Source organism: Alteromonas antoniana (assembly GCF_019249295.1).
Lineage (GTDB): Bacteria > Pseudomonadota > Gammaproteobacteria > Enterobacterales > Alteromonadaceae > Alteromonas > Alteromonas antoniana.
Genome location: NZ_JAESDH010000005.1, coordinates 173,015 through 259,029 on the forward strand (window position 1 = coordinate 173,015; position 86,015 = coordinate 259,029).

Annotated in this window: 78 protein-coding genes and 1 tRNA gene (1 of these 79 cut by a window edge); 48 read left to right on the forward strand and 31 right to left on the reverse strand. The window is 48.9% G+C overall.

Annotation, left to right across the window (positions count from 1 at the left end):
• The 3 genes in view from JKP77_RS05975 to JKP77_RS05985 are tightly spaced (at most 31 nt apart) and all read left to right on the forward strand, a layout consistent with a single transcriptional unit that may run on beyond the window.
• Positions 1–1,358, forward strand: the 3' portion of a protein-coding gene (locus tag JKP77_RS05975; RefSeq protein ID WP_218310296.1) for a lipase family protein. It extends 22 nt beyond the left edge of the window; the window shows 1,358 of its 1,380 coding nt (coding positions 23–1,380); its start codon lies off the left edge, out of view; the stop codon is at positions 1,356–1,358.
• Positions 1,359–1,385: 27 nt separating this feature from the next.
• Positions 1,386–4,208 (forward strand): hypothetical protein, encoded by a 2,823-nt coding sequence (locus JKP77_RS05980; RefSeq protein ID WP_218310297.1) that lies wholly within the window; start codon positions 1,386–1,388, stop codon positions 4,206–4,208.
• 31 nt (positions 4,209–4,239) lie between these two features.
• Entirely contained in the window at positions 4,240–5,004 is a 765-nt protein-coding gene (locus JKP77_RS05985) for a hypothetical protein (protein WP_218310298.1), read from the forward strand.
• Positions 5,005–5,080: 76 nt separating this feature from the next.
• On the opposite strand, the gene JKP77_RS05990 is transcribed toward JKP77_RS05985, so the two are convergent.
• The gene (locus JKP77_RS05990; protein WP_218310299.1) at positions 5,081–8,203 is read right to left on the reverse strand and encodes an efflux RND transporter permease subunit; all 3,123 of its coding nucleotides are present in this window, start codon (positions 8,201–8,203) and stop codon (positions 5,081–5,083) included.
• On the reverse strand, positions 8,200–9,282 hold the full coding sequence (locus JKP77_RS05995) for an efflux RND transporter periplasmic adaptor subunit (RefSeq protein WP_218310300.1): 1,083 nt from the start codon (positions 9,280–9,282) through the stop codon (positions 8,200–8,202). Before JKP77_RS05995 ends, JKP77_RS05990 begins: the two co-directional genes overlap by 4 nt.
• 138 nt (positions 9,283–9,420) lie before the next feature.
• Between JKP77_RS05995 and JKP77_RS06000 the strand changes: the two genes are divergently transcribed.
• From JKP77_RS06000 to JKP77_RS06055, 12 genes are all read left to right on the forward strand, one after another.
• Positions 9,421–9,720, forward strand: a complete 300-nt coding sequence (locus tag JKP77_RS06000; RefSeq protein WP_218310301.1) for a hypothetical protein — start codon at positions 9,421–9,423, stop codon at positions 9,718–9,720.
• A gap of 210 nt (positions 9,721–9,930) precedes the next feature.
• Positions 9,931–10,296 (forward strand): DUF805 domain-containing protein, encoded by a 366-nt coding sequence (locus JKP77_RS06005; RefSeq protein ID WP_218310302.1) that lies wholly within the window; start codon positions 9,931–9,933, stop codon positions 10,294–10,296.
• Between the two features lie 256 nt (positions 10,297–10,552).
• Entirely contained in the window at positions 10,553–11,101 is a 549-nt protein-coding gene (gene gloA / locus JKP77_RS06010; RefSeq protein ID WP_218310303.1) for a lactoylglutathione lyase, read from the forward strand.
• A gap of 240 nt (positions 11,102–11,341) precedes the next feature.
• Positions 11,342–11,560: a YgaP family membrane protein gene (locus tag JKP77_RS06015; protein ID WP_218310304.1), complete on the forward strand. Its 219-nt coding sequence runs from the start codon at positions 11,342–11,344 to the stop codon at positions 11,558–11,560.
• A 15-nt stretch (positions 11,561–11,575) separates the two neighbouring features.
• On the forward strand, positions 11,576–13,504 hold the full coding sequence (locus JKP77_RS06020) for a putative bifunctional diguanylate cyclase/phosphodiesterase (RefSeq protein WP_218310305.1): 1,929 nt from the start codon (positions 11,576–11,578) through the stop codon (positions 13,502–13,504).
• Positions 13,505–14,104: 600 nt separating this feature from the next.
• Positions 14,105–15,058: a TIR domain-containing protein gene (locus JKP77_RS06025; protein WP_218310306.1), complete on the forward strand. Its 954-nt coding sequence runs from the start codon at positions 14,105–14,107 to the stop codon at positions 15,056–15,058.
• Between the two features lie 50 nt (positions 15,059–15,108).
• Positions 15,109–15,414, forward strand: a complete 306-nt coding sequence (locus JKP77_RS06030) for a hypothetical protein (protein WP_218310307.1) — start codon at positions 15,109–15,111, stop codon at positions 15,412–15,414.
• A 66-nt stretch (positions 15,415–15,480) separates the two neighbouring features.
• Entirely contained in the window at positions 15,481–16,599 is a 1,119-nt protein-coding gene (locus JKP77_RS06035; RefSeq protein ID WP_218310308.1) for a hypothetical protein, read from the forward strand.
• Positions 16,600–16,608: 9 nt separating this feature from the next.
• Positions 16,609–17,538: a hypothetical protein gene (locus tag JKP77_RS06040; protein ID WP_218310309.1), complete on the forward strand. Its 930-nt coding sequence runs from the start codon at positions 16,609–16,611 to the stop codon at positions 17,536–17,538.
• Between the two features lie 262 nt (positions 17,539–17,800).
• Positions 17,801–18,688, forward strand: a complete 888-nt coding sequence (locus tag JKP77_RS06045; RefSeq protein WP_218310310.1) for a sce7726 family protein — start codon at positions 17,801–17,803, stop codon at positions 18,686–18,688.
• Between the two features lie 3 nt (positions 18,689–18,691).
• A complete protein-coding gene (locus tag JKP77_RS06050) occupies positions 18,692–19,642 on the forward strand; it encodes a sce7725 family protein (RefSeq protein WP_246601094.1) in 951 nt (316 codons plus the stop codon).
• 8 nt (positions 19,643–19,650) lie between these two features.
• Positions 19,651–20,673 carry an RES family NAD+ phosphorylase gene (locus tag JKP77_RS06055; protein ID WP_218310311.1) on the forward strand — a complete coding sequence of 341 codons (1,023 nt, stop codon included), beginning with the start codon at positions 19,651–19,653 and terminating at the stop codon, positions 20,671–20,673.
• A gap of 272 nt (positions 20,674–20,945) precedes the next feature.
• Here the strand turns inward: JKP77_RS06055 and JKP77_RS06060 are convergent.
• Positions 20,946–21,022: transfer RNA gene (locus JKP77_RS06060), tRNA-Ile, on the reverse strand.
• Positions 21,023–21,161: 139 nt separating this feature from the next.
• Positions 21,162–23,906, reverse strand: a complete 2,745-nt coding sequence (locus JKP77_RS06065; protein WP_246601095.1) for a choice-of-anchor B family protein — start codon at positions 23,904–23,906, stop codon at positions 21,162–21,164.
• 43 nt (positions 23,907–23,949) lie between these two features.
• Here JKP77_RS06065 and JKP77_RS06070 point away from each other — a divergent pair, with 43 nt between their 5' ends.
• From JKP77_RS06070 to JKP77_RS06080, 3 genes are all read left to right on the forward strand, one after another.
• Entirely contained in the window at positions 23,950–24,759 is an 810-nt protein-coding gene (locus tag JKP77_RS06070; RefSeq protein ID WP_338024841.1) for an MbnP family copper-binding protein, read from the forward strand.
• Entirely contained in the window at positions 24,741–25,850 is a 1,110-nt protein-coding gene (locus JKP77_RS06075) for a methanobactin export MATE transporter MbnM (protein WP_218310375.1), read from the forward strand. The genes JKP77_RS06070 and JKP77_RS06075 overlap by 19 nt, the downstream gene beginning before the upstream one ends.
• Before the next feature lie 123 nt (positions 25,851–25,973).
• The gene (locus tag JKP77_RS06080; protein WP_218310312.1) at positions 25,974–26,303 is read left to right on the forward strand and encodes a hypothetical protein; all 330 of its coding nucleotides are present in this window, start codon (positions 25,974–25,976) and stop codon (positions 26,301–26,303) included.
• Between the two features lie 303 nt (positions 26,304–26,606).
• Here JKP77_RS06080 and JKP77_RS06085 read toward each other — a convergent pair whose 3' ends face one another.
• Positions 26,607–27,266: a hypothetical protein gene (locus tag JKP77_RS06085; RefSeq protein ID WP_218310313.1), complete on the reverse strand. Its 660-nt coding sequence runs from the start codon at positions 27,264–27,266 to the stop codon at positions 26,607–26,609.
• A 230-nt stretch (positions 27,267–27,496) separates the two neighbouring features.
• On the opposite strand from JKP77_RS06085, the gene JKP77_RS06090 reads away from it, so the two are divergent.
• From JKP77_RS06090 to JKP77_RS06130, 9 genes are all read left to right on the forward strand, one after another.
• Positions 27,497–27,823, forward strand: a complete 327-nt coding sequence (locus tag JKP77_RS06090; protein ID WP_218310314.1) for a DUF3718 domain-containing protein — start codon at positions 27,497–27,499, stop codon at positions 27,821–27,823.
• Positions 27,824–27,833: 10 nt separating this feature from the next.
• Positions 27,834–28,739 carry a LytR/AlgR family response regulator transcription factor gene (locus JKP77_RS06095; RefSeq protein ID WP_218310315.1) on the forward strand — a complete coding sequence of 302 codons (906 nt, stop codon included), beginning with the start codon at positions 27,834–27,836 and terminating at the stop codon, positions 28,737–28,739.
• Between the two features lie 82 nt (positions 28,740–28,821).
• Positions 28,822–29,193, forward strand: a complete 372-nt coding sequence (locus JKP77_RS06100) for a CidA/LrgA family protein (protein ID WP_218310316.1) — start codon at positions 28,822–28,824, stop codon at positions 29,191–29,193.
• Positions 29,190–29,930, forward strand: a complete 741-nt coding sequence (locus JKP77_RS06105; RefSeq protein WP_218310317.1) for an LrgB family protein — start codon at positions 29,190–29,192, stop codon at positions 29,928–29,930. The genes JKP77_RS06100 and JKP77_RS06105 overlap by 4 nt, the downstream gene beginning before the upstream one ends.
• A 249-nt stretch (positions 29,931–30,179) precedes the next feature.
• Positions 30,180–31,175 carry a response regulator gene (locus tag JKP77_RS06110; protein ID WP_218310318.1) on the forward strand — a complete coding sequence of 332 codons (996 nt, stop codon included), beginning with the start codon at positions 30,180–30,182 and terminating at the stop codon, positions 31,173–31,175.
• Positions 31,175–31,672: a PAS domain-containing protein gene (locus tag JKP77_RS06115; RefSeq protein ID WP_218310319.1), complete on the forward strand. Its 498-nt coding sequence runs from the start codon at positions 31,175–31,177 to the stop codon at positions 31,670–31,672. Before JKP77_RS06110 ends, JKP77_RS06115 begins: the two co-directional genes overlap by 1 nt.
• A gap of 96 nt (positions 31,673–31,768) precedes the next feature.
• Positions 31,769–33,457 (forward strand): Lcl C-terminal domain-containing protein, encoded by a 1,689-nt coding sequence (locus JKP77_RS06120; protein WP_218310320.1) that lies wholly within the window; start codon positions 31,769–31,771, stop codon positions 33,455–33,457.
• Entirely contained in the window at positions 33,454–33,963 is a 510-nt protein-coding gene (locus tag JKP77_RS06125) for an Lcl C-terminal domain-containing protein (RefSeq protein WP_218310321.1), read from the forward strand. The genes JKP77_RS06120 and JKP77_RS06125 overlap by 4 nt, the downstream gene beginning before the upstream one ends.
• Positions 33,964–34,096: 133 nt before the next feature.
• Positions 34,097–34,891 carry a DUF2884 family protein gene (locus JKP77_RS06130; protein WP_218310322.1) on the forward strand — a complete coding sequence of 265 codons (795 nt, stop codon included), beginning with the start codon at positions 34,097–34,099 and terminating at the stop codon, positions 34,889–34,891.
• Between the two features lie 688 nt (positions 34,892–35,579).
• On the opposite strand, the gene JKP77_RS06135 is transcribed toward JKP77_RS06130, so the two are convergent.
• Positions 35,580–35,792 (reverse strand): hypothetical protein, encoded by a 213-nt coding sequence (locus JKP77_RS06135; RefSeq protein WP_218310323.1) that lies wholly within the window; start codon positions 35,790–35,792, stop codon positions 35,580–35,582.
• 156 nt (positions 35,793–35,948) lie between these two features.
• Here JKP77_RS06135 and JKP77_RS06140 point away from each other — a divergent pair, with 156 nt between their 5' ends.
• Positions 35,949–36,173: a hypothetical protein gene (locus JKP77_RS06140; protein WP_218310324.1), complete on the forward strand. Its 225-nt coding sequence runs from the start codon at positions 35,949–35,951 to the stop codon at positions 36,171–36,173.
• 598 nt (positions 36,174–36,771) lie between these two features.
• Here the strand turns inward: JKP77_RS06140 and hemW are convergent.
• The 4 genes from hemW to JKP77_RS06160 form a co-directional block, all read right to left on the reverse strand.
• Positions 36,772–37,911, reverse strand: coding sequence for a radical SAM family heme chaperone HemW (gene hemW, locus JKP77_RS06145; RefSeq protein ID WP_218310325.1), 1,140 nt, complete (start codon positions 37,909–37,911; stop codon positions 36,772–36,774).
• A complete protein-coding gene (rdgB, locus tag JKP77_RS06150) occupies positions 37,904–38,506 on the reverse strand; it encodes an RdgB/HAM1 family non-canonical purine NTP pyrophosphatase (RefSeq protein ID WP_218310326.1) in 603 nt (200 codons plus the stop codon). The genes hemW and rdgB overlap by 8 nt, the downstream gene beginning before the upstream one ends.
• 8 nt (positions 38,507–38,514) lie before the next feature.
• Entirely contained in the window at positions 38,515–39,723 is a 1,209-nt protein-coding gene (gene srmB / locus JKP77_RS06155; protein WP_218310327.1) for an ATP-dependent RNA helicase SrmB, read from the reverse strand.
• Positions 39,724–39,810: 87 nt separating this feature from the next.
• Entirely contained in the window at positions 39,811–40,935 is a 1,125-nt protein-coding gene (locus JKP77_RS06160; RefSeq protein ID WP_218310328.1) for a tRNA nucleotidyltransferase/poly(A) polymerase-related protein, read from the reverse strand.
• 217 nt (positions 40,936–41,152) lie between these two features.
• Between JKP77_RS06160 and JKP77_RS06165 the strand changes: the two genes are divergently transcribed.
• Together JKP77_RS06165 and JKP77_RS06170 are read left to right on the forward strand one after the other, a co-directional pair.
• Positions 41,153–42,064, forward strand: a complete 912-nt coding sequence (locus tag JKP77_RS06165; protein ID WP_218310329.1) for an ExeA family protein — start codon at positions 41,153–41,155, stop codon at positions 42,062–42,064.
• The gene (locus tag JKP77_RS06170) at positions 42,057–43,202 is read left to right on the forward strand and encodes a general secretion pathway protein GspB (protein WP_218310330.1); all 1,146 of its coding nucleotides are present in this window, start codon (positions 42,057–42,059) and stop codon (positions 43,200–43,202) included. Before JKP77_RS06165 ends, JKP77_RS06170 begins: the two co-directional genes overlap by 8 nt.
• Positions 43,203–43,324: 122 nt before the next feature.
• On the opposite strand, the gene JKP77_RS06175 is transcribed toward JKP77_RS06170, so the two are convergent.
• From JKP77_RS06175 to mutS, 10 genes are all read right to left on the reverse strand, one after another.
• Positions 43,325–44,509: a cyclic di-GMP phosphodiesterase gene (locus JKP77_RS06175; protein ID WP_218310331.1), complete on the reverse strand. Its 1,185-nt coding sequence runs from the start codon at positions 44,507–44,509 to the stop codon at positions 43,325–43,327.
• 448 nt (positions 44,510–44,957) lie between these two features.
• The gene (gene leuD / locus JKP77_RS06180; protein ID WP_218310332.1) at positions 44,958–45,569 is read right to left on the reverse strand and encodes a 3-isopropylmalate dehydratase small subunit; all 612 of its coding nucleotides are present in this window, start codon (positions 45,567–45,569) and stop codon (positions 44,958–44,960) included.
• Between the two features lie 9 nt (positions 45,570–45,578).
• Positions 45,579–46,973, reverse strand: a complete 1,395-nt coding sequence (gene leuC, locus JKP77_RS06185; RefSeq protein ID WP_218310333.1) for a 3-isopropylmalate dehydratase large subunit — start codon at positions 46,971–46,973, stop codon at positions 45,579–45,581.
• A 6-nt stretch (positions 46,974–46,979) separates the two neighbouring features.
• Positions 46,980–48,077 (reverse strand): 3-isopropylmalate dehydrogenase, encoded by a 1,098-nt coding sequence (gene leuB / locus JKP77_RS06190; RefSeq protein ID WP_218310334.1) that lies wholly within the window; start codon positions 48,075–48,077, stop codon positions 46,980–46,982.
• Positions 48,078–49,637 (reverse strand): 2-isopropylmalate synthase, encoded by a 1,560-nt coding sequence (gene leuA, locus JKP77_RS06195; RefSeq protein ID WP_218310335.1) that lies wholly within the window; start codon positions 49,635–49,637, stop codon positions 48,078–48,080.
• A 321-nt stretch (positions 49,638–49,958) separates the two neighbouring features.
• A complete protein-coding gene (locus JKP77_RS06200) occupies positions 49,959–50,687 on the reverse strand; it encodes a 3-keto-alpha-glucoside-1,2-lyase-like domain-containing protein (protein WP_218310336.1) in 729 nt (242 codons plus the stop codon).
• Positions 50,688–50,846: 159 nt separating this feature from the next.
• Positions 50,847–51,521 (reverse strand): hypothetical protein, encoded by a 675-nt coding sequence (locus JKP77_RS06205; RefSeq protein WP_246601096.1) that lies wholly within the window; start codon positions 51,519–51,521, stop codon positions 50,847–50,849.
• 161 nt (positions 51,522–51,682) lie between these two features.
• Complete coding sequence (gene eno / locus JKP77_RS06210; protein ID WP_218310337.1) at positions 51,683–52,975, reverse strand: phosphopyruvate hydratase; 1,293 nt, start codon at positions 52,973–52,975, stop codon at positions 51,683–51,685.
• A gap of 62 nt (positions 52,976–53,037) precedes the next feature.
• Positions 53,038–54,669: a CTP synthase gene (locus tag JKP77_RS06215; RefSeq protein WP_218310338.1), complete on the reverse strand. Its 1,632-nt coding sequence runs from the start codon at positions 54,667–54,669 to the stop codon at positions 53,038–53,040.
• A 417-nt stretch (positions 54,670–55,086) separates the two neighbouring features.
• A complete protein-coding gene (gene mutS / locus JKP77_RS06220; RefSeq protein WP_218310378.1) occupies positions 55,087–57,645 on the reverse strand; it encodes a DNA mismatch repair protein MutS in 2,559 nt (852 codons plus the stop codon).
• Between the two features lie 133 nt (positions 57,646–57,778).
• Here mutS and JKP77_RS06225 point away from each other — a divergent pair, with 133 nt between their 5' ends.
• The gene (locus JKP77_RS06225) at positions 57,779–58,300 is read left to right on the forward strand and encodes a CinA family protein (RefSeq protein ID WP_218310339.1); all 522 of its coding nucleotides are present in this window, start codon (positions 57,779–57,781) and stop codon (positions 58,298–58,300) included.
• Between the two features lie 124 nt (positions 58,301–58,424).
• Positions 58,425–59,465, forward strand: coding sequence for a recombinase RecA (gene recA / locus JKP77_RS06230; RefSeq protein ID WP_218310340.1), 1,041 nt, complete (start codon positions 58,425–58,427; stop codon positions 59,463–59,465).
• Positions 59,466–59,734: 269 nt separating this feature from the next.
• Here recA and JKP77_RS06235 read toward each other — a convergent pair whose 3' ends face one another.
• Entirely contained in the window at positions 59,735–60,298 is a 564-nt protein-coding gene (locus tag JKP77_RS06235) for a hypothetical protein (protein WP_218310341.1), read from the reverse strand.
• Between the two features lie 294 nt (positions 60,299–60,592).
• On the opposite strand from JKP77_RS06235, the gene JKP77_RS06240 reads away from it, so the two are divergent.
• Both JKP77_RS06240 and JKP77_RS06245 read left to right on the forward strand, forming a co-directional pair.
• Positions 60,593–61,399, forward strand: coding sequence for an ATP-binding cassette domain-containing protein (locus JKP77_RS06240; protein WP_218310342.1), 807 nt, complete (start codon positions 60,593–60,595; stop codon positions 61,397–61,399).
• Positions 61,383–62,579, forward strand: a complete 1,197-nt coding sequence (locus JKP77_RS06245) for an ABC transporter permease (RefSeq protein WP_218310343.1) — start codon at positions 61,383–61,385, stop codon at positions 62,577–62,579. Before JKP77_RS06240 ends, JKP77_RS06245 begins: the two co-directional genes overlap by 17 nt.
• Before the next feature lie 41 nt (positions 62,580–62,620).
• On the opposite strand, the gene JKP77_RS06250 is transcribed toward JKP77_RS06245, so the two are convergent.
• Both JKP77_RS06250 and JKP77_RS06255 read right to left on the reverse strand, forming a co-directional pair.
• Positions 62,621–62,932, reverse strand: coding sequence for an EscU/YscU/HrcU family type III secretion system export apparatus switch protein (locus JKP77_RS06250; RefSeq protein ID WP_218310344.1), 312 nt, complete (start codon positions 62,930–62,932; stop codon positions 62,621–62,623).
• Entirely contained in the window at positions 62,929–65,034 is a 2,106-nt protein-coding gene (locus JKP77_RS06255; RefSeq protein WP_218310345.1) for a flagellar hook-length control protein FliK, read from the reverse strand. Before JKP77_RS06255 ends, JKP77_RS06250 begins: the two co-directional genes overlap by 4 nt.
• Positions 65,035–65,213: 179 nt before the next feature.
• On the opposite strand from JKP77_RS06255, the gene ccmA reads away from it, so the two are divergent.
• The 10 genes from ccmA to JKP77_RS06305 are packed head-to-tail and all read left to right on the forward strand — an operon-like array spanning position 65,214 to position 73,102.
• Positions 65,214–65,843: a cytochrome c biogenesis heme-transporting ATPase CcmA gene (ccmA, locus tag JKP77_RS06260; protein WP_218310346.1), complete on the forward strand. Its 630-nt coding sequence runs from the start codon at positions 65,214–65,216 to the stop codon at positions 65,841–65,843.
• The gene (gene ccmB, locus JKP77_RS06265) at positions 65,840–66,508 is read left to right on the forward strand and encodes a heme exporter protein CcmB (protein ID WP_218310347.1); all 669 of its coding nucleotides are present in this window, start codon (positions 65,840–65,842) and stop codon (positions 66,506–66,508) included. The genes ccmA and ccmB overlap by 4 nt, the downstream gene beginning before the upstream one ends.
• Positions 66,508–67,251: a heme ABC transporter permease gene (locus tag JKP77_RS06270; protein ID WP_218310348.1), complete on the forward strand. Its 744-nt coding sequence runs from the start codon at positions 66,508–66,510 to the stop codon at positions 67,249–67,251. Before ccmB ends, JKP77_RS06270 begins: the two co-directional genes overlap by 1 nt.
• Positions 67,252–67,254: 3 nt before the next feature.
• Positions 67,255–67,485, forward strand: coding sequence for a heme exporter protein CcmD (gene ccmD, locus JKP77_RS06275; RefSeq protein WP_218310349.1), 231 nt, complete (start codon positions 67,255–67,257; stop codon positions 67,483–67,485).
• Between the two features lie 21 nt (positions 67,486–67,506).
• Positions 67,507–67,977: a cytochrome c maturation protein CcmE gene (gene ccmE / locus JKP77_RS06280; RefSeq protein ID WP_218310350.1), complete on the forward strand. Its 471-nt coding sequence runs from the start codon at positions 67,507–67,509 to the stop codon at positions 67,975–67,977.
• Positions 67,974–69,977, forward strand: coding sequence for a heme lyase CcmF/NrfE family subunit (locus tag JKP77_RS06285; RefSeq protein ID WP_218310351.1), 2,004 nt, complete (start codon positions 67,974–67,976; stop codon positions 69,975–69,977). Before ccmE ends, JKP77_RS06285 begins: the two co-directional genes overlap by 4 nt.
• Positions 69,974–70,597 carry a redoxin family protein gene (locus tag JKP77_RS06290; protein ID WP_218310352.1) on the forward strand — a complete coding sequence of 208 codons (624 nt, stop codon included), beginning with the start codon at positions 69,974–69,976 and terminating at the stop codon, positions 70,595–70,597. Before JKP77_RS06285 ends, JKP77_RS06290 begins: the two co-directional genes overlap by 4 nt.
• On the forward strand, positions 70,594–71,043 hold the full coding sequence (locus tag JKP77_RS06295; RefSeq protein WP_218310353.1) for a cytochrome c-type biogenesis protein: 450 nt from the start codon (positions 70,594–70,596) through the stop codon (positions 71,041–71,043). Before JKP77_RS06290 ends, JKP77_RS06295 begins: the two co-directional genes overlap by 4 nt.
• Positions 71,040–72,293: a c-type cytochrome biogenesis protein CcmI gene (ccmI, locus tag JKP77_RS06300; RefSeq protein ID WP_218310354.1), complete on the forward strand. Its 1,254-nt coding sequence runs from the start codon at positions 71,040–71,042 to the stop codon at positions 72,291–72,293. Before JKP77_RS06295 ends, ccmI begins: the two co-directional genes overlap by 4 nt.
• Positions 72,293–73,102 (forward strand): MlaA family lipoprotein, encoded by an 810-nt coding sequence (locus tag JKP77_RS06305; RefSeq protein ID WP_218310379.1) that lies wholly within the window; start codon positions 72,293–72,295, stop codon positions 73,100–73,102. Before ccmI ends, JKP77_RS06305 begins: the two co-directional genes overlap by 1 nt.
• 172 nt (positions 73,103–73,274) lie before the next feature.
• Here JKP77_RS06305 and galE read toward each other — a convergent pair whose 3' ends face one another.
• The 8 genes from galE to JKP77_RS06345 form a co-directional block, all read right to left on the reverse strand.
• Entirely contained in the window at positions 73,275–74,294 is a 1,020-nt protein-coding gene (gene galE, locus JKP77_RS06310; protein ID WP_218310355.1) for a UDP-glucose 4-epimerase GalE, read from the reverse strand.
• Entirely contained in the window at positions 74,294–74,590 is a 297-nt protein-coding gene (locus JKP77_RS06315) for a DUF6170 family protein (RefSeq protein ID WP_218310380.1), read from the reverse strand. Before JKP77_RS06315 ends, galE begins: the two co-directional genes overlap by 1 nt.
• A gap of 94 nt (positions 74,591–74,684) precedes the next feature.
• On the reverse strand, positions 74,685–76,211 hold the full coding sequence (locus JKP77_RS06320; protein WP_218310356.1) for a peptide MFS transporter: 1,527 nt from the start codon (positions 76,209–76,211) through the stop codon (positions 74,685–74,687).
• 218 nt (positions 76,212–76,429) lie between these two features.
• A complete protein-coding gene (locus JKP77_RS06325) occupies positions 76,430–77,542 on the reverse strand; it encodes a KpsE/RkpR family capsule polysaccharide export protein (RefSeq protein WP_218310357.1) in 1,113 nt (370 codons plus the stop codon).
• An 18-nt stretch (positions 77,543–77,560) separates the two neighbouring features.
• A complete protein-coding gene (locus JKP77_RS06330; protein WP_218310358.1) occupies positions 77,561–78,220 on the reverse strand; it encodes an ABC transporter ATP-binding protein in 660 nt (219 codons plus the stop codon).
• Positions 78,217–78,996: an ABC transporter permease gene (locus JKP77_RS06335; protein ID WP_218310359.1), complete on the reverse strand. Its 780-nt coding sequence runs from the start codon at positions 78,994–78,996 to the stop codon at positions 78,217–78,219. Before JKP77_RS06335 ends, JKP77_RS06330 begins: the two co-directional genes overlap by 4 nt.
• 7 nt (positions 78,997–79,003) lie before the next feature.
• On the reverse strand, positions 79,004–80,776 hold the full coding sequence (locus JKP77_RS06340) for a polysaccharide biosynthesis/export family protein (RefSeq protein WP_420840054.1): 1,773 nt from the start codon (positions 80,774–80,776) through the stop codon (positions 79,004–79,006).
• A gap of 44 nt (positions 80,777–80,820) precedes the next feature.
• On the reverse strand, positions 80,821–81,183 hold the full coding sequence (locus JKP77_RS06345) for a DVU3141 family protein (RefSeq protein ID WP_218310360.1): 363 nt from the start codon (positions 81,181–81,183) through the stop codon (positions 80,821–80,823).
• Between the two features lie 383 nt (positions 81,184–81,566).
• Here JKP77_RS06345 and wecA point away from each other — a divergent pair, with 383 nt between their 5' ends.
• The 4 genes from wecA (at position 81,567) to galU (ending at position 85,900) form a co-directional block, all read left to right on the forward strand.
• A complete protein-coding gene (gene wecA / locus JKP77_RS06350; protein WP_218310361.1) occupies positions 81,567–82,628 on the forward strand; it encodes a UDP-N-acetylglucosamine--undecaprenyl-phosphate N-acetylglucosaminephosphotransferase in 1,062 nt (353 codons plus the stop codon).
• Between the two features lie 97 nt (positions 82,629–82,725).
• Entirely contained in the window at positions 82,726–83,613 is an 888-nt protein-coding gene (locus JKP77_RS06355) for a glycosyltransferase (RefSeq protein WP_218310362.1), read from the forward strand.
• Complete coding sequence (locus tag JKP77_RS06360; RefSeq protein ID WP_218310363.1) at positions 83,610–84,467, forward strand: glycosyltransferase family 2 protein; 858 nt, start codon at positions 83,610–83,612, stop codon at positions 84,465–84,467. Before JKP77_RS06355 ends, JKP77_RS06360 begins: the two co-directional genes overlap by 4 nt.
• Positions 84,468–85,006: 539 nt before the next feature.
• Positions 85,007–85,900, forward strand: coding sequence for a UTP--glucose-1-phosphate uridylyltransferase GalU (gene galU / locus JKP77_RS06365; protein ID WP_218310364.1), 894 nt, complete (start codon positions 85,007–85,009; stop codon positions 85,898–85,900).
• Positions 85,901–86,015: the final 115 nt, after the last annotated feature.

Genomic DNA, 86,015 nt, shown 5'->3' on the forward strand with positions numbered 1-86,015 from the left:
CTCACCAACAATCAGCAACTGAAACTACAAACTGGGCTCCTGCTTTTTCAGTCGCTGGTGTTATTTTCAATTATGCACTGATAATCGTTTTCTTACTGCTTGCCTGGCACAAGGGGTGGTTGGCAGACCTCTGGCAGTGGTGTGAAGAGTACCCGGTTTACGCAAGTGCCATAGGTACTGCATTAGCTGGCTGGCTGGGTCAGGTGGTTAATCATAAGGTGAAAACTACCGGGCGCGTTAATACCCCGTTCAAGCACACTCACTTGCTTGATATTCCCACAGATCGCATTGGTTGCAGCGACAGAACCGCTTATCTGCTGGCTGAACTTTCGGACCTTGCCTATCTGGATGTCGTGCCTTCTGCACCAATATCCAAAGAGGTAGCCGATTACCTGAAAACGCAATCTCATAGCACCGATGCCTTTGTGGATGAAGTTATTGCCTGGCACAGGTTTTATAAGCAGAACGATAATGTGAGCTCAAAAAAGGCATTCGAACAAGACCTGCAAAAAGCGAATCTATCGCTGGCAGGCACGCCTTTTAACGTAGGATCGACACAAGGGTTTGTTTGCGTCCGTCACGGCAGCGATCCGTTTATCGCGGTTGTGTTCAGAGGAAGTGAGAAGAAAATTGAAGACTGGCTCACCAATTCCCGCTATGGCGAAGCATCAGCGATTGAAGGGGACGGTCTGGTCCACAGTGGATTTCAGGCAGCATGCCATTCGGTCTTTTCGGATATTCGTAAACAAATAGAATCTGCAGCCGGCCAGTTACAGAAGCCGTTTACGTTGTACTTTACCGGCCACTCTTTAGGTGGGGCGCTGGCTATACTTTGTGCCCGCCACCTTGAATACACTTGCTTGCGGGAAAAGGCGAAACCGTATCGCGCTGTCTGCTACACCTTTGGTGCCCCACGTATTGCCAGTTATGACTATTTTACCTTCATGAAAACACCGGTGTATCGCGTGGTGAATTCGGCCGACATCGTGCCGCGATTACCGCCTGGAGCCTGGGCCGGTTTGCTTGGGAAATCAGTTGCCTACTTACGTGGTGCGATACCGGGACGCTGGATTGATGGATGGCTGGAAACGATTGAACTGGCAACTTCCAAACTTAAATACTTCAGGCACCACGGTGATCTCAGGTATTTGCCGGAAGTTTCCAGTTTAAAAGACAGCCAGATGAAAAATCTGAAAATTCTTTCCAATCCCAATCAGTTGGATACTGCTTTCTGGTTCTGGCGCCGTGTCGCCGTGAGCCTGGGGATGCCGGTAAAAAGCCATTCTATGCGGTTGTATGTGGAGAAGTTGGCTGCAATAGCAACAACGCGTTGCAAGCAAAATGAAAATAACGACTAAACCATTTTTACGCCAAGGAACAGGACCATGCCTATTTTTACTGATGTAAACAGTCAATTCCCCCTTAATACACTGCGTACCATAGCAGACATTGCTGAAATCCTGGTACCGGATATAAATGTCGATGGCATTTCAGAGGAAAATCTCACTTCACTCAAACAGAAGTTGAGCCAATGGGAAACGTATATTGATGATTTGTCCTTCGATTCACTCATTGAGAAAGGATATTCCTTGGAATCGATTGTGGCATTTTTGAAACTAGTAAACGCTAGCGGAAGCTCTGGTAGTTCATCAACTTCGCTTATCGAGGTAATGCTGCAAGATACGTCCGAGCTGGGAGAATCGGTCAAACTGCCGATAGTCTCTCTGCATAAACAAGTTCCTGTTCCTGCTGGCACACTGGTTATTAACAGTGCGTTCAAGGTCGATGCTGCAGCGATAGTCAAATATCTTGATGATTTGCCGGTGTCGACGCAAGGTGCGAGACAAACGTCATGCCTGGTTTATTGCGTCGAGGGTAACGCATATGCCGGTGTTGACGGCGCGTTCTCTTCTGAAAAGGGTATGTCGTTGTCATTGCAGGCGGGCATGAGTGGAAGTGCAGAAGCACAGGTGAAATTCTATTTTGCTGCCTCTGCAGATACCCCGTTATTTATTTCTCTTTACCGACATGTCAGCTCGTTCAGTTTTACAGAACCTTTCAAAACATTAACTTCGGGTACGTTACGCGCAATACAGGTTGATTTGTCTGCAGGTTTGAAGGCTTACGCCAAGGTCAGCGCAGGCTATGCCTGGACCCTGAACAACACGCAAATTTCATCAGGAGCCGACAACGTGGGTGTAAAGGTTGGCGTTAGTGGTGGTGTGGATTACGCATTAAATGGAGACTTTGAACTTCTAGCCTTCACCCGTGGAGAGCACGTCTACGTGGAGGCGTTAAGAAAAAGCAATTCCTCACGTCAGATCAGCTTGAGTCTGGAAGCGAAGCTGATAACACCTGGTGTGAAACGCACCGTGTCTGACTATCTGAAAGCCGCCAGTGATTTGGATGCCAAGTTGCTGAATTTTCTGGATACTGTTAACGATCCCAAGTCTCAGTTAATTGATTTCATACAAGACCAGATAAAAGACGAAGACACCTGGAAGCAGGATATTGTGATGCTGGCACTCGGTCAGGATGACGAAGCCAGGCTTATCAAGTCGCTGAGCGAACGTGTCGCGCAGTTCCTGGATCAACCACTTGCACGTTACGACGAGTGGATGTCCGGTACACAAGAAACCAGAATACTCGCAGAATCGTTCTGCAGGCTGCTGGGGCTGAATCTCGCTGCACAACGAATTAATGCACTTGAAGCTTTGTTCACACAGACCGCCATGCATTGGCATGGACAGGTAAAAGAGGCAGTTCTTGAGTTAGTAAAAGACAGTAGCAGTGAGCTGTTAGCTCCACTCAAAGCCTTTGGTTATGACGTTGATAAGGTGCTGACTAACGTGAATGAATTGACTGATGAAGTGTTAGCTCCTGTCCACCGCTTTAGGAAGCATGTGGTGTCCCGTCTTGCGCTGTTAGAAGAATTTGTCAATACCAGCATGATCGAGGAAGTGGGGGCAGCTTACAGCCGGACTGACACCAGCGTAAACTCTGACAGTCGTTTGTTGAAGGTGAAGTTTCCTTTATCCGCATTGGCTTCTGACACCGATACGGCTAAGTATTTCTCGGCGTGTATGAGCGGCGATTTTTCGCTGGTATTGAAAGACGATGCGAACCCGGATATCAGTACCAGCGATAAGTTTACATTGCTGGAAGCCAGTATCAGTGCGGTGTCATCCAAGACCAAATCAGTCACTTTTACACTCAACCTCTTTGGCCTGGAATCCGTGTCAGCATTGTTATTTGATCAAGACGTGGAAATCCGCAGAGATGGCCGTGGACAACTCACAGCCTTCAACGGGAAAGGCACGTTTACGCAACTCGACAAGTTTAAAAAAGAAAGCAACCTGATAACACTGAGCTCTGCGTTTAATTACCTTGCTCAGGCGCAGAGTAAAAGCACGCTGAACATGCTCTATTCAGATGCGACTCTCACTGACGCGGAATTAGCCGGGTTCTCAAGACTCTATGAGCGTACCGGGGCAGTGACAATGCAAACTGTGCAGGCCATGGCCGCAGCGGCTAAAAATGCTGCCAGTAAAGGTGCAACAGTTACCCTTCAGTATTCGATGAGTCTGGAAAAGGACGCGTTTGCATCGGCGATATCCCGTGCCAATGAAGACATTTTTGATAGCACGTTAAAGGCCTACTGCCTGGCGTATGAAAAGTTTGCAGAATTAGAAGGGACGACACTTGCCGATGGCGTCAAAGATGTATTGCGAGCGGCATCTGCAGTCAGCCTCTATGATGCGGTGGATACACTTAATGGCATGTCTGGCGCGTCGATGCGTCGTGCACTGGATAAAGTGACAGATATCTACCGGGGAACAAAAAAATCGCAACAATACAGAAGAGCGACCGGGTTATATAACGAGTTAAACAGAGCGGCAGACTGCATGGTTGCTTACCTTCGCCAAATTGAAGTGCAGTTGGGACACCCCGTGTCAAACACATTGACGGAGGAAGAAACAGAGCGCTTACGCCGACGCAAAATAGCCGAATTAAATTCCCTGAACGAACTTTTGGACGAACTCATTCATTCTCCCTTTTCAATTTTAGGCGCAGAGCTGGAGCGAATGCATCCTTCAGTTATTGGGTTTGTGCTGGCACTTCAAAACCTTACCGGGCAGGTAGAGTTGTTGGGTGCAGTCTATAGCGAAAGTGAGCCAGGCGCAGTCGTGCCGGTAATTGTTGTTTGAGCCAGAAACTGTCTTAAACGCGGAGGTTTACATGGATTTAGAAGAAAAGTGCATTGCTTTGGAAGCAAGGATCAATGCGTTGGAAACTAAACTTCAGATAACCAGTGAGGTTGAAAAGCACAACCGGCGCTGGGGGCTGGCTATCATAGCAGTAATTTGTGGCATCCTGGGGGTGAGTGCGTACGAACTTCCAGGTTACATCGCAGAAAAAAGTGAGGATATCGTCAATACCTCTATCAATGAGGAGGTAAAACCTCAGTTTGACCAAAAAATTGAAACATTGCTGAGCGATTTGCTCGAAAGAGCAGAGGAAGAAGGAGCAAAAATCAATAATGTTGGCGCAAAGGCAAGTGAGGCTCTCGCGAAGATTCAGAGCCTCAAAGCAAGGGCAGAAAAAATAATCGCACTGCAGCATGATTATGAAGAATTATCTGATGCCGTCGTTGAGATGCCTGAGAGTTGGACTCCTGAAGAACAACAAGCCGATGAGCCTGAAGGACCCGTGCAGTGGGTAACGTTATTCTCTGGTTACTATGCTAAAGAAGGTTACACGCTGAGTTTTGGTGAGGGATACAAGCTATCAGTAAATAATGTTCAACCGAACTCAGTAAAATTTCAGGTCGTCAGCCAGGATGGCTCATTGTCGCAAGAATACAGTTTATCTGTAGGGGACGATATCATCATAGACACTGGACTTAACAAAACTCACTATAAAATTACCTTAATTAAGGTAGACGAAGCTGGCTTCAACATATTTAAAAAGGCGGCATTTTTTAAGGTTCAGCAAAGCCAGTGAAGATATTGCAGTAAAAGGGCGGCAAGCGGCTCAGATGCAAAATTGAGACTGCCTATAACAATATAGGTTTTATTTGTTAAGCCCTTCGCCGCTCAAAAAACTGCAACACAAACACCAGCAGGCAGGGTAAGAATGTCAGCGTGATCAGCATGGAGAAAGCGATCCCTGACAACACCACAATACCTACGCCCCGGTACAATTCTGTTCCTGCGCCGGGAATGAAAACCAGCGGCGCTAACCCGCAGACCGTTGTCGCGGTAGACATCATGATAGGGCGAAGCCGGCTTTTCACAGCTTGTTTTACCGACTCAATAACATTATCGCCTTCTGCAAGCTGTGCCCGGGCTTTCTCAACAATAAGGATCGGGTTGTTCACTACGGTTCCCAGCAGTATCACGAAGCCCAGCATGGTGATCATGTCAAAAGACTGATGTATACCGGCCAGACCGAACAGCGATAGCAGTGTGCCGGAATAATTCAGTGCCACAAGGCCTAGAATACCGCCACATATACCTAATGGTACTGTCATTAAAATCAATACCGGAAAACCCCAGTGTGAGAAAATCGCCACCATCAGCAAGTAAATCAGCACAATCGATACCGCAAGATTTGCCAGTAACGCATCACGGGTTGCTTCCAGCTGATCTGCAGCGCCCGTGATTGAGAAACTTACCGACTTGCCCGCTTCGCCACTGGCCTTAAGCTCGGGAATGAGGGTGTTCTGAACCATAGATACGGCGGTTTCCAGCGCGATATCTTCCGGCGGAATGATATACACAGACACCGTGCGCTGCCCATCCACCCGCCGAAGCTCGTCGCTGTCGACGGTTTCCACAAATTCGGCCAGGGCATCCAGCGGCAGCACATCGCCCTGCGGCGTTCGTACCGGGGCCATTTTCAGTGCATTAAGGTTCTGATCTGTGCCGGCCTCGCTGTACAGGAAAATATCAATTTTGTTATCGCCCTCGATAAACTCTGCCACATACGCGCCATCACTATATGCTGCCACCATAAAACCGAAAGCCTGCGGGTCCATACCTAGCTCGGCCAGCCTGTCCCAACGTGGGCGGATTTCAACCAATGGCTGGTCGAGTGATAGTGAAGCAGGGGAGGAGTCCAGCCTTGGGTTGGTAAAGATATCATCGGCCCGGCGCATGACGTTGCGCGCGGTGCTGTAAAGCTCGACCAGCTCTGGGCCGGATATATTCAGATTAACGGCGCGGGTACCGCCCTGATTACTGGAGATAATCGAGCCTCGTGAAGAAAATGCCCGCATACCCGGATACGATTCGAACAGGGTGGTTAACCCCTGCATCATGGCATCGATATCTTCATCGTTTTTGGGCTCGCTCATCACCCAGATTTCGCCAGCAGAAACACGCATGGAATAATATTCCAGCGCCGGCAGCAGTTTGTCCGGGGCCTCCGCGTCGGCATCGCGGGCTTTGGCTTCCTCCAGGGTTGCTAACACTTCCTCGCTGATGCGCTCCATTTCTGTCAGGTTATAACCCGGGGGCGCAAACATGCGGGTAAAAGCTTTGGGCTCTTCGCCCTCAGGCAGGTATTCGGCGGCTGGCATAAACAGTATGGCCAGGCCAAGCGTACCCACGATACTGACTATAATCGTTACTGTGCGCCAGTGCGCCCGGGTATATAACCCTTCCAACGCACCCAGGATGCGTTCACGGGTGGCTGCGGAACGATTTCGGGTTTCACCCAACCCGATATTTGCGCAGGCAGCAGGAACCACGAGCAAAGCAAAGGCCATGGAAGCCAGAATGGATGCGGATATTGCTATGGCGATATCCGAATAAAGCTGACCGGCTTCCTCTTCAATAAACAATACCGGTGCAAACACAAGCACCGTAGTGGCACTGGACGCAATAACCGCAGTCCAGACTTCCTTCACGCCCTGAAGTGCCGAATCCAGCGCCGACAGCCCTTTCTTTTTCGCGCTTTCAATACTTTCAAGCACAACAATGCTGTTATCTACCGTCATGCCGATAGCAAATGCCACACCGGCCAGTGAAATTACGTTCACGGTTCTGTCAAAGGCCAGCAGACCAAGGAAGGCAGCGATAGTACAAACAGGAATACCCATCAGACAAATAAGCGTAGCGCGACCTGAACGCAGGAACCAGTACATGACAGCGCAGGCCAGAATGGCACCAAGACACAGATTCACAAATACGTTTTTTACCGAGGACTGCACATAGCGGACATCATCGCCAATCAGGATCATTTGCATGCCGTTGGGGGCGAGCACTTCTGTACGTAATGCCTCTACGGCCTCCAGCATCCCGGCTTTGATATCTATCACGTTGGAGCCCAGCTCCCTGTTAACGGCCAGCATTACCGCGCGGTTACCACCAATCGTAGAAAACCCGCGCTTTTCATAGTGATCAAGCTCGACTCTGGCGACGTCTTTAAGGCGCACGTTTGTGCCATTGTTATGACTAAGAATTATTTCATTCAGGGCATTCACATCATCCACGCGACCAATGGTGCGAAGCAAATAACGTCGCTTACCATCGTCAATATCACCTGCGCTGACATCGTTCATTCTTCCGCGCACGGCGTCGCGGACATCGGTCAGAGAGAGGCCGCGCTGGCTCAGTTTAACTGGATCCACATAAAGTTTTATCTGGCGCAGCGCATTGCCGCGTACCTCAACTTGCGAGACGCCGGTAACCCGTTCCATGCGCGGACGCACGACGTCTTCGACAAAGTCACCCACCATATCCATATCCAGCCCGTGCGGGTTGTCGGCTTTGGGCAGCAACATAAAGTACATAAAGGCATTTTGCGAAAAACTGGAACTGAACAATCGCGGCTGGTCGACATTTTCCGGGTAGGCAGGAACCTGACTCAGTGCATTGGCCACACGAATAAGCGCTTCGTTAACATCAACACCGAAAGGGAACTCAAGCTCGACGGTGGCGCTGCCGGTGCTGGCAAAAGACTCCATGCGCACCAGGTTCGGCAGGGTACGCAGATAGCGTTCCTGCTCTATAAGAATTTCTTTCTCTACATCCTGCGGTGTGGCGCCGGGCCAGCCGGTTTCAACGGTGATTATCCGCACATCCAGGTCAGGAATCATCTGTACCGGCATGCGAAAGGCCGCGGCGATACCCAGCACACACAGGATAAGCACGATAACTGTCAGCAGTTTGCCCTGACGAATGGCCGCCGACATCATTGTGACAGGTCTCCCTCGGTCACAACTTCTACGTTCACGCTCTGGCCGTCGCTGAGTACTTCGTTACCGCGAACAACTACCTGCTCGCCCTGCTGCAAGCCTTCAAGCACTTCAATGCCGTAATCGCCGCTGCCACCGAGGGTTAGTTTTCGTCGCTCGGCTTTGCCGTTTTTAATGACAAAGGCGCTGACATTTCCGTCGGGCTGTCTTAGCAGGGCGTCGCGCGGCACCACAATCGCCTGCTGGTTTACTTCAAATTCAATGGTGGCACGTGCGGAGGTGCCTGGTATTAGCTCTGGTTGAGGGGTTAGCGGCTGCAAACGCACCAGAAAGCTGCGCCCTGCTGAGGTGCCAACGGGCACTACGGTGGCAATTTCGCCGTCGATTGTCTTATCGGGAGCGGTGTCAGGCAATAGATGAACTTGCTTCACGTTTTGTAAGCGGGGATACACCTCCTGCGGAAGACGCACATCCACCCGCACATTATCAGATGAAACCAGTTGCAACACCTGGCTTCCGGTTTGATGCCATTCGCCCACTTCCACATTCTTTTGTGAGATGACGCCGGAGAAAGGAGCGATTAATGTGTGGTTGGCTAACACTTCTTTTTGGTGGTCACGCTGGGCGGTAGCCTGATCCAGCATCGAACGGGCCTCATCCCGACGGCTTTGTCTGGTGCGAAATTCGCTTTGGGCGATATGGTTGGCGTCAATAAGGCGCTGTGCTTCACTGAACAAACGCTCAGCATCATCAAACGTAGCCCGGGCGGCAGCAACGGCAGCGTCTGCTTCTTTCACGGATTGTGTCGCTAGCGCCTCATCCAGAACAAGGAGTTTGTCCCCCTTGTTCACGTGACTACCCACATCGACAAACAGTTCTCTGATAAGCCCATCAGTTTCGATAGAGAGCCGTGACGTCAGTAGTGCATTTACCTCACCGGATAGCGTGATCTGTTCATTTACCTGCTCAGACCTGACTTCAATAACCTGAACGGACAAGGGCTCCTGTGCACTTAACTTTGTGCAAGATACAAGCAAAAACACGCTAATCACATAGCGTGGTAACCGGGTTAACAGCATGTTTTTATCCTGATTGTTTATTCTTCTTATTTTTTACTAGCTTTTGTAACGTTTGGACTAATGTGCAAATGTGTATGACATTTGCCGAGACGGTATTACTCTCATAGAGTAGTGCAAGTATAGAAAAAGGGATTGGATATGACGGAACAGGAATACCTTACATATTTGCAAGACTCGGTGCGTAAAAGCTATTTAAATACTCAGGAGGGCAGGCCTGATGACAAGCATAAGTATCGAACCGAAGGGCTTATCCATGCTGCGCGACTATTGGGGATCCTGTCCGTGGCGGGGATAACTGAAATGATAGAAAAAGAACACCAGGACGTCTTCGGTGAATCGGTAGCTGAGCGTAAAGCCAGGCTGGCGACTTTTGAAAAGCTAAAGGAAGAATCTATTGATGATTACTTTGAAGTACCGGCTATTCAACGCAAACGTTAAGAAATCGTAATACAGGCAGGCGGTCCGGCGAGTTGGCCCTCTGTGCACTACCTTTGCGTAACCGGACAGAAGAGCTAACGCATTATGATAAGGTTGTTGCCTGACCTGGTAACATTTAATAGTATCAAAGAACAGGGAGTAAATGAGTACATAAGGGGTTATGTACGGCGAAACCTGACAAACATAAAAATAGAATCAAAGGAGTATACTATGGAATGGTACATAGGCGCGCTTAAGAAATACGCTGAGTTCTCAGGACGTTCAAGAAGAAAAGAATACTGGCTTTTCATGTTGTTTAACTTCGTTATTTCGCTTGTTTTGGGGCTTATCGATGCAGCCACAGGCACCTTGGATACAGATACCGGGTGGGGGCTGTTAAGTGGTATATACGGGCTGGCTGTTCTGATACCTGCCATCGCTGTTACTGTACGTCGCTTGCATGACATCGGCAGAACCGGTTGGTGGATCCTGGTTGCATTTATCCCTTTAATTGGTGGTTTGATTCTGTTGGTATTTGCCTGTCTGGACAGTAACCCTGACAACGAGTACGGGCCAAACCCGAAAGCCATCGGGTAAGAATATAGATTCATTTAAAGGAGGCTTATCGCCTCCTTTTTTGTGTCCGCAATCTTCCTCAAACGGATAGAGAGCTTGTTACCAGAGTACATTCAAAAAATGTTTGATAGGTGAGACGGAGCTGATTCTGTTTCGTACCGGTATTCAATTATAAGTAAAAGAGGGCTGCGCTTCAGGAAATGGCGGGGAAGGCCCAGTTGTATAATCACATTTACGTCCCCATCAACTGATATATGCTTCTAACCGGAGAAAAATTATGAGTCGACATTTTGATAAAGCAGACGGATTGTGCGAGCAAAAAGATCCCGCAACGGATGGATTTGTTTTCAATCAAACCATGCTGCGTATAGCAGATCCTAAACGTTCACTGGATTTTTATACCCGGGTGATGGGAATGACGCTGTTGAAACGTCTGAATTTCGAGAGCATGGAGTTTAGCCTGTATTTCCTGACAGCGGGCGAAGATTTTTCAGATATCAGTGAAGATGAAGGAAAGCGTACAGAGCAAACCTTTGGACGACCCGCGATGCTGGAATTAACCCATAACTGGGGCGACACCCCGGAATCGGTTTCTTATCATAATGGAAACAGCGAGCCTAAAGGGTTTGGCCATATTGGTTTTCACGTGCCGGATTTAGAGGCTGCCTGCGAACGTTTTGAAAAACTGGATGTGCCGTTTCAGAAAAAGCCGAACGATGGCTCGATGAAAGGCATTGCCTTTATCAAAGATCCCGATGGCTACTGGATAGAGATTTTTGATGCTAAACGAGTACAGGAAACCTGTACGCCGCATCTTAAAAAGTAAAATGACAGGTATACGCGTTGGCCGCCTGATTGCCGAACAAACAGTGCGGCCGATGCGTGAGACTTCTTCTTAGCCCTCCACGGGGCTGTCTTTTCCGAGATAACGGTACTTCCCCTTCACTTTCTGTGGCAACACGAGACCTCTGATAACTACCGTGGGCGTTACGGCGCTTAAACTATCGTTCATATAGTAAACATATTAGGTATGCATTATACTTTTGGAAAAAGAGTGGGGGTTAAAATGCAGGTAACTCAGAACCTTAATACATTAGACAGATCGTTGCGTGGAATCATTGGCATTGTTGTTACAGCGTTTGCGTTGTTCAATGGCGACTATATTGAAGAGCCAATTATTGAAATATTACTCGGAATTTTTGGTTTGCTTAATCTGATATCTCTGTTCAGCGGATGGTGTCCGATTTATCACCTTGCAGGTATAGATACGCGCAGCAAAGACTAAAACAAGCACCAGTAAATGGTTCAGATTGCAGAACTTACCAAGGATAGGTCATTCAGAAACAGGTTAATTCTGGCTTGCATCAGTGTGGCACTGTTTGTGTCTGTCACTTACGTTGTGGTGTCTTATCGTCTGACATCGGAATTAGGTGTTAAGACAGAGCTCAATGCCATGAATCTGCAAGCCCGAATCATTCACAACGAGTTGGCTAACAGCGGTAAATCTCTGGATGAACGTGCGATGGAGTTGGCCAGGATCCTGTTTGCTGAGAATCAGGACTTGGCGGTATTTGTTCGGGTTACAGGCCATGACGCGAGCTGGGAATACGCCAACAAAATTCCCTCCTCTAGTGTGCCCGAACTGCTAAATGCTATCTCCCAACAACCGCAGGACTCGCAGGGGCAGGTAACCACTGCAACAGGCGATTTTCTCTGGCACGATTACCAGGGGCAGCAATACCGGGTTCAGTTAATTCAGTCCAATACCGCACTGGAACGAACCATGAGCATGGTAGCCAAAAGGCTATCTATTGTATCGCTAATCGTTTTTTGGATCGCAATTTGGCTGGCGCTCACCCTCTCTTCTTTTATCGCAAAACGCGTACAGCAGAAAAATGATGCACTGGCGAAGATCGCTACCCATGACACTTTAACAGGCTTACCCAACCGGTTGTTTCTGCTTGACTTATTGAAGCGGGAGTTGGGCGAGGCAGCGGATAAACCTAGGCCGGATACAGCTCGGCAAGAAACCGAAGGGTGCTTGTTTGTCATCGACCTCGACAAGTTTAAAGTGGTCAATGACTCCTTCGGTCACACCGCTGGTGATACCTTGCTGGTGGAGGTGGGAAGACGTTTAAAAAGTTTGTTGGCTGATAGCCAGGTGCTGGTAAGAATGGGAGGCGATGAATTTATTGTCTGGGCGTCAGGCATGCAGATAGACACGGCGAAAGCACTTGCCGAAAAGATGGTTGAAATATGCAATGCTCCCGTGATGATTAACCACCTTGCCGTTCAAACCGGAGCCAGTATCGGAATTGCCCATTACCCAACGCATGCTGGTTCCGGAGAAATGCTAATTGTTAGTGCTGATACCGCGATGTACAAAGCAAAGCAGCAACATAGTGGCGCGGTGATTTTCGATGAACCGGATTCAGAGAAATACAAAGCCAGTCTGCGGCTTCGAACCGAGCTCGCGCAAGCTCTGGAGCGAGAAGAGTTCAGACTTTACTATCAACCCAAAGTGGCACTGGCCACAGGTGAAATTACCGGGGTAGAGGCACTTTCGCGTTGGCATCATCCCGAAGAGGGCATATTACCGCCTGGTGCCTTCATTGCCTTAATAGAAGATAGTGGTCGTATTCAGGAGTTTGGTCGCTATGTTATTCGCCACAGTATCAGACAACTTGCTGAATGGCAGAAATCAGGCATTCATGTGCCAATTGCAATTAACCTGTCACCTTATAATCTGTTAGATCCCGGACTCATCGATTTCATAAGTGAGCAACTTGATGCAAATGGGGTTGAAGCTCAGCAACTGGAAATTGAACTGACGGAAAATGAAACCAGCCAGAATATCAATAGCATCCAGCAGCGCCTGGAAAGTCTCAAGCAGTTAGGTGTGTTACTGGCAATAGATGACTTCGGAACCGGAATGAGTTCACTGGCCTATATCGCAGAATTGGATGTGGATATCATAAAAATCGACCGTACGTTTATTTTCGATATGCACGATAATCACAAGCACCAGGCCATCGTTGCTACGGCACTAACGCTGTCAAAATCGTTCCGTTCCAAAGTGGTAGCTGAGGGTATTGAGAATAGGGAGCAGGCAGCGATGCTAGTAGAGATGGGATGTGATTACGGACAGGGGTATCTGTATGCCAAACCTGTTCCCAGTGAACAAATGACGGACATGCTTAGGGAGAATCCTTGTCTTCAATTGGCGTGAAATTCGTGCAATGGACTTCGGTGTAGCCGTGAAATAAAGCAAAATGCTGTCATTTAGTGACGCGGTGTATATGTGACCGCAGAGAAAATGGAAGCTGCTATTCTAGGGGAGGTTTACACTGGAAACTACATCCCAAGAAATGGGGCATTTCAGACCGGAGATCACCGAAGTCTACCTCTTCTGAGCAGGTAACATCAGTTATTCCCGCCTTAACTGCTTTGAACATGCTGTTATCTAGTCATTAATTAGGATGACGTTTCTCTATTTTTAGCTTCAATTACTCGATGAAATTAGGCCGTTAATTTTCAATCAGTGCCGAGAATTTTTATGCAACAAGCATCTAGAGTTTGATGCAGATGGCTTATATTATAATTTCTAAGAGTTGGGCTGTCAGGTTTCGATACCTGAGAGACGTTGCGTGCTGAAGCAATGGAGCAGGGGGAATAGCTTGCTGGACAGAAAACAATAGATAGCGGCATAGGAAGCCCATTTGGGAGTAGCTTTGTAGAGCTTGGATGTAGGTGCTAAATTCTATCCGTGGGTTTCAATACAAGGCTTTTATCAAGTTGCTAATCATTTTTACTATAAAAAGGAATTTTCATGCCTAACCTGTTTTTCTCCTATTCGCACAAAGATGAAGAGCTTCGCAATGAGCTGGAAACACATCTCGCGATGCTAAAGCGTCAAGGCAAAATTATCACCTGGCATGATCGTCGTATTACCGCTGGTAGCGATATAGACTCATCCATTTCATCAGAGCTTGAAAATGCCGACGTTATCTTGCTTCTCGTAAGCGCGCACTTCCTGGCGTCTGACTATTGTTATGACATTGAAATGCAACGAGCGCTTGATAAACATAGCGACGGCACAGCTATAGTTATACCGGTTGTTCTACACCCGTGCGACTGGCACAGTGCGCCTTTTGGTGAGCTTAGGGCGACACCTACCGACGGTAAGCCAGTGTCGATGTACGCAAATATGCATGAGGCATTTTCTATTGTTTCGAAGGACATTCGGGACGCGCTGGAACAGTTTCCCACCCGGGAAAAAGCCTTAAAGCCTCAAGTCGCACCAAAAGTGGGTAACGGTGTGATTGATTCGCATCCACGTTCAAGTAACCTTGCCATTAAAAAGCAGTTTAACGACCACGACCGTGACGTTTTTCTGGAAAACAGCTACGAATATATAGCACGGTTTTTCGACGGCTCACTTGATGAGCTTGCAAAACGCAACTCACAAATCCAGACACGTTTTAAAAGGATGGATGAAACCAGTTTTACTGCGTCTGTATATTTAAACGGAAATAGAGAATCAGCTTGCTCAGTATGGTACGGCGGTAGTGAATTCGGCAGCAGCAGAAGCATTAACTTTTCACACAACGATTCTGGCAGATCCAACTCGTTCAATGAAATGGCAACCGTTACTGACGATGGTTACATCCTGAAGCTATCCACTATGGGTATGCAATCGTTCGGACAAGACAGAGAGAAAGAGCTCACCCAACAAGGTTGTGCGGAAATGTTCTGGGGATTGTTTATTCGTAATCTCCAGTAAACCTTTTTGAAAAATGAACACATAACCACATACCTATCAGGGAGAGAATTATGATTCGGATTAGTATTAACGGCGAAGAAAAGAACGTTGATGAAATCCATGAAAACTGGATCCACAACACAGTTAGCGAGTTGCATGCTCAAAGTACATCTGTTTGCATAATAATCCGAATCATCGAGGGAGACGTGAACCTGGCTTTACCTGTGGGAGATTGTAAAACGAGTCCAGGACGAGCCCCCGAACCGAACTCACACACTAGAGATGTTCTGGCGTATTGGCAGAGAATGAAGGTATCAGAGCTGCCGATAAATACTGGGAAGATAGTCGCGTTTTTAAAGCAGATGAAGAAGCTTTGACATTCATCTCAATGCTATCCGAGACTTTTTTAGGATGGACTACGTATATTTTGAGAGAATACGTTAGTGGACGTTTTAACGTTAGTAAAGAATAAAATGACCTCGCTGTTGCAGGTGAAGTATGTGACAGATCAAAGAGCCATTAACGGTGTTGTGAGGCATTTGAACGTTTCTGTGAAGGAAGGTGAATCTACATACAACTTCAACGTGGAAGAGTCAGATTCCGAAGAATTTCAAGCGACTTTAGATTGGGCGGCATCGTCTAATGTAGAGATTATTAAGTCGAGTAAGTGTTGCGAAAAAAAGCCATTTCAATGGCATGGAGGGAAAAGGCAGCTTAGTAGTGATGCCTCGTTGTGGCGATACATGGGATTAGCAAAATTCTTGTCACTTATATCCTCTAATGGAATTTGGCTTTCCAGATTGGATCAGAATTGGGCGTTGGATCCGCTGGAAGGAAAGGTTCCTCGTCTCTCCCTTATCGATGAGGAAGATCAGATCCTTAATACTTCTTGGGCTCCTCAGTACACTGGAAAAGGAAAACATCAATTCGGTGGTCAACCTGAACCGGGTATGACCGAGATACCTCGGGATTTAATAATTAAGTCACAAATTGAAATGAGTAAACAATTAGCCGAGGTATCTGTCTATAATTCGTATGTCTCTTGTTGGAACCAAGATGAACACGAGTCATATGGTATGTGGAAAGCTTACTGTGATAGTGACAATAGCGTCGCGGTAAGAACTTCCGTAGGCAGACTGATTGATTCCATGGGTAAGAATAAAGATTTCACTATATCCGGAGGGATGATTCAATATTTAGATCATGAGTCCGAGCGGCCCGCTAGTTCCGGTTTTTTTAACTCACATGTGTTTTGCAAAAGCTATCCATATAAATTCGAGAATGAATTCAGGCTTTGTTTTACCGACCTTGGTTTTGTTTCTGAACTGATGGATTCTGAACAGCCATATGCAAGAGATGGGCAACTCATCAAAAGCAACATTGAACGATACCCCATAGGCGTAAACTTACCCCTTGATTTAAGTTTTCTGATAGAAGAAGTAAGAGTATCACCCTATGCTGCCCCTTGGCTGCAAGATACTCTTGTCGATCTCATGAAAAAGTTTAATACTAGCGAAAACCAGCTTAAGGGAAAGCCTGTGCTGCCTTCCACTATGAAGTAGAGTAAATAGATGGACGAATGGCTGAAAATTTTACCTTCCTTTTTATCTGCAGGAGCAAGTATAGCAGCCGCTATAACTGCAATTGTTGCACTGAAAATAACCAAGGAATCAAAATTTCTTGCAACGCGCAGCGCACTGGCAACACACCACAGTTCGGCGTCTCTGCAGCTCACGCACGCTGTTGAAGAGTTAAAGCCTAATATATTCAAAATTTCTCAATTTGCCTACTCCAGCCTTGTAAACTTGGCCAAAGAAATACAGAAGTACGACAATTGTTCCGTTGTTGGAGAAGACCCTCGCCCTTTAAGGCATGTTTTATTCGATACTGCTGAAATGCTAACCAGCCACGCTCAGGCAGCAACGAATGGTTCGGGCTATCTTCATAATGTGATGTTTGAAATTGTTCGTAGTGGCGGGCCAATACCGTCAGAGGGTGAGTTTGAAGAGTTGTTAAAGCAGGCAGACCATTGTTGCTCAAGCTTTGAGAGTGTTTTTGGACAACCTTCGCCAAAAGAGAAAATAAGTGATGCCAAGGCGTTTAGATGGTCGTTTTTTCAGTGTCATGCAAGGGTGTCTCCCCATGAATGGAGTGAAACATGGAACAGAGCCTGGTCTGACAACGGCAGGTTGGCTCAACTGGAAAAAATGCTTATATCATTCAGGCCTGAATTTGAACGGGTGAAGAGGAGCTTGCTGATTGAAGAGTCAAAGCTTGCCAACACCGTTTTTCCGTTGGAGCAGAACGGGCAACTGTTTTCAAAATTCAGGTCCCTAAAGAAGGTTTTGAATACTCTGTTGATTGATTGCGATTTAGACAAGCTATCATTTTACCGAAATAGCAGTGCAGATGATGATGCTCTGGAGCTTGTACTGTATGCGTTTGGAGCGATGGAGCTACTGAGTCAACTGGAAGATGATATATGCAGTATTCAGGAGTGATTAAATGTCTTGTCAGTCGATATGGAATAAAAAAGGCGATTCAATAAGGTTTTTTGGAATAGTACGTAGTAATAAAGCTGAAGTAACCGGGTATCAGTGGTGTAACTCACTGCGCTAGAAGATATTTTGCATCGGTGTTGTTGGTAAGGTTAAGAATACAGTCAAAATCTGCACCTCAGCCGTATTTTCATTGCAATTAACAACCTATACAATACACTTGAATAATACATGGAGTAGTTAAAAGCTATAACAATATTTTACTGTGAACCTATCTCAAGATTACAACATTTCAGCCATATCCAGGCTCTTCTCTTCCAGCGTTGTTAAGGAACTTGCGCGCAAAGGTAAGTCTCCGCTGTTTGCTCGGCTGATTAGTGAAGCAGGGGGAATATCTCAGAAATCACATGGAAACGTTGCTGATGCCTTTGAGGATGCTTTCTCTATTCTGAAAAAGAAAGATAACCGACATGAGTACGTTTATAAATCTGCTTTAACCCAAAATGTACTGCTTGGCCGCCACTCTTTAAATACAGCGTCGATGCTTACAGAGTTCAGAGTAGGTGATTGCAAAGCAGATGTTGTCATTTTAAACGGCACCGGAACCGTTTACGAAATCAAGTCAGAGCGTGACTCTCTGACCAGGCTTACCAAGCAGGTCTCAGCGTACCGCAATGTCTTTGCTAAGGTTTATGTCATTACAGGCGAAAATCATCTGGATGCTGTTTTAAATAGTGTTCCGGAAGATGTGGGTATAAATGTTTTGACTAGTGGGCACAATATTTCTGAGGTAAGACGAGCTCAGGAGTTACCGGAACGTACTTGTTCTTCTGCTATTTTTGATTCGTTAAGAATTAACGAGGCAAAACTGATTCTGAATAAAGCTAGTGTCGAGTGCCCTGATGTGCCAAACACCGAACAGTATGCAGTGTATAAAGAAGCCTTTTCTAAACTATCCTCCACGGAAGCACATAAAGGCTTGGTAGAGGTTTTGAAAAAAACTCGTAGCCTGTTGCCATTAAAGCAGGTTGTTGAAAACCTTCCTTTGTCACTACGTTCTGCAGCATTAACAACTCCAATAAGAAAGTCAGATCAACAAAGGCTTATTGATGCGGTAAATACGCCGTTAGATGAAGCGTTACAATGGATGTAGAAAATGGCGATGTATTATCCTTATTTTCGTGGTAAGCAGAATGAGCTAATTACCATTCGAAATAATGCTGAGTTAATGGCGCAGGCCAACTTCGTTCCTATTATTGAGCCGGTAAAAGAAACACTTAATGGACTTAAAAGAGCCTTAGAGGCTGTTGTTGAGGCGGGCGGGAAAGCAGTTGTTATCGTAAACCCTTTCCATGGTGACTATTCCGGGAACGGAGATTCATTAACACAACTTCTGGCAGACCATTTTGAAGATGAAGACGGTGTCTCTGCGGGAATACTTCTGACCGGCGACATGTCATTAGAAGAGGCAACGAGCTGTTGCCAAACACATGAAAATCATGCTCTTACACTCATTCATTCCGGGTTTTCTAACGCAAAAGCGTTAAGTCAGGCTCTTGGGGATAAACTTAACGATATTACTCATTGTTTCTATGACGATAAGGCGGGCAAGCTTTATCAGAAATACTTTTTTAGTGCTACCACGAAAATCCTGATCCGTGACGGCTTTGAAAAGCGGAAAAACAGAGAGCATCCTGACGTTGAGTTTTTCTCTGATCTGCATGCAACTTATTTGATGGAAAACATGCAAGGGTTTGGCGACTTTCTTATTGTCGGAGATGAGTATTCTGAAAGTGGTGGTCCTGCTTATGCGGTTGCAATACATTTAACATTTATTGACGATGAACAAGATGATGCAATGTTTGTTTATCATTTCATCTCCGACCGCCAGGATACACCGCAAGATCCCGCAGGGAAGTTTCTGGAAGCCCTGAATAAACTAATTCACAAATTGGATGAACCTGATTCCAAGATTCTGGCTACAAATGCGATTGCAGAGTTTCGTGACTTTCACGCAAGAAAGCACTTTCCTGGCTTAGGCTACGTTAAGAAGCTCTCGATGCAGCATCACATAGAAGTTCTCGCTGACTACTTCAAAGACAAGTAGGTTTTATAATGAACTGTTGTCCAAATTGTTTTGGCGATAGCGGCCTCAAGTCCCATATTGAATTTTTATCAGAAGCTGTTGGTGTATGTGATTACTGTGGTTCTCGCAATGTGGCTCTTGTCGCACCGTCTGAATTAGAAGATAAATTTGCCTCTCTGCTTAATACCTACGATATGAGTGAACAAGGCGAGTTAATAGCTGAGTTACTCAAAAACGATTGGAGCTTATTTGCACACGAACGAATGACGATAGCTCAAGTACAGATGTTACTTGCTGATCTACTCGATGATGGTGAGTTTGTGCGTAAAAGTTTTGTGCCCTCAGAACTCTATAGATCAAACCGGCTTGGGAAATGGGAAGAGCTTCGACTTGAGTTGATGCATAAAAATAGGTATTTCCCTGAGACAGAGATTGACTTGGATCGTCTTGAAGAGCTTTTGTCGCACATATCAATAGGTACCAATGAGTTACAGAGCAGATGGTTTCGTGCCCGTACAAAGACAAAAGACGAGCTTTTCACGAACGAAGAAATGTCCGCGCCCCCTTCGAAGGTGGCATCTCATGGTCGAGCTAATCCGGCCGGGATCCCATATCTTTATTTGGGCTCAACCGTCGAAACGGCAATATCGGAAATCAGACCTCATACTGGTGACATGACCTGCGTTGCGAGTTTTGACCTACCAAACATACTTAAGCTGGTCGACTTGCGAGCGCCAAGACAGTCTGTATCTCCTTTTATGCTGGAAGATGAACAAGACATTGGAATGATGCGAACTGACCTGGTGTTTTTAGAGCGTTTAGGGCATGAGCTTACGCGCCCTGTAAGACAAATGGCTGCTGCTTTTGACTATACGCCAAGTCAATATTTGTGTGAATTTATTAAGAAAAGTCGGTATGACGGCGTTATCTATAGCAGCTCAGTAAGTGCTGGATTCAACCTTGCGCTATTTGACCAGTCAAAGGCGGTTATTCGAGCGATAGGGCAGCGCCGGGTTGAACAAGTAAGTGTTTCGATATCAGAAGAAATTTAAAGTTCTTGTTATTTATTAATGAGGTCCCATTAATGTTGATTGATGTTTGTACATACAAAAGCACAGGTAGATATCAGTTGCAAAGAAGGAACTGTATACCTCTAATACAGAAATGGAGGAACTACAGAGACCTTTATAACGTTGATAGATAAGGGACTATTGAAGCGAAAAATATTATCGTTGAGCTAGGTTGTGATAAGGCTACTAAGTAGCACAGAGGTAGCACCAACCGAATCAGGTTAGTAGTAACTATCGTTGAAACGTAGGAAAAATGGTGGCCCCACCCTGACTTGAACAGGGGACCTGCCGATTATGAGTCGGATGCTCTAACCAACTGAGCTATGGGGCCTATGAAGTGTTCTGATGTAAAAACGAATGTTTTTACAAGCGGGGCGCAGTATAAGCAGTTTTTTTTGCCTTGTCACCCCATCTCAGGTGCAAAATGTGCAGTCTGACCAAATTACGAGCAACCTGGTCAGACCGATTTATCAGCCTCGTCGCTTTCTTCGCATCAGGGTGAGTACACCCAGCCCCAGTAATAGTGGAATGCTTGTGCTTCCGCCCCCCGAGCCTGATGAGTTATTAACCGGTGGCGGGGCTACTGGCGTTGTCTCGTTAGATTCCACGTCAACGGTTAGGGTATCAGTGCTTTCTACGCCAAATTCATCCACCGCTGTTAACGAAAACGTCAGTGTTTGTGCTTCTGATGGTGCAGAGAACGACGTTTCCACAGCGTTAGCATTTTGCAGAGTCACGCTGTCGCCACCGGTTTGTGACCACTGAACATTTACAAGATTATTTTCCGGATCGGTTGCCGTACCCATCAGGGTAACGGTGGCGGTTGCGTTTACGGTCTGATCATTCCCTGCATTGACGATCGGCGCTTCATTAGACTCATCATCTTTAATGGTAATCGCGATGCTGGCATAGTCGCCGAACAGCCCTTCGTCCGATGCCGTTAAATCAACGAAAAATGATTCTTCAGCTTCTTCTTCGTCATCGTCAATCAGCGTAAGCACAATGGTTTTCACGCCTGCCTCGCCGTTGTTCCATGTCAGCTCGCCGTTGTTTTCTTCAACGTCACTGCTAACCACGGAGGTATCTGAACGCAACGCGTATTTTACAGTAAGCTGGCCGCTGCTGCCGCCCTGGCGCTCTACTTCCAGTGCAAGCTGGGTGTTCGGCTCAAGCACGGTTCTCTCGGCTGCAGTAAAACTTACTACGCCGCTACTGACATTGTCTTCTCCGGCTATTGTGATTTGTGTTAATCCTTTGCCCGGTGTGATAGAGCCACCCTGAGGGTTAAACAGTCTCAGAAAGAAGCTTTCAGAGGTTTCACTGCTGACGTTAGCGGCAATAGGAATGCTGATGGTTTTGGCATCGGTATCGCCAGCTGCCCAGCTAAGTTCGCCGTCTGCTGCGGTAAAGTCGTTGGTTCTGGCAGAGCCAAACAGGGTATTGTAAAACACTGACATCGCGCCATCGCCGGTGCGCGTCACCGTAACATTAAGAGTGCCGTCAGCCGCTGTTGATATGTCATCTGATTCAAAACTTACCTGGTTGTCTTCCATGGCGACAGAATCGTCTTTGATAACGTAAAGGCCGCCCTGAATGTCACTGACTATTAGGTTGCCGCTGGGTAAATATGGGTACACGCCCCATGCGCCATTAAAGGCGGTGTTGTCCGAACTTGGGAAGGTATCGAAATTTGCGACCTCCAGTGGGGCAGTGGGGTCGCTGATATCCAGAACCGTTAACCCTTTTTCGTAGTTAGACATGTAATATCTGTCGCCGCGAACAAAGCCGTTGTGGTCGATGGCAGCGGTATCGCCTGTCCACGTTGCCACCAGTTGCGGGCTGGTCAGGCTACTGATATCAAAAAAATGCACCGTAGTATTCAGGCCGGCATAAGACTCATCCAGTTCGTCGTGAACAATGGCGTACTGGCCATCTTCGGTCCACCAGCCGCTGTGGGTGTATTCCACATTAGGGTAGCTGACAGAGGACAGTTCTTTAGCACTGTCTGTTAAGGTGTGATCCCAGATACGCATGCTTTGTTCATTGAAATCCAGCACCACCAGGCAGCCGTTCGCATCGCCATTTACGCAGTCAGTGGTGGCACGGGAATCGGTGATAAACAACGAGGACGCATCATGTGTGTAGTCACTGCGGTTAAGCCCTTCAGGCAGGTAGCTGGCGCCGGGAGATTGCAGGTTCTTTAGAGAGTAAGATCGCCACGCCCCGCCATAATTTTCAGAGCCTGTGATATGAATTTGCGGCGTTGTGCCCGGCAACGCGATATTGAGCGAGTAATCGACGTTCGAAATATAGATATTGTGGGCGCGGCTGTCGTCATTGGTTCTGCCGGCTTCGCTGATGCCATTTTCCAAATCGTTAAGATCGATGATCCATAACCCTTCGCTGGCGTTATCGGCGGTGATGTAGGCGTACGCTCGCCACTCGCGTGATGCGGTATGGTAATACTGATACACCTTGATATCACGCCAGGTCGTCCAGTCACCGGAAAGGCTGCCCGCAACCACTGGCGACTCAGGATTGGTAACATCCACAACAGACACGCCGTTACGCAGCCCGATAATGGCGTATTCTCTGCCGGTGTTGAGGTCAACATGGCCCCATATATCATTGGCGCTGGTAGAATTCTGCCCTAACTCTTTTAACGGAACATGAGACAACAAGCTCAGGTTGCGGCAAGCAAAACCAGCGGACTCGCCTTCGTTACAGGGTGCTGCCGACTGCGCACTGTTCATCAGAGACATAGCATCAGAGGCAAGTGAGGCAAGCTTGTTGTCGCGCTTGCCGTCAGCAATGACCAGAAAACCTTGCTTATGCAACGTCTCGGCATATTTAGCAGGCACGCCTGTCAGTGTAGTGGTATGCATGCCGGGATTCTGGATCTGGAAATGATCCACGCGGCTAAAGCCACCTTTTACCGGCACAATTTCGCTAACCAGATAAAACAGGTCCTGCTGAGTAGTAATGGGGTAATCGCCACTGGCAACCAGTACTTTATCGCCTTTACTGGCCTGTTGTGCGGCATAGGCTATGGTCTTGCAGGGCCTGAATCGATTGTCGCAGCGTCCCTGATCGTTACCGCCGGCGGCAACAAATCGTGCCTTGTCGTGCTCGCTATGTGCATGCGCTGCTTGACTCATCATCCCAAGAGCGAGCAGTATGAGTGGAATAACGCCGTTTTTCATCGTGTTTTTCATCCTGAAACCATCAGAAACTCACGTTAGCAGACCAGGATAAAAAGTGGAAATTTTACGCAATGTCATTACTCGCACCGCTGTCAGCGTATGCTTACTGTTTACGCTCAGCGCTTGCGATACCCTGTTCCCGGACGAACGTGTGGCCGGCACCATTCCGGTTCACCTCAAGCATGTAGATACCTCAACCTGTCCGATGACCATGAAAATCAATAACACAGACTGGATCGTCGATTATTTCGGACTTTATGTGAGTAACCCTGAAGTACGCATTGATGGTAAGTGGCAGGCGGTGTCTTTCACACAAAATGAATGGCAAACCGCAAAGGTGGCATTACTTAAATACCATCCGTCTTGCGGTGGAGATAAAGCCGGTAACACCAAACTAAAAATAAACGCCTCTGAGAAGCTGATGCAGTTGGCGACGAATCTGCGGTTCATGGTGGGGCTGCCGTTTGACGAGAACCACGCTAACCCGCTGACGCAGCCGTCACCATTAAACGATTCAACCATGTTCTGGTCATGGCAGGCGGGGCACAAGTTTATCCGGCTGGATATTCACAATAGCCAACAGCCTTCACAAACCTGGTCTTATCATCTTGGTAGTGTGGGTTGTGAGTCGGAGTCAGCGATGCGTCCACCAGAAAAGGCCTGCAAATTTACCAACCGGGTGGAAATGATTTTGCCGATGACGCAGCTCGACTGGGAACTGGATTTGTCGTTGTCTGTACCGGTGATGCTGTCACAGGTGGACCTGACACAATCCGAAGGTTGCATGTTTGAGTCACCGGAGAACCCGGTTTGTGGTCAGTTACTGAAAAACCTTTTGCACAGACCATGGTTAGACTGGCAGTAGCGCTGGTGGTGGCTGCGTGTCTCGCAGCCTGTTCTGATAAGCCAGAGCCTTATGAGTGGAACCTTCCCTATAATATTCCTGAGCCGGTAGTCCCGGCAGATAACCCGATGACACAAGAGAAGGTGTCGCTTGGCCGGGCGTTGTTTTACGACACGGCATTAAGCGTCAACGCCGCGCAATCCTGTGCCAGTTGCCATAAGCAGCAGTTTGCTTTTGCTGAAGCCACCAGACATTCTACCGGCACGACCGGAGACAAGGTCGATCGTAACGCGCTGGCGCTGGTGAATGTGGCCTATAATGGCAGTCTGACATGGGCCCATCAGGGGCTGGATCATATTGAACAGCAGCTATTGATCCCGCTGTTTAACGAAAGGCCGGTCGAGCTTGGGGTTACAGGAAGTGAAGGTCTGATTCTGGAAAGGTTTACGTCACCTTATTACCAATCTTTGTTTGATGAGGCTTTTGGTGATCCCAAGCCCACATGGGATCGCATCGTGAAAGCACTGGCCAGCTTCGTGCGCAGTCTGGTGTCATTCTCCAGTCCATTTGATCACTACGCCTACGGCGGACAGGATGACGCATTAAGCGAACAGCAAATTCAGGGGATGAACCTGTTTTTCTCTGAACGAATGGAGTGCTTTCACTGCCACGGCGGCGTGAATTTTACCCAGTCTTCAAAGCACGCATATCAGCAACTCGACTTACGCCCGTTTCACAATACTGGCCTTTATAATGAAGACGGCAAAGGCGCCTATCCTGAATCAGATCAGGGATTGTATGCGGTTTCGTTTAATAAAGAGGACATGGGGAAGTTCAGGGCGCCGACGTTACGGAATATTGTAGTGTCCGCCCCCTATATGCATGACGGCAGCGTGGCAACACTGGCGGAGGTCATAGATATTTATGCCGCAGGGGGACGCGGTGAAGGCGTAACCAATCCGCACAAAAGCCCGTTTATTAAAGGGTTCAGCATAACAGATGAGGAAAAAGACGCACTCATCGCATTTTTGCAAAGCCTGACAGACCAGCAGTTTTTGCATAATCCTGATTTTGCCAGTCCGGAAGCGAAGGCATTTCAACAGAAGGATTGAGCAATAGTTAAGAAATTGCCTACAATCAGTAAGGTAGTAAGTGCAACTGCCCTCTTTATTTGGTATCTTTTTTTCAAATTTATTTATATTGATTTAACACGGCACGCCAGCGCGGAGATAACAATGACAGAAAAGCCCTTTCTGGTAAGCGGTCGCAACACCCTTATTCATAAGATAAGAAAACTTGATTTACTCATCCTGAACGGTGATGAGAATCCTCCGATTATCGTAACCTACAAAGGTATAAAGCGATACGAAGGGAAAATTCCTGAAAACAAACGGGACGCGAAGATGATGGATATGGAACTGGTAGATCTGACTGCCGGTGAAGTGTTCAGCGATGAGAAAACCCTGCTGTTTGTACAGACGCTCAACGGCAAAGAGTACAAAATCGATTACAGCAAGTCAGACACATCAATGTTCATCAAAATCCATCAGGACAGCTTCTTTTAAGCACGCCAGGCAAGTCTCTGGCCGACAAATGGCATCGTGCTTTGCTCAAAAAAACTGTGCAAAGTGCGAGCTGTGATGGTTTTCTTGTTATAAAAGCCCGACGTAGTAGTCAGTCAACATGTCAAGCCCGGCAGCTTGCCAGTCTTCGCTGCATTACCACTATCTGAATTAACCAATACGACATAGAGCAACAGTTACCGGGCTGCTGGGTAAGTAGCACGCTTATTGCTTTTTGCGCGTTCATGGCATCGCTGTTTCGTGAGTATCGAAGTAATTAGCGAGTGTCGATGTAAGCAATGTGCTTTACGCAATCTGGCCCCAGTTCGTGGCATCGACAGAATTAAAGCCGGTTATCATTTTTCCGTCTCCTTTTAACTGCACGTAACGATTGTCAAAAATATTGAATCGGCAAATATCGTGGGGAGTCACCTCAGACGCGTTCACACCAGACACGATCCCGGCAGTTTCCAGGCCTTCAGCAATCAGTTCTGAGCAAAACCAGCTGCTGAAATCCTCCTCATTATAACTAAAGCGACCGAACCACGGATGGTCGTCCAAAAAATCAACCGCAGAGCCAAACAACTGCAACACGTCATATTTCTTATCCCGCTGCGAAAACATGAAGTTGAAAAAATCTACTTTATTGTTTTCAAAGCATTGCCGGGCCCCATCGCTCAATGGCAACCACCATATATCGCCATCATAGGTATCAACTCGCTCGCTCAGACGGTTTGTCATGACGCCTTTTTTGCCTTCGTAGACGGTAGCTTCCATGACCTGGTTAAAGTAACGACCGGTGCTGTCATCCAGCATTTTGGTTTGCATCACCAGCGCCACATGTGTCACCACAGAACGGGTTGTCAGTTTTGTCCAGCGAGAGAAAAGGCTGTTGCCACCAAAGGCGATGATGTCACCGGGGCGCATATGCTTTCTAATCAGATGGTAAGGCTGATTCTCTAACATTTTTACATCCTTGTATGCACGTAAATCAGGTTGTTTCAAAGTGTGTGGAGCCCGCGACAAACGGCGGCTGCAGGCGTCAGTTTAACTGCATTTATAGCGCGTTTATCGCAATATCTCAAATAGCCGTTGTTTACCGTTTTGTCACAGTCCTTACACGTTTTCTTCACTACTGTAATCCTGTCGCCGGACGCATGCAGTAATCCCGGCATTTCACAACCGAGGAATACATTATGAAAGCATTTACTCTACGCAAAACCCTTTTTGCCGCTATCGCCACTGGTGTCCTTTTCACAGGCGCAGTGCAGGCCGCGGGCTATCCCGCTGAAATAGAAAACGATCTGGTGAATATCTGTAAGGCAATTAAAGCAGATAACCCTATGCGTTTGCATCTCGCGGTGAAACGCAGCGGTCTTAATTATCGCACGCTCGATGAAGGCCTTGTCTGTAATGGTCAGAATATGATGACTTTCGCTGCCACCCACAGTGCCGGTAATTCGGGCAAATTTCTGGCCGCACGTTTACACAGCACTGACCGGACTCTGACGGCGAAACGATAGTGTGATAGCGATGAAAAAAGTCACTCTTCCCCTGGAGGTTGGGCTGTCGCCTTCACAGACAGCCCTTTTTTCCGGCCTGGCAGAAGACATCACGTTTGCCTCGCGCGAGCTGGACCTGGGGCAACTCGCGCTAGTGGCTGTTATTGTGAATGTAAACGATACGTGTGCAGAAAGCCTGGTTGATGCACTCAGCCAGCAACGTGAGTTTGTGCACACGATATGCTGCAACACTTTGGATGATGCAAAGCGCTTGCTTATAAGCTATCCCTCATCGGTGGTGTTTGCCAGTCAGGCGACCCTTGCTGCTCTTGACGGTCTGCTATGTGACGGCATGCATTGTGTTGTCACCGGTTCATCTAACGGCGATGCGCTATCGGCATTTCAGGTTGCTGCTGACGGTTTTTTGCAGCTCCCGGTTAATAAAAGCCAGTTGCATTGTTGCCTTGAAAACGTGACGCAAAATGCAAAACGCCAGCTGTTTCGGGATCAGTATCAGCGGATCAGTGAGGGCCTGTGTAAGCAGTTTGGTGTCAATCAGGAGGCGCTAGCGGCGATATTGCGTCGCCAGTGTGCCAGTCGAAAGCGGGCAGGTGTGGTGGGGCTGCGCTCAGGAAACGAGTGGTGCTGTCTGCAGCCTGATGATATCTGCTGGATTGAAGCGGCCGGTGACTACATGTGTGTTTATACCTGCGGTGAAAATCATATTGTCCGCTCTACCATGACCGAACTATTGCGCAGGCTCGACAATGATAACTTTTTACACGCAAACCGCTCTGTTGTCGTCAATCTGAGCAGAGTCAGACAGATGATACATCAGGGGCCCGGGGTGCATTATTTGGAGATGGACACCGGCACTATGATTAAAATCAGCCGGCGCTGTTACATGACGCACTGGCAGAACCAGCCACTGGGTTAGTCTTTTTGTACGACCATGGTCTTTGTGGTAACACCGGGTTTCAGTGGTACACTGCGGTTATGGATAACCATTTGACTGCAAAATGAAAACCATCAAAAAGTCACTTACAGGCTGGGCGGGCCTTCTTGGGTGTTTCGTCACCGGTAAGCTACTGGTGCTTTTATTTGACTTTCCGTTGCCCGGCGCATTGACGGGTTTACTGCTTTTGCTTACCTTCCTGATTCTTCGTGGGCAGCCGTCACCCTCCATCACGGCTGCTGCTTCACCGCTACTTAAGCACATGTCAGTACTGTTTATTCCCGCCGTATTAGGAGTGGGTTTGTATTGGGATGATATCGCACAGCACAGTACAGCACTGATTGGCGCTATTTTCGTTTCAACGACAGTCGCACTGGGGCTGGCTGGAATGGCTGCTGAGAAAATTCTGAATAAGCGGATTGCAACGTCCAAATGACCGTAGTGGATGCCCTTGAGCTGATTTTTCATGACTTTGCTGGTGTAGTGCAAGCCACGCTGACCTTCAACGGTGCGCTGTGGATAGGCGTAACGCTTGCCTGGTATGTGCTCGCGCTCAATATTCATCGTTTTGTCAAAGGCAGCCCCTTGCTGCACCCTCTGGTGGTCACCGCTAGCGGGGTTGGAATGACTATCGCACTTGTTCACGGTGACATCCGTCAGTACCAACTGGATGCCGCGTTAATTCACTGGTTGCTGGGACCGGCGACCGTTGCGCTTGCGATCCCCATGTATAACCAGTGGCATCAGGTCAGAGATCTGGGGTGGCGTTTGATAGCTGCCGTCGGCGCAGGCGGTATCATTGCACCGTTGCTGGCCTGGTCTGTGGTGTATATTTTTGATACCCCGTTGGCTATTCAAATGACCATGTTAGTTAAGTCCATCACCACACCGCTGGCGATGGAGGCGGGCGCAAAAATTGGCGGCGTTCCTGCACTGGCTGCAGTTTTTGTAATCATAACCGGCATAGTTGGCGCCGTGGTATCAGATCTGGTTTTCCGGCTTTGCAGAGTCACCTCGCTTCAGGCTCAGGGGATCGCAATGGGAACAGTCGCTCATGCTGTGGGGACAGCCAAGGCACTGCAAATGAATGAACATACCGGCGCTATGGCTACACTTGGGTTGTGTTTAAACGGTATTATGACGGCGATAGTGGTTCCCTTGCTATTTGGATAATGTCACGAAGTTGCTTTCGGGTATTGATTGTTAAGACAGGTTCCGCACCTATTCCACTTTTGGCCTATGGACTTTTGTCAGATAAATGCTATTTCTTAAAAGGGTTTCAGATCTGGCGTTTATGGTCGATATCTGATTAAGTGATTATTCAATGTGAATCTTGAAGCGCATGCGTATCGGGCACGTTAACGTGTGACAAAGACAATGCTGTAGCCGGTTAATCGGATGGAAAGGTGGTAAATTAGCTCAATGTATTCAGTGTTAGTGTGTGACGACTCGCTGGTAGCGCGAAAACAGGTTGCTAAGTGCCTTCCTCAGGACTGGGAAGTAGCGGTGCATTTTGCCAAGCATGGGCAAGAGGCGATTGATGCTATTAAGCAGGGTAAAGGCCAACTGCTTTTATTAGACCTGAATATGCCGGTCATGGACGGCTATCAGACGCTAGAGGCCATCAAAAAAGGCGGCTTTGCGACAAAGACTATCGTCATCTCCGGTGATATCCAGCCTGAAGCATTTGAACGCGTCATCCAGCTCGGGGCTATCGACTTTATTCGTAAACCCGTCGATCCGGATACCTTACATGCCGCGTTGGTGAAACACCGTATTCTGGACAGTGAGGGGGACGAGATCATTGAAGTCAGCCCACTGGATCCCGACATCCGTGATTGCTATCAGGAAATCACAAACATAGCCATGGGGCAGGCGGGCGACCACCTTGCTCGCATCATGAATGTTTTTGTACGCCTACCTATCCCGAACGTGAACTTAATTGAAGTATCAGAATTACATATGATGCTGTCTGATATTGAATCTCATGAGCGGGTGACGGCGGTTTGCCAGGGCTTTCTTGGCGGCGGTATTCGTGGTGAAGCGTTATGTATTCTCAGTGATTCAAGTTTTGAAGATGTCGCCAAAATTCTCGATATTCAGGACGACGTAGATGACCAGATCCAGCTTGAACTGCTTATGGATGCGGCCAGCATCCTTATCGGTACCTGTCTGACGGGTCTGGCAAACCAGATGGATGTGAACTTTAGTCAGGGGCATCCCATCGTGCTGGGACAACACCGCGCCATCACCGAAATTATTTCAATGAACAGCATCAAATGGAGACGCACGCTGGCCATAGAGCTCAGTTACGGTCTGGAAGGCTACAATGTCCAGTGTGACCTCATTTTGCTTTTCACTGAAGAGTCGATGAAGATCATGAACGATAAACTGGCACACCTGCTGGAGGACTTCTGATGAGTCAGAGTGATTTAGAAGGGTTGCAGGAGTTTCACTGGATGATGGACATGCTGCAGAGCGTGGACGTTGGTATCGTGGTGCTGGATCGCAGTTACCGGGTGAAAGTCTGGAACGGTTTTATGGAAAGTCACAGCGGAATATTGCCCAGCGACGTTCGTGATAAGAGTCTCTTCAGTGTATTTCCTTCCATTACAGAAACCTGGTTTTCTAAAAAAGCCCGTCCGGTCTTTGAACTGAAATCCCGGGCGTTTATGACGTGGGAGCAGCGCCCCTATTTGTTTAAGTTTCCCAATTACCGGCCGATTACAGGAAGTGAGCCGTTCATGTATCAAAACATCACGCTCTCTCCTTTGGTGTCTGCTAATGGAGTGGTCGATCATATCAGTATGATGATTTATGACATGACGGATATTGCGGCGGGTAAAAAGCAGCTTGAAGCACTGCAGGTGCATCAAAGTGAAGAAGAAGAGCGCAAAGGTCGCACTTTCTTGTAACTCCCCCCAACTGGTTTTCAATCGCCCCCTTCGACACTGGTGTCGCGGGTGGCTTCCCACTGTCATGTCACAGTGAAAAATGTTGTAGGAGCGAACATGATCCGTTCTGGTTTTCACCTGTTCTGCATTGTTGGCCTGTTATTGCTGGTGTCATCCTGTGGCGGTGGCAGTGACGATAGTAGCGATTCCGCCTCACTTTTTGTGAATGCCGGCGCTGACCGAAGTGTCAGTGAGGGCGTGTCGGTATCACTTACCGCAGAATCACGCGGTGGTACAGATGATCTTGCGTGGCGATGGATAGCATCACCCGCACTGACAATTTTGCATGAAGATAACACCGTCCCGGATGCCAGTTTTGTGGCCCCAACGATATCCACTGCCCGCGAATATACGCTGACGGTAACCGTCACTGACTCAACCGGGCGAACAGCGTCCGACAGTACTGTGATTACCGTACAGCCCGATAACGCTTCACCAGTTGCAGACATTTCGCTATCAGCCTGGGAAGGGTTGGCCGCTGGCCTCTATCCGGCAGGCGTTACACTCACTCTCGATGGTAGCGGCAGCAGCGATGCTGATGCATCAAACCCATCAAGCCAAATCACAGACTACCTCTGGACACAGACGGAAGGAACCGACGTGCTGCAGGATGTGATGACCGAACAATCGCAGCTGGTTATCACCACGCCAATTGCCAGCGCCAGACAAAATCTGGCATTTACGTTACAGGTCACGGATGAAGAAGGCGCTACAGATGAGACCAGTATTGCCATCACGATACAGTCGGCGTCCGAGACATTGCCCGTGATTGACGCAGGGGTATCGCAGGCGGTATTCAGCGGCGAGCCAGTCATTCTTGAAGGAACGGCCTTCACTACCATTCCGTCGGCTAATCCTCTGGCTATTCGCTGGGAAGCTGATTCTGCTATTCAGTCGTCGAATTCGCTATCTACCTACGCCATTGCCCCACTGGTAGAAGCATATTCAGAACGGGTGTTCACACTGACCGTGACAGACGCGAACGGCAATCAGGTTACAGACAGTCTGCGGGTGGCAATTCGCCCTTATCCGGTGTCATTAATGAACGACACCGGCGTATCCTCGCAAGCGACAGACACCGCACTTACCACGAACCAGCAAAACCTGTGGCCAGGACAAGATGCCCAGCGTGGGGGCGATGTTATTCATCAGGCCGGACTGTTGGAGAAAGCCGGACAGGGTGACGCCGGTTTTGATTTTACCAAGCTTAACAGCAATGGCGACGAACAGGATGCGGCCAGCGGCACCTTTTCCTGTGTACGTGACAATGTTACCGGTCTGGTATGGGAAGTGAAAACGGCAGCTGCCGGTCTGCATTCTGCTGCAAATACGTATTCATGGTATCGCACAGAAGATAACGGTGGATTTGAAGGGGACATTAATGGCTCTGCTACAGCGTGTACGCTGACAAACTGCAATACACAGGCGTTTGTTGATCAGGTGAATTTGCAGGGGTTGTGCGGCTTTTATGACTGGCGATTGCCGACACACCGCGAGCTGATGTCGCTGGTGCATTTTGGTATTACTGACGCCGCAATGATCGACCCTGACTTTTATCCGAATACCGGGGATATTGCAGCGCAGCCATTGTGGTACTGGACGGCGAATCCCGGCGCAGATGGTGTGCAGGATGACAGTGCGCAAAATGCGTGGGCGATTGATTTTGCCTCCGGCGTCGATAACTTTCTGAATAAATCTGAGGCCGCGCGGATTCGGCTGGTGCGCGCCGGGAGGGAAGGGTTATGAAAGTACCAATACTGGCGCTATTGGCGTTATTTCCTTCATCCAGTTTTGCACAAACCTGTCTTGCCAGCGGCGTGGAAACCACGCCAGATGAAGACTTTACGGTACTGGGTACGGGCAATATTCTGCATGAGCCAACGAATCTGGTGTGGCAACGTTGCAGTGCAGGACAAACCTGGAACGGCAGCCAGTGTGAGGGCGAGGCAACCCGCTTTGACTGGCAGTCAGCGCTTACCTATGCGCATCAGGCCAGCCAGGAAGATTTGCTGGGTTGGAGACTGCCAAATATTAAGGAGCTGGCTTCAATTACAGAACGATTATGCGTCAGACCGTCTATCAATGAAGGGGTCTTCCCACAAACGCCTGACGATGATTTCTGGACGGCGACGCCGTCTACAGAAGATCCGGACAGAGCCTGGGTGGTTGCCTTTTTTAATGCAAGCCACTCGATAAAGCAAAAGGAACGCTTCGTCTACATCAGGCTGGTACGAACGTATGTTGAACAGTAGCGAAAATGTTCCTATCATGCTGGCAGAACGTGCGTGATGACGCAGGCCTCTCACGCACAAGTTTAACCTGAATTTTTGCCAGTTGACCTCATGTGACTTTCCTATTTGTGGTTATGCCGTACACAATAACACCATGAAACTTTTTACTTCTTTTCAGCGGTTTCTCGCTGCTTCGCTATTACTGCTTGTGTCATCACAACAGGCATGGGCGGAATTTACCTGTGATATTGATTTTTCCTACGGTTTAGTCGTGAACCCGGAGCAGATCCGGGTAATGGACAAGTCGCGAACCATTATGCAGATAAATGGCAGTGAACAGCTATTTATCGGGGGGCGTTGGCAATCTCTTGATAAGGAACAACGCAGGTGGTTGCGTGATTACGCCGATGGGCTTCACTATGTCGTACCTAAAATGATTGTGTTGGCCACAGAAGGGGTAGACCTGGCAATTAAGAATATCGATCACGTGTACTTAGGGCTGGTTGGAAGCGACCATGAGAGCTACGAGCGCCTCAGAAAGGCCATGGAGCGCGTTAAGATCAGAGTGAAAGACAAATTTCGTCACGCCAGCAACCACTATTTTATCGGCCCGGGATCGCTGGAAAGCGTTGACGAGTTTGTCGACACTGAGATTGAGACCCAGCTGGAAGAGGCGTTCTCTACGTCAGTTGGCGGCATTTTGTCAGCCATCAGCGGGGTAAATACCAACAGCAGTGACAACTTCAGCAGCGATGCCGACGCGCTCTCGCGCCAGCTTGAAAGCATGGAAGAAAAAATCGAAACCGACGTAAGGCCACGTGCTTACACCTTAAAAAACAAAGCCCAGTGGTTCTGTGACAAGCTGAAAAAGCTGGACGACACTGAAGAGAAGTTACGGGCATCACTGCCAGCGTTTCAGACGTATAATATAATAACGTCCACGCAATAATTTCCAAGCTGCTGCACTCATGATTGCGGCGTTAAAGGCCTTCTCAAAAATCCTCATTTACTGTATGTAAACTGCGGTTTTTTCCAAGGCCTTTGCCTTGCACTCAAGTCGTTCGCGACGCTTGGAATGAACAGGCTGCACTCATGATTGCGGCATTAAAGGCCTTCTCAAAAATCCTCATTTACTGCATGTAAACTGCGGTTTTTTCCAAGGCCTTTGCCTTGCACTCAAGTCGTAAGGAATATCTGGGAAGTACAGGCTGATATCACGTTATACGCGCTCTGCAATACACGTTGGTGCAGTAATAAGTGTGGTGCAACGGTATTGTCTTGCAAGTCACATCTGAACATACCTGCAAATAACCGTACTTTCTGTTGCCGGCTAGAGCACGAAAAGTCGTTATCTACGAGGCACTTTTTTCGGTTTTCCCGCTAATAAGAGAGTATAGGCGGAAAAGGCAAAAGGTAATTGCTGCGGCGATGAGGACAGCAACCGCGTTAATCAGGAAATCATTGAGTGCGGTTGCCCCATAAGTCACATTTCCTGCCAACCTGATGGTTAAAACAGAAAGCGCTACAAATATTATGAAAAAGAAAAAGCGAACAAGTTGACTGGATTGCATCATAAAATCTTCAGTATCAAAAAGTAAAAGAAATACGCAATGGAATTAACCATTGCGTAGCGACGCTTAACTGGATCTTGTATCGCCAACTTTTCCGTAGAAATAGCCGACAAGACCGCCTAAGGCGCCCAATGCGACGCCGGCTATTCCGCCCCGGGCACCGGCAACCGCGCCACCAGCTGCTGCTCCCGCAGCGCCAGCCCAACTGGCATCGCCCCAGCAGTGTTCGGCACAGCCACCACCCACAAGATCAACTTCCGTTGCATTTAACAGTTTCATAATTAATTCCATTTAATAGTTACGTATCAAGCCGATACCATTTAATAATAGCCGCTTACATTATGAAAGAAACTGACTCGGAGTACAGTTATTAAGCCTATATCGGCAGCCTTTATTTTACGTTTGTATGTTCAAGGGAGGAACCGCGGTAGCGGTATGAAAGAAGAGGCAAATAACGTCTTTAGTGACGCGCTGATGAGAGGGTCGTTGTTCAATCCAAATACTAAAACAGGTAGCCTGAGCTACCTGTTTTTCAATTTTTCTTGTGCCAGGCAGTTAGTGCGCTGGCCTGGAATTTTTCCATTTCACTGGCACAGGAAAAGATTTACTGTCATCAAGGATTATAGAGCTGCCATCTCTGAATTCGTATTCGGTCAGTGAGTTAGCTACCTGGTGGCATCGAACACATAATCTGAAACACTGCAACCAGATCCGTTCGCGTTCTACGCTGAGTGCCCGCTCAGCTTGTGTAGGGTAGGACATCGTTTTATCTCCGGATAAATCATCCACTACATCTCGGCTGTGGTTCGTTCGGTTGTCATTGTTAGTATATCGAAACGGGTTAGTACAAAATTTGATCTGAATCTATAAGGTGCGAATCGGGAAAATTCACAACAGCGCTTTATTTAACCGTGTTCATTATCTCCTTCAGCTTGTTGGTCGAAGCCGGTACTGCCACCTTGTTTGCTGTCACGATGACGGTTTCCGGATAGCGATGAATATCGCTGAGTATCACAGACAAACAGGCATCTGTAATAGTAATAAAGCTATGACAAAAAGCGCAGATTGGCCAACTTTTGTTAGTGAATTTTGTTCTATAGATATCCATAAGTGACGAAATACGACGGAGGTATAATCCGTTTTTTATGTGTCGCTATGTCGTCAATTATACTGTTCTTGTGGGTGATTCAGCACATCACACTATTGCAAAACAGGGAGGGGCGCGGCGGAAAAAGTTCGATGTCAGGGAAGGGGCTGCTTACACAAAACAGGTAAGCAGCGTATTCAGGTAACGCCGGCCTTTTGCAGTGACCTGCCAGTGGCTGTCAGAGATATCAAGCAGACCCTGTCTTTGGGCATCTTCGAGAGCACGCAATTCGTTGGATTGAAGCGGTACGCCAGTGAGCGCTTCAAAATCTGCGATGGGACACGGCTCAACCAGTCTGAAGCGGTTCATAAAGAATTCAAATGGCAGGTCTGCTGCCTGCACGAGGTTTTCTTTATCCATGTAGGGACGACTAAGTTCCATGTATCCCCTGGGGTGTTTTACTTTTACTGTGCGGGTAATTGAGCCGTCGCTCACGTCAGTGATTTTGCCGTGTGCCCCACAACCAATACCGAGATAATCTCCAAAGCGCCAGTAGTTCAGGTTGTGCTGACACTGATGGCCCGGTTTACTGTAGGCGGAAATTTCATACTGCTCAAATCCGGCACTGCTAAGGGTCTCGTGTCCCTGCTTTTGAATCTCCCAAAGAATGTCGTCATCGGGCAGCGTTGGTGGTTTTGAATAAAACGGCGTATTCGGCTCGATAGTGAGCTGATACCAGGACAAATGATAAGGCGACAGCGCTATGCCCTGGTCCAGGTCTGACATGGCGTTAGCAACCGTTTGCTGTGGAAGACCGTGCATCAGATCCAGGTTGAAGGTGGGCAGCCCGGCCTCGTGTGCCTGCTGTACTGCTTTTGTTGCTTGCGCATCGTCGTGTATGCGTCCCAACAATGACAGGTGCGCCGGCTGAAAGCTTTGCACGCCCACTGACAAGCGATTCACGCCAGCCTGACGAAAACCTCTGAAACGCCCGGATTCCACCGTGCCGGGGTTAGCTTCCATGGTAATTTCCGCATTTTCAGCAAGGTTTACGCGTTCCCGTATTCCTTTAATCAGGGCATGCATTGCCTCTTCACTGAACAGGCTTGGGGTACCACCGCCAATAAAAATGGTTTCTACCGGACGCTCGCCAATGCGTTTAGCATCTGTTGCCAAATCATCGAGTAAGTGGGAAACGTATTCTTTTTCCGGGATAGCTGACTTCAAACCGTGGGAGTTGAAATCGCAGTACGGGCATTTTTGCACGCACCAGGGAATATGCACATACAGGCTGAGCGGAGGATTACGCAAATGTCTGCCTCATCTGCGTCATTAATGTGGCCATGGCTTTTCCGCGATGACTGATATTGTTCTTTACTTCTTTATCGAGCTCAGCGGCAGTGCAGCCTTCAGACGGCACATAGAATACGGGATCATAACCAAAGCCGGCAGTCCCTGTCGGTGTGTCAGTAATGACACCGTGCCAGGCACCCTGGCTCATCAGGGGAACAGGGTCGTCGGCATGTCGCATCATGACAAGCGTACAGAAAAAATGCGCATCGCGGGCCTGTCCGTCAGGAATTGCCTTAAGCAGCTTGGCGATGTTATCGGAATCAGATGCGTTTTCTCCTGCGAAACGGGCAGAGTAAATACCCGGAGCGCCGCCAAGGGCTTTTACTACCAGTCCTGAATCATCGGCGATTGCCGGTAACCCGGTTTCTCTGGCGGCATTGCGGGCTTTGATGATGGCGTTTTCAACGAAGGTAGTCCCCGTTTCCGGTACATCGCTTACGCCAAGCGCTTTCTGACCCACCACATCGACACCGAACCCGGCAAACAGGGTTTCGAATTCCTTAAGCTTACCGGCGTTGCCGGTAGCGATTACCATTTTTTCAGGAAAAGCCATTTGCGCTCCTATTTCTTCTTACTTTTCGCTGCGCCTTTCTTCTTCACTTTTTTCTTTTTCGGCGCCCCTTTAGGGGTCTTGTGCTTCGGACGCAGTGAATCAATGACCCGGGGTTTCAATGGCTCATCCATATATCGGATGACCTTGCCAATCATGTCGATATCATGCGCCTCTACCAGCGAAATGGCGGTGCCTTTCGCGCCCGCACGACCGGTACGGCCAATGCGATGCACATAAATATCGGCTTTTCGGGGCATATCAAAGTTAATAACGTGGCTGACGTTGGGCACGTCAATGCCGCGTGCAGCTACATCCGTGGCCAGTAAAATTGGCACGTCGCCGGATTTAAAGCGGGCAAGTGCAGCGTTTCGTTTATCCTGCGGCATTTCTCCCTGCAGCCAGCAAACCGGAATATCCTGCGAGGCCAGCTTGTCTTTCAGGGCCTGCAGTCGGTCGCGGGTTTTCACAAACACAATGGCATTGGTGATTTGGTTCTGCAGAATGTGCAGTAGCAGCGCTTCTTTGTGCGCCATGTCATCAGCATGATGGTACCACTGATGGATCTTGTTCTTTTCTTTACGCGATGGCGTGGCTTCAACAATAGCGGGATCGTTAAGTAACTCTTTGGCAAACTGACGAACCCCGGCACCTTCAAGGGTGGCGGAAAACAACATGTTTTGTTTACGCCAGCGCGCTTCTGCGGCAATCTGATTCACAATACGCGAGAAGCCCATATCCAGCATTCGGTCTGCTTCGTCCAGAATCAAGGACTCAATGTCACGACAATCTGCCACTTCGTTCTGAATGTGTTCGAACAGACGTCCGGGGGTCGCCACCAGGATATCAAGGCCTTTGTCCAGCGTTTCTCTGTCGGTGCCGTAGTTGATCCCGCCGGTGATTACGCCGCATACCAAATCGGTATGTTTAGTGATGGCTACGGCTTGCTCATAAACCTGCACCGCCAGCTCGCGGGTTGGAGTAAGGATAAGCACCCGGGTAGCACCTGGTTTCTTTCTGGGATAGTCCAGAAGATACTGGCAGGCTGGCAATAAAAACGCCGCAGTTTTGCCGGTACCGGTGGGTGCAGAAGCAAGCACATCTCTGCCATCCATTGCCGCAGGCACTACCAGCGACTGAATTGACGTAGGCTCAGTAAAGCCCATGTCGGCAACGCCCTGACACAGGGCATCATCTAGTTCGAGTTCTTCGAAAGTCATAATTGATCAGCATATGCAAAATTGCGCGTATTGTAGCATCTGACCGGGGCCGAACAAGCGATACCGCAGTCGTTACGCAATTAGTTTTTACTTCTGTGTGGCGTCTTCAGAAGTGAGAACGTGATTCACTGCCTCACACCTGGCGTCGCGCACGGCGGCTTTAATGTCCGGGCCTTTCACACCTGTCTCGATAATGGCTTTCACATCAATCGTTCTGGCTTGTTCAAGTGCACTGAGCAGTATGTGATTTCGATGCTCCCAGCTTGCGATACCTCTGGCATTGGCGGTCACGGTAAAAACATCGAGTAACGCACTGAAGCGCTCGGGCTTTCGCCAGGCATCGGCAGCATCAAACATAGCGATAATGGTGGTGGCATCAAGCTGGCCGTCAATATGACAGGACAGGGTTGCCGCCAGCCTTGCCAGTGACGAGACGGCATTGGGCATTTTAAGGCGCGCTGCGAGTGACTTTACGGCGTCTTCGGTTAGGCCGGTACAAAGCGTGGAAAAACGGTTTTCTAACGGCATTCCCGATGTGGCACTTTTAGTCAGGGCGTCATAAGCCGGATCGGGAGGCGAGGGCAGTTCACAGAACCACTCTTCAAACGCCTGACATTGTGACAGCACCGTAAAATACACAGCGGGAGAACGCTCCATCAGGCTGCGCGCCGTTTCCTGCCAAACCCGTTCTGGCGTGAGTGTCGCCAGCTCGCCGGAGGACGCCATACTGCGCATCAGCTCAAGCGTGTCCTCAGCGATGGTAAAGCCAAGATAGTGATAGCGGGTGGCAAATCGTGCTACCCGGAAAACCCGCAGCGGATCTTCAGAAAACGCGGCGGAAACATGACGCAATATCTTGTTTTCCAGATCCTGTTTACCGTTGTAGGGATCGAAAAGCCTGCCATCCTGATCGCGGGCTATGGCATTCACGGTAAGGTCGCGGCGCTGAAGATCCTGCTCCAGCGTGACCGATGCGGATGCATCACACACAAAACCGGTATATCCCTGTCCGGCTTTGCGCTCTGTTCTGGCCAGTGCGTATTCTTCTTTCGTTTTTGGATGTAAGAAAACCGGGAAGTCTTTGCCTACCTGCGTATATCCGGCATCAAGCATTTGCTGTGGGGTTGCACCCACGACAACCCAGTCGCGTTCCGTTACTTTTCTACCAAGAAGTTCGTCGCGAACCGCGCCACCGACCAGATACGTTTTCATGCCTCTCCCGGGAAATTTGCTGCGCAATGAAAAAACTGCTTTGTATTATACGCAAGATAGCAGGGAAGACATCCGCGATATGATGAGGCTGTTTGGACAGGAGAAGCTGGTTGATAGAATTAACCTCTGAATTAACGGCAAAGCCTCAGGCATGTTTTGACTTCTGGTTACGCTCTGGTAGTTTAATCGCGTCACTCAATTTATCCGTTAATGTGGAATGTATCTGAACTATTTCGGGCTGAACGATAATCCGTTTTCAATAGCCCCCAATCCCGACTATTTGTACATGAGTCCGCGCCATAAAGAAGCGTTGGCACATCTGACATTCGGGCTAAGAGAAAGTGGTGGTTTTGTCATGCTTACCGGCGAGGTGGGAACCGGTAAAACTACCGTGTCCAGAAAGCTGTTGCAGCAGCTGCCTGATAATACGCAGGTAGCCATGATTTTAAACCCCACGTTGTCTGCACTGGAATTGCTGGCTACCGTGTGCGACGAACTGGGTATTCAGTATGACGCGGATAAGGCCAGTCTGAAGTATTTCACTGACTGCATTTTGTCCAAACTGGCCGATAATCATCAGGCCGGAATGAACACTGTGCTGATGGTCGATGAAGCGCAGCACCTGATGCCGGAAGTTCTCGAGCAGTTGCGGTTGCTGACCAACCTGGAAACCAACCGGGAAAAGTTATTAAAAGTGGTACTGATAGGTCAGCCGGAATTACAACAACTGTTGAAACGTAATGAGCTCAGGCAGTTAGCCCAGCGGATAACGGCGCGCTATCACTTATTGCCCTTAACATCACCCGAAGTCAGCGCCTATATTGCGCACCGGTTGTCGGTGGCAAATGGCGATATCAGCATTTTCAGTAAGGGAACCCTGCGCGCGGTACACCAGATAACCGGCGGCATTCCACGGGTCATTAACCTGCTTTGCGACCGGGCTCTGACGTTGTCGTTCACCAAACAACATGCTGTTGTTAAAAAGCCAATATTTCTGGCCGCCGCCGAGCAGATCCTGGGTGAAGATGTGGTCAGTCAGCGAATTCAGAGCCAGCGCAAACTCGGCTATGCACTGACGTTTTTCATCGCTATTGTTATCGGTTTTCTCGCCGGGAGGTGGTATGTCTAACCTGGTAGCCATATCGGATGTTACACCGGGAATGGTGATTGTGCGGATCACGCAACAAAACGGACCGGTGAAAATACGTAAGTCGGGCCTGGTGTCCAGCGATGCAATGATTCAGGGGCTCTCAGAAATGGGGGTTCAGGAAGTCGAAATCGATCCTGCCCAGACGGTAGAGATTGCGCCTGAAACCGCACCGCAGCGTCATGCAAAAACACAAACTCAGGCGCTCTTGCGAGGCGATCACGATACCAGTGCAAAGTTTGATCATGCACTTTCCGATCAGTTTAATCGCAGCCTGTTCCTGCCCACCGTACAGGGCTTACCCTCATTGTGGAAAGTCTATACCCGACAGGTACTGACGTTCGCTGTGCTGCTGTTTGGCGGAGCGGCAATTGGATTTACTGCGGCAACACACACCTTGTGGTGGCCGACAGTGGCCGCAATCTTTACCACACCCCAAAGTTCACCGCCGAATCAGGAAGTGGCTGCGCAACCCGCGCCGACAACAACTGATACTGTACAATCTGATACCGGCAACGCTGCGTCGACACCTAGCGAAGCGGTAGCGAAGATCAGTGAGTCAGACAAGGAGCCTGCAGCATCGCAGACCGATACAGCATCTGCGGCGGTGCCATCTCAGTCAACGGACTCGGTCGATATGCCGCGCAATGCCAACGAGGTGCCGCGCAACGAGAAATCGGAGGTGGCGACGACAACCCAAGGCAACGCCAATGCTGCTGAATCTGAAGAAGAGGGTACAGTACTCAACGAGCGTCCCGATAGTGGCAAAGTGTCTGTTTCTCCGGAGCTGATGGCACGGTTTAATGCGGCTGTGGAGGCCATGGATAAACAGGCAACCGATCCTGAGCCGGACCCACAAACCAGAGTCACCGTTCGAAATGACTTGCCCCGCGTCGACCAGCTTCCTGTCAGGCTGCTTACCCGACTGCCCACCATGAATTTTTCTGCCCACATGTATGCTTCGCGCTCCAGTGACAGATGGGTACGGGTAAACGGTATCCAGCTAGGTGAAGGAGACTGGATTGATGATCGGGTGCAAATCGTCAATATTGAAGCGCAGCAGGTGATCCTGGCTTTTGAAGATGAGCTCTTTACGATGGCCGCGCTGACTGACTGGTAACAAACAGCCCGGAAGTTTCCGGGCAATAAACTGTGCTGCGGCAAAGACAAAAAGCGCAGCGGCGTTAGCGCTGCGCGCTATTTTTTTATTTCCCAAGCCGCCGCGACACGGGATGCGCTCTCTTACGGAACCTGGTGTATAAACACTTCGCGGAAAAATTTCGGCAGGTCGATACCAAAGTCATCCGGGCGGACGCCTGAAACCACTTCATCGTCGGATTTACTCAAATCAAGACGTTTTATTTCATTATAGTGGCCGGAATTGGTGCTGTAGAATGTCATGACAATCGGACTTAGCAAATCCGTTTTTCCCGCCTGACTCACAATACCGAGTTTTCCGCTTTTCAACCGAACCAGTGAGCCGACCGGATGGACGCCAACACACTGAACGAACTGATTCACCAGTTCCTGATCCAGTGATGATTGTTTCACCAAACGTTTCAGCGCGGCCGCCGGTGCCACAGACTCCTGATGGGGACGCTTTGAAATCATAGCGTCATAGGAATCAATAATGGCGGCCATTTTTGCAAACAGAGAGATCTCGTCGTTCTGCAGGGCTTTCGGATAACCACTGCCATCATTTCTTTCATGGTGCTGAGCAATAATGTTTAGCGCCAGATCAGAGATATCTCCGCATTGCTCAACCAGCTCAACGCCGATATCCACATGGGTTTTTATCAGTTCCCAGTCGCTTTTCGACAATGATTGCGTGCTGTAACGGAGCTCTTCCGGAATCGACGACATGCCGACATCCATCAACAGTGCGCCCAGACAAGCTTGCTCAATGGTCTCGCGATCATAACCTAAGTGGCTGGCAAACATGCTCATTAAAATGCTGCAATTAATTGAGTGTTCCAGCAGGTAGCTGTCGGTATCTTTAATCATGGTCAGGCAGGACAACGCGTCCTGATTGTCAAACACGCTGTCGATAATGCTCTGAGATAAATCAACAACCGGGGTAAGGTCGCGACCCGCACCAGATTTCAACCCATTGATAAATGTGCCCTGGATGGACATAGCCTGCGTGTATAAATCATTCGCCTTGTTGAGTGCTTCAGAATGGCTCAGTTTGGTGTCTTTCTTTCTCGCCGGCTTTTCCGGTTCAGCACCGGTGTTTTGCGTGGTTGGAGAAGTGGATTTGTCAGTATCAATCTCAACGACCAGGATCCCTTTCGTTTTTAATGCATCGATAGCACTTTGCGTCTTTACCAGACCTTTTGAGCGCATCCGCAACGAACCTGATTGCTCGACAACCTGATTCACAAACATACCAGGCTGTAATTCATCAATAGCGATGTGCTTTAGCATTAAAACTCCTGTTGGCGATTAAAAAGTGTAGCAGAGTTATTCATTCACAACTTACGAATGTTTATTGTAATCGGTTTTCGCGACGTGCGCATAGTAGCAGGCTGATTAAAGCGAAAAAGACGACGTTAGTCGCAATTTTTCGCGATAACCCCGCTCTGTGCCGAAGGTGAACGGGGTAGGACAATGTCAAACGGGGCTCGGCAAGGCGAAGTGTCAGCATGTCTGTTTGATAGGAAATACAGAACAACGTGAAGCGGAAGGCGACACCAATGTGAAGGTTTTTATCAAAAGCGCATGAGTGACAGGATTTTTAAATGGAGCGTTAGTGGCGGGTCGCCGGAGCGCTCGGGGATTGGCGCAATCGAATGATTAAAAACCAGCATGGCCGGGCCTGTAGCCCGGTCATACTGCTTATAGACGGGTCAGGCCCAGGCGTTAGGCTCAGGCGCTAGGCCCAAGCTGGTTGTTTCGCCTCAAAAGCTTCGATTTGCGGTGTGAGTTCAAGTGTTTGACCAATCGCATCCAAGCCCTTAATCAGATTCGTTTTATGGTGCTCTGCGATATCAAAGGTAAACACCTGCTCACCTGCGCGAACCTGCTGATTAGGCAAATCTACGACAATAGTTGTCGACGGATCCTGTTTCACTGCGGCGAAGAGTTTATCCATGTCAGATGATGGCAATGCCACGGGAAGCAGTTGGTTATTGATGCAGTTACCATAAAAAATGTCAGCAAAACTGGTAGCGATAACTGTCATAAAGCCGAAATCGGCCAGCGCCCACGGCGCATGTTCGCGACTGGAGCCACAGCCAAAATTTTCCCTGGTTAGCAGAACGCTGGCACCCTGATATTCGGGTTTATTTAATACAAATTCCGGGTTAGGTTCTTTTTCTTCCAGGTCCAGGTAACGCCAGTCATGAAACAGGTGTTTGCCGAAACCCGCGCGACTCACACTGGTCAAAAACTGTTTTGGAATAATCTGATCAGTATCGACGTTAGCCTGGTCCAGTGGACATGCCGTACCACTGTGCACTGTGAAGCCTTGTTTATTTTCACTCATGCTGTTCTCCTACAATTCTCTGACGTCGGCAAAATGCCCTTTGATGGCGGCAGCAGCGGCCATCGCCGGACTTACAAGGTGCGTGCGCGCGCCCCGTCCCTGTCGTCCTTCAAAGTTGCGGTTGCTGGTGGAAGCGCAGCGATCGCCTGCGGTAAGGATGTCGTCATTCATTCCTAAGCACATAGAACAGCCCGGTAAGCGCCATTCAAAGCCGGCACTAATGAAGATTTCGTCCAGCCCCTCGGCTTCCGCCTGACGCTTAACTGCCGCTGAGCCCGGCACAACCATGGCCGTTACATTGCTGGCAACTTTGCCTTTAGCGGCAATGACCGCTGCAGCGCGCAAGTCCTCAATGCGACTGTTGGTACAAGAGCCAATAAATACGTGGCTAACCGGCACATCAGATAACCGTTCTCCGGCTTTCAGACCCATGTAAGCGAGCGCTTTTTTCGCACTTTCGATTTCGATAGGATCGCTGAAATCCTGCGGGCCCGGGACCGGCGCGTTCACACCAATTACCTGACCCGGGTTGGTTCCCCAGGTAACCTGCGGAGCAATGTCCTGCGCGTCCAATTCCACTACGGTATCAAACGTGGCATCGCTGTCGCTGTAGAGGGTTTTCCAATAGGCAACGGCATCATCCCAGTCATCGCCCTTTGGCGCGAACTCTCGGCCCTCAAGATAGCTGAACGTGGTGTCATCAGGGGCAATCATGCCGGCTTTGGCACCTGCTTCAATACTCATGTTGCAAATGGTCATGCGCTCTTCCATGGACAGCGAACGAATGGCGTCACCGGCATATTCAATCACATGGCCGGTGGCACCGGCATGACCTATCTCACCGATAATGGCAAGAATGATGTCTTTGGCAGTAATACCGACAGGCAACTCACCATTTACATTGATTAACATGCTTTTCGCACGACTCTGCTTCAGGGTTTGCGTGGCAAGCACGTGCTCGACCTGAGAGGTACCTATACCAAACGCCAGCGCACCGAATGCGCCGTGGGTGGCAGTGTGAGAGTCGCCGCAAACAATGGTCATTCCCGGCTGCACTAACCCAAGCTCAGGTCCCATGACGTGCACAATGCCTTGTTTCTGGTGCCCTACCGGGTATAACTGGATCCCGTTTTTTTCGCAGTTATCCGCGAGCGTCTTTAACTGTAAGGCGTTTTGCGGGCCACACGCATCCAGTGCCAGCGAACGGGTAGAAATACTGTGATCCATAGTGGCAAAGGTGCGATCAGGACGGCGCACTTTGCGTCCTTTTTCTTCTAATCCGGCAAAAGCCTGAGGCGAGGTCACTTCGTGGATAAGATGACGATCAATGTAAATTAAGCTGTCGTCACCGATCTGGTCTACGATGTGGGCCTGCCACACTTTTTCATATAAGGTCTTGGCCATTGCGTTTTACTCCTGAGCCAGTAATTGTCTGACAACTTCATCACCTACCTGTGAGGTGCTTGCTGCATTATCGCGTTTAGAGGAAGGCAATAATTCCCCCGTTAGCACACCAGCTTCAAGTGTTGCTACCACCGCTTTCTCGATGGCATCGGCAGCATCCTGCAGGTTCAGACTGAAACGCAGCATCATTGCTGCTGATAAAATTTGTGCAATCGGATTGGCAATGCCTTGTCCGGCAATATCCGGTGCACTGCCGCCGGCGGGTTCGTAAAGCCCGAAGCCATCTTCGTTCATACTGGCCGAGGGTAACAGGCCCATAGAACCGGTCATCATGGCACATTCATCAGATACGATATCGCCAAACAGGTTTGAGCAAAGCATGACATCAAACTGCGCCGGGTTTTTCATAATTTGCATGGTCGCGTTATCAATATAGATATGCTCAAGCTCAACGTCCGGGAAGTCTTTGGCGACTTCTTCGGTGATTTCCCGCCACAAGCGACTGGTAACCAGTACATTGGCTTTATCCACCGAAGTCACTTTTTTGCGTCGTTTTTGCGCCGCCTCAAACGCAGACACGGCGATGCGACGAATTTCACGCTTGGAGTAGCGCATGGTGTCAAACGCATATTCCTCTTCGCCGTCGCCGTTACGGCCTTTGGGCTGGCCAAAGTAAATGCCGCTGGTGAGTTCTCTGACAACCAGCACATCAACACCGCTGGAGGCGATGTCTTCACGAAGCGGAGACAGTGCCTCAAGACCCGGGTAAATACGGGCGGGTCGGAGGTTACTGAATAAGTCGAAATGACTGCGTAAGGTTAACAGAGCGGCGCGCTCGGGGCGCTGCTCCAATGGCAAGGTATCCCATTTCGGGCCGCCAATAGAACCGAACAGAATGGCATCGGCAGCTTCACAGCCCGCCAGGGTTTTAGGAGGCAGTGCCTCACCTTCGGTGTCGATGGCGTAACCGCCGACAGGGAAGGCATGTCGGGCCAGAGTGACGTTAAATTTTGTCTCGATGGTGTCTAATACTTTATTGGCTTCCTGCATGACTTCAGGACCAATGCCATCACCTGCTAATACTGCAATGGAAAACTGGCTCATTTATACTCCTGCAACTCGTTCTTGTTGGTTCTTCTGAAGATCTATCTGATCGGCTAAATAGGTATTGTTTAAAACGAAAATCAACGCTTTGACACCCGCCTCGACGATGTCGGTGGCAAGGCCAATGCCGTGGAACCGGCGATCCTTGTATTCGGCTATGACACTGACCTGAGCCAGTGCGTCAGCGCCTTCGCCCTTCGAGTCCAGCTTGAAGTCGACCACTTCGACACCTTCTAACTGACTCATCTCCATTATCGCTTTATAGGCGGCGTCTACCGGACCATTTCCGATTGCCGCTTTGGTAACCGATTGTTCACCGATTTTCATACGCACTGTCGCGCTGGGCACGATTTCACGGCCCGAATTTGCCTGTAGGTATTCAAGTTTGTAATACGCCTGCTCGTGTTTTTGTTTATCGAAAAACAGCAGCGCTTCCAGGTCGTAGTCGTACACCTGACCTTTTTTATCAGCCAGCTCAAGAAAGGCGGTGTACACCGCTTCCAAATCGTAATCTTCTACTTTGTAGCCCAGCTCAGTCAGACGATGTTTTATTACATGTCGACCCGAACGCGAGGTCATATTCAGGTTGTTTTTGTTAATTCCTACACTTTCCGGCGTCATGATTTCGTAGGTATTCTGCGCCTTCAATACGCCGTCCTGGTGAATACCTGAAGAGTGGCTGAACGCGTTTGCGCCGACAATGGCTTTGTTAGACTGCACGGGCATATTACATAACTGACTAACCAGCTTTGAGGTGCGGTGAATTTCGGTAGAGTTGATATTGGTTTCCAGCCCCAGCATTTCTTTGCGGGTTTGCAAGATCATGGCAATTTCTTCTAATGAGGCATTGCCCGCACGCTCGCCAATACCGTTGATGGTGCATTCTACCTGACGAGCGCCGTTTTCAACCGCCGCCAGTGAGTTGGCAACCGCGAGGCCTAAATCGTTATGGCAGTGTACAGAGATAGTCGCCTTATCAATATTGGGGACGCGGTTAAACAACTGGCCGATGATACCGCCAAATTCGGTGGGGGTAGTGTAGCCTACCGTGTCAGGAATATTGACAGTCGTAGCGCCGGCTTTTATCACCGCCTCGACCATACGACATAAATAATCGATGTGCGTACGGCCGGCATCTTCGCAGGAAAACTCGATATCACTGGTGTAGCGGCCTGCGTGTTTCACCGCGGCAATTGCCATATCTACGACATCATCCTGCGACTTACGTAGTTTTGCCCCAACGTGGATGTCTGAGGTAGCGATAAAGGTATGAATGCGGAAGTGATCGGCGACTTTCAGAGACTCGCCACAGGCATCAATGTCAGCTTTCAGCGCGCGGGACAAGCCGCATACGGTGGAGTTTTTTACTTCTCTGGCAATCATCTGCACTGAGCGGAAGTCGCCCGGTGAAGACACCGGAAATCCGGCTTCGATGATGTCTACGCCTAATCTTTCAAGCGCCAGCGCGATCTGGAGTTTTTCTTTGGCACTCAGACTGGCAGCCAGCGCCTGTTCGCCGTCTCGTAAAGTAGTATCAAAGATTTTTACCTGATTCGTCATGGCTTGCTCTCTTTTTAGTTAAAAAAAAACCCGTGCGAGGCACGGGTTTTGGCTGTTCGTTGCTGGATGCAATCTACCCGTGCAGTCTTGCTGCCATTAGGAGTAGAAGAGATAGAAACAGATGTTGATTCATTTGACTCGTGTTTCGTTGCGTCCAGTTGATAGCGGTCAATGTAACGGGGTAGTGCGCAGAGGTCAACCATTGTTTACAATGTTCGATATAACAAAAGATTATATCTTTGACTGAGGGCTTGAATTTATTAAATGCCTGTGTTTACGCGAACGTAAAGGTGAGCTGCCCGATTGGGCAGCAATGCCTAGTTATACTTTCTTTCTTCTTCTCAATGCGATGCCGCCCAGAGCCGCCATCATCAAACCAATAGTTGCAGGTGCGTTAACTTCAGCTGTCCCGTATACCAAGTTGTCATATCTTACGGAGTAGCCTGCACCATCATTAAATGCATTCAGAATGACTTCACCAAAATATTGAGTATCACCGTTATCATAAGAATGAACCAGATTGCCATTGATGTAATATTCGGTTGTCGTGCCGTTCAGAGAGAACATCAGAGTGTTCCAGTCATCAACGTTTACTATATTTTGGGCTGTGCTAGTCCAGCCAGTATTATCCCAAGCCTCAAAATTACCATTTGATGCCACTGTCAGATCCGGGACCTGAAACTCAAGGATTGGGTAACCGTCGATACTGTCTGTGCTGTCGTATGACACTCCCCACAAGCCGCCAAAGCGAAGCGCATCTGTCCATGAACCATCCACAAACATGTCAATTGACAACATCGTAGATTGACCAATATCGAGCTTCATACCCTGAGTATGGTAAAAGGAGCCCTGATCCAGGCAGGCACTATCATCTTCAACGCTTAGTACCAATTCATTATTAGAAACTTCAAAACTATCTGGAGCACATCTATCTGTCTCCCATGACGAGAGATCTGTGCCATTATCGAAGGTGTTAGTGACGATAGCTGCGTTCGCTACGTTAGTTGAGGCTATTGTTATTAGAATTGCAGTTAAACTGGTTAATTTCATATCATTTTCCTTGATTAAATAATCATTAGACATGAAGCATTTATCATTCCAAAGTATAAATTTTATAAAAATCAGCTAGATAGATTTTTGTTGTAAATTTTTTGTAAAGAAATTGGACACTAAGTGCTGGCTGAATTGTTTAGATGCTTTGAGTTGTAGCTATTTTATGTTTGAAAGACGGTAAGTCTTCCAATCAATATTACCAGACAACAACATCTCTCTTAGTGACAACGAACGCGGAGTCGATTTCCCTTTGTGATTCCAGGTATGACCGCAACAGGCCGCAGTCATTGTGGTTTTGGTAGGGCGCAGAAGCATAGTTTGAATAAGGGGAGCATCAGTGGCTGTATCCGGCTCGCCGCTGAATGCGAACCAGCCGTGTTTGTTCAGGTGAAGTTTGTGCTCATGGCTTGCTACCCGATCAATGGAATCGAGCTCGATATGCTGGCTTTCCATAGATACCACTTTGACTGGCACCACTAAACCATGTTGAGCGTGCTTTCTAAACCAGTCTGAGGTTTTATCGACATCATTATTGTTGCCCGGACACTTTGTTGCTTGTTTTCCCTGCCAGCTGGCGTTGTGACTATCTACCGCTATGGGGGCGTCGTTATTGGCAAGGAAATAGGCGGCGCGTTTGACGTGGTGAGACAGGCCGCTTAACCGACGGCGTAAAAGCTGAATTTGCGCTGGCCCCTGGATCGCAAGCTGTTGTAGCTCTCGCTCATATAAGGCATTACACAGTTCAGCAAAATGCGGATGCGCAGACATCTGCGAGCTGCTGAGCTCAAAAAAGTCAGTCTGACTGGACGGATTGTCAGTGCCTGATGTCATGGCGTGCAAATAAAAACCAACAATAAGAATAAGGTATCAATAAAATGGGGCGATAGCCAAACCTATCGCCCCATTACAGTTGGTATACGTGCTGACGCTGTCGGGGGATTACTACTGCGGACTATGGAGTCCGGCAAATCACCCGAAGGTACTATTGTCAGTTACTGACCTTTGATCTCGCTGCGGCCACGATACGCTGCCTTGCCACCCAGCGCTTCTTCAATGCGAAGCAGTTGGTTGTATTTGGCAACACGGTCTGAGCGGCACAATGAACCTGTTTTGATTTGGCCCGCTGCAGTGCCTACGGCTAAGTCGGCAATGGTCGCATCTTCTGTCTCGCCTGAGCGGTGAGAGATAACTGCTGTAAAGCCGGCATCTTTCGCCATCTTGATAGCATTTAACGTTTCGGTCAGTGAGCCGATTTGGTTAAACTTGATCAGGATTGAGTTACCGATACCGTTCTCGATACCGCGAGTCAGAATTTTAGTATTGGTTACGAACAGGTCATCACCCACTAACTGGACTTTGTCACCAATTTTCTTGGTCAGGCTTGCCCAGCCATCCCAGTCGCTTTCGTCCAGACCATCTTCAATAGACACGATAGGGTATTGCTCTGCCAGTTCCGCCAGGTAATCACCAAAGGCTTCAGAATCGAAGCTCTTGTCTTCGCCAGACAATACATATTTACCGTCTTTGTAGAACTCAGATGCCGCGCAATCCAGTGCCAGCGTAATGTCTTCATTCATTTTGTAGCCAGCGTTCTGAACGGCTTCAACAATAACGGCCAGTGCTTCGGCGTTAGAGCTAAGGTTTGGCGCAAAGCCACCTTCGTCGCCTACCGCAGTGTTCAGTCCTTTGGCTGACAACACTTTTTTCAGGCTGTGGAAGATTTCTGCACCCATGCGTAGCGCTTCTTTAAAGCTGGCTGCGCCAACAGGTTGCACCATGAACTCCTGAATATCGACGTTGTTATCGGCGTGCTCACCACCATTGATGATGTTCATCATCGGAACCGGCATAGAGTACTGCCCCGGCGTACCGTTCAGGTCAGCAATGTGCTCATACAGCGCCACACCTTTTTCAGCCGCTGCGGCTTTGGCTACCGCCAGAGAAACCGCCAGAATCGCATTTGCGCCCAGCTTCTCTTTATTTTCGGTACCGTCAAGTTCCAGCATAGCGTTGTCGATATCTTGTTGCGCCAGTGGATCTTTACCCACAAGCGCCGGTGCGATCACATCGTTCACTGCAGCAACCGCCTTGGTTACGCCTTTGCCCAGGTAACGGGATTTGTCACCGTCACGCAGTTCTAATGCTTCGCGAGAACCGGTGGAAGCACCAGAAGGTGCAGCAGCGCGGCCCATTACACCAGATTCCAGAATAACGTCGGCCTCTACTGTGGGGTTACCACGAGAATCCAGGATTTCGCGTCCGATAATGCGACTAATTTTCGCCATGTTATTTCCTCAACAATTGATGGGGAACACCACGGGAGGAAGTGTTCCCTTATTTTTAAAAATCAGTGATTTTCTTTTTGATACTTGCCGGCAGCAGCTACGAAGCCAGTGAATAATTTGTGCCCGTCACGAGGGGTTGAATTAAATTCAGGGTGGAACTGACCTGCGACAAACCATGGATGGTCGGGGATTTCGATGACTTCGACAAGTCGTTTATCAGTGGACAAACCACTTACTTTCAATCCGGCAGCTTCTATTTGGTCGCGCAGGTTATTGTTTACCTCATAGCGGTGACGGTGACGTTCGTAAATCTCGTCGCTACCATAAAGATCATGCACTTTGGTACCAGGGATCAAGTGACAAAGCTGGCTACCCAGACGCATTGTGCCGCCCAGATCAGAAGACTCATCACGTTGCTCTTTCGTACCGGCGGCATCCAGCCACTCGGTGATCAAGCCGACAACCGGATATGGCGTGTCAGGGTTGAACTCGGTGCTGTTAGCGCCTTCCATGCCGGCAACATTACGCGCAAACTCGATAAGCGCAACCTGCATACCCAGACAAATGCCAAGATAAGGCACCTTGTTTTCACGCGCATAACGTGCCGCGGCAATCTTGCCCTCGATACCACGCTCGCCGAACCCGCCGGGAACCAGAATGGCATCCAGATGCTCAAGGATTTGGGTTCCTTTGCTTTCGATATCCTGCGAGTCGATGTAATTGATGTTTACGGTCAGGCGATTTTTTAAACCTGCATGTTTCAGGGCTTCGTTAACCGACTTATACGCATCCGGCAACTCGACGTACTTACCCACCATACCGATATTCACCTCGGCTGTCGGATTCGACTCGGCATAAAGTACCTGTTCCCATTCGGTTAGGTCTGCTTCTTTGCAGTCCAGACCAAAGCGGTCAACAACCAGTTGATCCATACCCTGTGCTTTCAGCGCTGCCGGTATACGGTAAATGCTATCAACGTCTTTCAGAGAAATTACGGCTTTCTCTGCTACATTGGTGAAAAGTGCAATTTTTGAACGCTCAGTCGCAGGCAGTGAACCCACAGAGCGGCACACCAGAATGTCTGGCTGAATACCAATTGAACGCAGTTCTTTTACCGAATGCTGAGTTGGTTTGGTTTTTACTTCGCCAGAGGCGGGCATGTAAGGCACCAGTGTCAGGTGCATATACATGGCGCGCTCGCGGCCAATTTCAGTTCCTAACTGACGGATGGCTTCCAGGAACGGTTGTGACTCGATGTCACCCACAGTGCCGCCGATTTCTACGATAGCCACATCGTGACCTTCGGCACCTTCAATAACCCGACGCTTAATTTCATTGGTAATATGGGGAATGACCTGGATAGTTGCACCCAGGTAGTCGCCTCGACGCTCACGCTTCAACACTTCTTCATACACCCGTCCTGTGGTGAAGTTGTTGCGCTTAGTCATGCGGGTACGAATGAAACGCTCGTAGTGACCTAAGTCAAGATCGGTTTCAGCACCGTCGTCTGTCACAAATACTTCACCATGCTGGATTGGGCTCATAGTACCCGGGTCGACGTTGATGTAAGGGTCGAGTTTTAACATGGTAACGGTGAGACCACGCGCTTCAAGAATTGCCGCTAATGAAGCTGCAGCAATACCTTTACCTAGCGATGATACGACACCACCGGTGACGAAAATATAATTTGTCATGCGAAACCTAAGGCGTTGGGTTGTAAGGATAATGTGTTGTTCCGGACCAGAGCAGCCGGTCACACTTGGACGGCGCAATAGTATACCTAAAGAGTAGTATGCAAACAATCAGTTTGCTTTTATGGTGCGAAAAACTTTTCCGGGTTGAAAGACGAGACAATATCTGGCCTGTGAAAGTGTTTATCAATCAGGTAGCTGGCAATTATCATGGCCGTAAAGGCACAGAAACGGGTTTTGCGGGTATTAGTTTTGCAGTTTTAGTGGGGAAGCGGTCAGAAAGTGCGTGTTTTTCTAAGTTGGTGATGGTTTCGTAACCAATAACATTGCTGTCTGCCACTCAGGTGAATCGATTAAGACGTAGTGAGAGCGGTAGAAAAAGCGGGCAAAAAGTACCATTAATGCCCGCTATTTTCTTGATCAGGCGTCGCGCAACCGTTTTAGGGTATACATCAGATCCAGCGCCTGACGTGGGGAAAGCTCATCCGGCTTTACATTGTCCAGTGCGTCCAGTACAGGATGCGGTTTATCTTCAAACAGAATACTCGACTGTGACGGCGCACTTGCAACAGATGAACCACTGTCAGTGCCGGTTCCGTCAGAGGTCATTTCTTTCTGATTCTCCAGAAAATGCAGCTTTTTGCGGGCAGACTGGATCACGGCTTTGGGGACACCGGCCAGTTGCGCCACCTGCAGACCGTAGCTTTTGCTGGCCGCGCCCTGTTCAACCGTATGCATAAAACGGATCGTATCATCATGCTCTACGGCGTCTAAATGCACGTTGACGACACCTTTTTCGGTTTCAGGTAACTGCGTTAACTCAAAGTAATGGGTGGCAAACAGCGTGTATGCATGAAGCTTTTGCGCGAGATAACTGGCACAGGCCCAGGCCAGTGAAAGACCATCATAGGTGCTGGTACCGCGGCCAATCTCGTCCATCAACACCAGCGAGTGTTCGGTGGCATTGTGCAGAATATTGGCAGTTTCGGTCATCTCCACCATAAACGTCGAGCGTCCGGATGCCAGATCGTCGGATGCGCCAATACGGGTAAAGATACGGTCGACTTTACCAATAACGGCATTTTCGGCTGGTACGAAGCTCCCCAGATACGCCATTAGCACGATGAGCGCAGTCTGACGCATGTAGGTCGATTTACCCCCCATGTTCGGGCCGGTGATCACCAGCATAGACTGACTTTCGTTTAACGTGAGCGGGTTGGCAATAAACGGGTCTTTCATTACCTGTTCCACCACCGGATGGCGACCCGCCTCGTAGCGGATTTCACGGCTCTGCGTAAGCGTCGGGCGATATAAGTCCAGCGCCACAGCGCGTTCGGCAAAACAGCATATGACATCCAGCTTGGCGATGGCAGCAGCGGTGTCGATAAGGGCGTTCAAATGCGGCGCAATGGCGTCGAATAACGCATCGAACAACTGCTTTTCTAGTGCCAGAGCCCGGCTCTGACTGGTAAGGACTTTGTCTTCGTGTTCTTTAAGTTCGGGCGTGATGTAACGCTCGGTATTCTTAAGCGTCTGGCGACGAATATACTCGGCAGGCGCATTCGCACTGGCGGCGCGGCTGATCTCGATAAAGAAACCATGTACTTTGTTGTAACCGACTTTAAGTGTGGAAATACCGCTGCGTTCGCGCTCGCGCTGCTCCAGGGCTGTCAGATAATCCGTAGCGCCCTGAGACAAGTCGCGAAGCTCATCCAGTTCAGCGCTGTAGCCTGGTGCAATCACGCCACCGTCGCGGATCACTACCGGCGGATTATCAATAATTGCGTCATTTAACAGCGCCTGTAGCTCGGGATATTCGCCGATATCTCCAGCGAGCTGCTGTATTAGAGGAGTTGAAAATGATGCAAGCTGCTGCTGCATCTCTGGCAGCAGGTTCAGGGCGTTCTTCAGCCGAGAAAAGTCTCGCGGGCGGGCAGAACGAAGTGCCAGACGTGCCATAATACGCTCAATGTCACCGATGGCCTTTAACGAGCCACGAACAATGTCGGCCTCTCCCTGCATCAAGGCGTCGATAGCATCCTGTCGCATCATCAGCTCATGATGGTCGGTAATCGGGGCGTGCAGATACCGCTGCAGCAATCGGCTGCCCATTGCCGTTGAGGTCGCATCTAGCACGCTAAAGAGCGTATTTTCCTGAGACCCTGATAAGCTATGTGTCAGCTCCAGATTGCGCCGGGTTGCCGCATCCAGTTGCACCCGGGTATCGTGCTGTTCTTTTTGGATCTGACGAATGTGCGGCAGCGCTGTGCGTTGTGTATCTTTAACATATTGCAAAACGCAGCCGGCAGCACCGAGACCTTTCGTTAACTCGCTGACGCCGAAGCCATCCAGCGTGGAGGTGTTGAACTGCGCATTGAGTTGCTCTGTTGCACTTTCTGCATCAAATTCCCACTCAGGACGCCGGCGCAGGCCCTTGCGGTTCTCAATCAGTGACAGGCTTTCAAAACCTTCCGGATAAAGTAGTTCGGCGGGGTTAATACGCTGGAGCTCGGCCAGCAGCTGTTCATCAGACTCGCATTCTGATACCAGGTAGCGTCCGCTGGCGACATCCAGTGTGGCCAGGCCGTAGTGCATGCTATGACCACAAACTGCAGCGAGGATATTGTCCCGGCGCTCCTCAAGCAGCGCCTCATCGGTCACGGTGCCGGGTGTGACGATGCGCTGAACCTGTCGCTCTACCGGGCCTTTGCTGGTGGCCGGATCGCCAACCTGTTCGCAAATCGCTACCGACTCACCCATCTTTACCAGTCGTGCCAGATAGCTTTCCACCGCATGATAGGGCACGCCAGCCATGGGGATAGGATCGCCGCCGGATTTGCCACGGGCAGTCAGTGAGATATCAAGGAGTTCTGCGGCACGTTTTGCATCATCGTAGAACAGTTCGTAGAAATCGCCCATGCGATAGAAAAGCAAAATGTTAGGGTGTTGCGCCTTAATTGCCAGATACTGGCGCATCATGGGAGTGTGTGATTCCAAAAATTACCTCAAAAGCGGTGTCAGTCGACCAGCAGAGGCCGTTATTGGCCTGCTTTTTTTCATGCTAAAAATGGTACACTTTTTTTAGTCTTTCTGTCAGGTGTGATTTAATCCTATGTCGCAGCGTTTTTTACAAGTTGGTGCCGAGCCGCTAACCGAGTCTTTGATTCTTGAGTTGGGCGAATTACTCCGCCAGCGGGGCTGGAGCGTATCGTGCGCAGAGTCTTGCACAGGCGGTGGGGTTGCCTACGCGTTTACGTCAGTTTCCGGCAGCTCTGACTGGTTCAATATGTCATGGGTGACGTATTCCAATGCGGCGAAACAGCGCGCGTTGTCGGTCGAACCTGAAACGCTGGCCCGCTATGGCGCGGTGTCACAACAGGTCGTAGAGCAAATGGTTTTGGGTGTGCATAACCACTCAGGTGCACAGTTGGCCGTCTCGGTCAGTGGGGTTGCCGGACCGGGTGGAGGCTCGGTGGAAAAACCTGTTGGCACTGTCTGGTTTGGATTCTATTTAAACGGCGAAGTATTAAGCAGCAGGCAACGATTCGAAGGCGATCGCAAAGCAGTACGACAGCAATCTGTAGCGTATGCTGTCCGTTTCCTGTTCCAGTGGCTGGTTGAAAACCCTGCCTGATCAACTCACTATAAATAAATCGAGCAAAGACTTGAAACTGTATAATTATACAGTATAGAATGCAGCCATTCGTTGGTAGAATTCGCAACGCCAAATATAACCGCACATCCCAGAGGATAATAACGTGGACGATAACAGATCAAAAGCACTGTCTGCAGCAGTCGGGCAAATTGAAAAGCAATTCGGTAAAGGCGCCATCATGCGTCTTGGCGACAATCAGGCTATGGACATTGAAGCCATCTCCACGGGTTCACTGAGTATCGATATCGCGCTGGGTATAGGCGGCTTGCCATGCGGGCGTGTGGTAGAAATCTACGGACCTGAATCATCAGGTAAAACAACGCTGACGTTACAGGTAATTGCCGAAGCGCAAAAGAAAGGTAAGACGTGCGCCTTCGTGGATGCCGAGCACGCCTTGGATCCGATTTATGCCGGTAAGCTGGGAGTCAATATTGATGACCTGCTGGTCTCTCAGCCAGATACCGGTGAACAAGCGCTGGAAATCTGCGACATGCTGGTTCGCTCAGGTGCAGTTGATGTGGTTATTGTCGACTCGGTAGCGGCGCTTACGCCGAAAGCCGAAATCGAAGGCGACATGGGGGATTCGCATGTCGGTCTTCAGGCACGTCTGATGTCGCAGGCACTGCGTAAACTGACGGGTAACATCAAGCGTTCAAACACCCTGTGTATCTTCATTAACCAAATTCGTATGAAGATTGGAGTTATGTTCGGTAACCCGGAAACCACTACTGGTGGTAACGCGCTGAAATTCTACTCATCCGTTCGTCTGGATATTCGTCGCATTGGTGCGGTAAAAGAAGGTGATGAAGTGGTGGGTAACGAAACCCGCGTGAAGGTAGTGAAGAACAAGGTGGCACCGCCGTTTAAACAAGCAGAATTTATGATCCGCTACGGCGAAGGGATCAGCAAAGAGGCTGAGCTGATTGACCTGGGCGTTAAGCTGAAAATGGTAGATAAAGCTGGTGCCTGGTATAGCTACAAAGGCGACCGTATTGGTCAGGGTAAAGCTAACGTGATGAATTATCTCAAAGAGCATAAAGATATCGCTAACGAGATTGAGACTAAAATCCGCGAAGAGTTACTGTTAAGCAAGTCTGTAAAAGCAGAGGAAGCGGAAGGCGACTCAGAAGATACCTTGTCATAAGACCTTTTGAGAATGAAATTAAAATAAAGAAAAGCCTGCTGAATGCAGGCTTTTTTTGTTACACCGGTTGTGGTTGACACTGTGTTCGCGATTTCAGTAATTAATGCGATCATAGTGTCTGTAAAACTACTCTCACATCAAGCTGACGTCTGACTATGCGCAAATCTATACTCACCCGCTGGAATGAATGACTCTCTGAATTGCAGTCTGGCAATATGTAACAGCAATTCAGCGAGCACTATAGGTTAGAAATAGTATTCGCATCTTCCTTAGTTATCTCTTAATCCGAAAGTCAGTACACAGCCATCAGCGAGAAAATCATTCTCGACAGGCGTCAGGCTGGTGATCGTCACCGGACTGATTTTATCTACCTCGCCATGTTGCGACACCTCAAAATAAGTATGAAGGTAAGGTTCTGAACCACTTAACTGCAAGTACGGAAAGCTGGTAATTTTCCAGTTTCCTGAATAAGACTGGTTATCTTTCTGAAGCGAAAACTTACCGTCGCGCTGCAAATTCAATACAACGTTGCTTTCACATTGCCATCCCGTATACACATTCGCCAGATCAGCAGAACTTGTGCCTTTGTGGGGGTCTATATTATTGGGGACAATGTACAGTCCAACAGAGTTTTTGGTGTACCAGTGGTTACTAATTGAGAGTGACTGAATGTAACTCACTGGCCAGTCGTCGGTTATTAACTCTTCAAGTCTAAAAATAGCTTCCCGGTCTGGCATAAGAGGAGAGTAAAGAATTGTTGTACTGGCAACCTGAGTAGGAAACAGCTGTTGGTTAGTTTTTACTGCAAAGTCCGCTGCTTTCAACCTACTCACGAGAACGCGGGTTTCCTGGTCGCTGAGGTACCGTGTATTAACATGCACTGTCACTGTGCTGCAGCCGGTCAACAAAACAACCCACAAGCTCAACCAGCAAAAACGTCTTTTCATTTTTATTCCATTTTACAAATACTAACAATCTCACTGTACCAAATAGAGGCGATAAGTCGTAGAGTGGGAAAAAAATTGGCACGCCAGGCTAATTCTGTAATATCGACCGGTGTAATATTTTTCGCCGACAACGGACTGTATTAATGAAAAGCATAAAACAAAAAGAAATAAGGGGTCAGGATGATTGAAATTTCACACCTTGCTAAGAAGTTTGCGGTGGAATCACCTAAAAAACTCAGCGAGCAGGAGAAAAAAGATCCGCGTTTGAAAGGACGTTATTTTCATTCCGTTAAAGACGTCAGTTTTACCTGCGACGACGGGCAGGTACTGGGGCTGTTAGGGCCTAACGGTGCGGGTAAAACCACGACACTACGCATATTGTCTACTGCACTGACTCCCGACAAGGGAGAGGTCAATATCAATGGTATTGATGTGCTGAAGGATCCGATTATTGCGCGCAAGAAAGTTGGCTTTCTTTCCAGCTCGACAGGCTTGTACGGGCGACTGTCTGGTCGCGAAAATATCGCTTACTTCGGGCAACTGCATGGTTTAAGTAAAAGCGATATCGCTGCAAAAATAAACGAGATGGCCGATTTGCTCGACATGCATAACTTTCTTGATCGCCGGGCCGAAAACTTTTCTTCCGGTATGAAGCAAAAAGTGTCTATAGCAAGAGCCGTGATCCATGATCCGGAACTGGTCATCCTTGATGAGCCAACAACCGGTCTGGATATTATGGCCACGTCGACGGTCATTGCCTTTATCGAACGCCTGAAAGCACAGGGCACACCCGTTATCTTTTCAACCCATCATCTTGATGAGGTGCAGGCCTTGTGCGACAAGGTTGTGGTTATCAATCAGGGCGAGACAGTATTTAACGGCACTATCAGTGAGTTCAGCGATCTGTCAGGTGGCCATATGCATCAAAGTTTCCTGAGCACCCTAGACGGAACCAAAATGGAGAAGAGCAATGTGGTTAATCTTTAAAAAGGAATTTACTGAGCTTCTTCGCGATCGCAAGACGCTCATTTTTATGATTGCGCTGCCATTACTGGTGTTTCCGTTAATTCTTGGCGCAACCATATTCTTTACAACCAGCGCAGTTAGCGATGCGGAAAATAAGGTGTTGAAGTATGCCATGGTAGGGCAGGCGAATGCGCCGGCCATTTATCAGGCTCTGAAAGAAGCGCCGGATAAGTTTGAGGAAGTGGAAATTGCCGCAGATGCCGATTATGCCGCGCTGATTAATCGCGATGAAATTGACTTCGTGCTGGAGATCCCCGCGACTTACAATGAAGATATTCTCTCGTCAGGCCAGCATACACTCAAACTGTACTTTAATGATGCCGGGCTCAATAAGGTCTACCGCCGTGTTGAGGAAATCGTCAAAACATTATCGGATGAATATCAGACGCAGGCATTCGAGACGCTATCACTAACCGAAACTCAGCGTGATGCGTTAATGGAACCCATAATCATTTCCAGAGAAAACGTTGCTGATGAGCGTGAGGTCTGGGGTGAACGCATTGGCGCGATGCTGCCTTACTTCCTGTTTTTCCTGTGCCTGCAAGGCGCAATGGCACCTGCTTCAGATATGGGAGCCGGTGAAAAAGAGCGTGGCACACTGGAGACCTTGCTTATCTCGCCAATGGAACGTTATAAACTGGTACTGGGTAAGTTTTTTGCGATCGCGCTGTCTGGCGTAATATCCGCACTTATTACCGTTACCAGCATGGCTGTATGGGGCATTGTTATCTCTCAGGGGATGGCAGTGGAGTTTGTTGCTACTCTGATGTCGATGATTGGGCTGGCCGATTTTGCCCTGGTGTTCTTTATGCTGGTGCCGGTAGTGGCGATATTCGCATCATTGCTGTTAACGCTATCTATTTACGCGCGCTCTTTTAAAGAAGCGCAGAGTTATATGGGCGCGTTAGTAATGGTGATTATATTCCCGGTGTTAATTGCCATGATGCCTGGCATTGAGTTGAAAGGGGCCTGGGTGTGGGTGCCATTAACCAATGTGGCATTAGCGATGAAAGAGCTTATTAAGGGGACGATGGACTATTACGCCCTTTTCGGGATCTTTACCTCGACCGCCATTATTGCCGGCGCGCTGATTGCCTTCAGTGTGTATTGGTTTAATAAGGAAAAAGTCCTGTTCCGATAAGGGACACTTTCGCTTGCACAACCGTGGGCGCGCACCAGCGCTCACGCTTTGTGAGTCATACCGGGAAGGTGACCTTCCCAGCCATCCGGCACCTCTCCCTGTAACACGTAGGAATATGCCAACAATTCTGCAATGACATAATACAGAGACTCTGGTATTTCCTGCCCCAAATCTAGAGTGGCGAGCACATCGATGAGGTAGGGATCCTCATGAATCAGCACACCGGCATCTTCGGCCATCTCTATAATAGCCTCAGCAAGCTCGCCGTAGCCCTTTGATACCACTTTAGGGGCTTCCTTTTTATCGCCGCCCTTATAGCGCAGGCCGATTGCACGTCGAATTTTTGAAGTCATGCCTGGGTCTCAAATATATGGTAGGGCCGGTCTTGCAGCGTGGACGGGATCTTTCCCCGCTGAAAACTGCTTTGTGCTACCTCTAGCCCCAATGCTGTTAGCCGTCGCTTTAGCAGTGGCAGCGTATCGGCGACACGTTGCAGCAACGCATCGGTGGAGGTATAAAGGTCCAGCTCTATTACATCACCGTCTATCCGGGATTTGGCGAGCAATTCTCCGAAGTCGCCTACATCCAGTTTCATCGTCACATTCCATAATTTCCGTTTGCTGTCGCTGGATTCGGCTTGTCGACTACCGCGCTCATCGGCCCGGATCAGTATTTCCGGTGGTGCGCCTTTTTGTGACGTTACAGGTAGCACGTAATATAAACTGTCCTGTCCCTGTAATCTGGAATCTGCCTGTGACAGCTTTTGCTGCTGATGGTTGGCGAGCAGGGTTTTTACCTGACTAAGAAACTGGCTGCGGCTTTCCAGTGATGCAAGATCCTGACTAACTCTTGAAGGCGCAGATGTAGGACCGCTGGTTTGCGGCACCACTTTCTGCAATAGTTGTTCTGGAGCATCGGCTTGCGCGGCGAGCGCGGGCTGTCTGTTGATGGCGCGTCCGGCCAGCGTGAGTTGTAACAGCAAAACCAGCCCGGCAACAAGATTATTTGCAGGGGCAGGTGTGGTCAGCTGAACGGGTGTCAGATTTAACGCCGGTGTAGTCATCAGACTCTGAATTTGCTGGGAAAGCGTACTGGGTTGGGATTTATTCGCTTCTGCTGGTATTCCCGTTTCAGTGGCCAGCCCGGTGTCGAGCTTAAATGGTTTGGGATCGGTTCCCTGAATTGCTGCAAGTACCTGACTGATTGTCTGCTTCGTTTGCGCACCGGTATTCACGTTCCCGGTTTTAAGAATTTGTATTAGCTGGCTTAACGCCTCTTTTGTTGAGCCTGTGTCTTTCAGCAGCGCCCGCGAAAGTTCAATGATTTGCGCGTGGACCTTTTCCTGTTCCTGTGGTGGTAATGTCAGTTTCGCTTTTCCGGTCAGGTTTAATGCTGTGCTTTCGGCGCCAGGCTTCGGCTCCACCGGCACCGTTGGTTGTGCTTGTCCTGGTGTCGTCACGCTGGTGCCGGGCTGAAACATTGATGGCTGTACCCTGGCTTCCGGAACAGCCGCAATTATCGACGCAAGCGCCGAATTTCTTGCCAGAACGGGAATACGTGCCTGCTGATTGATGTCTGGCGGTATTGAGGCTTTGGCAACGGCTTGCAGCGCTACCTGTCGTGTCTGGAGCTCTGGCATACCTGCTACACTTCGCTCCACTTTGACAAAAAGCATTTGCTCAAAGGGAGGCGCCGATGGCATCGAGCGCGACGACATAGCGGGAATATGGCGTTCAAGCGGTTTTGGTACCGGAACCGACGCTGTCTGCTTAAGGGTAACGCCTGTTTGAGATAGTTTTGCATTAATCAGCGCGTTGGCGGCATCACTGCCAGCCTTAATCGTGCTTGTGGTCAGCGGCGCAGGTGTCCCCTGTGACGTCGATTTTGGCGTGATCGCGACTTCAAAGCCGCCTTTGGGAAGCGGTTTTAAGGAAACGCTCACCGGATCATTAGGCTTGAGGACGCTCTGACTGCTTTTTACAGGTAAAGAAATAACAGGCTGGTTTTTGCGGTTGTCCACGCTCAGGCTCAGCGAGTTTTCAGTCGCTGATACCACGCGAGCCTGAATTGTCATGGTGGTATGTGGCTGCGCCTGCATCAGACGGGTAATGTACTGTGTCAGCGCCGCTTCTGCTTTTGTGCTGAGCGGTTGTTGATTACGTTGTTCCAGCGCCTGCATCAGTACTGCTGTCGATGCATCCTTTCCTGGCGTTCTGGCGATGAATGTCGGCGCATTGTCTTTGAGTAGCGTGGATGAGGGGAGCCTGAGATCCAGCTCAACCTTTTTTTCTGCTCCAGGCACGGATATGCGCAAGATCTGCTCAGGCAAACGGGCAATGGCTACCTTAGCCAAAGTAGATAATGTAGCAGCCTGAAGTAGTTTATCAGGCGCGTTTTGGCTTGCTGACTGCAGCGATGCAGGCAGACCGGACACATCGGGTAGCTGAAAATTCATAGTTAGTTATCGGCACGCATCTCACGGGACTAAAGGGGCGAATAGCCTGAATGTCTATCATCGTGAAATTTGAAGTAAATCATAAAAAACACGAATAGGCTAACAGGTGAGGTGCGAACCCTCGCGACTATGGTAGAATGCGCCTGAATTTTTTCTGAATCAATGAGTAAGGGTAAAGATTGGCAGGCCTTGTCGCGAATGCGCTCACCTGTATTAAGCGCGACCGCATCTTGTTTGAAAACCTGGAACTTACGCTTAGTCAGGGCGAGCTGTTGTATCTGCGTGGCCCCAATGGCGCGGGGAAAACCAGTTTGCTGCGTTTGCTGACCGGTCTCAGCTTACCTGAATCGGGTACTGTCACTTTCAATGGAACTGACGTGGGTGCCCCCCAGTCCGGCTTTTATGATGCCAGTCTTTACCTTGGACACAAGAGCGGGCTCAGTAGCACACTCAATGCGCTGGATAACCTGTCCTATTGGTGCGCTCAGCACAACGTTCCGGTATCCAAACACATGATTTATGATGTGTTGGAGAGGGTGGGTCTGGTGGGGCTTGAAGATATCCCGGTCCGCATGCTTTCCGCTGGTCAGCAACGTCGAGTTGCATTATCTCGCTTATGGCTGAAGCCCGCTACATTCTGGCTGTTGGATGAACCCTTTACCGCGTTAGATATCGATGGGATTGCCTTGCTTGAAGCTAAATTTCACGACCACGTTAGTAAAGGCGGGGCAATCATAACAACTTCCCATCAGCCACTGTCAACGCGCGCCGGTCAGCATCGGGTATTTGACCTGGAGTATCGGTTTTGAACCGCCTCTGGCACGGCGTAGTAAAGCGCGAACTGGCACTGGCCTATCAACAGAAAACCGAACTGGTACAGCCGCTGATGTTTATGCTGATGGTTGTCACGCTGTTTCCTTTGGGTATCGGCCCGGGTCCGGACACACTGCAGCGAATTGGGCCTGGCGTTATCTGGATAGCGGCAATCCTGTCGTCGCTGTTAGGAATGGAGCGGCTGTTCCGTGATGATTTTCAGGATGGCAGCCTCGAGCAAATGATGCTCTCGGGCATACCTGTGTCGATGATTGCTGCAATCAAAGTGTTTACCCACTGGCTTGTCAGTACCGGCCCTTTACTGATCATGTCGCCTTTGCTGGCCATGTTTTTGAATCTGACCGTGCCAATGTACATCGCGCTGCTTTGTACACTGCTTCTGGGCACGCCACTGTTATCTTTTGTGGGGGCGATTGCCGTAGGGTTAACCGTGAGTTTACAGCGTGGTGGTATTCTGCTGGCGCTGTTGTTAATTCCCGTGTTCATTCCGTTATTGATTTTTGCCACTTCTGCGGTGGATTCTGCCGCGTTACAATTACCTTATCATCCCCAACTTGCTATCATAGGGGCCATGTTGTTGCTGGCGATGGCGGTGTCGCCCTTCGCTATTGCGTATTCGCTAAGAGTGAGTCAAAACTGATGTGGAAGTGGTTACATCCTTACGCAAAAACTGAACGTGCTTATCAGCTATGTAAAACGTTGCAACCCTGGTTTTGGTCGGGCGCGCTGCTTTGTCTTGCCGTAGGTACCGTCTGGGGACTGGCCTTTGCCCCGCAGGATTATCAGCAGGGCGACTCTTTTCGCATCATATACATTCATGTGCCCAGTGCCATTTTGTCAATGAGCACCTATGTCGCAATGGCGGTGGCCGCAATTGTCGGGTTGGTCTGGCAGTGGCGTACGGCCTATATGGCCATGATAGCGATGGCACCGGTAGGCGCTGTGATGACATTTATCGCCTTGTTCACGGGCGCTGCCTGGGGTAAGCCGATGTGGGGGACCTGGTGGGTGTGGGATGCGCGCCTGACATCAGAGTTAATTCTGTTGTTTCTTTATCTTGGTGTTATTGCCCTGTATGGTGCGTTTGAGGATAAACAACAGGCGGGAAAAGCAGCCGGTGTGATGGCGTTGGTTGGGGTGGTAAATGTCCCCATTATTCATTATTCAGTTGAGTGGTGGAATACGCTGCACCAGGGAGCCACCATCAGTAAATTCGACAAGCCATCAATTGCAGCCGAAATGCTGTGGCCTCTGCTCATTAATTTACTGGGATTCGCCTTATTTATTGCGGCAGTAACCGTAATGCGAATGCGAAACGAGATTATTCGTCGTGAAATACAGCGTCCGTGGGTTAAAGCCCTGGCACAAAAAGCGTTAGGGTAGTCCATGCAGTTTGAAAGTTTTGAAGCGTTTTTGCACATGGGCGGCTATGCATTTTACGTATGGTTGTCATTCGGTGTTACCGCTTTGGTAATGGTATTAATTTCCGTTACCAGCCATAAAAATCACAAAAAATTACTGCGTCGTGTGATTGAAGAATCGGCACGACAGGCACGTATAAAAAAAGCAAGACAACGTACCGGCGAGAAAGTGGCGCAGACCACCGAACATAATTAGTTGGTTTAGAGAGTTGTATCCATGAATCCAAGAAGAAAGCAGAGACTGGCTGTCATAGGCGCTGTGTGCCTGTTGGTAGCTGGTGCTATTGGCCTGATGTTGTATGCGTTAAACGACAGCATCGATTTGTTCTATACACCGTCTGAAATCATTGAAGGTAAGGATGGTAAGCTCCCGCAGGTTGGTCAGCGCTTACGTATTGGCGGTATGGTTGTACCCGGTACCGTATCTCGCGACAGCGAGTCTTTAGCTGTCAGCTTCGATTTGGTCGATATCGGCCCGGCTGTGACGGTAACGTACAGCGGTATCCTGCCGGATCTATTTCGTGAGGGGCAGGGGATTGTCGCCACGGGTGTGCTAATGACGGACAATACTATTAAGGCGCAGGAAGTACTGGCCAAGCACGATGAAGAATATATGCCGCCGGAACTGGCCGAAAAAATGAAAGGGATCAAACACGTTAAGCCTGAAAACATAGGTGGCCAACAGTGATCCCTGAAATAGGTAATATTGCATTAACGCTGGCTTTGGTACTTTCTATCCTGCTGGCAGTTTATCCGCTCTGGGGAGCCCATCGTCAGCACGATACGCTGATGGCTACTGCCAAGCCGCTGGCTATTGGCCTGTTTCTGTTCACACTAATTGCCTATATCTGCCTGACGTATGCCTTTGTTACTGACGATTTCAGCGTGGCGTATGTGGCGCAGCACTCCAACAGCAAATTGCCTATTTACTACAAAATCACCGCGGTATGGGGCGGCCACGAAGGATCGTTCCTATTATGGGTACTGATGCTGTCTATCTGGACGGTAGCGGTCGCGATTTTCAGCCGCGGGATCCCGCTGGCGATGGTAGCACGCGTGTTGTCGGTGCTGGGAATGGTTGGCATTGGCTTCTATCTGTTTATGCTGCTGACCTCAAACCCGTTTGATAGCATGTTGCCGTTTTTCCCCGTGGACGGAAAGGACTTAAATCCGCTGTTGCAGGATTTTGGAATGATTATCCACCCGCCAATGCTTTACATGGGCTACGTTGGCTTTTCGGTAGCATTTGCTTTCGCCCTGTCTGCGCTGATATCCGGCCAGCTTGATTCGACCTGGGCGCGATGGTCGCGCCCTTGGGTCATTGCGGCGTGGGCATTTCTGACCGTAGGAATCGCACTTGGAAGCTGGTGGGCTTACTACGAGCTGGGCTGGGGCGGTTGGTGGTTCTGGGACCCGGTGGAGAACGCCTCTTTTATGCCCTGGCTTGTAGGCACGGCGTTGATGCACTCTCTAGCGGTTACAGAAAAACGCAAAGTCTTTAAATCCTGGACCGTACTACTGGCAATAGCAGCGTTTTCACTGAGCTTGCTGGGAACCTTCCTGGTTCGTTCCGGGGTGATTGTGTCGGTACACTCCTTTGCCAGTGATCCTACTCGCGGGCTGTTTATACTGGGGATCCTTATCGTCCTGACTGGGTTCGCGCTGGTGTTGTATGCATTACGCGCCCCTCAGTTGCGTTCGCCGGGGCGCTACCAGGTATTCTCACGTGAAGTATTGTTGATGGGGAACAATGTCTTTTTATGTGCAGCCACTCTGGTGGTGTTGTTAGGGACATTGCTTCCGCTTGTTCATAAAGAGCTTGGGCTCGGGTCTATTTCTGTCGGGGCGCCTTTCTTTAACCAGATGTTCACGTTGCTGATAGTACCGTTTGTTTTGTTTCTTGGGTTAGGACCACTGACGAGATGGAAACATCAGCAGGCATCAGCGATGAAAAAGCAGCTGTTAATTGCATTCGGACTCGCGGTAAGTGCAGCTTTGCTGATTAACTTTAGCTATGACGCCCCAACTTATATGGCGGCGCTGGGGCTCGTGTTAGCCGTCTGGATATTAGTGACCTCGGTTCAGGAAGTGCTGCAGCGTCTCTCTGCAATTCCGGATAACAATGCCTCTTCCTTAAGCCAGTTACGTCAGTTAACGCCAAGTCACTGGGGCATGATTTTAGGACATGTGGGGTTTGCGGTAACGTTGATAGGTATCACGCTGGTATCCAATTATGAAACCGAGCGTGATGTCAGAATGCAGCCCGGAGAAACCGTCACGCTGAGCGGGTATCAGTTTAAATTTACCGATGTAGTTAAGCGCAACGGTCCGAATTATACGGCCGATGTCGGTATTTTTGATGTCTACCAGGACAATGAAAAACTGGTGCACTTAGAGCCGGAAAAACGGATGTATACCGTACAGCGTATGCCAATGACTGAGGCAGGCATTCACTCCACAATCACCCGCGATTTATTTATTGCGATGGGGGAACCGCTGGATGACGGCGCGTGGGCTGTGCGTATCTATATCAAGCCGTTTGTAATCTGGATTTGGGGCGGCGCCGTGATTATGGCACTGGGTGGCGTGTGTTCCATCTCAGACCGTCGCTATCGTATGGCCAAGGTAGCCAAAGCGAAGCGGGCGCTTGATCGACTGCGTCCGCAGGCGACCGGAGAGCAGGCATGAAAAAACTCCCCTTAGTTGCGATTCCGCTGGTGCTTTTCACGCTGCTGGTGTTGTTTCTTTTCCAGGGCTTATTCTCAGACCCCAGAGAACTGGACTCGCAGGTGAAAGGCAAGCCGCTGCCGGAATTCTCGTTACCGGACTTGATGAAACCCGACGTCATCTACACGCCTGAGGTGTTTAAAGGCGACGTGACGATTTTAAATGTGTGGGGCGTGTGGTGTGTTACCTGTGCGGTAGAAATGCCATATCTGACGCAATTGAAAAATGAGCAGGGAGTGAAGTTTGTTGGTCTGTATTTTGATCAGGATCTGGACCCTGACTTTGGCACGAAAACACTGAGTCGTGTGCAGCAAGAGGTAACCCAGATGCTTGCACGTTTTGGTAATCCCTATGACTTTAATATTTTTGATGTTTATCGCGATACCTCGCTGGATTTAGGCGTTACAGGTGCGCCTGAGCATTTCGTCATTGATCATAACGGTATCGTGCGCATGCACCATATCGGAGATATCAATGAGCGTGTCTGGCAGAACAAGGTTGGCCCGCTTTACTATCAACTGATGGAAGCGAAAAACGCAGAAATGACATCAGCGTTACCACAACAGGCAGGTCAGCAATGAAACATATTATTATTACTCTGACGCTACTATTGCTACTACCGGTAACCTCCCACGCCACCGAAGACAATTTTGCTTTTGACGATCCTGCGCAGCGGGCTACGTTTCTGCGCTTAACTGAAGAGCTACGCTGCCCGATGTGTCAGAACCAGAACATTGCTGACAGCGACGCCATGATAGCGCACGACATGCGCCGTAAAGTGTATAGCCTGTTGAAAGAGGGGAAGTCCGAGCAGCAGGTTATTGATTTTATGAAAGCCCGCTATGGTGACTTTGTTCACTATCAGCCGCCGGTCACTGCGGCGACCATGTGGCTATGGGCTGCGCCGGTATTGTTTGCGGTGATTGCGATTCTGGTAGTGGTGCGGCGCAGAAAGCCGGCCTTACCAGATGATATGGCCGCGAAACTGGCGCAGGCGGAAGCAATGCTTAAGCAGGAGAAAGAATGAGCTGGTCTGAGTTTTATATTGTCGTATCCGGACTGATTACGCTGGTTGTTCTGCTCATTATGTTTCCCTGGTTGCGAAGAGCAAACCACGCCAAAAGTGATTCTCTGAACAACATACAGATTGTGAAGCAACGTCTCGCTGAGCTGGAAAGAGAAGCAAGAGAAGGCCTGATTTCAGAGCACGATAAGCGTCAGGCTAGTGATGAGCTGAAGCTGGCACTGGTGGACGAAACGCATTTTGAGCACGAGCGTAAAGGCAAGGCAACCATTCCGGTAATTATCGGCGCCATTCTGGCACTTGGTGCAGGCATTATCGTGTATGCTCAGGTAAATCACTTATCTGAAGTCGACAGAGCACAACAGGCGATATCCTCGCTGCCAGCGCTAAGCGAAAAACTGAGCAGTGGCAATATGCAGGATTTCACCGGTGACGATGTAGCAAATCTGGCACTTGCGATCCGTACGCGTCTGCGAGAGGCACCAGAAGATGACAAGGGCTGGATGTATCTGGGGCGACTACAAATGTCACTGGGGCAGGATGCACAGGCATTAGAAGCAATTCAACGTGCGCTGGCTATTGATCCGCAGAACCGTCAGAATCGAATTACCTATGCACAGGCACTGATGGTGTCTGGTGATGAAGCACAGTTAAAGGAAGCGCAGCGCCAGTTGCAACTATTGCTTCGGGCCAATCCGGGCAACGACAATATTGCGCTCATGATGGCGGTGGCGTCAGCCCAATTGGGGGATGCCAAAAACACGCGGCAATACTTCGACCAGGTAAAAGACAAGTTACCGGCTGACAGTGAGATGGCGCGGCGTATTACTGCCCGGCTTGATGAGCTTGAACAACGCGCGTTAACTGTACCTACCGGCAGCACACAGGATCAAGCTGGTGAGACAGGGGTCACACTGACGATAAACCTCTCTGATGCGGTTGTCGGACAGGTACCTGAACAAGGATATCTGATAGTGTTTGCCCAGGATGCGTTATCCGACAACAGGATGCCGGCGGCTGTGGTGAAAATGCCGTTACCGTCTTTCCCTGTCACAGTCACACTCACAGGAGATAATGCCATGATACCTGGCTATTCTCTGGCTCAACTGCAGCGCGCACGTCTGACCGCCCGGATATCAGTCGACGAGGACGTGGCCCCGGCCCCAGGTGAACTTCAGGGGCAACTTACCGAGGAAATCGGACAGGGCGAAATGATTTCCCGAGAACTCATAATCGATAAGGAACTGATGTGATAAAACTGACCCGTACGTTGCTACTTAGCCTGCTTATAGCTTCAGGTTCACTTGCCGGATGTGCGTCAAATTCAGCACAGGAACAGGCTGATACGGCTTCAAACCAGCAATCTGATCCACGCGATCCGCTAGAGCCTGTTAACCGGGCGATGTGGGACTTCAACTGGGAAGTGCTGGATGAGTACATACTTCGGCCAGTCACCGTCGGGTATGTCACGGTAATGCCGCAGTTCGCCCGTACCGGCTTACTGAATGCGGCCGAAAACCTGCAGGAGCCTGCGTATTTTTTCAATAATCTGCTGCAGGGGAAAGTCGATGAAAGCATGGATAGTCTTGCGCGTTTTGTACTGAATTCCACTGTGGGGTTGTTAGGCACAATCGACGTTGCTGAAAAAGTCGGTATCAACCGCCAGGAAGAAGAGTTTGGCGAAGTATTGGGTGTTTGGGGGGTGGGCACTGGCCCTTATCTGATGTTCCCGGTTCTTGGTCCTAATGATCCACGCAGTTTCTCTGGTGATATCGTCGATGGAATGTATTACCCCATGGCAGTGCTGAACAATAACCTTGCAGTAGCGCGTTACGTGATTTCCGCACTGGAAGGCCGGGCAGCACTGATTGATCAGGAACAGCAGCTAGAGCAAGCCGTAGATGATTACGCTTTTGTGAAAAACGCGTATTTCGAAAATCTCCAGTTTAAAGTGACAGACGGTAAGAGCGGCGATAAGGCCATCGAAGAAGAAGAGTTAGAAAACTTCGAAGAGTTCGAATCCATGCTTGAAGACGTTGAGCTGGAAGAGGACACACAATAAATGCGTCAGCGTTAAGGTGATTCATCCAAAAAAAACGGCACCGATGGTGCCGTTTTTTATTGTCTGATTAGCGAAGGTAAATCGACAATCAGCGCATTGCGATGCCATGGGCTATCTGAGAGGGTGAGTATCAACAAGCGATGACAATCAACCAACCGGTATCAGATAGCGTTTACTTGGGGTAACCAGTAGGGTTGTTAGACTGCCAGTTCCAGGTGCTGGCACACATCTCTTCCAGCGTTTTCTCGGCATGCCAGTTAAGCTCGGTGGCGGCAAGCGTGGGATCAGCGTAACAGCTGGCGACATCCCCGCTACGACGTGGCGCAATAGTGTAAGGAATGTCTTTACCCGACGCGGTTTCAAACGCTTTTACCATTTCCAGCACCGAATAGCCCTGACCCGTCCCAAGGTTATAGGTATCCAGCCCCATATTAAGTGCCAATCGGTCGAGTGCTTTTAAATGGCCGTTCGCCAGGTCTTCAACATGGATATAATCGCGAACGCCGGTGCCATCAGGTGTGTTGTAATCATCGCCAAATACACTGAGCTTTTCCAGCTTACCGGTCGCAACCTGAGAAATATACGGCATCAGATTATTAGGGATCCCATTAGGATCTTCACCTATCTGACCGGAAGGGTGAGCACCCACAGGGTTGAAATAGCGAAGCAGGACAATGTTCCAGTCATTATCTGATGCATATAGATCAGTAAGCACATGCTCCACCATGAGCTTAGACATACCATAGGGATTTGTTGGATGCCCGGTAGCCATGCTTTCACGTAAAGGCAGAGCCGCCGGATCGCCATACACGGTAGCAGAAGAGCTGAACACAATGTTTTTCACGTTGTGTTTTCGCATTGCTTTGCATAGCGTTAGCGTGCCGTATACATTATTTTCGTAGTACTCCAGCGGCTTTTGCACCGATTCACCGACAGCCTTCAGTCCGGCAAAATGGATCACTGCGTGAATATCGTGCTCGCTGAAAATGTCATCCAGAACGGCGGTATCCCGAATATCTCCCTGAACAAAGGTCACACTTTTATCCGTAAGGCTTTCTACACGACGCAGGGATTCTGCGCTGGAATTTGCAAGGTTGTCTAACACGACAACGGAATAATCCTGCTCAAGCAGCTGCAGGACCGTGTGACTACCGATATAACCGGCTCCACCGGTTACTAATATGGATTTCATTATCTCTCCTTGGATGGTTCAGGCAGGTATTTTGCGCAAAGTGAATACTGTATCGGTTTCACCGCAAGTGGGTAAAGTAAAAATACCAGTGCAGCCCATAATAGTGAGCCCCAGTTATCCGCTGTTTTCAGGATCAGTGCAAAAACAGGAACGATAATCAGAAGTTTCAAAATATTCAGCAAGGTCTTTTCGGGCGTCGTCAGTCTCTGTGCGGCTTTTTCAAGCCGACGGGTTCGTTCTGCAAGTGGCAGTCCACGCAAGGCAGGAATGTTGCGGGTAGTAAAATACAGTTGCATGATTTTCAGGCCTTTGAAATGAAGAAACCGCTGAAGCATATACTCCAGCGGTCATTGTATGCAATTGAGGCGGTACTTGAAACCGCCTTAACACTTAGCCTTGCTGCGAAACTGGGTGAGGCTCGTCACGGTGGTCTTTTTCTGCCAGCTTTTCCCAATAACGGGTTTTCAGAGACAGCAGCAGAACAACAATACCTACCGCAATACTGAACAGACTGATTTGCAGGTACAGGTTCGGCATTTCATCCAGGCGGCTTGGATCGAAGTTACCCGCAAGCAGGCCAGCGATAACGTTGCCGATAGAGTAAGTCAGAACGAATACGCCCATCATCTGTCCGGCAAAGCGTTTCGGCGACAGTTTACTTACCGCGCTAAGTGCAACCGGGCTAAGACATAGCTCACCAACAGTGTGAAGGAAATACGTCATTACCAGCCAGTAAGGTGCTACTTTCAGTCCGCTGGCTGCAAGCTGCGCTGCGAAAAACATCACGATAAAGCCACTTGCCATGATGATAAGGCCGATTGCACATTTTGCGCCGTAAGATGGGTCCAACATACGCTTACCCAGGTTAATCCACAGTGCTGCGAAAAACGGTGAAAGCAGAATGATGAAGATAGAGTTTGCTGACTGGAACCACGCTGGCGGAATTTCAAAGGTACCCACAATACGGTCAGTATAATCACGACCAAACAGGTTAAGTGATGAACCGGCTTGCTCAAACCCAGCCCAGAAGCATGCTGACGCAACACAGATTAACAGCAGTGCACCCATTCGTTTTTTCTCAGCACTATCAAGACTGCCGAAAAAGAAAATAGCACCGAAGTAAACAATGAATATCAGGGTAAAGGCCATGGCAACGTACGCGGCCAGCGCTACCGGGTCAATGATCAGGACACCCATGCTGGTTGCTGCAGTAACGCCTGCAAGGCCGATGAGGAACAATCCAATAACGCTCCAACTGCGGGTTCTGGCTTTACCCGACATAGTTGTTGTGGGCTCTTCAGACGCCCCTTCGAGTTTTGGTAGCGTGGCGCGATACTGAATCAAGCCGATGAACATCCCTATCGCCGCTGCACCAAAGGCGTAGTGGTAACCCCAGTTAGGCGCCAGCCACCCGCAAACGCCATAACCAATCAGCGAGCCAATGTTAATGCCCATGTAGTAAATGGTGTAACCACTGTCGCGACGACTGTCTTTGTCGTCGTAAAGCTGTCCAACCATGGCACTGATATTTGGCTTTAACAGGCCTGTGCCCAGTACCACCAGAATAAGGCCAATAAAGAAGGTGCTGTGAGACGGGATGGCGAGCACGATGTGACCGCACATAATAATGATGCCGCCATACCACACTGCTTTCTGCCCCCCTAAAAGGCGGTCAGCTATCCAGCCGCCGGGAAGGCCCATAAAGTAAACAGCGCCGGTATATAGTCCGTAAATGGCGGTTGCTGATGCCACGGTAAACGCAAGTCCCTCTTCCTGAAGGCTGGCCGTCATGAAAAGTACCAGCAGGGCGCGCATTCCGTAGTAGCTCATCCGTTCCCACATTTCTGTGAAGAACAGCGTTTGCAGGCCCCCTGGATGGCCAAAGAAGCTTGTATCGTTAGATGATTTTGTAGTCACAATAGAGTTCCGTTTTGATTATCTTTTTTATAGTGCTCGAGGGTCATTGCCCCGGCGTTATTATCAAGTCCTCATCAAGGATACGTCGTTATACTAAAGGTTGGAACGCGACACAAGATGAGACGGGGATTTGTCTCGGTGTGGTGCGGAAAGCCTGCTCCCCGTACAGTCAGGCTTTTCGGAATAAAAATGAATTATTTCTGAGTCTGGTCGGGAACTTATAACTCGCGGATCGTAGCAATGACAATTCTGACGATGCCATACAGAACCAAAAGTATAACGGCAAATAATGTCAGGTTATAGGTAACCTCAGGATACTGGTTGTCATCGGGCCGCGTTGGTGACTCGATGGTTACCAGGTGCTGAAGCTTCTGATACGTTTCGACACGGGCATTTTCTAACGTAATTAATGATGAAGAAAATGCCTGTATGGCAAGCTCAAGCTGCACTTTCAAATTGCTGTATTGCGCCATCAGTTCACTGACTGAGAGAGCGCCAGTATCTTCGTTGTTGCTGATGCGTGACTTCTGTTCTGCCAGTTGCTGTTCCAGCGCACTGATTTCTCGTCGGGTGTTGACAATCTCAGGGGCTGTCTCTGACATCATAGTACGCATAGTGCGAAGCTCTGCTTTCTTTTGTGCCAGCGTGGCTTGTAATGAAAACGCAATTTGCTGAAACGCGGCACCTTCTGCCGTAGGATCCAGAACATCGTATTTCGACTGGAAAGCCAGCAAATCGGTTTTTGCTTGCTGGAGCTTTTGCTCCACGATGGCATGCTCACCTTTGGCAAATACCAGTTTCGATTTTGCCAAATCGTTATTAATCGCATTAATGAATGCTTCTGCTTTGGCGACTATCGTACTGTTAATCAGCGTGGCGTATTCCGGGGTGAAAGCCCGGGCCTTCAGGGTAATAACGGCAGACGATGAGTCGACGGTAACCTCAATGTGATTGAGGTAATACTGATAAAAATCTTCTTCGCTATGAGAAGAGGGCAGTCCGCTGAATAAATCCGCTTCATCGGAAGTGTAATGCGCCCGGATCTGGATAGCGTCCTCAAGGTGGTTCAGCATATCAGCAGACTGAATGTAGGCCTCAACAATTTTACTTTCTTCACTCGCTGCGCTTCCTGACACCGTAGCCATCAGCAGCGATGAGGGATCGAAGCTGCTGCCCCCTTCACTGGATTTGACGATAAGCTGGCTCTGGCTCTCGTATTGCGGCGCGGCCCAGACAATTAAGTAGAAGGCATAGAGTAGCCAGGGCATCACCAGCAGCAAGGTTTTGTGCTGTTTCACGAATGCATTAACTTTTAAAAGAGTGTCCTTCACGTTTTAATACCTGTTAAATTATTTTTTGTTTTCCTGGGTGTAGACATCAATGCCTTCTTCCAGGTCAGCATAATAGGTGAGTCTGCCTTCATCGATGACGACTGCAGATGTGCAAAACTCGCGGATCTGGTCCAGTTCGTGACTGACCATAATGACGCCCGCTTGTTCACTTTTTTCTTTCAGGCTGGCACGGGCTTTCTTTCTGAATATAGGATCGCCGACCGACGTCGCCTCGTCGATGAGATATATATCAAAATCAATATTCATACAGCAGGCAAACACCAGTTTGGCGCGCATACCGGATGAGTAGGTTCTTACCGGCAAATCGAAACGTTTTCCAACTTCAGCAAATTCCTGCACCTTTTCCTCATAATCGGAAAGAGACCGGACATTATTGATGCGACCAATAAAACGGGTATTTTCTCTGCCCGTCATCTGTGGGTGAATGCCGGTCTGCAGCGCTACCGGCCATGACATCGCTTTATTGGTGACGATTCTTCCAGTATCAGGATATTCACTTTTCGCCAGTAATCTGAACAAGGTAGATTTACCGGTACCGTTTTTACCCAGAATGGCAACATTATTCTCTGTCGGAAAGTCGAAATTGAGATCACGGAAAATATATTGCGGCCCGAGTTTGCTCGGATAACTTTTAGTTAAGTTCTCAATTCGTATCATCGTGCCAGCACCCGCTTCCAGGTGATGTGGTAGAGGCATAGAGCGAAGAACAGACTGCCTATCGTCGTTTCTACTGCATAACTCAGGCTGACGCCCGCATCGCCATAGCTGGGAAAGCAGGCGTAGCGTGCGAGTTCGTTGAAGTGGACTAAGGGATTCCAGGTGAGCAGATACCAATATTTTTCTGGTATATCCTGCAGGCTATAAAATACACAGGAGATAAACATCAATGGTCTTAGCAGCATTGACTTTACTTTATCGACCTCAGGGACAAAAGCGAATGCAATTCCGAAAACAATACCAATCGATAAGGCCTGTACCCACAACAAAGAAATTAAAGTTATCAGAAGCAAGTAATTATTTACGGAAAAACCGAGTCCACTCAGGTAAAGTGCTAACGAAAGTAATAAAATAACAACCATCTTGATGCTTAATTCAAGAAAGCCTGCGGTCATAATGGCAGACATCGGTTGAACCTGCCTGAAAGCATAAAGTGGTTTATTTCTCTTTATTGACGTGGATACACTTTGCAAAGTAACTGTAAAGGTTTGCAAACCGACTAATCCAATCATCATAAAGACCATTAACGGTATTCCGTGTACGTCTCCTTCGCTGATGAGCCCTCGAAAAAAAGAAAGCGCCAATATAAAAACAAACGGCTCAAGAAACGCCCAGCTCAAGCCAAACTTATCGTTAAACTTGCTTTGCAGCTCACGCAGGAACAGCGCAAATATCACTGTTCGCCATGCGTAGAGTTGCTCTTTAAATGTAACCATCGGGCGCTTAGTTGGTTGCTACGTTGGCAGCAACAGCAATCTGGTAGATAATCTGGGTGATATCTTTGATTGCCTGCAACGACTTAGTATCGATAGCGGGTAGTACCACAACCTGATCGCCGGCATCATAATTCATATCGTCATCACCGACAGCGGCAAAATCAACAGTGCCGTTTTTGCGGATGACCATAATTCGATCATCATCTGCACGTTGCGTAAAGCCGCCTGCCCAGGCCACATAATCTTCGGTTGTAGCATCGGGATTAAAGACGACAGATTGTGGCAACATCACTTCGCCGCCAACATGCACCAGGTCGGTTATTTCGGGGATCACAACGGTATCACCGGGCTCTAATAAGATGTTGGCTATTTCGCCATTTTGCGACACGATTACTTTGCCCAGAGGTTCAATTTGTCGCGCTCTGGCAACAAAGTCAGACACCAACTGTGCTTCCTGCACACGTATCGAGCCTTCGCCGGTGGAACTAATGGGGGCAGTATAGACGCTACGCTCCAGACGCTCTAATGCCTGCTCAATAATTTCTTTTTGCTTGGCAGCGACGCTTTCGCGCATCAGATAGATACTCTGGATGTCAGAAATATCACGGTCAATAGCGATATGGTCCAGCACGTCCATCAGACGCGTGCCTTTATCCACCATAACCTGAGAGGCGCCTTTGTGCGCACCGGCAACATTGATACGGTAAATCTGCGGCTCATGGTCATCAACATACTCCACTGTGTCGCCAGGCATCAGCGGTAGTCTGGCAAAGTTTTCCAGTGTCAGGTAACGCGCAAACGCCTTATTGTTTCTGACCCCGGCGACAGATACGTGGCTGATAAACTCGCCAGGACGGGCAAAATAGTTCACCACATCACCGTTGAGTTCTTCTTCGGAGAATTCGAAGGTGAAGCTATTCCGCGCACCGGTTTCTACCACAACCGTATTGCCAATTGGCCGTACCAGAATGGTATCACCATCTTTAAATGACACGTCTGGCATTTTTCCGTTTCTGAAAAAGTGGTACAAATCTGCAGTGGCTATCACTTTGTCATCACGAATAACGTCGATTTCACGGAAGCTGCCACGCTGAAAGTCGATACCGCCAGCACGTTTCAAAAAATAAAGCACACTGTCAGATGCCAGTCCTGCGTACTGACCCGGACGCAATACTGGGCCGGCAATAAACACCGATACCGGCGTTGATGTAAGCAGGTTTACATAAACACTGACGTCGTTGGTATATACCTGACGAATTCTGTTGGACACCGTCTGATTGACTGTGCCAGCAGGCGTATTTGCTACGCGGACAGGGCCGATATTCGGGATAAAAATATTACCCTGGTTATCCACCGTCACAACGTCTGAGTAGTTAACTGCACCCCAGATCCAAATCGAAATTTTATCGCCCGGTGCAATGAGGTAATTATCGTTCTGACCGGTTGCCCGCTCTGATTCAAAGCCGCCAATAAACAGGTTCGCGGCAAACGGTGGGTTTGACATTGGTTCTTGCGCGGGAAAAACGGTCTCAATGGTGGGTTCACCAGGCAGCGTTTGCCCGTTACGGGGCTGTGTGGTGTATTGGCCCGTCGATGGCAGGCTACTGCTGGCACCTGGCAACGTGCGTTGGCTGTTGATTGCCATCGGCGAGACTGCCTGACCTGCCATACCTGAAGACGATGTGCCAGAGCGTTGCGACTGAAGTTGCTGCAACTGTTGTATTTGTTCGGCGGTCTGCGACGCAGCAGAGAAACTCGTTGTTACTAAAAGCAGACAGATCGCCAGTGATGCCCACTTTCCATGTTGGTTGATTAAGGTCACGTTCACAAACTCTCTATACTTTTAACCAGTGGCTGAAGCATCACCCATTGTCCACGGCGCTGACACATTACGCGATCATCATCGTGACCGATGTCTGCAGACTGCAAGCGCAATCTGCGGCATTCTGAGCCAGAGGCAGATATATAGGCTGAATCTATCATAAAGATACTGCCGTTAAGCTGGACGCGTTGGCCTACTGCAGTAGAGGTGGATGGTGCAATTATTGCATCACGTTCCAGTGTGTAGGCTAATGATGAATGTACCAGCGGTACGTTGGCTTCAACTGCGGTGGGGGCAGAGGCACACCCTGTTAACCACGGCAATGCAGCGATTCCGGCGAGAAAAAAAGACCGTATTCGATTCATTGAGTTATATCCATATCGCAAACTGGCGGTAGGATAACATAAGTTACGTGAAATACATGCAGTAGAGTTGGGTAAAACCATACGGTTGCGCTATTTTTGTACTCTGCGGCAAACTGCGTGTTCGCGATGAGATAACGGGTTGCTGTTGGTAGGATGCAAGGGTGTTCTGAAAGTTTTTTACAGTAAAAGGGTGGTCTCTGTTTTGAATGTCTATTATTATATGCAGGTTTTTTCCGCCATGCTCTATGGATGGGTTTTAACAGAGCGTGGGGTGAGTAAAAAGGATGCAGTATTTATGATGGAACAAACCTCAGTTTTTCGCGTTATTTTCAGTAGCATTCTTAATAGTCCAATGGCAGAAGTGTCTCAGGAACAATTGTAAAATGTTTGACTATCTGCAGTTTGTGCCGCTGTTTACAGCCTTTTTTGTAGCGTTAATTCTATTGGTTGTAATGACACCCTTGGCCCATCAGTTCGGGCTGGTTGATCAGCCGAATATCAGAAAACAGCACGCAGGCATGGTGCCTCTGACTGGTGGCGTCGCCATTTTTATGGCTGTGCTGGTTGCCAGCGTTGCCACCGATGTCTGGATGAAAAATAACCCACTTTTCTTTACCGCCTCTGCGTTTATCGTGTTGCTTGGTGCGTTGGATGATCGTTTCGATCTCAGTGCGAAAGGCCGTCTGGTTTGTCAGTTCGGTGTGGCATCAATCATGGCCTGGAGTGCGCAGAACTACATCACGTCGCTTGGTGATATCCTCGGTACGGGTGAGGTATACCTGGGTCTGGCTGGTTACTTCTTTACGATTGTTTGTGTCGTGGGAGTCATTAACGCTTTTAATATGATCGATGGGATTGACGGTCTTGCCGGTGGAATGAGTCTGGTAGTACTGCTAACAGTGGTGGGATTCTTACTGGCGACCGGCAACGGCGGCGCGATTATGGAGCCTTTGATCATAGTTGCTGCTATTGTCCCGTTTCTTGCGTTTAACCTTAGCTGGAAAGGTTTTAAAGGAAATAAGATTTTTATGGGGGACGCTGGCAGTATGTTTGTCGGTCTTACCATTGTGTGGTTGCTGGTTGATCATACCCAGGGTGCAGAGGCTGCATTCAGGCCAATTACCGCAGTGTGGCTGATTGGCTTGCCTCTGATGGATATGGCGGCGATCATGTACCGACGTGCACGTAAAGGGCAGTCGGTGTTGCGCCCCGACCGTAAACATTTACACAATATTTTCATGCGAGCGGGACTGAGTTCGCGACAATCTCTCATTGCCATCCTGTTCATGGGGGCATGTTACTGTTTTGTTGGTGTGATGGGTGAGTTATTCATGGTGCCCGATGCCATTATGTTCTGGGGCTTTATCGCCACCCTTATCCTATACAGCTTTGTTATCCAGAATATCTGGTCGATCATTCGCTTATTCAAACGAAAAAAAAAGTAGCGCACCACAAATGTGCATTTGCGTTTTTTTCGGGCAAAACTTTCTCATTTCTGCTAGCTTGCCAAAGGCATTAGGCTAATCCCAACACAGGTGTTTTTTGGCGAGCGCATTTTCGGTTCTTCACGATCATTTTCATAAGGACACTATCCAGACGGTAGTGGGGATGAGCGTGTATGAGTCTGACCGGTTCGAGTGGATAAAGCAGGCGGCAGAGAGCATATTGCAACAAACCTACGGAGACTTTCTTTTCGTCATCGTTATTGATGGTGAAATTCCGGTTCGCACAATGAACCTGATTAAAGATCTGGCCTTTGAAGATTGCCGTTTAGTGATAGCCCAGAATGAGGAGAATATTGGCCTGGCTGCCAGTATGAATAACATTATTGCATGGGCAGAAAAATTCTCCCCCAGCTTTTTTGTTAGAATGGACGCTGATGATGTCAGCATGCCAAACCGCCTCGAGCGTCAAATCAATTATCTTATCAAGCACAAGAATATTTCGGTTTTAGGTAGTGCTTTGACTGAAGTGAATGAAGAGGGACAAAAGGTTGGTGCCAGAGTCATGCCTGCGGGTCACCGACAAATTGTTCATTTGCTGCCAAGACGATGCACGATGAATCACCCGACAGTTGTTATTCGCTTTGATGTATTTCGCAATGGCTTTACTTATGATCCTTCGCTGAAAAACACTCAGGATTATTTCCTGTGGATCACGCTGGCGAAAAATGGATACATATTCAGAAACCTGAAAGACAGATTACTGCATTTTCGAAGAGTGAATAATTTTTATAAGCGCCGGGGGCTGGGTAAATCGATCAACGAATATAAAGCCCGGTTGTACGCAATGCGAACATTAAAGCGTATAACGCTGTGGAATTTCACTTATGCGACAGCCGTTTTAGCTTTGCGTCTGATGCCTTCACAAGTGGTAAAGTTAGCATATAAAGTCGACAGACATATTCTCGAAAGGTTTATAAAGCATTGAGTATTGGTGCCGTCATTATTCTTTATCACCCTGATAAAGAGCATGTCACACGCATGATTAACGAGCTCGCCAGTGGCGAGCTTCGGGTGACTGTGGTAGATAATTCTCCAGCCAAAACCACGTTGCCAGATGTGGCGAGTCACCACTATTTGTTCTGCGGAGGGAATGTCGGTATTGCTGAAGCACAGAACCGGGGTATTGAAGACTGCCTTAAGGCTGGATGCAGTGAAGTGCTTATTCTCGACCAGGACAGTAAGATTTCTTTAAGTATTGTAAGACGTTTACATGAGCACCTTCAGACCATCACTGAAACAGAACGGTGCGTAGCCGCTGTGGGACCAATGTTAATTTGTGAGTTTTCTAATAAGCAGGTCAAGCCGAAGCTGCAGAAAGCGCTGGCGATTAAAGACAACCTTTCAGAAGTTCGTCAAATCATTGCATCGGGGATGTTAATTCCTGCTGCGGCGTTTAAGCATATCGGACCCAAAGAATCTGCACTGTTTATCGACGGTGTTGATCACGAGTGGTGCTGGCGAGCGCGAAAAAAGGGCTATAAAGTGTATCAGGCGCTGGATGTGGGTATGCCACACAGGCAAGGTGACGCCCGCCACAAAATCTGTGGATTAGAATTCAAACAAGGCAGTCCGGTCCGATTATATTACCAGGTACGTAATGTGCTTATTCTTTCCCGGCGCTCTTATGTTCCGTTCTACTGGAAATGTCGCCACCTTCTTGCGCTTCCATTGCGCTGGGGGGTAAACCGGTGGCATTTCTCTGACGGGCAGGCGCGTGGACGGTATTTTGTGAAAGGGTTAGTTGATGGGCTGCGAGGGAAAACCGGAAAGCTGGGGTAGTTAATTGTCTTCGTATTATCATTGGCTTTAAGTAAAAATGTCGCTAATCTAAGACAAATTTACTGACCCGTCCCGATTTGAGAACAGGATCAGGGTTCGGTGTAAAGAACGTTGAGCAGCCGGTGTCTCGCACCTTAGTAAGGGAGGTGCTCCCTAAGACAGTGCAGGCGCTAATTCTCAGTGCAAATTTATGAAACCCAGAGTCACCGTGCGGGTCTTGATGATTTGCATTACCCGCAGAATACGACAGTGTGAGCAAAAGCGTCTGCCGCGTTGTTAATGGTACAAATGACAGTGCAGGGACCCTTTGGTCGCAGTGGGCTTCGCCACATACCGTTGATGTGTGAGTGTCATGCATCTTGTGTATCAAATGACTAATGATGACAGGGGATATCGATCCCTGATTATGAAACAGCAGAACGCTGTCAGCAGTGCAACTGCTTAACGGCAGGAACTTATTCGAGCCAACACGTATGATGGAATGCGGATTGCATTAGTACGCAATTGGTCGTGGATTATCAGTACAAGGACATAAAACTATGAGTCAAGTGAAGAAGGCCGTTATTCCGGTCGCCGGTTTGGGAACCAGAATGTTGCCTGCTACCAAAGCCATTCCGAAGGAAATGCTGCCGGTAGTAGACAAGCCGCTTATTCAATATGTTGTCAATGAATGTGTAGCAGCTGGGGTAAAAGAAATTATTCTGGTGACTCATGCCAGTAAAAACAGTATTGAAAACCATTTCGATACTTCCTTTGAGCTGGAAGCCACTCTGGAAAAGCGTGTAAAAAGACAGCTTTTAGAAGAAGTTCAGTCTATCTGCCCGAAAGATGTCACTATCATGCAGGTGCGTCAGGGGGTAGCGAACGGTTTGGGGCATGCAATTCTATGTGCCCGCCCGCTGGTAGGTGATGCGCCTTTCGCGGTGGTATTGCCTGATGTCATAATTGATGATGTGGCGAGTAACCCGAAAAAAGATAACCTGGCAGACATGGTGGCGAAATTTAATACCAGTCGCGTCAGTCAGGTCATGGTTGAGCAGGTACCGCAGGAAGATATTCCTAAATTCGGTATCGCTGACCTGGATGGTGCCTCCATCAAGCAAGGTGATTCAGCGAAAATTCACGGCATGGTTGAAAAGCCAGCATTGGAAGATGCGCCGTCAGACCTTGCCATTGTCGGTCGCTATGTACTGTCTGAAAAAATCTGGGATCTGCTTGAGTACACGCCACCTGGCGCCGGCGGTGAAGTGCAGTTGACGGATGCTATCGATGCGTTGATGAAAGTCGAACAGGTCGACGCTTACTATATGAAAGGTAAGAGCCACGATTGCGGCAGCAAACTGGGTTACATGATGGCAAATGTTGAATATGCATTGCGCCACCCTTCACTTGGCGAAGAGTTCAAACAATACCTCTCTACACTGAAAGTCTGATCAGTCATTCAGTGGCAGAGAAAAAGGCTCCTTTTGGGCTGTCTCTTGATCACAAGTCAGCCTCCAGAGACCTGGCAATGTCGTAACCCTCAAGGATGGTTTGCAACTTAAACCA

What these genes read in the sequence shown, in the direction of transcription:
- leuC (WP_218310333.1), bottom strand. Translation starts at nt 46,973, where the DNA reads ATGGCCAAGACCTTATATGAAAAAGTGTGGCAGGCCCACATCGTAGAC.
- JKP77_RS06125 (WP_218310321.1), top strand. Translation starts at nt 33,454, where the DNA reads ATGAAAGTACCAATACTGGCGCTATTGGCGTTATTTCCTTCATCCAGT.
- JKP77_RS06065 (WP_246601095.1), bottom strand. Translation starts at nt 23,906, where the DNA reads ATGAAAAACACGATGAAAAACGGCGTTATTCCACTCATACTGCTCGCT.
- JKP77_RS06050 (WP_246601094.1), top strand. Translation starts at nt 18,692, where the DNA reads ATGGCGATGTATTATCCTTATTTTCGTGGTAAGCAGAATGAGCTAATT.
- JKP77_RS06090 (WP_218310314.1), top strand. Translation starts at nt 27,497, where the DNA reads ATGAAAGCATTTACTCTACGCAAAACCCTTTTTGCCGCTATCGCCACT.
- JKP77_RS06290 (WP_218310352.1), top strand. Translation starts at nt 69,974, where the DNA reads ATGAAAAAACTCCCCTTAGTTGCGATTCCGCTGGTGCTTTTCACGCTG.
- ccmD (WP_218310349.1), top strand. Translation starts at nt 67,255, where the DNA reads ATGCAGTTTGAAAGTTTTGAAGCGTTTTTGCACATGGGCGGCTATGCA.
- JKP77_RS06120 (WP_218310320.1), top strand. Translation starts at nt 31,769, where the DNA reads ATGATCCGTTCTGGTTTTCACCTGTTCTGCATTGTTGGCCTGTTATTG.
- JKP77_RS06215 (WP_218310338.1), bottom strand. Translation starts at nt 54,669, where the DNA reads ATGACAAATTATATTTTCGTCACCGGTGGTGTCGTATCATCGCTAGGT.
- JKP77_RS06140 (WP_218310324.1), top strand. Translation starts at nt 35,949, where the DNA reads ATGAAAGAAGAGGCAAATAACGTCTTTAGTGACGCGCTGATGAGAGGG.
- JKP77_RS06225 (WP_218310339.1), top strand. Translation starts at nt 57,779, where the DNA reads ATGTCGCAGCGTTTTTTACAAGTTGGTGCCGAGCCGCTAACCGAGTCT.
- JKP77_RS06240 (WP_218310342.1), top strand. Translation starts at nt 60,593, where the DNA reads ATGATTGAAATTTCACACCTTGCTAAGAAGTTTGCGGTGGAATCACCT.
- JKP77_RS06295 (WP_218310353.1), top strand. Translation starts at nt 70,594, where the DNA reads ATGAAACATATTATTATTACTCTGACGCTACTATTGCTACTACCGGTA.
- JKP77_RS06000 (WP_218310301.1), top strand. Translation starts at nt 9,421, where the DNA reads ATGACGGAACAGGAATACCTTACATATTTGCAAGACTCGGTGCGTAAA.
- JKP77_RS06080 (WP_218310312.1), top strand. Translation starts at nt 25,974, where the DNA reads ATGACAGAAAAGCCCTTTCTGGTAAGCGGTCGCAACACCCTTATTCAT.
- JKP77_RS06030 (WP_218310307.1), top strand. Translation starts at nt 15,109, where the DNA reads ATGATTCGGATTAGTATTAACGGCGAAGAAAAGAACGTTGATGAAATC.
- leuA (WP_218310335.1), bottom strand. Translation starts at nt 49,637, where the DNA reads ATGACGAATCAGGTAAAAATCTTTGATACTACTTTACGAGACGGCGAA.
- eno (WP_218310337.1), bottom strand. Translation starts at nt 52,975, where the DNA reads ATGGCGAAAATTAGTCGCATTATCGGACGCGAAATCCTGGATTCTCGT.
- JKP77_RS06170 (WP_218310330.1), top strand. Translation starts at nt 42,057, where the DNA reads ATGTCTAACCTGGTAGCCATATCGGATGTTACACCGGGAATGGTGATT.
- JKP77_RS06025 (WP_218310306.1), top strand. Translation starts at nt 14,105, where the DNA reads ATGCCTAACCTGTTTTTCTCCTATTCGCACAAAGATGAAGAGCTTCGC.
- JKP77_RS05995 (WP_218310300.1), bottom strand. Translation starts at nt 9,282, where the DNA reads ATGCTGTTAACCCGGTTACCACGCTATGTGATTAGCGTGTTTTTGCTT.
- galE (WP_218310355.1), bottom strand. Translation starts at nt 74,294, where the DNA reads ATGAAATCCATATTAGTAACCGGTGGAGCCGGTTATATCGGTAGTCAC.
- JKP77_RS06085 (WP_218310313.1), bottom strand. Translation starts at nt 27,266, where the DNA reads ATGTTAGAGAATCAGCCTTACCATCTGATTAGAAAGCATATGCGCCCC.
- rdgB (WP_218310326.1), bottom strand. Translation starts at nt 38,506, where the DNA reads ATGGCTTTTCCTGAAAAAATGGTAATCGCTACCGGCAACGCCGGTAAG.
- JKP77_RS06105 (WP_218310317.1), top strand. Translation starts at nt 29,190, where the DNA reads ATGACCGTAGTGGATGCCCTTGAGCTGATTTTTCATGACTTTGCTGGT.
- JKP77_RS06200 (WP_218310336.1), bottom strand. Translation starts at nt 50,687, where the DNA reads ATGAAATTAACCAGTTTAACTGCAATTCTAATAACAATAGCCTCAACT.
- JKP77_RS06055 (WP_218310311.1), top strand. Translation starts at nt 19,651, where the DNA reads ATGAACTGTTGTCCAAATTGTTTTGGCGATAGCGGCCTCAAGTCCCAT.
- JKP77_RS06040 (WP_218310309.1), top strand. Translation starts at nt 16,609, where the DNA reads ATGGACGAATGGCTGAAAATTTTACCTTCCTTTTTATCTGCAGGAGCA.
- JKP77_RS05990 (WP_218310299.1), bottom strand. Translation starts at nt 8,203, where the DNA reads ATGATGTCGGCGGCCATTCGTCAGGGCAAACTGCTGACAGTTATCGTG.
- JKP77_RS06315 (WP_218310380.1), bottom strand. Translation starts at nt 74,590, where the DNA reads ATGCAACTGTATTTTACTACCCGCAACATTCCTGCCTTGCGTGGACTG.
- JKP77_RS06135 (WP_218310323.1), bottom strand. Translation starts at nt 35,792, where the DNA reads ATGAAACTGTTAAATGCAACGGAAGTTGATCTTGTGGGTGGTGGCTGT.
- JKP77_RS06130 (WP_218310322.1), top strand. Translation starts at nt 34,097, where the DNA reads ATGAAACTTTTTACTTCTTTTCAGCGGTTTCTCGCTGCTTCGCTATTA.
- JKP77_RS06250 (WP_218310344.1), bottom strand. Translation starts at nt 62,932, where the DNA reads ATGACTTCAAAAATTCGACGTGCAATCGGCCTGCGCTATAAGGGCGGC.
- wecA (WP_218310361.1), top strand. Translation starts at nt 81,567, where the DNA reads ATGTTTGACTATCTGCAGTTTGTGCCGCTGTTTACAGCCTTTTTTGTA.
- JKP77_RS06330 (WP_218310358.1), bottom strand. Translation starts at nt 78,220, where the DNA reads ATGATACGAATTGAGAACTTAACTAAAAGTTATCCGAGCAAACTCGGG.
- JKP77_RS06335 (WP_218310359.1), bottom strand. Translation starts at nt 78,996, where the DNA reads ATGGTTACATTTAAAGAGCAACTCTACGCATGGCGAACAGTGATATTT.
- gloA (WP_218310303.1), top strand. Translation starts at nt 10,553, where the DNA reads ATGAGTCGACATTTTGATAAAGCAGACGGATTGTGCGAGCAAAAAGAT.
- galU (WP_218310364.1), top strand. Translation starts at nt 85,007, where the DNA reads ATGAGTCAAGTGAAGAAGGCCGTTATTCCGGTCGCCGGTTTGGGAACC.
- JKP77_RS06095 (WP_218310315.1), top strand. Translation starts at nt 27,834, where the DNA reads ATGAAAAAAGTCACTCTTCCCCTGGAGGTTGGGCTGTCGCCTTCACAG.
- ccmE (WP_218310350.1), top strand. Translation starts at nt 67,507, where the DNA reads ATGAATCCAAGAAGAAAGCAGAGACTGGCTGTCATAGGCGCTGTGTGC.
- JKP77_RS05980 (WP_218310297.1), top strand. Translation starts at nt 1,386, where the DNA reads ATGCCTATTTTTACTGATGTAAACAGTCAATTCCCCCTTAATACACTG.
- mutS (WP_218310378.1), bottom strand. Translation starts at nt 57,645, where the DNA reads ATGATGCGCCAGTATCTGGCAATTAAGGCGCAACACCCTAACATTTTG.
- JKP77_RS06005 (WP_218310302.1), top strand. Translation starts at nt 9,931, where the DNA reads ATGGAATGGTACATAGGCGCGCTTAAGAAATACGCTGAGTTCTCAGGA.
- JKP77_RS06110 (WP_218310318.1), top strand. Translation starts at nt 30,180, where the DNA reads ATGTATTCAGTGTTAGTGTGTGACGACTCGCTGGTAGCGCGAAAACAG.
- srmB (WP_218310327.1), bottom strand. Translation starts at nt 39,723, where the DNA reads ATGACTTTCGAAGAACTCGAACTAGATGATGCCCTGTGTCAGGGCGTT.
- JKP77_RS06075 (WP_218310375.1), top strand. Translation starts at nt 24,741, where the DNA reads ATGGTTAGACTGGCAGTAGCGCTGGTGGTGGCTGCGTGTCTCGCAGCC.
- JKP77_RS06160 (WP_218310328.1), bottom strand. Translation starts at nt 40,935, where the DNA reads ATGAAAACGTATCTGGTCGGTGGCGCGGTTCGCGACGAACTTCTTGGT.
- JKP77_RS06165 (WP_218310329.1), top strand. Translation starts at nt 41,153, where the DNA reads ATGTATCTGAACTATTTCGGGCTGAACGATAATCCGTTTTCAATAGCC.
- JKP77_RS06175 (WP_218310331.1), bottom strand. Translation starts at nt 44,509, where the DNA reads ATGCTAAAGCACATCGCTATTGATGAATTACAGCCTGGTATGTTTGTG.
- leuB (WP_218310334.1), bottom strand. Translation starts at nt 48,077, where the DNA reads ATGAGCCAGTTTTCCATTGCAGTATTAGCAGGTGATGGCATTGGTCCT.
- JKP77_RS06020 (WP_218310305.1), top strand. Translation starts at nt 11,576, where the DNA reads ATGGTTCAGATTGCAGAACTTACCAAGGATAGGTCATTCAGAAACAGG.
- ccmI (WP_218310354.1), top strand. Translation starts at nt 71,040, where the DNA reads ATGAGCTGGTCTGAGTTTTATATTGTCGTATCCGGACTGATTACGCTG.
- JKP77_RS06345 (WP_218310360.1), bottom strand. Translation starts at nt 81,183, where the DNA reads ATGAATCGAATACGGTCTTTTTTTCTCGCCGGAATCGCTGCATTGCCG.
- JKP77_RS06270 (WP_218310348.1), top strand. Translation starts at nt 66,508, where the DNA reads ATGTGGAAGTGGTTACATCCTTACGCAAAAACTGAACGTGCTTATCAG.
- JKP77_RS06255 (WP_218310345.1), bottom strand. Translation starts at nt 65,034, where the DNA reads ATGAATTTTCAGCTACCCGATGTGTCCGGTCTGCCTGCATCGCTGCAG.
- JKP77_RS06100 (WP_218310316.1), top strand. Translation starts at nt 28,822, where the DNA reads ATGAAAACCATCAAAAAGTCACTTACAGGCTGGGCGGGCCTTCTTGGG.
- JKP77_RS06015 (WP_218310304.1), top strand. Translation starts at nt 11,342, where the DNA reads ATGCAGGTAACTCAGAACCTTAATACATTAGACAGATCGTTGCGTGGA.
- leuD (WP_218310332.1), bottom strand. Translation starts at nt 45,569, where the DNA reads ATGAGTGAAAATAAACAAGGCTTCACAGTGCACAGTGGTACGGCATGT.
- JKP77_RS06245 (WP_218310343.1), top strand. Translation starts at nt 61,383, where the DNA reads ATGTGGTTAATCTTTAAAAAGGAATTTACTGAGCTTCTTCGCGATCGC.
- JKP77_RS06115 (WP_218310319.1), top strand. Translation starts at nt 31,175, where the DNA reads ATGAGTCAGAGTGATTTAGAAGGGTTGCAGGAGTTTCACTGGATGATG.
- JKP77_RS06205 (WP_246601096.1), bottom strand. Translation starts at nt 51,521, where the DNA reads ATGACATCAGGCACTGACAATCCGTCCAGTCAGACTGACTTTTTTGAG.
- JKP77_RS05985 (WP_218310298.1), top strand. Translation starts at nt 4,240, where the DNA reads ATGGATTTAGAAGAAAAGTGCATTGCTTTGGAAGCAAGGATCAATGCG.